The sequence below is a fragment of the Streptomyces sp. RKAG290 genome, assembly GCF_023701695.1.
Classification (GTDB): domain Bacteria; phylum Actinomycetota; class Actinomycetes; order Streptomycetales; family Streptomycetaceae; genus Streptomyces.
On record NZ_JAJOZC010000001.1, the window covers coordinates 7,062,686 to 7,178,028 of the forward strand.

82 protein-coding genes, 18 pseudogenes and 1 riboswitch (2 of these 101 running past the window's edge) are annotated in these 115,343 nt (G+C 71.7%); of the genes and pseudogenes, 50 read left to right on the plus strand and 50 right to left on the minus strand.

From position 1 onward, the window contains the following. Both LNW71_RS31250 and LNW71_RS31255 read left to right on the plus strand, forming a co-directional pair. Nucleotides 1–205: pseudogene (locus tag LNW71_RS31250) on the plus strand (ribonuclease H); it begins 499 nt to the left of the window's first position. Nucleotides 206–363: 158 nt separating this feature from the next. Next, complete coding sequence (locus LNW71_RS31255) at nucleotides 364–1,098, plus strand: CDP-alcohol phosphatidyltransferase family protein (protein WP_250971253.1); 735 nt, start codon at nucleotides 364–366, stop codon at nucleotides 1,096–1,098. Here LNW71_RS31255 and LNW71_RS31260 read toward each other — a convergent pair. Then, entirely contained in the window at nucleotides 1,067–1,513 is a 447-nt protein-coding gene (locus LNW71_RS31260) for an adenylyltransferase/cytidyltransferase family protein (RefSeq protein WP_250971254.1), read from the minus strand. The two genes, LNW71_RS31255 and LNW71_RS31260, sit on opposite strands and share 32 nt — an antisense overlap. A 212-nt stretch (nucleotides 1,514–1,725) precedes the next feature. On the opposite strand from LNW71_RS31260, the gene LNW71_RS31265 reads away from it, so the two are divergent. From LNW71_RS31265 to LNW71_RS31275, 3 genes are read left to right on the plus strand one after another with little or no spacing between them, the layout of a single operon-like run. After that, nucleotides 1,726–2,988 (plus strand): glycosyltransferase, encoded by a 1,263-nt coding sequence (locus tag LNW71_RS31265; protein ID WP_250971255.1) that lies wholly within the window; start codon nucleotides 1,726–1,728, stop codon nucleotides 2,986–2,988. After that, a complete protein-coding gene (locus tag LNW71_RS31270; protein WP_250971256.1) occupies nucleotides 2,985–4,754 on the plus strand; it encodes a lipopolysaccharide biosynthesis protein in 1,770 nt (589 codons plus the stop codon). The genes LNW71_RS31265 and LNW71_RS31270 overlap by 4 nt, the downstream gene beginning before the upstream one ends. Then, nucleotides 4,751–5,992, plus strand: a complete 1,242-nt coding sequence (locus LNW71_RS31275) for a hypothetical protein (protein ID WP_250971257.1) — start codon at nucleotides 4,751–4,753, stop codon at nucleotides 5,990–5,992. Before LNW71_RS31270 ends, LNW71_RS31275 begins: the two co-directional genes overlap by 4 nt. On the opposite strand, the gene LNW71_RS31280 is transcribed toward LNW71_RS31275, so the two are convergent. Further along, on the minus strand, nucleotides 5,961–7,475 hold the full coding sequence (locus tag LNW71_RS31280; RefSeq protein ID WP_374119475.1) for a hypothetical protein: 1,515 nt from the start codon (nucleotides 7,473–7,475) through the stop codon (nucleotides 5,961–5,963). The genes LNW71_RS31275 and LNW71_RS31280 overlap by 32 nt on opposite strands. 104 nt (nucleotides 7,476–7,579) lie before the next feature. On the opposite strand from LNW71_RS31280, the gene LNW71_RS31285 reads away from it, so the two are divergent. Next, a complete protein-coding gene (locus LNW71_RS31285) occupies nucleotides 7,580–8,740 on the plus strand; it encodes a glycosyltransferase (RefSeq protein WP_250971258.1) in 1,161 nt (386 codons plus the stop codon). A 1-nt stretch (nucleotide 8,741) separates the two neighbouring features. Here LNW71_RS31285 and LNW71_RS31290 read toward each other — a convergent pair whose 3' ends face one another. From LNW71_RS31290 to gmd, 5 genes and pseudogenes are all read right to left on the minus strand, one after another. Then, nucleotides 8,742–9,569 (minus strand): glycosyltransferase family 2 protein, encoded by an 828-nt coding sequence (locus LNW71_RS31290; protein ID WP_250971259.1) that lies wholly within the window; start codon nucleotides 9,567–9,569, stop codon nucleotides 8,742–8,744. After that, nucleotides 9,566–10,263, minus strand: a pseudogene (locus tag LNW71_RS31295) (hypothetical protein). Before LNW71_RS31295 ends, LNW71_RS31290 begins: the two are co-directional and overlap by 4 nt. After that, nucleotides 10,260–12,517: pseudogene (locus tag LNW71_RS31300) on the minus strand (LamG-like jellyroll fold domain-containing protein). Before LNW71_RS31300 ends, LNW71_RS31295 begins: the two co-directional pseudogenes overlap by 4 nt. Beyond that, nucleotides 12,514–15,297 carry a LamG-like jellyroll fold domain-containing protein gene (locus tag LNW71_RS31305; RefSeq protein WP_250971260.1) on the minus strand — a complete coding sequence of 928 codons (2,784 nt, stop codon included), beginning with the start codon at nucleotides 15,295–15,297 and terminating at the stop codon, nucleotides 12,514–12,516. Before LNW71_RS31305 ends, LNW71_RS31300 begins: the two are co-directional and overlap by 4 nt. A 164-nt stretch (nucleotides 15,298–15,461) precedes the next feature. Further along, nucleotides 15,462–16,475, minus strand: coding sequence for a GDP-mannose 4,6-dehydratase (gmd, locus tag LNW71_RS31310; RefSeq protein WP_250971261.1), 1,014 nt, complete (start codon nucleotides 16,473–16,475; stop codon nucleotides 15,462–15,464). A 112-nt stretch (nucleotides 16,476–16,587) separates the two neighbouring features. On the opposite strand from gmd, the gene LNW71_RS31315 reads away from it, so the two are divergent. Continuing rightward, nucleotides 16,588–17,571, plus strand: coding sequence for a GDP-L-fucose synthase (locus LNW71_RS31315; protein WP_250971262.1), 984 nt, complete (start codon nucleotides 16,588–16,590; stop codon nucleotides 17,569–17,571). A 96-nt stretch (nucleotides 17,572–17,667) separates the two neighbouring features. Here the strand turns inward: LNW71_RS31315 and LNW71_RS31320 are convergent, their stop codons facing one another. Continuing rightward, entirely contained in the window at nucleotides 17,668–19,170 is a 1,503-nt protein-coding gene (locus LNW71_RS31320) for an exopolysaccharide biosynthesis polyprenyl glycosylphosphotransferase (RefSeq protein WP_250971263.1), read from the minus strand. Between the two features lie 418 nt (nucleotides 19,171–19,588). Between LNW71_RS31320 and LNW71_RS31325 the strand changes: the two genes are divergently transcribed. Then, a complete protein-coding gene (locus LNW71_RS31325) occupies nucleotides 19,589–20,848 on the plus strand; it encodes an FAD-binding protein (RefSeq protein ID WP_250971264.1) in 1,260 nt (419 codons plus the stop codon). Between the two features lie 47 nt (nucleotides 20,849–20,895). On the opposite strand, the gene LNW71_RS31330 is transcribed toward LNW71_RS31325, so the two are convergent. Both LNW71_RS31330 and LNW71_RS31335 read right to left on the minus strand, forming a co-directional pair. Beyond that, nucleotides 20,896–21,891, minus strand: coding sequence for an MASE1 domain-containing protein (locus LNW71_RS31330; protein ID WP_250972214.1), 996 nt, complete (start codon nucleotides 21,889–21,891; stop codon nucleotides 20,896–20,898). Nucleotides 21,892–21,958: 67 nt separating this feature from the next. After that, a complete protein-coding gene (locus LNW71_RS31335; RefSeq protein ID WP_250971265.1) occupies nucleotides 21,959–22,789 on the minus strand; it encodes a PP2C family protein-serine/threonine phosphatase in 831 nt (276 codons plus the stop codon). 278 nt (nucleotides 22,790–23,067) lie between these two features. Here LNW71_RS31335 and LNW71_RS31340 point away from each other — a divergent pair, with 278 nt between their 5' ends. After that, nucleotides 23,068–23,367: a DUF1876 domain-containing protein gene (locus LNW71_RS31340; RefSeq protein ID WP_250971266.1), complete on the plus strand. Its 300-nt coding sequence runs from the start codon at nucleotides 23,068–23,070 to the stop codon at nucleotides 23,365–23,367. 298 nt (nucleotides 23,368–23,665) lie between these two features. Further along, nucleotides 23,666–24,304: a DUF6629 family protein gene (locus LNW71_RS31345; RefSeq protein ID WP_250972215.1), complete on the plus strand. Its 639-nt coding sequence runs from the start codon at nucleotides 23,666–23,668 to the stop codon at nucleotides 24,302–24,304. Nucleotides 24,305–24,517: 213 nt separating this feature from the next. On the opposite strand, the gene LNW71_RS31350 is transcribed toward LNW71_RS31345, so the two are convergent. Both LNW71_RS31350 and LNW71_RS31355 read right to left on the minus strand, forming a co-directional pair. Continuing rightward, nucleotides 24,518–26,218 carry an acyl-CoA dehydrogenase family protein gene (locus tag LNW71_RS31350; RefSeq protein WP_250971267.1) on the minus strand — a complete coding sequence of 567 codons (1,701 nt, stop codon included), beginning with the start codon at nucleotides 26,216–26,218 and terminating at the stop codon, nucleotides 24,518–24,520. Then, nucleotides 26,215–26,874 (minus strand): TetR/AcrR family transcriptional regulator, encoded by a 660-nt coding sequence (locus LNW71_RS31355; protein WP_250971268.1) that lies wholly within the window; start codon nucleotides 26,872–26,874, stop codon nucleotides 26,215–26,217. The genes LNW71_RS31350 and LNW71_RS31355 overlap by 4 nt, the downstream gene beginning before the upstream one ends. Before the next feature lie 457 nt (nucleotides 26,875–27,331). Here LNW71_RS31355 and LNW71_RS31360 point away from each other — a divergent pair, with 457 nt between their 5' ends. Then, complete coding sequence (locus LNW71_RS31360; protein WP_250971269.1) at nucleotides 27,332–27,826, plus strand: lamin tail domain-containing protein; 495 nt, start codon at nucleotides 27,332–27,334, stop codon at nucleotides 27,824–27,826. Nucleotides 27,827–27,962: 136 nt separating this feature from the next. Here LNW71_RS31360 and LNW71_RS31365 read toward each other — a convergent pair whose 3' ends face one another. After that, a complete protein-coding gene (locus LNW71_RS31365) occupies nucleotides 27,963–30,038 on the minus strand; it encodes a SpoIIE family protein phosphatase (protein WP_374119476.1) in 2,076 nt (691 codons plus the stop codon). Nucleotides 30,039–30,252: 214 nt separating this feature from the next. Here LNW71_RS31365 and LNW71_RS31370 point away from each other — a divergent pair, with 214 nt between their 5' ends. The 3 genes from LNW71_RS31370 (at nucleotide 30,253) to LNW71_RS31375 (ending at nucleotide 33,542) form a co-directional block, all read left to right on the plus strand. Further along, nucleotides 30,253–32,142: a rhamnogalacturonan lyase gene (locus LNW71_RS31370; protein WP_308294534.1), complete on the plus strand. Its 1,890-nt coding sequence runs from the start codon at nucleotides 30,253–30,255 to the stop codon at nucleotides 32,140–32,142. 270 nt (nucleotides 32,143–32,412) lie between these two features. Further along, a complete protein-coding gene (locus LNW71_RS36595) occupies nucleotides 32,413–32,739 on the plus strand; it encodes a hypothetical protein (protein WP_308294535.1) in 327 nt (108 codons plus the stop codon). Beyond that, nucleotides 32,688–33,542, plus strand: coding sequence for an alanine dehydrogenase (locus LNW71_RS31375; protein ID WP_308294536.1), 855 nt, complete (start codon nucleotides 32,688–32,690; stop codon nucleotides 33,540–33,542). Before LNW71_RS36595 ends, LNW71_RS31375 begins: the two co-directional genes overlap by 52 nt. 103 nt (nucleotides 33,543–33,645) lie before the next feature. Here LNW71_RS31375 and LNW71_RS31380 read toward each other — a convergent pair whose 3' ends face one another. Further along, a complete protein-coding gene (locus tag LNW71_RS31380; RefSeq protein ID WP_250971270.1) occupies nucleotides 33,646–33,894 on the minus strand; it encodes an SCO4226 family nickel-binding protein in 249 nt (82 codons plus the stop codon). Between the two features lie 295 nt (nucleotides 33,895–34,189). Between LNW71_RS31380 and LNW71_RS31385 the strand changes: the two genes are divergently transcribed. After that, complete coding sequence (locus LNW71_RS31385) at nucleotides 34,190–34,891, plus strand: 2-phosphosulfolactate phosphatase (protein ID WP_308294537.1); 702 nt, start codon at nucleotides 34,190–34,192, stop codon at nucleotides 34,889–34,891. A gap of 29 nt (nucleotides 34,892–34,920) precedes the next feature. Here LNW71_RS31385 and LNW71_RS31390 read toward each other — a convergent pair whose 3' ends face one another. Both LNW71_RS31390 and LNW71_RS31395 read right to left on the minus strand, forming a co-directional pair. Then, nucleotides 34,921–35,457 (minus strand): excalibur calcium-binding domain-containing protein, encoded by a 537-nt coding sequence (locus tag LNW71_RS31390; RefSeq protein ID WP_250971272.1) that lies wholly within the window; start codon nucleotides 35,455–35,457, stop codon nucleotides 34,921–34,923. Nucleotides 35,458–35,631: 174 nt separating this feature from the next. Next, nucleotides 35,632–36,962: pseudogene (locus tag LNW71_RS31395) on the minus strand (DUF6777 domain-containing protein). Between the two features lie 283 nt (nucleotides 36,963–37,245). Between LNW71_RS31395 and LNW71_RS31400 the strand changes: the two are divergent. Further along, on the plus strand, nucleotides 37,246–38,448 hold the full coding sequence (locus LNW71_RS31400) for a streptophobe family protein (protein WP_250972218.1): 1,203 nt from the start codon (nucleotides 37,246–37,248) through the stop codon (nucleotides 38,446–38,448). Here LNW71_RS31400 and LNW71_RS31405 read toward each other — a convergent pair. The 5 genes and pseudogenes from LNW71_RS31405 to LNW71_RS31425 form a co-directional block, all read right to left on the minus strand. Then, the gene (locus tag LNW71_RS31405) at nucleotides 38,428–39,462 is read right to left on the minus strand and encodes a serine/threonine-protein kinase (protein ID WP_250971274.1); all 1,035 of its coding nucleotides are present in this window, start codon (nucleotides 39,460–39,462) and stop codon (nucleotides 38,428–38,430) included. The two genes, LNW71_RS31400 and LNW71_RS31405, sit on opposite strands and share 21 nt — an antisense overlap. After that, nucleotides 39,462–40,208 carry a hypothetical protein gene (locus LNW71_RS31410; protein WP_250971275.1) on the minus strand — a complete coding sequence of 249 codons (747 nt, stop codon included), beginning with the start codon at nucleotides 40,206–40,208 and terminating at the stop codon, nucleotides 39,462–39,464. The genes LNW71_RS31405 and LNW71_RS31410 overlap by 1 nt, the downstream gene beginning before the upstream one ends. Before the next feature lie 9 nt (nucleotides 40,209–40,217). Continuing rightward, a pseudogene (locus LNW71_RS31415) lies at nucleotides 40,218–42,571 on the minus strand (FHA domain-containing protein). 151 nt (nucleotides 42,572–42,722) lie between these two features. Then, nucleotides 42,723–44,363, minus strand: a complete 1,641-nt coding sequence (gene pgm / locus LNW71_RS31420; protein WP_250971276.1) for a phosphoglucomutase (alpha-D-glucose-1,6-bisphosphate-dependent) — start codon at nucleotides 44,361–44,363, stop codon at nucleotides 42,723–42,725. Between the two features lie 46 nt (nucleotides 44,364–44,409). Continuing rightward, nucleotides 44,410–45,183, minus strand: a complete 774-nt coding sequence (locus LNW71_RS31425) for a 4'-phosphopantetheinyl transferase superfamily protein (protein WP_250971277.1) — start codon at nucleotides 45,181–45,183, stop codon at nucleotides 44,410–44,412. Between the two features lie 232 nt (nucleotides 45,184–45,415). On the opposite strand from LNW71_RS31425, the gene LNW71_RS31430 reads away from it, so the two are divergent. The 7 genes and pseudogenes from LNW71_RS31430 to LNW71_RS31460 all read left to right on the plus strand — a co-directional run bounded on the left by LNW71_RS31430 (nucleotide 45,416) and on the right by LNW71_RS31460 (nucleotide 56,586). Next, nucleotides 45,416–45,910, plus strand: a complete 495-nt coding sequence (locus LNW71_RS31430; RefSeq protein WP_250971278.1) for a GNAT family N-acetyltransferase — start codon at nucleotides 45,416–45,418, stop codon at nucleotides 45,908–45,910. A gap of 410 nt (nucleotides 45,911–46,320) precedes the next feature. Further along, nucleotides 46,321–50,608, plus strand: a pseudogene (locus tag LNW71_RS31435) (discoidin domain-containing protein). A 330-nt stretch (nucleotides 50,609–50,938) separates the two neighbouring features. Then, nucleotides 50,939–52,366 (plus strand): extracellular solute-binding protein, encoded by a 1,428-nt coding sequence (locus LNW71_RS31440; RefSeq protein WP_250971279.1) that lies wholly within the window; start codon nucleotides 50,939–50,941, stop codon nucleotides 52,364–52,366. A gap of 88 nt (nucleotides 52,367–52,454) precedes the next feature. Beyond that, nucleotides 52,455–53,414, plus strand: coding sequence for a carbohydrate ABC transporter permease (locus LNW71_RS31445; RefSeq protein ID WP_250971280.1), 960 nt, complete (start codon nucleotides 52,455–52,457; stop codon nucleotides 53,412–53,414). A gap of 15 nt (nucleotides 53,415–53,429) precedes the next feature. After that, nucleotides 53,430–54,389: a carbohydrate ABC transporter permease gene (locus LNW71_RS31450; RefSeq protein ID WP_250971281.1), complete on the plus strand. Its 960-nt coding sequence runs from the start codon at nucleotides 53,430–53,432 to the stop codon at nucleotides 54,387–54,389. A gap of 136 nt (nucleotides 54,390–54,525) precedes the next feature. After that, nucleotides 54,526–56,151 (plus strand): glycoside hydrolase family 13 protein, encoded by a 1,626-nt coding sequence (locus LNW71_RS31455; protein ID WP_250971282.1) that lies wholly within the window; start codon nucleotides 54,526–54,528, stop codon nucleotides 56,149–56,151. Nucleotides 56,152–56,259: 108 nt separating this feature from the next. Next, a complete protein-coding gene (locus LNW71_RS31460) occupies nucleotides 56,260–56,586 on the plus strand; it encodes a cupin (protein ID WP_250971283.1) in 327 nt (108 codons plus the stop codon). A gap of 9 nt (nucleotides 56,587–56,595) precedes the next feature. On the opposite strand, the gene LNW71_RS31465 is transcribed toward LNW71_RS31460, so the two are convergent. Both LNW71_RS31465 and LNW71_RS31470 read right to left on the minus strand, forming a co-directional pair. Next, nucleotides 56,596–57,864 carry an RNA polymerase sigma factor gene (locus LNW71_RS31465; RefSeq protein WP_250971284.1) on the minus strand — a complete coding sequence of 423 codons (1,269 nt, stop codon included), beginning with the start codon at nucleotides 57,862–57,864 and terminating at the stop codon, nucleotides 56,596–56,598. Further along, entirely contained in the window at nucleotides 57,864–58,220 is a 357-nt protein-coding gene (locus tag LNW71_RS31470; RefSeq protein WP_250971285.1) for a YciI family protein, read from the minus strand. Before LNW71_RS31470 ends, LNW71_RS31465 begins: the two co-directional genes overlap by 1 nt. A 152-nt stretch (nucleotides 58,221–58,372) precedes the next feature. On the opposite strand from LNW71_RS31470, the gene LNW71_RS31475 reads away from it, so the two are divergent. Beyond that, nucleotides 58,373–58,999 carry a GNAT family N-acetyltransferase gene (locus tag LNW71_RS31475; RefSeq protein ID WP_250971286.1) on the plus strand — a complete coding sequence of 209 codons (627 nt, stop codon included), beginning with the start codon at nucleotides 58,373–58,375 and terminating at the stop codon, nucleotides 58,997–58,999. Nucleotides 59,000–59,142: 143 nt separating this feature from the next. Further along, on the plus strand, nucleotides 59,143–60,015 hold the full coding sequence (locus LNW71_RS31480; protein WP_250971287.1) for an ABC transporter substrate-binding protein: 873 nt from the start codon (nucleotides 59,143–59,145) through the stop codon (nucleotides 60,013–60,015). A gap of 58 nt (nucleotides 60,016–60,073) precedes the next feature. Here the strand turns inward: LNW71_RS31480 and LNW71_RS31485 are convergent, their stop codons facing one another. After that, nucleotides 60,074–60,631, minus strand: coding sequence for a DinB family protein (locus LNW71_RS31485; RefSeq protein WP_250971288.1), 558 nt, complete (start codon nucleotides 60,629–60,631; stop codon nucleotides 60,074–60,076). Between the two features lie 149 nt (nucleotides 60,632–60,780). Here LNW71_RS31485 and LNW71_RS31490 point away from each other — a divergent pair, with 149 nt between their 5' ends. Next, nucleotides 60,781–61,713 (plus strand): carbohydrate kinase, encoded by a 933-nt coding sequence (locus LNW71_RS31490; RefSeq protein ID WP_250971289.1) that lies wholly within the window; start codon nucleotides 60,781–60,783, stop codon nucleotides 61,711–61,713. A 67-nt stretch (nucleotides 61,714–61,780) separates the two neighbouring features. Here the strand turns inward: LNW71_RS31490 and LNW71_RS31495 are convergent, their stop codons facing one another. Continuing rightward, nucleotides 61,781–62,368 carry a hypothetical protein gene (locus tag LNW71_RS31495; RefSeq protein WP_250971290.1) on the minus strand — a complete coding sequence of 196 codons (588 nt, stop codon included), beginning with the start codon at nucleotides 62,366–62,368 and terminating at the stop codon, nucleotides 61,781–61,783. 147 nt (nucleotides 62,369–62,515) lie between these two features. Continuing rightward, a complete protein-coding gene (locus LNW71_RS31500; protein ID WP_250971291.1) occupies nucleotides 62,516–63,832 on the minus strand; it encodes a hypothetical protein in 1,317 nt (438 codons plus the stop codon). Between the two features lie 195 nt (nucleotides 63,833–64,027). Here LNW71_RS31500 and LNW71_RS31505 point away from each other — a divergent pair. The 4 genes and pseudogenes from LNW71_RS31505 to LNW71_RS31520 all read left to right on the plus strand — a co-directional run bounded on the left by LNW71_RS31505 (nucleotide 64,028) and on the right by LNW71_RS31520 (nucleotide 69,505). Further along, nucleotides 64,028–66,092 (plus strand): annotated as a pseudogene (locus tag LNW71_RS31505) (acyl-CoA dehydrogenase). A gap of 251 nt (nucleotides 66,093–66,343) precedes the next feature. Beyond that, a riboswitch (cobalamin riboswitch) is annotated at nucleotides 66,344–66,530 on the plus strand. A gap of 61 nt (nucleotides 66,531–66,591) precedes the next feature. Further along, on the plus strand, nucleotides 66,592–67,632 hold the full coding sequence (locus LNW71_RS31510) for an ABC transporter substrate-binding protein (protein ID WP_250972219.1): 1,041 nt from the start codon (nucleotides 66,592–66,594) through the stop codon (nucleotides 67,630–67,632). Between the two features lie 80 nt (nucleotides 67,633–67,712). Beyond that, on the plus strand, nucleotides 67,713–68,720 hold the full coding sequence (locus LNW71_RS31515; protein WP_250972220.1) for an iron ABC transporter permease: 1,008 nt from the start codon (nucleotides 67,713–67,715) through the stop codon (nucleotides 68,718–68,720). Then, the gene (locus LNW71_RS31520; protein ID WP_250971292.1) at nucleotides 68,717–69,505 is read left to right on the plus strand and encodes an ABC transporter ATP-binding protein; all 789 of its coding nucleotides are present in this window, start codon (nucleotides 68,717–68,719) and stop codon (nucleotides 69,503–69,505) included. The genes LNW71_RS31515 and LNW71_RS31520 overlap by 4 nt, the downstream gene beginning before the upstream one ends. 114 nt (nucleotides 69,506–69,619) lie before the next feature. Here the strand turns inward: LNW71_RS31520 and LNW71_RS31525 are convergent. Then, nucleotides 69,620–70,674, minus strand: a pseudogene (locus LNW71_RS31525) (PRC and DUF2382 domain-containing protein). Nucleotides 70,675–71,098: 424 nt separating this feature from the next. Between LNW71_RS31525 and LNW71_RS31530 the strand changes: the two are divergent. The 4 genes and pseudogenes from LNW71_RS31530 to LNW71_RS31545 all read left to right on the plus strand — a co-directional run bounded on the left by LNW71_RS31530 (nucleotide 71,099) and on the right by LNW71_RS31545 (nucleotide 75,025). Continuing rightward, on the plus strand, nucleotides 71,099–71,884 hold the full coding sequence (locus LNW71_RS31530) for a hypothetical protein (protein ID WP_250971293.1): 786 nt from the start codon (nucleotides 71,099–71,101) through the stop codon (nucleotides 71,882–71,884). 102 nt (nucleotides 71,885–71,986) lie between these two features. Then, nucleotides 71,987–73,286, plus strand: a pseudogene (locus tag LNW71_RS31535) (alpha/beta fold hydrolase). Between the two features lie 172 nt (nucleotides 73,287–73,458). Beyond that, nucleotides 73,459–74,061, plus strand: a complete 603-nt coding sequence (locus tag LNW71_RS31540; RefSeq protein ID WP_250971294.1) for an adenosylcobinamide amidohydrolase — start codon at nucleotides 73,459–73,461, stop codon at nucleotides 74,059–74,061. 55 nt (nucleotides 74,062–74,116) lie between these two features. Then, on the plus strand, nucleotides 74,117–75,025 hold the full coding sequence (locus LNW71_RS31545) for an NAD(P)-dependent oxidoreductase (RefSeq protein WP_250971295.1): 909 nt from the start codon (nucleotides 74,117–74,119) through the stop codon (nucleotides 75,023–75,025). 53 nt (nucleotides 75,026–75,078) lie between these two features. Here the strand turns inward: LNW71_RS31545 and LNW71_RS31550 are convergent, their stop codons facing one another. The 10 genes and pseudogenes from LNW71_RS31550 to LNW71_RS31590 all read right to left on the minus strand — a co-directional run bounded on the left by LNW71_RS31550 (nucleotide 75,079) and on the right by LNW71_RS31590 (nucleotide 84,287). Continuing rightward, entirely contained in the window at nucleotides 75,079–76,344 is a 1,266-nt protein-coding gene (locus LNW71_RS31550) for a sulfite oxidase (RefSeq protein ID WP_250971296.1), read from the minus strand. Nucleotides 76,345–76,394: 50 nt separating this feature from the next. Next, nucleotides 76,395–77,543 carry a homoserine O-acetyltransferase gene (locus tag LNW71_RS31555; RefSeq protein WP_250971297.1) on the minus strand — a complete coding sequence of 383 codons (1,149 nt, stop codon included), beginning with the start codon at nucleotides 77,541–77,543 and terminating at the stop codon, nucleotides 76,395–76,397. A 20-nt stretch (nucleotides 77,544–77,563) separates the two neighbouring features. Next, nucleotides 77,564–78,925: a bifunctional o-acetylhomoserine/o-acetylserine sulfhydrylase gene (locus tag LNW71_RS31560; protein WP_250971298.1), complete on the minus strand. Its 1,362-nt coding sequence runs from the start codon at nucleotides 78,923–78,925 to the stop codon at nucleotides 77,564–77,566. A gap of 34 nt (nucleotides 78,926–78,959) precedes the next feature. Beyond that, the gene (locus LNW71_RS31565) at nucleotides 78,960–79,202 is read right to left on the minus strand and encodes a hypothetical protein (protein ID WP_250971299.1); all 243 of its coding nucleotides are present in this window, start codon (nucleotides 79,200–79,202) and stop codon (nucleotides 78,960–78,962) included. 120 nt (nucleotides 79,203–79,322) lie between these two features. Further along, nucleotides 79,323–79,424, minus strand: a complete 102-nt coding sequence (locus LNW71_RS37085; protein WP_365405715.1) for a putative leader peptide — start codon at nucleotides 79,422–79,424, stop codon at nucleotides 79,323–79,325. Between the two features lie 262 nt (nucleotides 79,425–79,686). Next, a complete protein-coding gene (locus tag LNW71_RS31570; RefSeq protein WP_285802232.1) occupies nucleotides 79,687–80,283 on the minus strand; it encodes a thioesterase family protein in 597 nt (198 codons plus the stop codon). Then, a pseudogene (locus tag LNW71_RS31575) lies at nucleotides 80,234–81,280 on the minus strand (3-hydroxyacyl-CoA dehydrogenase NAD-binding domain-containing protein); the annotation flags it as partial. The pseudogene LNW71_RS31575 and the gene LNW71_RS31570, both read right to left, overlap by 50 nt. 54 nt (nucleotides 81,281–81,334) lie before the next feature. Next, nucleotides 81,335–82,228, minus strand: coding sequence for a 3-keto-5-aminohexanoate cleavage protein (locus LNW71_RS31580; protein WP_250971301.1), 894 nt, complete (start codon nucleotides 82,226–82,228; stop codon nucleotides 81,335–81,337). A 108-nt stretch (nucleotides 82,229–82,336) separates the two neighbouring features. Then, entirely contained in the window at nucleotides 82,337–83,227 is an 891-nt protein-coding gene (locus LNW71_RS31585; protein ID WP_250971302.1) for a TetR/AcrR family transcriptional regulator, read from the minus strand. Nucleotides 83,228–83,339: 112 nt separating this feature from the next. Beyond that, nucleotides 83,340–84,287, minus strand: coding sequence for an RNA polymerase sigma factor SigF (locus LNW71_RS31590; protein WP_250971303.1), 948 nt, complete (start codon nucleotides 84,285–84,287; stop codon nucleotides 83,340–83,342). 586 nt (nucleotides 84,288–84,873) lie between these two features. Here LNW71_RS31590 and LNW71_RS31595 point away from each other — a divergent pair. The 7 genes and pseudogenes from LNW71_RS31595 to LNW71_RS31625 all read left to right on the plus strand — a co-directional run bounded on the left by LNW71_RS31595 (nucleotide 84,874) and on the right by LNW71_RS31625 (nucleotide 91,205). Further along, nucleotides 84,874–85,794: an NADP-dependent oxidoreductase gene (locus LNW71_RS31595; protein ID WP_250971304.1), complete on the plus strand. Its 921-nt coding sequence runs from the start codon at nucleotides 84,874–84,876 to the stop codon at nucleotides 85,792–85,794. Continuing rightward, nucleotides 85,791–86,543 carry a GNAT family N-acetyltransferase gene (locus LNW71_RS31600; protein WP_250971305.1) on the plus strand — a complete coding sequence of 251 codons (753 nt, stop codon included), beginning with the start codon at nucleotides 85,791–85,793 and terminating at the stop codon, nucleotides 86,541–86,543. The genes LNW71_RS31595 and LNW71_RS31600 overlap by 4 nt, the downstream gene beginning before the upstream one ends. 363 nt (nucleotides 86,544–86,906) lie before the next feature. Continuing rightward, nucleotides 86,907–88,120, plus strand: a pseudogene (locus LNW71_RS31605) (PP2C family protein-serine/threonine phosphatase). Nucleotides 88,121–88,227: 107 nt separating this feature from the next. Beyond that, complete coding sequence (locus tag LNW71_RS31610) at nucleotides 88,228–88,899, plus strand: TetR family transcriptional regulator (protein WP_250971306.1); 672 nt, start codon at nucleotides 88,228–88,230, stop codon at nucleotides 88,897–88,899. Continuing rightward, nucleotides 88,896–89,669 carry an SDR family NAD(P)-dependent oxidoreductase gene (locus tag LNW71_RS31615; protein WP_250971307.1) on the plus strand — a complete coding sequence of 258 codons (774 nt, stop codon included), beginning with the start codon at nucleotides 88,896–88,898 and terminating at the stop codon, nucleotides 89,667–89,669. Before LNW71_RS31610 ends, LNW71_RS31615 begins: the two co-directional genes overlap by 4 nt. Nucleotides 89,670–89,725: 56 nt before the next feature. Next, on the plus strand, nucleotides 89,726–90,766 hold the full coding sequence (locus tag LNW71_RS31620; protein WP_250971308.1) for an NAD(P)-dependent alcohol dehydrogenase: 1,041 nt from the start codon (nucleotides 89,726–89,728) through the stop codon (nucleotides 90,764–90,766). Nucleotides 90,767–90,875: 109 nt separating this feature from the next. Then, nucleotides 90,876–91,205, plus strand: coding sequence for a DUF6191 domain-containing protein (locus tag LNW71_RS31625; protein ID WP_250972221.1), 330 nt, complete (start codon nucleotides 90,876–90,878; stop codon nucleotides 91,203–91,205). Between the two features lie 62 nt (nucleotides 91,206–91,267). On the opposite strand, the gene LNW71_RS31630 is transcribed toward LNW71_RS31625, so the two are convergent. Together LNW71_RS31630 and LNW71_RS31635 are read right to left on the minus strand one after the other, a co-directional pair. Next, nucleotides 91,268–91,870 carry a phosphatase PAP2 family protein gene (locus LNW71_RS31630; RefSeq protein WP_250971309.1) on the minus strand — a complete coding sequence of 201 codons (603 nt, stop codon included), beginning with the start codon at nucleotides 91,868–91,870 and terminating at the stop codon, nucleotides 91,268–91,270. Then, nucleotides 91,870–92,505 (minus strand): DedA family protein, encoded by a 636-nt coding sequence (locus LNW71_RS31635; protein ID WP_250971310.1) that lies wholly within the window; start codon nucleotides 92,503–92,505, stop codon nucleotides 91,870–91,872. The genes LNW71_RS31630 and LNW71_RS31635 overlap by 1 nt, the downstream gene beginning before the upstream one ends. 150 nt (nucleotides 92,506–92,655) lie before the next feature. On the opposite strand from LNW71_RS31635, the gene LNW71_RS31640 reads away from it, so the two are divergent. The 3 genes from LNW71_RS31640 (at nucleotide 92,656) to abc-f (ending at nucleotide 95,936) form a co-directional block, all read left to right on the plus strand. Beyond that, nucleotides 92,656–93,099, plus strand: coding sequence for a BlaI/MecI/CopY family transcriptional regulator (locus LNW71_RS31640; protein ID WP_250971311.1), 444 nt, complete (start codon nucleotides 92,656–92,658; stop codon nucleotides 93,097–93,099). Continuing rightward, nucleotides 93,096–94,034, plus strand: coding sequence for a M56 family metallopeptidase (locus LNW71_RS31645; protein ID WP_250971312.1), 939 nt, complete (start codon nucleotides 93,096–93,098; stop codon nucleotides 94,032–94,034). The genes LNW71_RS31640 and LNW71_RS31645 overlap by 4 nt, the downstream gene beginning before the upstream one ends. Before the next feature lie 258 nt (nucleotides 94,035–94,292). Then, nucleotides 94,293–95,936, plus strand: coding sequence for a ribosomal protection-like ABC-F family protein (abc-f, locus tag LNW71_RS31650; protein ID WP_250971313.1), 1,644 nt, complete (start codon nucleotides 94,293–94,295; stop codon nucleotides 95,934–95,936). 36 nt (nucleotides 95,937–95,972) lie between these two features. Here abc-f and LNW71_RS31655 read toward each other — a convergent pair whose 3' ends face one another. From LNW71_RS31655 to LNW71_RS31680, 6 genes and pseudogenes are all read right to left on the minus strand, one after another. Next, nucleotides 95,973–96,479, minus strand: coding sequence for an NUDIX domain-containing protein (locus LNW71_RS31655; protein ID WP_250971314.1), 507 nt, complete (start codon nucleotides 96,477–96,479; stop codon nucleotides 95,973–95,975). A gap of 56 nt (nucleotides 96,480–96,535) precedes the next feature. Next, nucleotides 96,536–96,945 (minus strand): annotated as a pseudogene (locus LNW71_RS31660) (PTS-dependent dihydroxyacetone kinase phosphotransferase subunit DhaM). Further along, nucleotides 96,942–97,556, minus strand: coding sequence for a dihydroxyacetone kinase subunit DhaL (gene dhaL / locus LNW71_RS31665; RefSeq protein ID WP_250971315.1), 615 nt, complete (start codon nucleotides 97,554–97,556; stop codon nucleotides 96,942–96,944). Before dhaL ends, LNW71_RS31660 begins: the two are co-directional and overlap by 4 nt. Before the next feature lie 58 nt (nucleotides 97,557–97,614). Next, nucleotides 97,615–98,601 carry a dihydroxyacetone kinase subunit DhaK gene (dhaK, locus tag LNW71_RS31670; RefSeq protein WP_250971316.1) on the minus strand — a complete coding sequence of 329 codons (987 nt, stop codon included), beginning with the start codon at nucleotides 98,599–98,601 and terminating at the stop codon, nucleotides 97,615–97,617. Between the two features lie 247 nt (nucleotides 98,602–98,848). Next, nucleotides 98,849–99,376 carry an NUDIX hydrolase gene (locus tag LNW71_RS31675; RefSeq protein ID WP_250971317.1) on the minus strand — a complete coding sequence of 176 codons (528 nt, stop codon included), beginning with the start codon at nucleotides 99,374–99,376 and terminating at the stop codon, nucleotides 98,849–98,851. Nucleotides 99,377–99,517: 141 nt separating this feature from the next. Then, nucleotides 99,518–99,913: a helix-turn-helix transcriptional regulator gene (locus LNW71_RS31680; RefSeq protein WP_250971318.1), complete on the minus strand. Its 396-nt coding sequence runs from the start codon at nucleotides 99,911–99,913 to the stop codon at nucleotides 99,518–99,520. Between the two features lie 217 nt (nucleotides 99,914–100,130). On the opposite strand from LNW71_RS31680, the pseudogene LNW71_RS31685 reads away from it, so the two are divergent. Continuing rightward, nucleotides 100,131–101,623 (plus strand): annotated as a pseudogene (locus tag LNW71_RS31685) (MFS transporter). Nucleotides 101,624–101,642: 19 nt separating this feature from the next. Continuing rightward, entirely contained in the window at nucleotides 101,643–102,674 is a 1,032-nt protein-coding gene (locus LNW71_RS31690; protein ID WP_250971320.1) for a glutathione S-transferase family protein, read from the plus strand. A 6-nt stretch (nucleotides 102,675–102,680) separates the two neighbouring features. Here LNW71_RS31690 and LNW71_RS31695 read toward each other — a convergent pair whose 3' ends face one another. Beyond that, nucleotides 102,681–103,181, minus strand: a complete 501-nt coding sequence (locus LNW71_RS31695) for a tetratricopeptide repeat protein (RefSeq protein ID WP_250971321.1) — start codon at nucleotides 103,179–103,181, stop codon at nucleotides 102,681–102,683. 194 nt (nucleotides 103,182–103,375) lie between these two features. Between LNW71_RS31695 and LNW71_RS31700 the strand changes: the two genes are divergently transcribed. The 4 genes and pseudogenes from LNW71_RS31700 to LNW71_RS31715 all read left to right on the plus strand — a co-directional run bounded on the left by LNW71_RS31700 (nucleotide 103,376) and on the right by LNW71_RS31715 (nucleotide 109,583). After that, complete coding sequence (locus tag LNW71_RS31700; protein ID WP_250971322.1) at nucleotides 103,376–105,598, plus strand: NADP-dependent isocitrate dehydrogenase; 2,223 nt, start codon at nucleotides 103,376–103,378, stop codon at nucleotides 105,596–105,598. 385 nt (nucleotides 105,599–105,983) lie between these two features. Then, a pseudogene (gene ctaD / locus LNW71_RS31705) lies at nucleotides 105,984–107,713 on the plus strand (cytochrome c oxidase subunit I). A gap of 74 nt (nucleotides 107,714–107,787) precedes the next feature. Then, complete coding sequence (locus tag LNW71_RS31710; protein ID WP_250972222.1) at nucleotides 107,788–108,090, plus strand: hypothetical protein; 303 nt, start codon at nucleotides 107,788–107,790, stop codon at nucleotides 108,088–108,090. Nucleotides 108,091–108,221: 131 nt separating this feature from the next. After that, the gene (locus LNW71_RS31715; protein WP_250971323.1) at nucleotides 108,222–109,583 is read left to right on the plus strand and encodes an NAD(P)/FAD-dependent oxidoreductase; all 1,362 of its coding nucleotides are present in this window, start codon (nucleotides 108,222–108,224) and stop codon (nucleotides 109,581–109,583) included. A gap of 77 nt (nucleotides 109,584–109,660) precedes the next feature. Here LNW71_RS31715 and rho read toward each other — a convergent pair. The 4 pseudogenes from rho to mutA form a co-directional block, all read right to left on the minus strand. Then, nucleotides 109,661–110,943, minus strand: a pseudogene (gene rho / locus LNW71_RS31720) (transcription termination factor Rho). Nucleotides 110,944–111,156: 213 nt separating this feature from the next. Continuing rightward, nucleotides 111,157–112,040 (minus strand): annotated as a pseudogene (gene meaB / locus LNW71_RS31725) (methylmalonyl Co-A mutase-associated GTPase MeaB). A gap of 126 nt (nucleotides 112,041–112,166) precedes the next feature. After that, nucleotides 112,167–114,366 (minus strand): annotated as a pseudogene (gene scpA / locus LNW71_RS31730) (methylmalonyl-CoA mutase). Continuing rightward, nucleotides 114,366–115,343: pseudogene (gene mutA, locus LNW71_RS31735) on the minus strand (methylmalonyl-CoA mutase small subunit); it runs 876 nt beyond the window's last position. The pseudogenes scpA and mutA overlap by 1 nt, the downstream one beginning before the upstream one ends.

Sequence of the window (115,343 nt, forward strand, 5' to 3'; positions counted from 1 at the left end):
CGCCTCCGAAGGGCGGCGGACCGGCGCAGCCGCGAAGAGCACCGGCGCGGCGAAGAGCACGGGCGCCGCGGCCCGCTCCGGCGCCACCATCCGCGCCAGGTTCGCCGGCCGGTGCCACTGCGGGAAGCCGTACGCGGCCAAGGACACGATCGCGAAGAACGATCACGGCTGGGGCCACCCGGAGTGCCGCACCGCGTCCGCCTGACCCACCTGGGGGCCGGCCGTGGCGCCACGCACGGTCCCCGCACCACCCGGCCGGGGCGATCGGCCCCGCGCAGGGGCCCGCGCATGCCATGATGCGGCTCCGGCGGTGAGGTCGAAGTGCCGCCGGAGCTGTGGGAACGGCTACACGCTGGGGGGCGTATGGAAAGCACGGTTACGGTGCTGCGTGAACTGCGCGGGGCGCAGAAGTCGGCCAAGGGGGTTTCGCTCTACTCGCGGTACGTGAACCGGCCGGCCGGCCGGATCTTCGCGGCCGCCGCGTTCCGGCTGGGCATGACGCCCAACCAGGTCACCCTGACAAGTGCGGCGTTCACCTTCGCCGCCCTCGCCTCCGTGGCCCTGGTCCGGCCCGCGTGGGGGCCGGCCGTCCTGGTCTACCTGGGGCTGGCCGTGGGGTTCGCCCTCGACTCCGCCGACGGACAGCTCGCCCGGCTCACCGGCCGGGGCGGCCCGGACGGGGAATGGCTCGATCACGTCGTCGACTGCGCCAAGATGATCCTCGTCCACACCGTCGTACTGATCTCGTTCCACCGCTTCTTCGCCCTGCCGGCCGAGGGCTGGCTGCTCCTGCCGCTCGGCTTCCTGTTCGTCGCCGTGCTGACCTTCTGCGCGGGGCTGCTGAGGGAACAGCTCGGCAAGGCGGCCGCCCGCACCCGGCCGGCCGGTGACACCGCGGCCCGGCCGGCGGTCTCCCGGCTGCGGGCCGTGGTGCTGCTGCCGGCCGACTACGGCGTGTTCTGCCTGGTGTTCCTGCTCCTCGGCGACGAGACGGTGTTCCGGATCGGCTACGCCGTGCTCGCCGCCGTGCACGCACTCTTCCTGGTGGCGTTCCTCGCCAAGTGGTTCAGGGAGCTGAGAGCGCTCCGGGCAGCGTGACGAGCGAGTCCAGCGCCCGGCGCAGCTGGGTGCTGGACGTGTGCACGGTGTACGGGAAGTACACGACCTCCACGCCGACCTCGGCGAAGTCGCGTTCGAGTCGCTTGCCCTTCTCCGTGTCCCGCCAGTCGTCCCCCTTGAAGATGACGTCGAACCTGACCTGCTGCCAGGTCTCCACCTTGTCGGGGACGGTCTCGACGAACGCGGCGTCCACGTACCGCACGCTCCGTACGATCTCCAGCCGCTCCGGCAGCGGAATGACCGGCCTGTGGCCCTTGGCGAGGGCGGCCATCTCGTCCGAGACGACCCCCGCGACCAGGTAGTCGCACTGACTGCGGGCATGCCGCAGGATGTTGAGGTGACCTATGTGGAACAGGTCGTAGACCCCCGGCGCGTAGCCGACCCTGTGCACCATCCGTTCTCTCCCCCCACGGTGAACGTGATGTCCGTGTCCCGCCGGCAGGTTTCCGGACATGGCGTCCGGTCCGGTGGGATATCGGTATCGGTGTTGATCGTGCAATGACCTTACTGTGAAGACCACTTGCGCATCACGTGAACGGATAAGCTCACTTTTGGGGCCGTTCCTTGGGGGGAACACAGGTGGCCCCGGGGGAAGGCGACCGTCCGATGCCAGAAGCAGATCAGCACAAGCCGTTCCAGCACCGCCGTCTGCTGGTGGTCTCGACGAACTACGCGCCGGAGCTGACGGGCATCGGCCCGTACGCCACCCAACTCGCCGAGCACTGGGCCGCGTCCGGGGCCGAGACCCATGTCCTGACCGGCATGCCGCACTATCCGTCCTGGCGGACCGAACCGGCGTACCGGGGGGTGTGGCGGGCCGAGGAGGAACGTTCGGGCGTGCGCGTCCACCGGCGAAGACACTATGTCCCGCCCCGGCAGAGCGCCCTGCGCCGAGCCGCGTTCGAGGCGTCCCTGCTCGCCCACGGCCTGGCCGCACCGCCCTCGCTGCGGCCGGACGCGGTGATCTCCCAGATGCCGAGCCTCGCGGGCGGGGTCGTGGGCGCGCGGCTGGCCCGTCGCCACCGGGTCCCGTACATACCCGTCGTGCAGGACCTGATGGGCGCGGCCGCCGCGCAGAGCGGCATCCGTGGTGGCGGCAGGGCGGCGGCGGTGGCGTCGCGGGCCGAGCAGTACGCGCTGCGCGCCGCCTCGCTCGTCGGCGTCATCCACGAGAGCTTCATCCCTCGTGTCACCGCCTACGGGGTCGACCCCGGGCGGATCAGGCTGGTGCCCAACTGGTCACACGTCCAGGCCCCTTCGGCCGACCGCGCCGCGACCAGGGCGCGCCTGGGCTGGCGCGACTGCACCCCGGTGGTCCTGCACTCCGGCAACATGGGCCTCAAGCAGGGCCTGGAGGTCCTGGTCGACGCGGCCCGGCTCGCCCCGGAGATACGCGTCGTGCTGATGGGGGACGGCAATCAGCGCGACGCCCTGCTGGCCCGCGCGGCCGGCCTGCCCAACCTCGACATCCTGCCGCCCGCGGACGCGGCCGAGTTCACCGACATCCTGGCCGCCGCGGACGTCCTCGCCGTGACCCAACGCGCTTCCGTGCTCGACATGAGCGTGCCCTCGAAACTGACCTCGTACTTCGTCTCGGGCCGCCCCGTCGTCGCCTCCGTGGCGGACGGCGGAGGCACCGCCCAGGAGGTGCAGCGCTCCGGCGCCGGGCTCCTCGTCGCACCGGAGGACCCGGCCGCGGTGCTGGCCGCCGTCCGCAAGCTCGTCGAGCAGCCCGCCGCCGCCGACGAACTGGGCGCCAACGGGCCCCGGTACGTCGCACGTCACCTCGGCCGGGAAGCCGGTCTCGCCCGCTACGACGCAATGCTCACCGAGGTCCTTCAGGACGCCCAAGGGAGACCACGCCGATGACCCACCCGATCCGCGCCCTGGAGGATCAGGACGAACCCGCGCTCCTGAGGGACCAGTTCCGCCAGCTCCTGCGCTACCGCACCCTGCTCGCGTGCGGCGTGGTCGTAGGACTGCTCGGCGGCGGCTGGCTCGCCCTGAGCGGTGAGGACACCTACACCTCCACCGGCGAGGTGTCCGTGCGCTCCGCCGCCTCGGACCCGTTCGCCGCGGGCGCCTCCGCCGACAAGGGCATCAACATCGGCTCCGAACGCCAGACCGCCGTCAGCGACGCCGTGGGCACCGTCGCCGTCGGCTCGCTGGTCAAGCACGGCGATCCGGTCGAGGTGAAGACGCTGCTGTCCGGCCTCCAGGTCACCAACCCGCCCAACACCCTGGTGCTCAGGTTCTCCTACACCGGCCGCTCTCCCGAAGAGGCGAAGGCCCGGGCCGAGGCGCTCGCCGCGGCCTATCTGGAGATCCGCAAGGAGCGCACCGAGAACAGCATCGACAACATGGTCGACGGCTACCGGGCCCAGCTGAAGCCGCTCACCGAACAGCGCGACCGGCTGGCCGAGCAGGAGACCGGCAACGAGGGCAGCGACGTCACCAGCGCACGGGCCAACCTCATCGTCTCCATCTCCGAACTGAGCCAGAAAATATCGGAGTTGCGCGCGCTCGACACCACACCGGGATACCTGAACAAGAAGCCCGTCGTGCCGGAGCGGCCCACCGGTGCGGGACTGCCGCTGCTCCTGGGACTCGGCGGCGTCGTCGGACTCGCACTGGGCCTGCTGCTCTCCTGGGTACGGCTGGTCTTCGACCCGGCGGTCCGCTCCACCAGGGAACTCGTCCGCTCGCTCGGCGCCCCGCTGCTCGGCACCCTGCCCAGGGAACGCGCCGCGGTCGGCACGCTGCTGGCCATCGGGCGCAGCGGCAGCCGGCTGGCCGAGGAGTACCGGGGGGTGGCCTTCCGGCTCGCGTACGACCCCTCGTTCGCCGAGCGCCGCCGGCTCCTGGTCACGGCGCCCCGCGGGGACAATGACATGGCCGCCGCCGCTGCGGTCAACCTGGCGGCCGCCTTCGCCGAGATGGGGCGCGACGTCCTGCTGGTCGAAGCCGATCTGCGGACGCCGTCACTTGCCAGGGACCTCGGCGCGGCGGCCCAGGGCGGCCGGCCGCGCTGGGCGGCGGAGCGCGACGGGCGGGGCTGGCCCTCGGACAGCCGCACCAACGTGGACGTGCCCGGATCGGGTGCCTTCACCCTGATCGCCGGCCGCCAGGTGGACAACGTGCCGCGCGCCCTGACCTCCGCGCCCGTCGGCAGGATCGTCGCCGAGGGCGGCCGGCCGGGAGCCGTCGTCATCGTGCTGGCCCCGCCCGTCCTCTCGTACGCCGACGCCGTCGCGCTCATCGACCGCTTGGAGGGCGTCGTGGTGGTCTGCGACCCGCGCGAGGTGCACCGCAGCGACCTGGAGCGGATCCGCGAGATCATCGGTGCGGCAGGCGGGACCGTGCTCGGCACGCTGCTGCACCCGGGGCACGGCCGGCTGGAGCGACGGGCACGCAGGAAGGCCGCCAGGAGCCGCGGCCACAGCCGGCAGACGCCTGCGCAGGGCCAGGACGCCCAGGACGCCCAAGACGGCCGCGGACAGCCGGACGGAGCCGACCGCACCGACACCAGCGGCCGCTCCGGCGACCCCACCGAGACGCTCGGCCTGCGCACCCTGGACGGCACCGGACAGGGCGTCGGCGGCAGTGACCACAGCAGCACCGCAGGACGCAGATGAAGGCACGCACCGCCGTCGTCTGCTCGGTCGCGGACCAGGGCGTGGCGGCGCTCACCAACATCCTGGTCCTGGTGGTGGCGGCCCGGCTCTCCACCGTCGCGGACTTCGCACGGTTCTCCGGCGTCTATCTCGTCTTCACGGTGCTGCTCGGCGTCTTCGGCGCCTACACCGGGCAGCCACTGGTACTGCGCCGCGGTGCGAGCGACGAGACACGCGGCGCCTGCCGGTCGGCGGTCGGCTTCACCCTGGTGGTCTCCGCCGCCCTGGGCGGCCTCCTCGCCGCGGTCTGCGCGGCGCTGCCGGGGGACACGGCACGGGCCCTGACGATGCTGGGGCTCGTCCTGCCCGTCGTCCTCGCGCAGGACACGGCACGCTACGCCTTCGCCACGCTGCAGGCACAGCACATGGCCCTGGCCGCCGACACGCTCCGGCTGGTCTGTGTCCTCGGCGCGCTGAGCGTGCAGCCGCACGGCACGTCGGCCGCCCGCCTCGTCGCCGTATGGGGCCTCTCCGCGCTGCCCGCCCTCCTGCTGTCCGTCACCGTGCTGCACCGCAGGACGGCGGGAACCCCGGTGCTGCTGAGGCCACTGCTGCGGCGTGGACACCTCGGCCGGCGGTTCGTCGTCGAGTTCGGGGTGGGCAACGCGACCAGTCAGCTCTCCGTGCTCGGCCTCGGCGTGGTCGGCAACCCACTCGTCGTCGGGGCGCTGCGGGGCGCGACCACGCTCTTTGGCCCGCTGAACGTGCTGTTCACCTCGGCCACCGGCTTCGGCCCTCCGCTGCTGGGAAGGCTCGCCACCGACCGGCTCCGGGTGCGGGCCACCGCGGCCATGGCCGCGGTCCTGGCCGCGACCGCCGCGGCCTGGGCCACCGTCCTCGCCCTGCTGCCCGGCTCGGTGGGCCGCCATCTGCTCGGCGACACCTGGCCCACGGCGGCGGCGCTCCTCCCGGCGACCGGCAGTCAGTACGCGGCGATGGCCGTCGGCACCTGCGGACTGCTGGCGCTGCGGCTGCTCGACCCGCGGACGACGCTCTCCATCCAGGTGGTCTTCTCGCTCGCCGCGGTCGCCTTCCTGACCGGCGGTTACGTGCTCGGCGGCGTACCGGGCGCCGCCTGGGGCCTGTGCCTGGGCTCCGTCTGCAAGGCGATCGCCACCTGGACGCGGGTGGCACGGCTGGCCCGCCGGGGTGCGGAGCGGGCCCCGGTCAGCGCGACCGCTGTGCCTTCCGGTCCCTGAAGCTCGTGATCAGTGCCAGGCACAGGGCCGCGATGGCCAGCTTCCCGGCCGCCTGCAACAGCGGGCCGCGCAGCAGGATGAAGGTGTACCCCGCGATCAGCGGGGCCGCGATGGCCAGGACGCTGCCGGGTCCCGGACCCTCCCGGGTGACCGCTCGCGCGTACCGGCGGTCGGTGCGCGCGGCCGCGTAGCCGATCAGGGCCAGCCCGCCCATCATGCCCGGGGCACCGAAGTCGACCCAGAACTCGGTCCACAGCGGAGCGGACAGGTTGGTCATGTTCATCCCCATCCACTGGCCGACGCGCACCCCGGTGTCCTCCGGCTTGCCGCTCCACGCCGCCCTCGGCACGAAGAAGAAGGCGGAGCCCGCCAGTTGCCGGCCGTAGGTGTGGCCGCGGGTGTCGACCCAGGAGATGGTGTTGGCGAACATGACCGTCTGGTCGTAGTCCTTGGTGGCCAGCGGCTCGAAGACCGATGACGACTGCACCGGCCGGTAGCCGGTGTCGTCGTAGCGGAACCGGTCCGCGTACGGGAACAGCACCAGAGCCCCGATCACCCCCATGGCCAGCACCGAGCGGTACATCGCCGCGCTGCTCGGGAACGCCGTGAACAGCAGCGACACCAGCACGGTCAGGAACCAGTAACGGGCGTTGGAGATAGGGTTGTTCACGATCAGGTTCACGAGCGCCAGCGCGAACCAGACCAGCACGGTCGACGGCGAGCGCCGGGCGCGGCGCGAGGTCACCATCCTCCGCGTGTAGAAGAGCAGCGCGAGCAGGGCGGGCACCGTACCGAACCCCTTGAGGAACGCGGAGCCCACATTGGACTCGCCGGTCGCCAGCCCGGTCTCCGCGACCGAGGCGCTGATCTCCTGCCGGCTGGAGAAGAAGACCGCGGGCCCGCCGAGCTTCAGCACGTAGTAGCCGCTCGCCGCGAACGCGACCAGCACCAGCAGCCGCAGCCGGACCGGGTGCGCGGTGGCGGGGCCGTTGCTCCCGCGCGCGGTGGTGCGGCGCCGCAGCGGACGCCGGGACGCCAGCAGTGCCCCCAGGTCGAACGCGGCGCAGCCGACCAGGATCAGCGCGATCGCCGTCACCAGGTCGGAACGCGGCCCCACCATGGGCGTCGGGGTCTGGCCGATGACGGCCTGGGCGAACGGGGCCACCCCCATCGCGATGTACACGAACATCCAGAAGACGCCCTGCAGCAGCCGGCGCCGGGTGGAGAGGATCATGGTGGCCAGCCGCGCACCCGAGTAGCACGTCAGCACCAGCTGCAGCCAGTACGCGGTGTCCCGGACCCCGGTGCCCGGCTGGGCGGCGATCAGTGCCGGCAGGAAGCAGACCAGGCCGAGAATGAGCGGCACGGACAGCGCCCGCGACAGCATCGCCCAGGACATGGGCTTGGCCGGCGGCTCGACCGGGTGACGCGGCCCGCTCTCCCGTACCAGCGTGGACGGCGTCACCCCGTGCACGGACGTCATCTGTTCCCCGTTCCGTGAGCCTGTGAACACTCTAACGAATCAACCCACTTGAGGGGATGCGATGACTAGTCTGTGAACAGCTGCCGAGGGCGAGGGGAACCCTGGTGAAGATCCTGCACGTCGTCACACTGCACACCCCGGACCACGCCTTCGGCGGTCCGACCCGGGTGGCCCTGAATCTCTCGAAGGTACAGCGCGCCGAAGGGGACGACGCCCGGATCATGGCGCTGGGCGACGGCTTCGACGGCCCACTGCCGCGCCAGGTGGAGGGGGTGCCCGTCCACCTCTTCCAAGCCCGCCATCTGCTGCCGATGTTCGAGGTCAGCGGCATCACCTCGGCCGCGCTGCTGCTGGCCGCGCGCCGCATGATGCGCGGAGCCGACCTCGTCCATGTGCACCTGATGCGCGATCTGGTGACGCTGCCCGCCGCGCTGCTCGCGCTGGCCTCCGGCACACCGCTGGTGATCCAGACGCACGGCATGGTCGACCCGACCGAGAAGCGGGTGGCGCAGCTGACCGACCTGCTGGGCGTGCGGAAGGTCCTGCGCGGTGCGGACGCGGTGCTGCACCTCACCGAGACCGAGCGCGTCGACGTGAACGCCGTGGCGGCCCCCGTGCCGCTCACCCGGACCGTCCGCCTCGTCAACGGCGTGCGCCCGCAGGAGCACAAAGGCGAACGGGACCCCGAGCGGCCGCCGACGGTGCTCTTCCTCGCCCGGATACAGGAGCGCAAGCGCCCCGAGGACTTCGTGGCCGCCATGCCCGCGGTCCTGGCCGAGCACCCGGACGCCCGGTTCGTCCTGGCGGGCCCGGACACCGGCGCGCTCCCCGGCACCCTCGAACTGGCCCGCAGGCTGGGTGTGCTGGACTCGCTCGACCAGGTGGGCCCGCTCGGTCACGAGGAGGTGCTGGCGGCCGGGAGACAGGCCGATGTGTACGTCCTGCCGTCGATCGAGGAACCCCTGGGTGTCTCGGTGCTCGAAGCGATGTCCGTCGCCACCCCCGTCGTCATCACCCGCACCTGCGGCCTCGGGCCCGACGTGGCGCGGGCCGGGGCGGGCCGGGTGATCGACAGCCGGGTCGGCGAGGACGCGGCCAACGCGCGCAAGGTCGCGGAGGCGGTCCTGGAGCTGCTGGAGCCGAAGGCCAACGCCGAAGCCGGACAGGCCGCCTGGGAACTGGTCAACGAGCACTTCACCATCGACGTCGTGACCCGGACGCTCCGGCGGACCTACGAGGACGTGGTCCGCCGGAAGCGCCGGTGACTCAAGCAGCGGGCGCACCACGCGACTTGAGGGCGATCTGCCACCGGTAGAAGCTCATCGCCAGGGCGAAGTCGAGGCCCGCCCGACCGTCCAGGAAGCCCCGCCGGTAGACGTACATGTACGCGAAGGACACCAGCGGCTTGAACGGCGCCTTGTGGAACAGCTGCCCCTGGCGGGACTTGACCCGGCGCACCTGCTCCTTGACCTCGGGGTGGTGCTCCAGCCACGCCTCCCAGTCCGAGTACCGGTTGTGGCGCTCGAACCAGGCGGTAACCGGGTCGAGATCCTGGTGCTCGATCGGATTGCGCAGCGAGCCGGCGGTGTCCGCGACCGGCTGGTAGTGGCCCTCGACCTCGCCGATGCCGGGGGCGTCCAGGTCACCCACCTCCGGGTACCGGCTGCGGGTGCGGTCGGTGAGTGACCGCTTGCGAATGGTGTATCCGTGCCGCAGCCGCTTCCCCGAGAACCAGTACCCCAGCGGTATGTCGTACGCGGCCGGCTTCGGGGCGGACGGGTCGGCGAAGACCTGACGGAGCTCGGCCAGCAGGCCGGGGCTCAGCCGTTCGTCGCCGTCGAGCAGCAGGATCCAGTCCAGGTCCGTGCGGACATGGTCCAGGCACCACTGCTTCTTCCGGGGATGACCGCCGTCCCAGGTGTACATGACGACCTCGGCACCGCACTCCGCGGCGATCTTCGCCGTGTCGTCCGTGCTGTGCGAGTCGACCACGACGACCGCCTCGAAGTGGCCGAGGACCGACTTCACCGCCTCGGCGATGTTGAGCCCCTCGTTCTTCGTCGGGATCGCCACGGCTATCGGCAGCTTGCTCATCCGTTGTCTCCTTCGGGCAGCCAGGCGTAGCAGCCTGTGGAGGTGAAGGCGAGGGCGGCCTTCGGGATCGTGACGGCGGTGCGCTTCCCGTCGTCGGAGGAATCCGACGCCAGGTCCTTGCCGTTCGCCCCGGTGATCTGCCAGCTGCAGTTCTTGGTGGGCGTGACGTCGCGGTAGCGGCCGGGCCGGAGCTGCTTGCCCTTGTACGTGCCGTCGGCGTACCCGCGGGAGGCCTGGGCGACGAGGTCCTTGTGCTGGGTGCACAGGTGCGCGACGGCGGGCTTCGCGTCGGCGATCTCGCCCGTGGTCACGGCGCCGACCGCGGTGTCGCGGTCGACCTTGACCAGGTAGGTGAGCCGGTCGCAGGTCTCCTGTCCGGTCTGGAGAACCGCGGCCGGGTCCATGCCCTTGGGCACCCGGTCGACCAGATACTCCTTCTGCTTCTTCGTGAACGTGCCCGTGACCGGAGTCAGTTGGTCGGTCGGCGTCTTCGGTGGCTCACTGGAGCGCGATGTCTGCGGGCCGGCCTCGGCGGAGCCGTCCGGCTCGGCGGGCGCACCGGCCTCGGGCCCGAGGAGGCCGCCGGTCCGGCGCCGCGCGCCTTCTCCTTGCCTCCGTCGGAGGACGAGCCGCAGGCGGCCAGCGCCGCCGTCAGTGTGATGACGGCGGCGCCGGCCAGGAACGGATACCTCATCCACCGGTCCTCAGGGCGTAGTGGGCACTGACCGTGGACGCGGACAGCGCGGTCGGGTACACCGCTGTCTCGTCGATCTGCCCGGCGAAGAAGTCGCTCGTCGGACGGTTGGGCCAGCTGGCGAGGTTGTCCCCGCCGACCCGCCAGTAGCCGGGGTAGCTCTCGTTGCCCGTGTACAGCGGGTTCCAGGCGCGGAGCTGACCGTCCACGTACAGGGCCATCCCGCCGGTGCCCTGGGTGGCGACGACATGGTGCCAGGCGCCGTCGTTGTAGGCGGCCGGAGTGGTGACGGTCCGGGTGTTGCCGTCGTACACCCCGAAGGACAGCCGCCCGTTGTTGAGCATGTAGACGTGCTTGTCGTACTGGCCGCTGTTCTCCATGGTCATGTTGCCGAACCCGATGATCTTGCCTCCCCGGGTGGTCGTCGTCTTGATCCACGACTCGACCGAGAACCTGGTGGGCTGGTCGTGGCGCCGGTTGCTGTACGCGTACTGGGTCGACCCGTTGAAGCCGATGGCGGTCGAGGGACCGGAGACGGCGGCCGGGGTCTGCCGGTAGGAGGGCGAGTTGCGCAGGAAGCCGTTGTCCAGCCCGGCCCCCGCGTCGGCCGCGAAGGTGGACGTGCCCTCGTCGTAGCGCCAGTACAGGGTGGCCCCGTCGGAGAGCACCCGGGCTGGGTAGCTCTCGGCCGCGGCGGCCACGGTCGCGGTCACCGCCGGGACTTGGCGCTGGTGTTGGTGCCGTCGCTCGCGCTGATCCGGTACGTGTGGGTCTCGCCCGGTGCGACGTCGGTGTCGGTCCAGCGCAGCTGCGGGCGGTCCCAGAACACGGAGTCACCCGTCGTGGTGTGGACGGGAGTGGTCGCCCCGTCCCGGTAGATCCGGTAGGTGAGCTTCCCGTCGTCCGTGTCGAAGCTCGTCTGCCAGTTGACGTCCACCTTGTCCGCGGCGACCGTGGAGACGCTGACGTTGGGCACCCAGGGCGCCCCGGTGTCCGGACCGTCGGCGAACCGGGTCAGCCCCTGCTGCGGGGAGCTGTTGACGGTGGTGAACTCGCCGCCCACCCACAGGTAGTGATGGCCGCCCTTGTCGGTCTGCGCCATCACCCGCGGGCCGACCGGCTCGCCGATCCCGTCGTTGGTGTCCGGGAACCACGGCAGCAGCTTGGGGTCGCTGACGGACTGTGCCAGCAGATGCTTGCGCGGCTGGTCGGGGAACTCGCCCATCGAGGCGCAGTCATGCGCGTGACTGCCGCTGTAGAGGACCCCGTCGTGCACCAGGATGGCCTGGGTGGCGCCGAGGCAGGTGTCTCGCCACACCTGCTGGAAGGTGGCCAGGTCCAGCGCGATCCGGCCGTCGAAGACACCGCCTCCGGTGCCCTCGTTGGCGGTGTAGAACTGGGTGCCGTCCGTGGTGAGGTCCTGCACCGTGGAGGTGTTCGGGATGAAGCCCGGATAGCTCTTGTCCAGGGCGCCCGTCGTCGCGTCCACCACCGCGAGCGCGTGCGACGTGGTGCCGTTGACCGTGAAGAAGTCACCGCCGATCAGCACGTGCTGCCCGTCGGGCGTGACCTCGACGGCCCGGCCCACCTCGTCGGTGTTGGCCGTCCACGGCTTCAGCGCGGCGCCCGTGGTGACCGCCGCGAACTTGTTCCGGGTCTGCCCCGCGACACTGTTGAAGTCGCCGCCGAGATAGACCGTGTCCTCGGTGACGGCCAGGGCCCGGACGGTCGCGGAGACGGCAACCTTGAAGTTCGTGCGCGGGGTGCAGGTCGCGGTGTCGATGGCCGCGATGTTGCTCACCCCGACGCCGTTCACCGAACCGAACTGGCCGCCCGCGTACAGGGTGTCGCCGTCCGGGGACAGCACGAGGGACCGCACGGTCGCGGTGCCGGAGGAGAGCGTGAACGACAGGCTGCAGCCGGTCGGCGCCCCGGTCGCGGCGTCGAACGCGGCGAAGTTCACCGCGGGCTGTTCGGACGTCCCGGCAGGCGCGTCCGGCGGCCGTACGGTGGAGAAGGTGCCGCCCGCGTAGACGACGCCGTCGTCCGTCGCGGCCATCGACCAGACGATGCCGTTGGTCTGCCAGGTGGAGAGGTCGTCCGCGGTCAGCGAGACCGGCGGGGTGAGGGCCGCGGCAGGGGAACCCCCGGCAGCGGCGGCGCTCAGGGCCCCGGCGAGCAGGCAGAGCGCCGCGGCCGCGGCGCGTACCCGGCCGGGGACACCGGGTCTGCGCCCCGTACTTGCGTTCATCATTCAGCTCCGAAGGTGAGAACGAGCTGCGGCCGGTAGGCCGCGGTTGCGACCTCGCCCGACCAGATGCGGAGACTGTCCGTCCCGCTGCTGGTGAGGGCGAGTGAGTAGGCGGAGCCCAGGGCCCCGCCGAGTGCCGGCGCGTTCAGCTCCACCGAGTAGTCCGTGGAGACGGCGGTCGCGCCGGAGATGGTCCCCAGCACCGTCGTGGCGAGCGACGGCCGGGTGCTGTAGGTGACCGCCGACTCGGTCCACGCGCCGGTGACCGGCACGAGGGTGTGGCTGTCGGCCGAGCCCGCCGTGGAGTCCGACGAGGTACGGAAGGTGAGCCGGGCGCTCTTGAGTTCCTGCCCGGCCGGTGCGACGGGCAGCGGGTAGCGGAGGTAGCTCAGGTAGGGCGTGGCGCCCCGGGACGCGAGCTGGCTGTCGTCGTAGGTGGTGTTCGCCGCCACGCCGTTGACGTACGCGTCCTCGGCCGGCTGCAGGGAGACCGTGGTCTCCCCGGGACCCGAGGGGGTGTCCGCCAGATCGTGGTGCGCGGCGACCTGTGCCGCGGTCAGCACCGAGGGGTACACGGCCGTCTCGTCGACCTGGCCGGCGAAGTAGGTGCTCGTGGGGCGGTTCGGCCAGGCGTTGGACATGGCGTCCCCGCCGACCCGCCAGTATCCGTTGTACGACCGGTTCCCGGCCGTGGCGTCGGAGCCGACGGACACGCCGTCCACGTACAGCCGCATACCGGACGGTCCCTGGGTGGCCACCGCGTGGTGCCAGGCGTTGTCGTTGTAGGAGGCGGCCGAGGTGACGGTCGGACGGCCGGCGGTGCTGCCCACCTGGACACCGAAGGCGAGGCGCCCGTTGTCGGTGAGATAGAGGAGCTTGTCGGAGATCCCGCTGGTGTGCCCCTGCGCGGTGCCGATGTTGCTGCCGAATCCGACGATCCGGCCGCCGCGGGCCGTGTTCGTGCGGAACCAGGTCTCGATGGAGTACGGGGTCGGTGACGTGTAGTGGTGCAGCCGGTCGCTGTAGACGTACTCGTCGGTGCCGTTGAGGGTGAGCGCCGCGGACCCGGCCACGGCGGACGGCGCCGCACGGTAGGACGGGGTGTTCATGTACACGCCGCCGTCCTGGCTGTCCGAGGCGTCCGCGGCGAACGCGCCGCCCGCCTCGTCGTAGCGCCAGTACAGCTCCGCCCCGTCGGCCAGCACCCGCTGCGCGTACGGACCGGACGAGCCGGCCGCGGTGACGGAGGCATTGGCGGAGAGTGCGCTCGTGTTGGTGCCGTCGCTCGCCGTGATCCGGTACGAGTAGCTGCGCCCCGCCACGACGTCGGTGTCGGTGAACGTCAGCTGGGGCCGGCTGAAGAAGAGCGAGGAGCCGGTCGTGGTGTACACCGGGGTCGAGCCGCCGTTGCGGTAGACCCGGTAGGTGAGCAGGCTGTCGTCCAGGTCCAGGCTCGAACGCCAGCTGACCCTCACCTCACCGGCCCGTGGCGCGGAGAGGCTCACCGCGGGGGCGGCGGGCGCCCCGGTGTCCGGGGTACCGGCGAACCGGGTCAGTGCCTGCTGCGCGACCCCGTTGACCGTGGTGAACTCGCCGCCCACCCAGAGGAAGTCGCGGCCGCCCCGGGAAGACACCGTCAGGGCGCGCGGCCCCACGGGCTCACCGATGCCGTCATTGGTGTCCGGGAGCCAGCCCAGCATGGCCGGATCGTCTACCGACTGCGCGGTGAGGTGCTTGCGGACCTGGTTGGGGAACCCGCCCATGGTGGAGCAGTCATGGACGTGGCTCGCCGCGTACAGCACTCCCTGATAGACCCGCAGGGCCTGCGTGGCGCCCTGGCAGGTGTCGCGCCAGCGCTGGTCGAACGTGTCGAGCCCCATCGCGAGCCGGCCGTCGAAGGAGTTGCCGCCGGCCCCCTCGCCGCCCACGTACCAGCCGTCGGACGCGGGGTCGGTGATGATGTTCTTGATCACGGCGGTCGACGGGATGAAGTTGCCGGTGTAGGCGCGGGTCGGCGCACCCGAGCCGGCGGCGGTCACCGCGAGGGCGTGCGAGCTCACCCCGCCCACGGTGAAGAAGTCACCGCCGATCAGCACGTGCTGCCCGTCCGGGGTGACCTTCAGCGTCCTGCCCGGACGGTCGGCGTCCGGGTTCCAGCCGGTGACCGCACCGGCGGCCGTGACCGCGCCGAAGAACCGGCGCGTCTGGCCGTTGATGCTCTGGAAGTCGCCGCCGGCGTGGACCGTCCCGTCGGCCGCCACGTCGAGCGCCCGCACGGTCGCGCCGAAGTTCGGGGCGAACCCCGGACGCAGCGTGCAGGTGGCCGTGTTGATGGCCACCAGGCCGTTGGCCCCGGTCCCGTTGACCGCGTTGAAGTAGCCCCCCGCGTACAGCGTCGACCTGTCGGGGGAGACCGCGAGCGCCCGCACGGTCGCGGTGCCGCTGCTCCGGGTGAAGGAGAGCGAGCAGCCGGTGGGCGCACCGGTGGCCGCGTCGAACGCGGCGAAGTTGACCGCGGAGGTGGTGTTGCTGCCCGCGGGCGATCCGGCCGGCCGGACGTTGCTGAAGGTGCCGCCCGCGTAGACGACCCCGTTCGCCTCGGCGAGCGACCAGACGATGCCGTTCGTCTGGTAGGTGGAGAGGTTGTCGGCGGTGAAGCCGACGGGCGGAGTCAGTGCGAGGGCCGGGGGAGCGGTGACCGCGGAAGCGGTGAGCACCCCGGCCGTGAGCGAGAGGACGGCGGCGAACACCGAGCCGCGGCCAGGGCCTCTCGTTCGGATCATGCCGGGCTCGCGCGCCCCGGTGCCGCACCTCGCGGCGTTGCCGTCAGTCGCCGACGCCTCGCGTCGGCTCTCTCCTCCGCCTTGCGAGGCACACCACCGGACCCCGCTCCCTGACCCGGCCTGATCCGAACGGAAGACCCTGCGTCTGAGACGTCCGGCGGAACTCATCTGTCCACCCGCACGGCCGCTCCGGTGAGCTGGTCGGCCAACTGCCGGACATCGGCGTCGACCATGATCCGGGCCAGCTCCTGGGACTTCACGGCAGGTTTCCAGCCGAGCAGTTCCGCGGCCTTGGACGCGTCCCCGATCAGCGCGTCGACCTCGCTGGGGCGCTCGTACTTCGCGTCGTAGCGCACGTGTTCGCGCCAGTCCAGACCGGCGTGCTCGAAGGCGTACTCCAGGAACTGCCGCACGCTGACGCCCTCACCCGTGGCCACGACGTAGTCGTCCGGGGTGTCGCACTGGAGCATCCGCCACATCGCGTCGACGTACTCGGGGGCGTAACCCCAGTCGCGTACCGCGTCCAGGTTCCCCAGATGCAGATGCGTCTGCAGGCCCGCCTTGATCCGGGCCACCCCGCGGGTGATCTTCCGGGTCACGAACGTCTCGCCGCGGCGCGGGGACTCGTGGTTGAACAGGATCCCGTTGACCGCGAACATCCCGTACGCCTCGCGGTAGTTGACCGTCGACCAGTAGGAGTACACCTTGGCGACGCTGTACGGGCTGCGCGGATGGAACGGCGTCCGCTCGTTCTGCGGCGGCGGGTTGGCGCCGAACATCTCCGAGGAGGACGCCTGGTAGACGCGGGTGTCGATGCCGCTGGCGCGCACCGCCTCCAGCAGGCGGATCGTGCCGAGCCCGGTGATGTCACCCGTGTACAGCGGGGCGTCGAAGGAGACCCGGACATGCGACTGCGCGCCGAGGTTGTAGACCTCGTCGGGCTGTATGTCGCGCAGCAGGTTGACCAGCGCGACGCCGTCGGCGAGGTCGGCGTGGTGCAGGACGAAGGAGCGGTTCTCCTCCTCCGGGCCCTGGTAGATGTGGTCGATCCGCTCGGTGTTGAAGCTCGACGAGCGGCGGATGAGTCCATGGACCGTGTATCCCTTTTGCAGCAGCAGCTCGGACAGGTACGAACCGTCCTGTCCGGTCACGCCGGTGATGAGCGCGGTCTTCGCCACGTCTCCCCCTTCTGTGGTCGCCCGAGAGGCTGTTGGTCGCCGAAATTTCAGAGTTTGAGCGATCTGCGGCAAAACGTCACCGCTTCGTGGAGCTGCTGGCACAATCCGAGCCATGACGACTGATCTCCCCGGCCCACCCCAGGAATCCGTCCCCTCCCTGCTACGGCCCGGTGCCCGCGTGTTCGTCGCCGGCCACCGCGGTCTGGTGGGCTCGGCGGTGGTGCGCCGCCTCACCGCCGAAGGCCACGAAGTGCTCACCCGCGGCCGTGACCGCCTCGACCTGCGCGACGCCGAGGGGACCGCGGCGTTCCTGCGGGACGCCCGTCCGGACGCCGTGGTGCTGGCCGCCGCCAAGGTCGGCGGGATCATGGCCAACAGCACCTACCCGGTGCAGTTCCTGGAGGACAATCTGCGGATCCAGCTGAGCGTGATCGCCGGCGCGCACGCCGCCGGGACCGAGCGGCTGCTGTTCCTCGGCTCGTCCTGCATCTATCCCAAGCGCGCCCCGCAGCCCATTCCCGAGACCGCGCTGCTCACCGGCCCGCTGGAGCCGACCAACGAGGCGTACGCGCTCGCGAAGATCGCCGGGATCGTGCAGATCCAGTCCTACCGCCGCCAGTACGGCGCCTCGTACATCAGCGCCATGCCCACCAACCTCTACGGACCCGGCGACAACTTCGACCTGGAGACCTCGCACGTCCTGCCCGCCCTGATACGCCGCTTCCACGAGGCGCAGCACAGCGGGGCGCCGGCCGTCACGCTCTGGGGCTCGGGAAGCCCCCGGCGCGAATTCCTGCACGTCGACGACCTGGCCGCCGCATGTGTGCTGCTGCTGGAGCGGTACGACGGTGACGAACCCGTCAACGTCGGCTCCGGCAAGGACCTGACGATCCATGAACTCGCTACGACGGTGGCTGATGTGACGTCCTATCAGGGATCGATCGAATGGGACACGGCCAAGCCGGACGGCACCCCGCGCAAGCTGCTGGACGTGTCCCGGCTGGCTTCCCTCGGATTCGAACCGCAGATCGGACTGCGTGAGGGAATCGCCAGGACCTACGCCTGGTGGCTCGAACAGCAGGGCGTGCGGGTCTGACCGACGGCCGGAACCGGCCCGGCCGGCCGGGTGGACGCGGGGCGTGCTTCCGTCCACCCGGCCTTTTCTCGCTCCTGGCACCCTTCGCCGCCGCACTCAGTAGGCCCCGCGGCCGTCGGTGACGGCGCGCAGCGTCCGGGCCATGAGCCCCATGTCCGTGGCCACCGACCAGTTGTCGACGTACCAGAGGTCGAGGGAGACGGTCTCCTGCCAGGACAGGTCGGACCGGCCGCTGACCTGCCACAGGCCGGTCAGTCCCGGTTTGACCGCGAGCCGCCGCAGCTCGCGCTCGTCGTAGCGGGACACCTCGTCCGGCAGCGGCGGACGCGGACCGACCAGGGACATGTCACCCCGGAGGACGTTGAAGAGCTGGGGCAGCTCGTCGAGGGACGAGCGGCGCAGCAGCCGGCCGATGCGGGTGACCCGGGGGTCCCGGCGCATCTTGAACATCGGGCCGTCGTTCTCGTTGGCCGTGGCCAGCTGCGCCTTGTGCCGTTCGGCGTCCGCCACCATCGTGCGGAACTTCCACATGGTGAACGGCTGGTTGTGCTGACCGTGCCGGATCTGCCGGTGGAAGACCGGACCGGCGGAAGTGAGCCGGACCGCCGTCGCGAGCAGCAGCAGCAGTGGGGTCAGCACGAGCAGGCCGGCAGCGGCACCGGTGCGGTCGACCGCCGCCTTGAGCACCGGCTGAAGACCCCGCCGCAACGGAGGCACTATGTGCAGCAGGGTCAGTCCGGCCGCCGACGACGGACGGACCCGGTCCGCCGCGATCTCCGAGAGGTGCGACAGGACGGACAGGTCGAGTCCGCCGTCGTGGAGCCCCCAGGACAGCTGCCGCAGCCGCTCCTCGCCGAGTTGCGGTCCCGGCACCACGAGTGCCAGGTCCGCCTCGTGGGCGAAGGCCGCGCCCAGCACCGTCGAGGCGTCGTCGTCGGCGGGAGTGGGCGCGAGCCGCCCCGGAACCGGGGCCTCGCAGGTGAGTGCCGCTGTCCCCACCGGCACCACGGCGACCACGAGGTACCCGTGGTCCGAACGGGAGCCGAGCAGCCGCACCGCCCGGTCCACCCCCGCGGCCTCACCGACCACCAGTACCCGGCGGACCGTCCGCCTCCTGCCCGGCCGCGGCAGCTGCCGTATTCCGGACAGGGCCGTGGTCGCCAGCAGACCCGGGATGAGCGCCACGACTGCCGTCGCCGGATCGATGGACGCGTCGGCCACGGTCCACAGCACCGCCAGCACGCCGATGAGCAGCAGCCAGTCGCCGGTGGCGGTCAGCGCCCCGGGAGAGCGGCCCGCGGCACCGACCGCGTACCGGCCGCGCGCGGCCCGCACGCCGGACCACACCAGAGCGGCCGCGGCCGCCCCGGCCAGGGCCCTGGGCTGTCCGTCGGTGCGCAGGACGAACCAGCCGGGAAGCCCCAGGCCGAGCAGGTCGAAGCAGACGACGAGTGGCAGGTACCGGCCGGGTCTCCTCTTCGGCCCCGGCCGGGCGGAACGTTCGCGCTGTACGGTCGGGCCTTGCCGCGGCTGGTCGAACTCTCCGCTGCGAGGCCGGTTCCAGGCGGCCCGTGGACGAGGCGCCCCCGCCAGTCCCACGGGCCCTGATATGTCGGTTTCGGGTAGCTCGACATGCCCCATGAACCCCCCAGTCACAGTTGCATCTCCACAAACGGGGCGCATCCGCCGATCCTGTGGACTGACGGATGCGCCCTCGCTCGGTGCACGATATCCACACACGTGCCATTTCGCTGGAGTTCCGGTGAAGTTCAGATGCGCGGTGTGACCCGGAACTCGTCCCGATCCGTGCTGGATCTCAGGTTCTGTGGGTGGGTGTTGCTATTTGGGACCTGGCGGAAACGGTTGGTGTGCGGATATGTACCTCTGCGCCGCCAACTACGTTACGTGGTGGCCTGGTTGGTTTGCGAGGTCTGCTCGCCTGAGGGCCCGTACCGCGGTCTGGGAGAATGCACTGCCGGGAGACTGTGCCCGGCCACGAGCGAAAGAGGGACGCACGGTGACTCCCGCGGAGAAGAACTGGGCCGGCAACATCACGTTCGGGGCGAGGCGGCTGTGCACACCCCGCTCGGAGGCCGAGCTGCGGGAGATCGTGGCCGCTTCCCCCTCGGCGCGGGCCCTGGGGACCCGGCACTCCTTCAACGCCGTCGCCGACACCGGCGGGGATCTCGTGTCGGTGGCCGGTCTGCCGCGCGTGGTCGAGGTCGATCCGGCGGCGGGCGCGGTCACGGTGAGTGCGGGACTCCGCTTCGGCGAGTTCGCCGGCGAACTGAACGAGTCGGGCTTCGCCCTGCACAACCTGGGCTCGCTCCCGCACATCTCGGTGGCCGGGGCGTGCGCGACGGGAACCCATGGTTCCGGTGTCGGCAACCGGTCGCTCGCGGGAGCGGTCCGGGCACTGGACATGGTCACGGCGGACGGCGGGAGCGTGTCGCTTCGCCGCGGTGACGCGGATTTCCCGGGAGCCGTGGTGTCCATGGGGGCGCTGGGCGTGGTGACCCGGCTGACGCTGGACGTGGTGCCGGCCTTCGACGTGCAGCAGTGGGTCTACGAGGATCTGCCCGAGGCCACGCTGACCGCGGGCTTCGACGAGGTGATGTCCGCCGCGTACAGCGTCAGCGTGTTCACCGACTGGCGGCCCGGACCGCTCGGTCAGGTGTGGCTCAAGCAACGGGTGGGGAGCGAGGGCCCGCAGCAGGCGCCTGCCGAGTGGCTCGGTGCCCGGCTCGCCGACGGCCCGCGCCATCCGATCACCGGCGTACCCGCCGGGAACTGCACCCGTCAGCAGGGTGCCGCCGGTCCCTGGCACCGCAGGCTCCCGCACTTCCGGCTGGAGTTCACCCCGAGCAACGGGGACGAGCTGCAGTCGGAGTACTTCGTGGCACGCGAGGACGCCGCGGACGCCTACGAGGCCGTCGGCCGGCTGCGGGAGCGGATCGCCCCGCTGCTGCAGATCTCCGAGATCCGTACGGTCGCGGGCGACGACCTGTGGCTGAGCCCCGCGTACGGAAGGGAGTCGGTGGCCTTCCACTTCACCTGGGTACCGGACACCGCGGCGGTCGCACCGGTGCTCGGGGAGATCGAGGAGGCGCTGGCGCCGTTCGGGGCGCGTCCGCACTGGGGCAAGGTGTTCACCACCACCCCGGACGTGCTGCGCACGCTGTACGGGAAGTACCCGGACTTCGAGAAGCTGATGGCCCGGTACGACCCGGCAGGCACCTTCCGCAACGACTTCCTGGACCTGAACTTCCCGCGGTGAGACCGGCGTTCCCGTGTCCGCCCCGCCGCTGATCCGGCTCGGCCGGATCAGCGGCCTTCGCGTTCGTCCCTCGCCCTGGAGGGCCAGGCGGCCGCCGACCTGCCCGGCGCGAGGTGGTCCACCACATCGGCCAGCTCCTCGCAGGCGCGCTCGATCCGGCGGCGGACGTTCTGCTGTTCGGCGACGACGGCGGCCAGCAGCAGCGCGGTCAGTGCTACGGCCCCGTTGAGGATCGTGAGGTTGACCATGACCTCGATGATGCTGTGGCCGGCGAACGGGCCCACCCGGTCGGTGCCCGCGACGACCGCCAGTACGGACGCCAGCAGGGCGCACGGCGCGCTGCCCGCCAGCCGGAACCGCAGCGCCGCCCAGATCAGGATCGGGAACACCAGGTAGAGCATCGACAGCGAGCTGCGGGTGGCCAGCAGCGAACCCGCGACCGCGACGACCAGCAGCGCACCGGCCTCGGCCCACCGGTCGGTGGCCCTGGGCATCCGCGCCCTGCGCAGCACCAGCAGCACCGGGGTGACCACGAGCACCCCCATGACGTCCCCCGCCCACCACGCCGCCCAGACCGACCAGAACCCGCTCGCGGGCAGTTTGTCGTCGAGCACGAGCATGGCGGTGCCCGTCGTGGCACTGACGGCCATCCCGGCCATCGCGCCCAGGAACACCAGCGCGACACCGTCACGCAGCCGGTCGAGGTCCGTGCGGAAACCGGCCCAGCGCAGCAGCAGGTAGGCGCAGACGGGTGCCAGCGTGTTGCCCGCCACGACAGCGGCCGTCGACGCCGTCACCGAACCGCTGAGTGTGGCGATGACCAGCAGCGAGCCGAGCGCGATTCCTGGCCAGATGCTCAGCCCCATGTGCAGCAGACAGCTCAGGGCGATCCCGGTCGGCGGCCAGAGCGGTGTCACCACCGCGCCGTGCACGGACACCTGCCGGAGAAGCCCCAGGCCGCCGGCCGCGTAGTAGGCGGCGGCGACTGCCAGGATGCGCAGTAGTGCCACGGCCCTGCGCCGGTTTTCCTCGCTGCGGATCACGGTTCTCATCAGACACCGGCCCCGGTGGGCGGCGGCTGCGTGACACGCACCGGCCGGGATCGCGGCGTCATCCGGTGGCGGGAAACTCCTCGTGCCGCAGGACGAGCACGGCGGCGTCGTCCTCGTGACCGGTACGCTCCGCCGTCTGCAGGATCGCGTCCGCCAGTTCCTCCGCGTCGTCGCCCACCCGGGAGCGCACCAGACGCACCACTGCGTCCAGCCCCTCGTCGATCGGGTAGGACGGGCCTTCGATGACGCCGTCGGTCAGGAGCACGAACGCCCCGGCGGTCGTCAGCCGCCGGGTGGTGACCGGGTACTCCTCGCCCGTCTGGATCCCGAGCGGCAGGCCGCCCTCGTCCCCGGTGGTGCCGGACCGGCCGTCCGCCGTGGCCCACACCGCGGCCACATGGCCCGCCCGGGCACTCTGGAGCTCCCGGGTGAGCGGGTCGAGCCGTACGAACGTACAGGTGGCGAGGAGGCCGGAGTCCATGGACAGCAGCAGGTCATTGGTCCGGCGCACCACTTCGCCCGGATCGATCGCCGTGCCCGCCAGCGCGCGCATCGCGATCCGGATCTGGCCCATGAAGGCCGCCGCCTCGACGTCGTGCCCCTGCACGTCCCCGATGGCGAACGCGAGCGAACCGTCCGGGAGCGAGAACCCGTCGTACCAGTCGCCCCCGATGTCCAGCCCGTTGCGTGCGGGCGTGTATCGGGCGGCGGTCTGCAGCCCGGGCAGGGCGGGCAGGGACGAAGGAAGCATCTCGCGCTGCAGCGCCTCGGCCAGCTCCACCCGCGCCTGGTGCAGTTCCACCTCACGGCGCGCGCGGGAGGTGAGGTGCTGGAGCGTGGTCAGCAGCTCCTCCGAACTGGCCGAGCGGGGAGGACGACGCCGGTTCATGGGCCGCTCCCCAGTACGTGTGGTGGCGGGCCGCACCACAGGGGGTCTGCCGTGGCGGGACGATCCGGGAAGTCAGCGCCTCGGATCCGGGTGAGGCTCGGCCGCCGCCCGGCTGCTGCGGACGTGGCTCACTGCATCTTATTTCGGCGCGGGGAGCCGCGCAGGCCGAGCCGGTCCCGGCAGGCCGGAACGCGCGTCCCGGGCCGGTTGGGTGGATGCTGGGAGTGGACCCGTGCGGCGGCGGCGCCTGGTGGCCGGCGCGGGCCGGGAGGTATGCGATGAGCCGGACGATGGAGTGGACGGTCCGAGTCGACCTGACCGAGGAGAACGGCGCGACCGTCGCCGAGGCGGTGCTGGACACCGGCACGGCGAGACTCACCGGTCACGGGGTCGCCCGCTGCAGCCCACAGGACCCGGACGTCCCCGCCATCGGTGACGAACTCGCCGCGAGCCGTGCGATGCGCGATGTCGCGGGTCAGCTGATGAGCGTGGCCGACCGCGAACTCGGAGAGGCCGGCGCGGGGCCCGCGGACGGACCGGTGCCGCCGCCGTACGCCTGGCCGGACCCGACAGCCTGAGACCCGCCCCGCCGCCGTCGCCGCGGACCCGCCTTTTCCGGCAGCCGGGACGGGCGGCCCCGCCGGTCCATGGCCGGTCAGCAGGCACAGGTGAGGACCGAGCCGGCGTGGACGCCTCCGCGCCGGCTCGGACATGCCCGGTGCCCGCCCTGCTGGACTCGCCGCTCGTCCCTCCCCGTGTACTTGGTGCCGACAAGTGGGTGCGGACCGGTGTCGGCCGGGGTGCCGGTGCCGACAGGGCCGTAGCGTGACCGGGACGAGTCCGGTTCCCGCCGACGAGAAACGCCCGGGTGACGCCATGTGCTGGAGTGCGACCGCCGACCTTGTCGCGGGCACCGCCGTCGCGGCGATCGGTGCGGCCTGCGTCGCACGCACCCGCCGGGCCCGGGACCTGCCGCTGGCCGCACTCCCGCTGCTGCTGGGCGCCCACCAGATCGTCGAGTCCGCGGTCTGGCGCGCGGACGGCGGCACCGGCCCGGCCACCGTGGCCTGGGCCGTCATCGCCCTGCCGCTGCTGGCGCTGTGGGTGCCGCTGGGCGTGCTGTGCTCCGCACCGCCGCACGCCCGACGCCGGCTGACGGTGCCGCTGGTGGCCGGGGCCGCGACGGCCGCAGCCCTCGGGTACTGCCTGGCCGCCCGGCCCGTGACCGCGGAGATTCGCGGTCACACCCTCGGATATGTGCTGGACCTGCCGCGTCCTGAGCTGCTCGTCGCGGGCTATCTCCTGGCCACGGTCGGTTCGTTGCTGATGTCCGGCGACCCGTGGCTGCGGTGGCTCGGTGCGGTGGTCGCGGGCGGCGCCGCCGTCTGCGCCGCCCTGTGGCGACTGGAGTTCATCTCGACCTGGTGCGCGTTCGCCGCCGTGTGCTCGGTGGTCCTGCTCGGCTGGTCCGGGCGGCGCCCCGCCACCTCGCCGACCCCGCCCGTCGTGCCATGACGCGCGGGGCCGGGGCCCTGGTCAGGGTCCTTCGGGGCCAGGGCGTGTTTTGAAAGTCCCGCCTGCCCGGCGGCGCCTGGCACGCACGCTCGCGGCGTTGCGGAAATGCCCTAGTAGCTCCGCTACGAGGCCACTTCCGCGCCTTGCGATCGCACGCACCAGGCGCCGCCGGGCCCGCCCTTCGGGCGGACGACGCTACTTTCAAAACACGCCCTAGCCCTCGCCGAAGTGCCGGGCCACGATCGCCGCGGTGTCCGTGCCGCGCGGCAGGATCCCGTACTGGTGACCACGTTCCTCACCGAGCCGGGCCTCGACGAACGCCTCGGCCATCGGCGCGGGGGCGTGACGCAGCATCAGCGAGGACTGCAGGGCCAGCGCCATGCCCTCGACCGTGGCCCGCGCGCGGGTCTGCGCCGCGACCGGATCGCGCAGGCCCTCGGCGAGCTCCCGCCGCAGCCGGCCGAGGTGCGCGTCCAGTACGGGACTTGCCCCGGCCGTGGCCGCCAGCTCGGCCCAGAACGCGTCCAGCGACTGCGGGGTGCGGGCCATCCCGCGCAGCACGTCGAGCGCGATGACATTGCCCGAGCCCTCCCACACCGCCATCACCGGCTGCTCGCGGTAGCGCCGGGCCAGCGGCCAGTCCTCGGTGTAGCCGTTGCCGCCCAGGCACTCCAGCGCCTCGTAGGCATGGTGCGGGCCGCGCTTGCAGATCCAGTACTTCGCCACCGCGGTGGCCAGCCGGCGGAACATCACCTCCGACTCCCCGCTGCCGCCCTCGTACGCGTGCGCCAGCCGCATCGATGTCCAGGTCGCCGCCTCCGCCTCCAGCGCCAGGTCCGCGAGGACCGCGGTCATGGCAGGCTGGTCGGCCAGCCGCGCGCCGAACGCGCTGCGGTGGTGCGCGTGCCAGAGCGCCTCGGACACCGACTGGCGCATCCCGGCGGTGGTGCCGAGCACACAGTCGAGACGGGTGTGGTTGACCATCTCGATGATGGTGGGCACGCCGCGGCCGGGCTCACCGACGCGCACCGCCCAGGTGTCGTCGAACTCGACCTCGCTCGACGCGTTCGACCTGTTGCCCAGCTTGTTCTTCAGCCGCTGCACGCGGAGGGTGTTGCGGGTGCCGTCCGGCAGCACCCGCGGGACCAGGAAACAGCCGAGCCCCTCCTCGGCCTGGGCCAGGACCAGGAACGCGTCCGACTGCGGCGCCGAGAAGAACCACTTGTGACCGGTGAGCAGATGGGCCCGGCCGTCCGGGTCGCAGGCCACCGGGAGCGCCCGGGTGGTGTTGGCGCGGACGTCGGACCCGCCCTGCTTCTCCGTCATCCCCATGCCGAAGGTGAGGCCTGACTTGTCGCCCGGAGCGATCGGCCGGGAATCGTAGGAACGGCTGAGCAGGCCCGGCAGCCAGTCCCGGCCCACCTCGGGATCGCGTTGCAGGACCGGGACCACGGCGTGCGACATCGACATCGGGCAGGCGTGGCCCGGCTCGATCTGCGCGAACAGCATGAAGGTCGCCGCCCGCGCCACGGCGGCGCCCGGCTTGGGGTCGGCCCAGCCGGCGGTGTGCGCCCCGTGCCGCACGGCCGCGCCGATGACCTCGTGGTAGGCGGGGTGGAAGTCGATCTCGTCGACCCGGTTGCCGTACCGGTCGTGCGTGCGCAGGACGGGCGGGGAGGTGTGGGCGAGCTCGGCGTTCGTCTGGAACGCCTCCGAGCCGACCAGCCGGCCGATCCCGTGCAGCTCCGGCTCGTGCCAGTCGGCGCCGAACGTGGCGACGGCTTCGGTGAGGGGCACGTTGGTGCCGTACTCGTCGAGGCCGCTGCGGGGCGGCGCCTGGTTGGTGACCTCATGCGTGCGGTGCGGGGCCGCGGTCCCGGTGTGCGGGCCGGCCGGGTGTGCGGTGGTGGTCATGACGGGGTTCCTGTCTGCGTCCGTGGGCGGGTCGGCGGTCGGCCGGGTCGGTCGGCGGCTCCGACCGCCCTGAGGCACCACGCGGTGATGCCGTCCACCACCGCGGTGGGGTCGGCCCGTTCACCGACGGGGGAGAGCGGTCCGAGCAGCGCCTCGCCGACCGCCCCGATCAACGCGGCGGCCGAGAGCTGCGGATTCTGCTCGGGCAGCTCGCCGGCGGCGACGCCGGCCGCCACCGCCGACTCGGCGAGCGCGTGATAGCCGCGCCGATACGTGAGCCGCTCCTGCTCGACGAGCGGATCGACCGGCTCGGCCAGCAGCGCCCAGGCCGTCCGGGGACTGCGCAACGCGCGGTACGAGAACGCCTCGACCAGCGCCCTCAGCTGCTGTGCCGCGCCACTCCTGGCGTGCACCGCCTCCTGTACGGCGGTGAGCTCGTGACCGGCGACATGCCGGAAGACCGCGGCCAGCAGCTCCTGCTTGGAGGCGAAGTGGTTGTAGACGCTGCCGGTGGCGACGCCGGCCCGCTCCGCGAGCGCGGAGATGCCGGTGGCGGCATAGCCGCCCTCGGCGAGCAGCTGCCGTGCCGCCTCCAGCAACCGCTCCCGGTGCGCGAGCCGGGTCGCCTCGGTGCGGGCGGTGGATCGGTAAGCCATGGTCTGAACCCCGATTCATTACTTGCGTACCACTCAACCACTCCTGGTCCCGCCGGGCAATCGCTCCTCTCGTCCGATGTTCGAGGGAACATCGGTGCGGTCTTTCCGTGGGTAAGGGAACGCGCGTTCAGATCCGGCCGTGCGGTAGCTGTTACAGATTCAATGACCGGATCCGAGGGCCCGGTGCGGACTTGCCATGGGCGGTGCTCCGGCGCGTCGGCCCGCGTCAACCCGGCGCCGTACGGCTGGATGCAGCGGACAGGAATTGACAGGTACCCGGAGGATTCGGTGTGTGCCGCTTACAAACGCCTGTGACGGAAATGTCCGCACTTCGTAACACGCACCGGGGCGGTGTCCTCCGGCCCGGCAACCAGGCCAAAGTGTGGTTTCTCGGCATCACGCCGGGACCGAACAACGCCCGGATCGCAAGGCCCGGGCCTGCACCTGAGGGGTCTTCATGTCCCGTTCCGCACGGCGGATCACCGCCACCGTTCTCGCTTCCGGCGCACTGCTGGCCGCCGCCGCACTCCCGGCGGTCGCAGACGGCCACGGCCACGACCGCGACCACGGTCACGGTCACAGCCAGCCGGCGCCGCGCTCGGCCGTCGTCCTGGGCGCGGTCCAGTACAACAGCCCGGGTCGCGACAACGGCTCGAACCGTAGCCTGAACGGTGAATGGGTCACCGTCACCAACACCAGCCGCCACACGGTCAACCTGCGCGGCTGGACCCTCAGCGACGAGAGCCACCGCAGCTACCGCTTCAATCTGCGGCTGGCCGGCCGTTCCTCGGTGCGTGTGCACACCGGTGTCGGCCGCGACAACAGCCGCGACGTCTACCAGGACCTCCGCCGCTACGTCTGGGACAGCAACGACACGGCGACCCTGCGGGACGACCGCGGTCACAAGGTCGACTCGAAGTCCTGGGGCCGCCACCACGGCGGACGCCGCTGAACCGCTGACGGCCGCCCCCTGAACCCGGGGCTGCCGTCGGCTTCCTGACCGCGGCGCACCACGGCCCACCCGGCCGTGGTGCGCCGCACCTTTGCGAACGGCGGCCGCCCGTGACCCACGGGCGGCTGCCGTCGCGTCAGGTCCCGCCCTCGAAGGGCGGAACCTCCTGCTCGGTCCACAGGGCCTTCCCGTCGGTGCTGTAGCGGGTGCCCCAGTGGGTGGCGAGCTGCGAGACGATGAACAGGCCGCGACCGCCCTCGTCGACGGTGCGCGCATGGCGCAGGTTGGGCGCCACCGGGCTGGTGTCATGGACCTCGCAGGTGAGGGTGCGGTCCAGCAGAAGCCGCAGGTGCAGCGGGGGAGTGCCGTAGCGCACGGCGTTGGTGATCAGCTCGCTCACGATCAGTTCGGTGGCCTCGATCGTCTCCTCGTCGAGGTGCCACCCTTCGAGCCGGTCCCTCACCAGCGTGCGCGCGACTGCGGGCGTGGTCGTGTCATGGGCCAGCTCCCATGTCGCGACCCGGTCGGGCGGCACGACTCCGGTCCTGGCGAGGAGCAGCGCTGCGCCGTCGGGATGGGCGTCTGCGGGCATGTTGTAGACGATCGCGTCGCACAGCTGCTGCAGACCGCGGTCCGGATAGGCGAGTGCGTCCTGCACCCGGGCCACCGACCGGGCGCCCGTCAGCAGCGAGCCGGTGAGGAACGCCAGCACGCTGCCCTCCTGGAGCTCGATCGTCGCGGTGGCGAAGGGGGCGCTGTCCTCGGAGAACAGCGGCGGCCCCTCCGGTACGTCGAGGACGAGCGGGCGGCCGTCGGGTGCGACGGCCACCGGCGCCGGATGCCCCGCCCGCGCCACGGTGCAGGTCCGGGAGAACGGGTCGTAGACCGCGTACATGCAGGTCGCGGTCAGGGACTGGCGGTGCAGCGAGTCGCCGGGCGGCAGCGACCTGCGCTCCTGCGCCAGCCGGTCGGCGGTGTCGTTGAGCCGGGCCAGCACCTCGTCCGGCTCCAGGTCGAGGCCCGCCAGCGCGTGGATGACCGTGCGCAGCTGCCCCATGGTGATGGCCGTCTGCAGTCCTTGCCCCTCGACATTGCCGATGATCAGAGCCGTACGCGCACCGGACAGCCCGATGGTGTCGAACCAGCAGCCGCTGTTGCGCCCCGGGAGCAGCACCTGCGCGGTCTCCACGGCGATCCGGGCACCGTCGTGCTGGGGGAGCAGCCTGCGCTGGACCGTCGACGCGATCACGTGGTCGCGCTCGTAGCGCCGGGCGTTCTCGATGCTCAGCGCCGCGTGGGCGGCCGCCGTCAGGGCGAGGGCGAGGTCGTTCTCGTCGTACGGCTCGCTGCCACCGCACCGGTAGAGACTCACCAGGCCGAGGACCGCGCCGTGCAGCTTCAGCGGCACCACGATCAGGGAGTGGGCCCCCGCCGCCTCGACCATCCGCGCGGTGTCGGGATCGGCGTCCAGCCACGTGGTGTCCGGGCCCAGCGCGGCCAGCCGGGGGCGCAGGTCGGTGACGGCGAGCGCGAACGGCGTGCGGGCGGGGAGCCGCCGCATCTCGCCGGCCAGGCCGTGGCCGCCCAGCCCCCGCTGCGCCGCGCGTCGCAGTGGGACCTCGCGTCCCAGCGGACTCAGCGGCGGATCCGAACCTCGCAGTACCTCGTCCACGACCTCGACCACGGCGAGCTCCGCGAACCGTGGCACCATCGCCGCGACGAGCCCCTCACAGGTCGCCGCCACATCCAGCGAGTGGCCCACCTCTCTGCGTACCGCGGCCAGGCAGTCCGCCCGGGAACGCGCCTTCTCCCGTTCGTTGACATCCACGACCGACGCCAGCAGACCGAGCGGATGACCCGCCGGGCTGTCCAGACGGTGCACGGTGACCAGCAGGCTGCGATTGGGGCCGGGTGCCCCCATGAGCCGCCCGCGGGTCAGCCGGTCGAGCACGGGCTCACCGCTCTCCAGCACCGCGCGCAGCAGGTCCTCCGACTCCTCCGGGTCCTCGAGCCGGTACGCCTCGGTGAAGTACAGCCCCACGATCTGCTCGGCGGCGACCGCGTCGGACAGGGAGTTGACGCGCTTCACCCGCAGCTCCGTGTCCAGCACGTGCAGGCCCACGGCGGACTGGCTGAACAGGGTGTCCAGGAGCGCCACCGCCATGACGTCGCCCGCGGTCGCCCCAGGGACCGGTGCACCGGCGTCCGACACGTCGCACCCCCATGAGGCTCCGCCACCCCGGTGAATCGGCAGCTCTGCGGACAGCCTGCGCACCCGTGGCCCGGCCCGCCACCGTGCCGGGGCAGACGGGTGAACCCCTCTCCCCGCGCGCCCGCCGCGAACAGGAGACGGATGGACGGCAACCTTCCCGGGCCCGGCGGCCACTGAGGTGACACAACCGCCCCCACTCCGGAAGGCACCTACCGTGGCTCCTGCGCATCCCCGATCCCCCCGCGGACGCCGCACCACCCGGACCCGCACCCTGCTCGGCGCGGTGACGGCGGGTCTGCTGGCCGTCGCCGGACTGGCCGTCTCGGGCCAGACCTCGCATGCCGCGACCGTACGCCAGGCCGAGGCCCTGGACCGCGGCGTCGTCAGCGTCCACACCGATGCCGGCAACCTGATCAGCTGGCGCTGGCTGGCAACCGACGCCGACGACGTCTCCTTCAACGTCTACCGGGCCGGTACCAAGGTCAACGCGTCGCCGGTCACCGGTTCGACGAACTACTTCCACGCGGGGGCACCCAACTCCGCGGACTACACCGTGCGCGCGGTCGTCGCAGGCGTCGAGCAGAGCGACTCCGTGCACGCGATCCAGTTCCGCACCGGCTACAAGGACGTGCCGATCAGCCCGCCCGCCGGAGGCACGACCCCCGACGGGGTCGCCTACACCTACGAGGCCAACGACGCGTCCGTCGGCGACCTCGACGGCGACGGCGCACTCGACTTCGTACTGAAGTGGCAGCCCACCAACGCCAAGGACAACTCCCAGTCCGGCTACACCGGCAACACGATCGTCGACGGGATCACACTCGACGGCACCCGGCTCTGGCGCATCGACCTGGGCCGCAACATCCGCTCCGGCGCGCACTACACCCAGTTCCAGGTGTACGACTACGACGGCGACGGGGAGGCCGAGGTCGCGATGAAGACCGCGGACGGCAGCGTCGACGGCGAGGGCAAGGTGATCGGCAGCTCGTCCGCCGACCACCGCAACTCCTCGGGCTACGTCCTGACCGGGCCGGAGTACCTGACCATGTTCAACGGCCGCACGGGCGCGGCCATGGGCACGGTCGACTACGTCCCCGCCCGCGGCACGGTGTCCTCGTGGGGCGACAGCTACGGCAACCGCGTCGACCGCTTCCTCGCGGGCACCGCCTACCTCGACGGGGCCAGGCCGTCACTGATCATGGCCCGCGGCTACTACACACGTACCGTCATCGCCGCCTGGGACTGGCGAGGCGGCGCGTTCACCCGGCGCTGGACCTTCGACACCAGCAGCTCGACCAACTCCGGCAAGGGATACGACGGCCAGGGCAACCACCAGCTCTCGGTCGCCGACGTCGACGCCGACGGCAAGGACGAGATCGTCTACGGCGCCATGGCCGTGGACGACAACGGCAACGCGCTGTGGACCACGAAGAACGGCCACGGCGACGCCATGCACGTCGGCGACCTCGACCCCTCCCGTGCCGGGCTGGAGGAGTTCAAGGTCGACGAGGACGGTTCGAAGCCCTCGTCATGGATGGCGGACGCGAGGACCGGCCAGATCATCTGGTCGACGCCTGCCGCCGGTGACAACGGGCGTGGTGTCAGCGACGACATCTGGCCGGGCAGCGCCGGCGCCGAGTCCTGGTCGGCCGCGGCCGACGGCCTCCGCAGTCCCAAGGGCGCCGTCGTCGCGAGCCGGAAACCCTCCAGCTCCAACTTCCTGGCCTGGTGGGACGGCGACACCACCCGCGAACTCCTCGACGGCACCCACATCGACAAGTACGGCACCTCCGCCGACACCCGGCTGCTGACCGGCGCATCGGTCCACTCCGGCAACGGGACGAAGTCCACTCCCGCGATCTCCGGCGACCTGTTCGGCGACTGGCGCGAGGAAGTGGTCTGGCCGACCACCGACAACACCGCGCTGCGGATCTACTCCACGCCGTACGAGACCGGCACGAAGATCACCACCTTGCTCCACGACACCACCTACCGCGCGGCCCTGGCCTGGCAGAACACCGCGTACAACCAGCCGCCGCACCCGAGCTTCTTCATCGGCGGCGGCATGGCGACGGCGCCGCGGCCGAAGGTGTCGACGCCGTAGCCGCGAGACCACGATTCGGCGGCGCGGATGAGAAGGCGGCTGCGGGTGATCCATCCGCAGCCGCTCCCGCCTCACCCCGCAACACCCCATCCAAAAAGGAGAATTGCCCGCCCCAAAGCCACCCGTAACGTGCCTTGAGCCCCGTCGCTGACGCCGGTCGGGGCGATCCCCCCGGCACTGGTCATCGCCCGCAATACAGCTGGTGCATCCACCGTGTGTTAGACACGTGGTAACCAGAGGGGCATTTTGCAACAGCTCAAGCTCGGAATCATGTCGCAGGTCCGTAAAGAGAACGAACGCCGTCTGCCGATCCATCCAGCGCACTTCGAACGCATCGACGCCGACCTTCGGTCCAGCATCTTCCTGGAGACCGGATACGGAGAGCACTTCGGTGTTCCGGACCATCAGCTCGCACCGTGGGTCGCCGGTTTCCGCACACACGAGGAGCTGATCGCGGAGTGTGACGTCATCCTGCTGGCCAAACCGTTGCACGAGGACCTGGAGGAGCTGCGGGAGGGGCAGGTGCTGTGGGGTGGCCGCACTGCGTGCAGGACGAGAAGGTCACGCAGGCCGCCATCGACCGCAGGCTCACCGTGATCGCCTTCGAAGCGATGCACCACTGGACCCGGAACGGTGGATTCAGCCTGCACGTCTTCCACAAGAACAACGAGCTGGCCGGCTACTCGTCGGTGCTGCACGCCATGCAGCTGACCGGGGCGACCGGTGACTACGGGCGCCGGCGGCGTGCGGCGGTGATCGGCTTCGGCGCCACCGCCCGCGGCGCGGTAACCGCACTCAGTGCGCTGGGCGTTCACGACGTGGACGTCCTGACTGCCCGCGGGACCACGGCCGTCAGCTCACCGATCCACTCGGCACGGATCGTGCGCTTCGACCACGACGTGGCCGACGACACCCTCGACCCGCGGCGCAGTGTCGCGCTCACCGAGGACGGCCCGGAGCCGCTTTCCGAGTTTCTCGCCGGGCACGACATCATCGTCAACTGCGTGCTCCAGGACACCGCTGCGCCGCTGATGTTCCTGATAGAGGAGGATCTGCCGAAGCTCGCGCCCGGCACCCTCGTCATCGACGTCTCCTGCGACGAGGGGATGGGTTTCGCCTGGGCTCGGCCCACCACCTTCGACGAGCCGATGTTCACCGTCGGTGACCACGTCCACTACTACGCAGTGGACCACAGCCCCTCCTACCTGTGGGATGCGGCCACGTGGGAGAACAGCGAGGCACTGATCCCGTTCCTGCGGCCGGTCCTTGAGGGGCCGGCCGGCTGGGACGGCGACAGCACGATCAGCCGGGCGATCGAGATCCGCGGCGGGGCCGTCCGGAACCCCGCGGTTCTGGCCTTCCAGCACCGCGCCGAGACGTACCCGCACGCGCTGCTCTGAACCGGCGGCACCGGATCGGCGGCGTACCCGCACCGGGTACGCCGCCCCGTGGAGCCCTCCGCGGAGAGGGGGCAGGCCACCCGGTCACGCGCCGCGCAGGTCTTCAGATGGCCAGGGGGACCGGGTGGACTTCGTCGGCCCGATGGCCGGCACGTCCGTGTATGCGCTGGACCGCTTCGGCCGAGGGTGCGTCCGAGAGGCAGTACACGGTGCCGGACGCCGGGTCCGCCCATGCCTTCTCGAAGTGGACGCCTTCTTCCTTCTCGATCGCGAGGTCGGCCTGATGGGCCTGCATCAGCTGGTCGGCCGTGATGTCCTTCATCCCGTGGTGGACGTCCATGAACTGAGGCATGGTGTCGCACCCCCTTTCGGCATACGGGGGTCGGAGGACCGGAGTTGCCGAGTCGCGGGTCAGCTCCGGTTCCGCTCTCTCCAGCGTGCTCCTGTGCGGCGGTGCGGGCGACTGCGGCCGCCGGGGACTTCGCTCCTTCGCGCAGACGGCCGCCGTTGAGCAGGGAGGGACGGCCGTGGCCTTTCGGTTCGGGGCGGTTCGCCCTGCGTGTGCCGGGCCTGCCGGTGGACAAGCCGGAGGCGCGGCCTGCGCGGACGCCGGGCGCCCGGTACGGGCATGCGCGATCATGACCGGAATGGACACTCGTTTCCTCGGTATCGCCGATCTTGTCGAAACCCCGTCGGTGGCGGTCGTGGTCGACGTCATGCGGGCCTTCACCGTGGCCGCCTGGGCCTTTGCCCAAGGAGCCGAAAAGATCGTTCTTGCGGAGTCGCTGGACGAAGCCCTGGCGCTCAAGGCCCGCCACCCGGATTGGGCGGCGATCAAGGACGGTCCGCCCGCGCCCGGGTTCGACGCCGTCAACTCGCCCGGGCTGCTGCGGTCCGTTGACCTCGGCGGCCGGACCGTCGTGCAGAAGACCACGGCGGGGACGGTCGGCGCCCTTGCGGTCAGGGAAGCGCAACTGGTGCTGTGCGCAAGCTTCGTGGTGGCGGAGGCAACGGCTCGCCACCTGCAGGCGCGCGGCAGTGACGGTGTCACGTTCGTGGTCACCGGCGAGGACGGGCAGGCCGATGAAGATCTGGCGTGCGCCGAGTACATCGCCCGGCGGGTCACCGGGGCGGGGACGGACGCTGCCGATTACCTCCGCCGCGCTGCCCGGTCGCGCGCGGCGGACGAGTTGACGCAGGGGGTGCGTCAGGGTGTCCATCCTGACGACGTCGCCCTCTGCCTCGAACTCGACCGGTTCCCCTTCGCCATGGTGGCGGCCCTAGAGGACTCGCTCATGGTCCTGCGTCCGTGCGCGGTGCCTTCGCCGGCCGAGGACCCCTCGGCCTGATCGCCCGCGGGGTCCTGCCCGCCGCGCCGCTATTCGCAGGCGACCCCGTCGCCGTCGCGGTCGAGGTGACGTCCGTAGCCGGGGTCCCCGGTACGGATGGGGGCGGCGCCGGCTGCCCGGACGGCAGAGCAGTTGGCGTAGTACGCCGCCCCGCCCCCGTCGTCCGATCCGGAGTCGCCCGAGCCACCGTTGGTGCCGGAGTCGGGGGCGACGGTGACCTTGACGGTCTTCGTCCTGGTGACCGCCGGCACCGGCTTCGGACTCGCGGTGACGGTCTCGGTGACCGCGGGCTCGGGTTCGGCCGACGCGGTCGCCGTCGCGGTCGCCGTGACGGTCACCGAGGGCGCGGCCTTGGATTCGGCGGCCTTCTCCGTCGCGGTGCTGTCGTCCGAGGCGCCGATGCCGACGCCGATGAGGAACAGGACGATCGCCGCGGGTACGACGATCCGCTTCCTTGCCCAGCCCGGTCGGCGTTCCGGTGGCGTCGGCGTTACATACGGATGGGGGCCGGCGGGCTGGGGCGGCTGACCCCATGGAGGCTGGTTCGACGGCGGATTGTGCGGCATGGATCCCCCAAGGACTTCGTGAGGGGATGACCGTAGCCGTGCGGTATGCGGTGGGGGAGGGAGATGTTCCGCTGGTGACGGAGTTGTGACCAAAGGGTGGAGGAGGGGTGGGTGTGTCCCTGCCTCGGTGCGGGTGCCGAGGCGGGGGAAGCCGCTGGTCCGTGCCGGTCGGCCCTACGCGGGCCCGTCGGCGGTGCCGTCGCCGGAGGCCGGCGGGGCGGGCGGGGCCGGCGACTGTGCGGACTGCGGTGCGACCGGCTCGGGCGCCGACTCCGATGTCGGCGGCGCCTCGGAAGCGGGCGGTTCGGAGGCGGGCGGTTCCGAAGGCGGCGGTTCATCGGAGGGCGGCGGCTGGGTGGAGGCCTCGTCAGGCGGTGACGAGGGCTCGGAGGAGTGGTCGGACGACGGGGAACGCGACGAGGAGGAGTCCGGGTCGCAGGCTCCGGTGGACGCGCCGCCGGACCGCGGCGGACACGGCGAGGCGCTGGAGTCGGCCGGCCGGTGGGTCTTCTTGTCGCCGCCGCCCGTGTCACCCGCGTCGCGCGAGAACCACCCCTTGCTTCGCGGGTCGAACATGACGAACCTGTCCACCGGGCGTGGCGCAGGCTCCACCACCACGACGTTCGAGGCTCGGTAACCGGGCCAGGCGTCGCCCGTCACCTTCGGTGTGCCCTTCAGGGCGACCGGCGGCAATAGCGGGTTTCCGCAGGCGCAGCGGACCCGGGGCACGCCGCGGTCGTCCACCATGACCGCCGTACCGGCCTGGAGCACGGCCTGATAGCTGGTAGGCGCGCCGTCCACGTAGCCGTGGTTGGTGACCCGGGTGTCCAGCCTCAGCTGGACCGGTGTCAGCGAGCGCAGGTACGCCGGTACGCCGGAGGGGGTGATGTTCTCGACGGAGGCGAAGGCCTTGTTCTTGCCGGGCTGGGCCGTCAGGGCGCTGATCTGCTTCTCCACGTCGCAGGCGGCGACCTTGCGGGTGCCCCCGTACAGGCCGGGGGCCGAACCGGTCACGCCCTGGGTGACATTGGCCGCGGTCCGGGAGGCGCTCGCCGCCGGGCTCGGCACCGTGGTGGGCTTCGTGGCGGTGGCGCTGGTCCGGGCGGTCGAGCCGGTGTACGGGTCCGGTCCGGTCGAACCGGCCGCTTGCAGGAACACCTCGCCGCCCGCCGACTTCGACCCGTCCGGCCGGGTGAGGACGACGGTCAGCACCACCGCCGCCACCAGGGCGATGGCGATGGTCGCCACTTTGGGCACCGACCGCCACCAGGGGTGCTTGGGCGCGGGCCCGTTGCCGGGCCCCTGCGGGGACTCGCCCGGGCCGACCGGCCCGCCCGGTCCGCCCGTACCGCCGGGTCCGCCGTGGCTGCCGCCGGACGGTGGGCCGGCGGGAGGGCCGGACGGGCGCTCGGGAGGCGGCGGCACGGGCCCCTGCTGGGTGGGGCCCGAGAGGGGGCCGGAGGGGGTCCTGTGGGGCGGCCGGAAGACGGCGGCTGGTCACTCACGGGCTCTTCTTCCCAACGCCAGGGGAGTGCCGGAATATTACGTTACGTGCCATTGTGTGCCCCGGTTCGACGCTGCCCGCAAGCCGAAGCGGGCCGGTGGTGCGCCCGGCGTCCCCGGCCGGCGAACCGACGCGACCGGCCCACCCGAGGGGCGGCGCGTGCGGCTGATGCCTAGCGTGGGCGCGTGAGCCAACAAGGACCCGACGTCCGGGGCAGTACGGGACGCAGAGCCGCGCACGGCTGGGCCGACGCCCTCGTGGCCGTACTCGCGGGGCTGGTGGTCATGGCCGTCACCGCCGCCCTCGGCCTGTGGGCCGCCGGTGCGGCGGACCTCCCCGGCGGCTCGTTCCCGCGGGTGGTCGCGGCCGTCGTCGTCATGGCGGCGGGCGGATCGGTCGCCCTGTCGGGGAACGCCGGGGAACTCGCCCGGACGCACGCGGACATCTCGGCCCTGCCGCTCTCGGTCACCCTCGTCGGCGCGCTGGTCCTCGGCGCCGGGTTCCTGCGCCCGTGGCGACACCACGCCGTCGCCACCACCCGCGAACTGGCCGGCTGGGCGGGCCGGGTCGCCCTGTTGTGGGCCGTGGTCCTCATCGGCCTGTCCGTCCTGGCCCGGCAGAGTTTCGACATCCCGGCCGCCGATCCGACCGGCGGCGACATCGGCGACGTACTGGACTCCGCTCCCCGCGTCGGATTCCGGGCCGAGATCCCGCTGACCCTCGTCCTCGGCCTCGTCTGGCTGGCAGGTGTCATGGTCCTGGCCCTGCTCGTGTCGCGCGGCGCGCCGCTGCCCGGCCGGCTGCTGCGCTTCCAGGAGTCGGTACGCCCGGCCGCGTTCGCGATGGTGGCGCTGCTGCTGGCGTACGTCGTGCTGGGGCTGGTCATCGCTCTCGTGGTCGTGGTGACGCGCGGGCATCCGGCCGAGACGGTGGCCGTGATCCTGCTGGGCCTGCCCAACGTCGTCTGGCTCGTGTTCACCCTGGGCCTCGGGGCGTCCTGGGAGGGGCGGGTGACCGGCCCCTTCGGGCTGCCGATGCCCCAGGTACTGGACTCCGTGCTGCGGACACCGGACCTGTCCACCCTGAACGTCCGCACGCTCGCCGAACAGGACGGCCGGGTCTGGTGGGCCGTCGTCGCCGCCGCGCTGTTCACCCTGGCGGCCGCGTTCCTGATGGCCGCGCGCTCACCGGCCAGGATGCGCGCCTGGCAGCACGCCGTGCACATGGCCGTGGCGCTGGCACTCACCGTGCTCACCGTGTGCCTGCTCGCCCGGATCTCCGCCCACTACGGCCTCTCCCTGCTGGGCCTCGGAGACCTCGGCGGCGGCCTGGGCGGAGAGGTGCTGCTGCGGCCGCGCCTGTGGGGCGCGCTCGGACTCGCCATCCTGTGGGGTCTGGTGACGGGCTTTCTGGGCGGGCTGCTCGCCTCACGCGTCCACCGGCGCGGCCAGGCGGAGCCCCGCTCCTCACTCGCCGACGACGCCTGAGCGCAGTTCCGGAAAGACCGGCAGCGCCCACCGCGGCGGTACGGGCGGCGGCTCGGAGCCGGTGGTCCAGCTGCCGATCCGCCGGTCCACCTGCGTCGCCGGATGGCTGTCGCGGACACCGCCCCGCGCCGCGGCACGCAGGGCGGCCACGAACTGCAGGCAGGAGTCGTAACGGTCGTCCGGGCTCTTGGACAGGGCCTTCGCCAGTACCTCGTCGACGCCCGTCGGAAGGTCCGGGCGGATGCCCGTCAGCGGCGGCGGCGGATCGAACTGGTGGGCCCACAGCAGCGCCATGTCGTCGTCGCGCTGGAACGGCGGTGCGCCTGCCATCGTCTCGTGCACGACACAGGCCAGGCTGTACACGTCGCAGCGCCCGTCCACCGGCCGGCCCGAGATCTGCTCGGGGGCCACGTAGTCGAGCGTGCCGACGAACTGGCCCACCGAGGTGAATCCGGTCAGCGACAGCGACTTCTTCGTCAGGCCGAAGTCCGTGAGATACACGTGCTCCGGGTGGTCGCTGTCCGTGCCCGCCGCGACCAGGATGTTGCCGGGCTTGACGTCGCGGTGCACCAGGTCGTGGTCATGGGCGGCATCGAGCGCCGACGCCACCTGGGCGGCGATCCGGAGCGCGGTCCCTATGGGCAGCGGCCCCTCCCGGTCGATCAGGGCACGCAGATCCCGCCCGGCCACGTAGCGCATGGCGATGTAGAGGATGCCCTCGGTCTCACCGGCCTCGAAGACCGGCACGATGTGCGGGTGGTCGATCGCGGCCGCCACCCGCGACTCATGCGTGAACCGTTTGCGGAAGGTGTCGTTGCGGGCGAGTTCCGGAGCGAGCAGCTTGAGCGCGACGGTACGGTCCAGCCGCAGGTCCTTGGCCCGGTAGACGACCGCCATCCCGCCGCGGCCGATCTCGCGCTCGACGAGATAGCTCGCGATCTGCCTGCCGATCAGCTCGGAGGGCCGTCCGGCGGGCAGCGAGGAGTCGTGCGGGGGACCGGGGGGCGCAGCCATCAGTTCTCACCCGGCCGGGTCCGTGGGTGCGAGGCCGAGGGGCCCGGGTCCTCGGTGGGGCGCAGCAGCTGGGTCTCCTCCGCGGCGCCGGGTCCCCCCGCCCCTCGGTCATCGGTGTCGGGCGGCTCCGGCGGACGGAACGCGGTGGGGGAGACGAGCCGGGTCGCTTCGGGCGCCGGCGCGGGGCTCCGTTCCTGTTCGTATTCCTGCCCCGCCCCTGAGCTCTGCGCAGCGCCGCCGGCCGGGGCCCCGCTGGGCCGGCCGGGACCGGCCGAGGCCGCGTAGGTGCTCAGCCGGGTCCCGTCCGTGTACACCCAGCGCTCGTGCTCCGCGTCGTACAGCCACACGGCGCCGCCGTGGACGACCATGCCGACCTGAAGTCCCTGCGTGCGGCGGCGGAAGGTCTCCCCGTCGATGCGGCCGTCGGCGAGTTCCTCGGCGGCACGGCGGAACTGGCCCAGCGACTCCTGGACACGGGCCATCAGGGGCCGCGGGTCCGCCGTGCGCGCCATCGGCTGTCCGGCCTGCGGCGGATCCTGCGGCACGGACACGAGCAGGCGGCCGTCCACCCAGGCCGACCAGCCGTTGGCGCACAGGACCTGTCCCCAGTCGCCCCGCCGGTCGAGCAGCTGGACGGGGAGCAGGGGGTCGAGGGGTTCGGTGGGCCTGGACACGTCGGGTGACTCCCAGGCGGGCATACCGTCCTGGGGGACGACATGGGTCGGGCGGAAGTCCTCGGTCGCCATGGGCCGCCCCTACTTCCGCATGATGGCGGGCTCGTGCCGGCGCAACAGCCTCGCCACCGCGAATCCGAAGAGGACCGAAAGCACCACCAGCATGCCCATGTTGAGCAGCCAGATCCCGGCGGAGTGCTCGAACAGCGGGTCGCTGGTCAGCTTGCCGGGCACGATCCGGCCGAGCCCGACCGTCCCGGCCATCGCCGCCAGCGCCCAGCGGGACGGGATCAGCCACGCCAGCTGCTCGATCCCGGGCACCCCGTGGAGCTTCAGCAGCGCACCGCAGAAGACGACCTGCACGATCGCGAGGAGCACCAGGAGCGGCATGGTGACCTCCTCCTTGCGCACCAGCGCGGACACCAGGAGGCCCAGCATCATCGCGGTGAAGGACAACAGCGCCACGGTCAGTGTGATCTCGGCCAGCGGTGGCAGGAGAACCCCTTGCCGCCCGGGGCATTGAGGTCGACACCCACCAGACCCACCAGGGTCAGGACGATGGCCTGCAGCACCGTGATGGTGCCCAGCACCACGACCTTGGACATCAAGTAGGCGGATCTGGACAGCCCGACAGCGCGTTCCCGCTGGTAGATCACCCGTTCCTTGACCAGTTCGCGTACGGCATTGGCGGCGCCCGTCAGCACGCCTCCCACACACAGGATGAGCAACGCGTTCATCGCCGTCTCCTGCGTCAGCTTGCTCCCGGCCAGGGCGCGGGCCATCGCACCCATCACGAACGGCAGCGCGATCATGATGACGAGGAACGTACGGTCCGCACTCAGCGCCGCCGCGTACCGCCGCACCAGCGTCCGCAACTGGGCTCCCCAGCTGCGGGTCTTGGGCGGCGGAGCCACTGCGGCGGCCGCCGCGTGCGGCAGTCGCGGCTGCGCGGTGGCGTTGGCGATGTACTGCCGGTGGAAGGAGGAGGCCGCGAACTCCGCGGCCCAGGGACGGTCGTGGTCGTTCTCGAAGGCCTCGAACGCCTCCGGCCACTGGGCGAAACCGAAGAATTCCAGTGCGTCCTGCGGCGGTCCGTAGTAGGCGATCTTTCCGCCGGGCGCGAGCACCAGCAGCCGGTCGCACACGTCGAGGCTCAGCACACTGTGAGTCACGACGATGACCGTGCGCCCGTCGTCCGCGAGGTCGCGCAGCATGTGCATGACGGAGCGGTCCATCCCCGGGTCGAGGCCCGAGGTGGGCTCGTCGAGGAACAGCAGTGACGGCTTGGTCAGCAGCTCCAGCGCCACGCTCACCCGCTTGCGCTGGCCGCCGGAGAGGCTGTGGATCTGCTGGCCGGCGCGCTGTTCGAGTCCCAGTTCGCGCACCACCTCGTCGACCCGGCCCTTCCGCTCCGACTTGGCGGTGTCCTGCGGGAACCTGAGCTCCGCGGCGTATCCGAGGGCTCTGCGTACGGTCAACTGGGCGTGCAGGATGTCGTCCTGGGGCACGAGCCCGATGCGCTGACGCAGCTCTGCGTAGTCGTGGTAGAGGTCACGCCCGTCGTACAGGACGGTGCCCTCGTCGGCGGGGCGCAGTCCGGTCAGGGCGTTCAGGAGCGTGGACTTGCCCGCACCGCTGGGTCCCACCACACCCAGCAGGCACTTCTCGCCCACCGGGAAGGAGACGTGATCGAGCAGGGTCTTGCGTCCCTTGTCGACGGTGACCGCCAGGTCCTGCACGTCGAGCGACACCTCACCGGTGTCGACGAACTCCTGCAGCGTGTCGCCGACCAGGCAGAAGGCGGAGTGTCCGATGCCGACGATGTCGCCCGGGGAGACGAGTGCCCGGGCGGCCGGCTGGCCGTTGAGGAAGGTGCCGTTGTGCGAGCCGAGGTCGACGATCTCGTACGTGCCGTCCGCGTGGGCCAGCAGTTCGGCATGGTGACGCGAGACGCTCAGGTCGTCGACGACCAGGTCGTTGCCGGATCCGCGCCCGATCCGCACGGTGCGTGCGGGCAGCGGCCGTACGGTGGTCGGCTGCCGGAAGGTGCCGGTCGCCGCGGGCACGGAGACGGCGGACGGGCGGTCCGGTGCCCGCGGTGCGGGTTCCGGCGCCTCACGGCCGACCAGGACGGCGCGTGGTCCGTCGGCCGGGTGGCCGAACCGGATGACGGTGCCGGGACCGATGTCCGCCTCGTGGATCCGCTGCCCGCCGGTGTAGATGCCGTTCGTGCTGTCCTCGTCCTCGATCGACCACTGGTCAGCCAGGGTTCTGAGCACCGCATGGTGCCAGGAGACCCGGACGTCGTCGATGACGATGTCGCTCAATGGGTCACGCCCGACGTGGTATTCCCGGTCCGGACTCATCACCGTGGGTCCTGCGTCGGTTTCGAGTACGAGCTCGGGTGCAGTCGGCGTGACAGGCCGCTCTCCCATGTCTGAATTCTATCGATCTGTCCGGTTGTGCGCCCGGCCAGATACGTGCAGTGCCCACGCGTTCGGGCCGGTTCGGGGGTGCATGACAGAAGCCGCCTCCCCGGCGGACCGTGCCCGGGGAGGCGGCTTCTGCCGTACCGCTCGCGCCGCGTCAGGCGTTCAGGGCCGTCGCGACGACGGCCTTGGCCTCCTCCTGGACGCGACCGAGGTGGTCGGCGCCGAGGAAGGACTCGGCATAGATCTTGTAGACGTCCTCGGTGCCCGAGGGCCGGGCGGCGAACCAGGCGTTCTCCGTCGTCACCTTGATGCCGCCGATCGCCGCCCCGTTGCCCGGCGCCGAGGTGAGCACGGCCGTGACCGGTTCGCCCGCGAGGGTGTCGGCGCTGACCTGCTCGGGGGAGAGCCGGGCCAGCACGGCCTTCTGTTCGCGGTCCGCCGGCGCGTCGATCCGCGCGTAGGCGGGCTCACCGAACCGCGAGGTCAGCGTGGCGTAGTGCTCGGACGGTGAATCGCCCGTCACCGCGAGGATCTCGGAGGCGAGCAGCGCGAGAAGGATGCCGTCCTTGTCCGTCGTCCAGACCGAACCGTCGCGGCGCAGGAAGGAGGCCCCGGCCGACTCCTCGCCGCCGAAACCGAGCGAGCCGTCGGCCAGACCGTCCACGAACCACTTGAATCCGACCGGCACCTCGACCAGCGGCCGGCCGAGGTCGGCGGCGACCCGGTCGATCATGCCGGAAGACACCAGGGTCTTGCCGATGCCCGCTCCGGACGGCCACCGGTCCCGGTGCGCGTACAGGTAGTTGATGGCGACGGCGAGGTAGTGGTTCGGGTTCATCAGGCCCGCGTCCGGAGTGACGATGCCGTGCCGGTCCGCGTCGGCGTCGTTGCCGGTGGCGATCTGGTAGCGGTCACGCTGCCCGATCAGGGACGCCATCGCGTACGGCGAGGAGCAGTCCATCCGGATCTTGCCGTCCCAGTCCAGCGTCATGAACCGCCAGGTGGGGTCGGTGAGCGGATTGACCACGGTCAGGTCGAGCCGGTGCTCCTCGGCGATGCGGCCCCAGTACGCGACCGAGGCCCCGCCCAGCGGGTCGGCGCCGATCCGTACGCCGGCCGCGCGCACCGCGTCCAGGTCGAGCACGGACGGAAGGTCGGCCACATAGCTGCCGAGGAAGTCGTACCTGCCGGTCGAGGGCGCCGCCAGTGCGCGGGCGTAGGTCAGCCGGCGCACGTCCTTGAGGCCGCCCGCGATGATCTCGTTGGCGCGCTCCTGGATCCAGCCGGTCGCCGCGGACCCGGCCGGGCCGCCGTTCGGCGGGTTGTACTTGAACCCGCCGTCGCCGGGCGGGTTGTGGGACGGGGTGACCACCACGCCGTCGGCGAGATGCGACGTACGGCCGCGGTTGTACGTGAGGACGGCGTGCGAGACAGCCGGCGTCGGGGTGTAGCCGTCGGCGGAGTCGATGAGCACGGCTACGTCGTTGGCCGCGAACACCTCAAGGGCGGTCACCCGGGCCGGCTCCGACAGGGCGTGGGTGTCGGCCCCGAGGAACAGCGGCCCGTCCGTGCCCTGTTGGGCCCGGTACTCGCTGATGGCCTGGCTCGTCGCGGCGATGTGGTCCTCGTTGAACGCGGTGGCGGTCGATGACCCCCGGTGCCCCGAGGTGCCGAAGGCCACGCGCTGGCCGACTTCGGCAGGATCCGGGTGCAGCGTGTAATACGCCGTCACCAGCCGCGCCACATCAGTCAGGTCCTCGGGGCGCGCCTGGTGTCCGGCTCGTTCGTGCGGCATCTGCCACTCCTCCGTATCGGTCGGTCGGTGCGATCTGCCCGCCGGATCATTTTCGCCGGTCGTCGTCCCGGGCCGGCGACTGCCCCGCCGTGCGGACGGCCACCGCCGCCGCGTATCCGGCGGGCACCGCGACATCGGTGACGGTCCAGCCCGGGGGGCCGGGCTGCGGGCGGGGGCCGGTGCCCACGTGGTCGTGCGAGAGACCGTCGGCCAGTCCGATCCCCTTGCCCTTCAGGTACGCCTCCTTGCGCGTCCACGCCCGGACGAAGGCGGCCGGCCGCTGCTCCTCGGGCAGCTCCGCCAGCTCGCGGATCTCCGCCGGATGCAGCTGATAACCGATGTCCGACACGGTCCGGGCCTGCGGGGCGAGCTCCACATCCACCCCCACCGGCACGTCCGCGAACGCAAGCAGGGCGACGCCGCGGCTGTGCGACAGCGAGAAGTGCACACCGCCGTCCGTCGCGGGACGGCCGTGCGGGCCGCCGCAGGACGGACAGGGCTCCCGTCGCAGCACCACCGCCTCGGGGGCGATTTCCAGCCAGGCACCGAGCAGCACCCGCAGTGCCACGTGCGAGGCGACGTAGCAGCGCCGGTCGGCCGCGGCGATCAGGCTTCCGGCGCGCCTGAGCTCCTCCGCGTCGAGGATGTCCGGCGCGAGCTGATGCGCCCGCCCGCCCTGCAGTTCCGCGTCCACCACCCACAGCGCCGCGGCGCCCGGCGCCCAGGAGGGCGCCGGGCCCCGGTAGCCGGTCTCGGTGAGTGCGAACTCGTCGGGCTGGTAGACCTTCACGTCTTCCCTGGGGCCTCTCGGTTGGATCATGCCGGGCTGGCGTGCTCCGGCCTGATCCAAACGGAGGACCCTGGGCCGGGGCGGTGCCGTGAGCGGGCGTCAACGGCGGAGCGGACAGCTCTTATTCTATGGAGATCCGTACCTGACCCGACGTACGTTCGATCACAGTGTGCCCAGGTCACTGCGCCCGAGAAGGCCCGGCGGCCTCTTCCGGGCGCCGGCCGGGTGCAGTCACCGGCCTTTTTCGGACAGGAGTGACAGGATGCCATCGGACAGCCGACCACACCCGGGCGCAGCACTGCTGCGGGACGCCGGTGCCGACGACGCCGGCCCGCTCACCCGGCTCTTTCTCGCCTCCCGCGCCGCCGCCATGCCGTATCTGGCGCGGGTGCACAGTGACGAGGCCACGCTCGCCTGGATGACCCACGTCGTGCTGCCCGGTACGGACGTCTGGGTGGCGGAGCTCGGGCGGGAGGATGGCGGGACGGAGATCGCCGGCTTCCTGTCGCTCGACGGTGAGGAGCTCGAACACCTCTATCTCGACCCCGAGGTGCGGCGCCGGGGCATCGGCACGCTGCTGCTGGCGAAGGCCAAGGAGCGCAGCCCGGACGGGCTCGCCCTGTACGCCTTCCAGCGCAACACCGGTGCGCGGGCCTTCTACGAGCGGCACGGATTCACCGCGGTCGAGTTCAGCGACGGCAGCCGTAACGAGGAGAAGGAGCCGGACGTCAGATACCGGTGGACCGCCTCGGGCTGACCGAGAGGCGTTGAGCCGGAACGACGAGCGGGGTCCGCAGCGGCGGGCCCCGCTCGTCGTTGTGCGCGGCGTGCGCTCCTTGCTGTCTCCCCGCCGTCTCCCCGCCCGAGCAGGCACCTTTCAGCGGCTTTCATGTTCACGCAAAAACGTTGCGTAAATTGCGGTCCCTTTGCGGTGCGACCGATCGGCGAGTTAACGCCTTAAATGTCAGTGCAGTTGCTGCGGTGCGGTGGAGTCCGCTTGCGTGGCATGTTCTGTCGGGACGGTGGACTCCCCGTCAATTCTCTGCAACTCTCTGACCGCAATACGCAAAAGTCCATCCTGTTGGTGCAGGAAACCATGCCCCGCAGGTACGCAGACAGAGCCGCGCCTTGGACGCGCCCTGCGCCGAGGCCGAAGATCGGGGACATATGAGACCGCAACGCTGGAGATGGCGGGTCCTTTCCGCCGCTGTCACCACCAGTCTGCTGATGATCGGCTGGCCGGCGCTCAACGCGTCGGCGGCCGGCGGCCCGAACATCGCCGCCGGTGACAAGGCCGCCGCGAGCAGCGCGGGCAGCGGCAAGGCCGCAGGCAACATCACCGACGGAGAACAGTCGACGTACTGGGAGGGCTCGGGCAAGGCCCTGCCCCAGTGGGTGCAGAGCGACCTGGGCAAGGCCACCCGTATCGACCAGGTCACCCTGAAACTCCCCGCGGGCTGGGCGAGCCGCCGTCAGACGCTCTCCCTCCAGGGCAGTGCCGACGGCACCAGCTTCTCGACGCTGAAGACCTCGGCCGCCTACACCTTCGCCCCGGGCAGCTCCAACAAGGTGACCATCTCCTTCCCGGCCACCCGGGCCCGGTTCGTGCGGGCGAACATCACCGCAAACACCGGCGCGAAGAACGGGCAGCTCGCCGAGCTGGAGGTCCGCGCGGCGGCGGTGTCCTCGGTCAACCTCGCCGCCGGCCGTACGCTCACGGCCAGCAGCTACACCCAGACGTACATCGCCGCCCAGGCCAACGACGGCAACGCGGCCAGCTACTGGGAGAGCCGCAACGGCGAGCTGCCCCAGTGGATCCAGGCCGACCTCGGCTCCTCGGTGCGGGTCGACCGCGTGGTGCTGCGGCTGCCGGACGGCTGGGAGACCCGCAGCCAGACGCTGAAGCTCCAGGGCAGCACCAACGGGTCCGACTTCACCGACCTGACGCAGTCCAAGGCGTACACCTTCAGCCCCACGGCCGGCGAGTCGGCGACGATCTCCTTCGACGCGACGACCACGCGCTATGTGCGCGTCCTGGTCAGCGCCAACTCCGTCCAGCCGGGCGCCCAGGTATCCGAGCTGGAGATCTACGGCCCGAGTCCGGTGACACCCAGGCGCCGACCGCGCCGACGCAACTGGCGTACACCGAACCCGCCACCGGGCAGATCAAGCTCACCTGGCAGGCGTCGACGGACAACACGGCCGTCACCGGATACGACATCTACGCCGACAACACGCTGCTGAGCAGCGTGGCGGGCAATGTCACCACGTTCACCGACACCCGTCCGGCCGGCTCCACCGTGTCGTACTTCGTCCGGGCCAAGGACGCGGCGGGCAACGCCTCGGGGAACAGCAACACCGTCACCCGTACCGGTAGCACGGGCGACACCCAGGCGCCGACCGCACCGGCCGGCCTCGGCTTCACCGAGGCCACCGCCGGGCAGGTCAAGCTGACGTGGCAGGCCTCGACGGACAACAAGGCCGTCACCGGGTACGACATCTACGCCAACAACGTGCTCCGCAAGAGCGTGGCGGGAGATGTCACCACCTACACCGACGGCCAGTCCACCGCCACCACCGTGTCGTACTTCGTCCGTGCCAAGGACGCGGCGGGCAACGTGTCGGGCGACAGCAACACCGTCACCCGCAACGGCAGCACGAGCGCGGCGTCCAACCTCGCGATCGGCAAGCCCATCACCGCCTCGTCCGTGGTCCACACGTTCGTCGCGGAGAACGCCAACGACAACAGCGTGACCACCTACTGGGAAGGCGCCGGGGGCAGTTACCCGAACACCCTGACCGTGAAGCTGGGCGCCAACGCCGACACGGAAAACATCGTCGTCAAGCTCAACCCGGACAGCAGCTGGGGGGCCAGGACCCAGAACATCCAGGTGCTCGGCCGGGAGCAGAGCGCCTCGTCCTTCACCAGCCTGGCCGCGGCCAAGGACTACGCGTTCAACCCCGGCAGCGGCAACTCGGTGACCATTCCGGTCAGCGGCCGGGTCGCCGACGTCCAGCTGAAGTTCAACTCCAACACCGGCTCGGGTGCGGGTCAGGTCGCGGAGTTCCAGGTGCTGGGTGCTCCGGCGCCCAACCCGAACCTCCAGGTCAGCTCGGTGACCGCGGCCCCCGCCGCGCCCGTCGAGTCGGACCCGGTCACCCTGACCGCCACGGTCCGCAACAGCGGTGCGGTCGCCGCGCCGGCGAGCAAGGTCGAGTTCCAGCTCGGCGGTTCCAAGGTCGCCACCGCGTCCGTGGGCGCGCTGGCCGCCGGTGCCTCCACCCAGGTCAGTGCCGCTATCGGAGCGCGTGACGCGGGCACCTACGCCCTGAGTGCGGTGGCCGACCCGGCGAACGAGGTGATCGAGCAGAACGAGACCGACAACACCTACACGAGCGCCTCCGGTCTGGTCGTGAAGCCGGTCGCCAGCTCCGACCTGGTCTCCACCGGGGTCAGCACCTCGCCGTCGGCCCCGTCCAACGGCCAGAGCGTCACCTTCTCCGTCGCCATCAAGAACCAGGGCTCCGTGGCGTCGGCCGCGGGTGGCCACGCCATCACGCTGACCCTGCTCGACTCCAAGGGCGCCACGGTGAAGACCCTCACGGGCACCTACACCGGGGCGATCGCCGCGGGCGCGACCAGCTCCCCGGTGAACCTGGGCAGCTGGACGGCGGCCAACGGCTCGTACACCGTGAAGACCGTGATCGCGGACGACACCAACGAGCTTCCGGTGAAGCGCGGGAACAACACGGCCAGCAGCTCGCTCTTCGTCGGGCGCGGCGCCAACATGCCGTACGACATGTACGAGGCGGAGGACGGTGTCACCGGCGGCGGTGCGCAGGTCGTCGGTCCGAACAGGACCGTCGGCGACGTCGCGGGCGAGGCGTCCGGCCGTAAGGCCGTCACGCTCAACAGCACCGGCAACTACGTCGAGTTCACCACCAGGGCGAGCACCAACACCCTGGTGACCCGGTTCTCCATACCGGACTCGGCGGGCGGCGGGGGCATCGACTCCAAGCTGAACCTCTACGTGGACGGCACCTTCCTCAAGGCGATCGACCTCACCTCGAAGTACGCCTGGCTGTACGGCGCCGAGACCGGTCCGGGCAACTCCCCGGGCGCGGGTTCGCCGCGGCACATCTACGACGAGGCGAACGTCCTGCTGGGCAAGACCGTCCCGGCGGGCAGCAAGATCCGGCTGCAGAAGGACGCCGCGAACACCAGCACGTACGCGATCGACTTCGTCAGCCTGGAGCAGGCGACGCAGATCGCCAACCCGGACCCGGCCGCCTACACCGTGCCCGCCGGCTTCACCCACCAGGACGTCCAGAACGCCCTGGACAAGGTCCGGATGGACACCACGGGCAAGCTGGTCGGCGTCTACCTGCCGGCCGGTGACTACCAGACCGCGAGCAAGTTCCAGGTCTACGGAAAGGCCGTGAAGGTCGTCGGCGCGGGTCCCTGGTTCACCAGGTTCTACGCACCGTCCGGCCAGGAGAACACCGACAACGGCTTCCGCGCCGAGGCCAGCGCCAAGGGCTCGTCGTTCGCGAACTTCGCGTACTTCGGGAACTACACCTCGCGCATCGACGGCCCCGGCAAGGTGTTCGACTTCTCCAACGTCTCGGACATCGTGATCGACAACGTCTGGAACGAGCACCAGGTGTGCCTCTACTGGGGCGCCAACACCGACAGCATCACCATCAAGAACTCCCGCATCCGCGACACGTTCGCCGACGGCATCAACATGACCAACGGCTCGACGGACAACCATGTCGTCAACAACGAGTCCCGGGCCACCGGCGACGACAGCTTCGCGCTGTTCTCGGCGATCGACTCCGGCGGCGCGGACATGAAGAACAACGTCTACGAGAACCTCACCTCCCTGCTGACCTGGCGGGCCGCGGGCGTGGCCGTCTACGGCGGGTACAGCAACACCTTCCGCAACGTCCTCATCGCGGACACCCTGGTCTACTCGGGCATCACGGTCAGCTCGCTGGACTTCGGCTATCCGATGAACGGGTTCGGGACCGAGCCGACGACGATCGAGAACGTCTCCGTGCTCCGCTCGGGGGCCATTTCTGGGGCACGCAGACCTTCCCCGGCATCTGGCTGTTCTCCGCCTCCAAGGTGTTCCAGGGCATCAGGATCAATCATGTGGACATCGTCGACCCGACGTACAGCGGCATCATGTTCCAGACCAACTACGTAGGAGGACAGCCGCAGTTCCCGATCAAGGACACGATCCTGACCGACATCTCGGTCTCCGGCGCCCGCAAGAGCGGGGACGCCTTCGATGCCAGGTCCGGCTTCGGACTGTGGGCCAACGAGATGCCGGAGGCCGGCCAGGGGCCCGCCGTCGGTGAGGTCACCTTCAACGGGCTGAAGCTCAGCGGCAACGCCCAGGACGTGAAGAACACGACCTCCACCATGAAGATCAACATCAATCCGTAGCAGTCACTGCGCCGACGGGCGCCGTCCGGCAGGCCGGACGGCGTTCCGTGGTGCGCAAATTCCTTGCGCACCGACGTGCACAGTTTGCAGGAACCGGGCTCCCGGCCGGTCACGAACCGTCCGGAACCGCCCCTGGCGTGCTGTCTCGGCCCCCATGGGGCCGGGCGGCACGCCTCTGTCATGCGCCGCACGGGGCGTGCGTCGCGCTGTCAAACTTTTACGAAAACTGCGCGAGATATTGCGTTCACATGTCGACGCTGGTTGAGTGTGCCTCGCCCCGGCAGAGAGCCGGCCGAGGGCCTTCCTGCTCATGCCCGAAGGGGACCATCGATGAGAAGTGCTGGGTTCCGCCGCACACGCCGTACAAGCCGTGCCTCCGCGGCCGCCCTCGTCACCGCACTCGCCCTGACCGCTCTCGCCTCCTGCGGCACGAGCAGCAGCAGCGACAACGGCGACAAGGACAGCGGATCCAAGGGTTCGTCCGACCCCTCGGCCCCGCTCGACCCGAAGACGAAGGTGACGATCTCGATCGACTGCATGCCGCCGGCGGCCAAGGCCGCGGAGCTGCGCGAGTGGAACGAGGACATCAAGACGTTCAACGAGAAGTACCCGAACGTCAAGATCAACGGAAAGTCCACCCCCGGGCAGTGCCTGGAGCCGCCCCGCTTCACGGCCATGCTGAAGGGTAAGTCGCAGCCCGACGTCTTCTACGCGTACTTCACCGACCTTCAGCAGGTGCTGGACAACGACGGGGCCGAGGACATCTCCGCCTACGTCAACGACAAGTCCGTGCCCGCGCTCAAGGACATCCAGCCCCAGGTCATCGATGTGGCCCGCAAGGACGGCAAGCTCTACGCCCTGCCGACCAGCAACTACACCATGGGCCTGATGATCAACCGGAAGCTGTTCACGCAGGCCGGGCTCGACCCGAACACCCCGCCCGCCAGCTGGGACGAGGTCCGCGCCGCGGCGAAGAAGATCGCGGCACTGGGCAAGGGCATCGCCGGCTTCGGCGAGTACAGCGCAGGCAACAACGGCGGCTGGCACTTCGCCGCCAGCCAGTACGGTCTGGGCGGGGACGTCGTCGACGCCTCCGGCAAGAAGGCGGCCTTCAACGACGCCAGCGGCAAGCAGGTCCTCCAGCAGCTGCACGACATGCGCTGGGAGGACGACAGCATGGGCAAGACCCAGCTGCTGAAGTGGGGCGATCTGCAGAAGCAGATATCGACCGACAAGCTCGGCATGTTCCTTGCCGCCCCCGACGACATCGCGTACATGGTGCAGCAGCTCGGCGCCAAGTACGAGACCTTCGGCCTGGGCCCGATCCCCGGCGCCAAGGGCACCCTCTTCGGCGGCAACAACTACATGATCAAGAAGGGCAGTTCGCCCGACCAGATCAAGGCCGCGATCGCCTGGCTGAACTTCAAGAACCTCAGCCCGGGCAAGGGACAGTTCGACTGGGCCCGCACCAAGGCCGACAAGCTGCCCGTCGGGCTGCCGCAGCCGAACTTCTTCCTGGGCGACAGCAAGGCCAAGGACGACGCGGCACGCACCACCAACGCCTCGATGCCCATCGAGAACTTCAAGGCCTTCATGGACAACCCCGTCAAGGGCAAGGCCGAGCCGCCGAAGGCCCAGGAGATCTACAAGATCCTCGACAACGCCATGTCGGGCGTCCTGACCAACAAGGACGCCGACATCGACAAGCTGCTCTCCACCGCCGAGCAGCAGGTCAACCAGGTCCTGGCGAACCAGTAACGGACGCGCGGGGCCGGGTCACGCGGACCCGGCCCCGCATCCGGACCCGTCCGACTGCGCTTCAGTTCACCGGCACCGAGGAGAAACCATGTCGGCCCCTACTCTGTCCCCCCGCAAGGCGACCAGGCCTCGCCACGGACAACCAGGCCCCGCCCGGCCGAGCTCCGCCCGCGAGGAGTTCCTGCGTGCCGCGCGCCGCAACATCTCAGCGCACGGCTTCCTGATCGGAGCGGTGCTCTGCTTCTCGTTCTTCTCCTGGTATCCCATGGTCCGGGAATTCATCCTGGCCTTCCAGAAGACCGAGAACGGCAAGACCACCTGGGCCGGCTGGTCCAACCTGTCCTACGTCGTCAACGACCCGGCGTTCTGGCAGGCCTGGCGCAACACGCTGCTGTTCACCGTGCTCGCGCTGCTGTTCGGCTTCGCCGTCCCGTTCGTCGTCGCCGTCGTGCTCAACGAGTTCCGGCACGGACAGGGATACCTGAGGCTGCTGGTCTACCTGCCGGTGATGCTGCCGCCGGTCGCCTCCGTACTGCTCTTCAAGTACTTCTACGACCCCGGCTACGGACTCTTCAACCGCATTCTGGAAATCTTCCATCTGCCCGCCCAGCAGTGGCTCCAGGACACCGACACCGCCATGCTCTCGGTCGTCATCGCGGCGACCTGGATGAACATGGGCGGCGCGACCCTGATCTACCTCGCCGCCCTCCAGGGAATCCCCGGGGAGCTGTACGAAGCGGCCGAACTGGACGGCGCCGGGCTGCTTCGCAAGGTCTGGCACGTCACCATCCCGCAGACCCGGCTCATCCTCTCGCTGCTCCTGCTGATGCAGATCATCGCCACGATGCAGGTGTTCACCGAGCCGTTCCTGCTCACCAACGGCGCCGGGCCCGAGGGCTCCACCACCACCGTCGTCTACCTCATCTACCAGTACGCCTTCAACTTCAACAACTACGGCAGCGCGGCGGCACTCGGCCTCGTCCTGCTCGTCGTCCTCGCGGGAGTCTCCGCGGTGTACGTACGACTGAGCCGCAGCAGCGAAGACTAGGACGGGAGCACGACCATGGCATCGAACACGCTTGTCTCCCGGCCCGGGAGCGATGTGCGCAAGACCGGCCGGCGCAGGGCCGCACGCCCCGCGGACATCGGCCGCCAGCGGACCCTGATCTCGCCGGCCCAGCTCGGCAGGAACCGCGGCAGGACCGTCTACTGGATCGTCTTCGCCCTGGTGATCATCCTGTTCACCGTGGCCTTCCTCGGGCCGCTGTACTGGATGGTCACCGGCGGACTCAAGACCACCCAGGAAGTCGTCCAGAGCCCGCCGACGGCCTTCCCCAGCTCGGTGCACACCGAGAACTACAGCCGGGCCTGGACCGTGATGGACCTGTCCAAGCTCCTCTTCAACACCCTGTACTACGCCTTCGGCGCGCTCGCCTTCCAGCTGGTCTTCGACGTGGCCGCCGCCTACTCGCTGTCCAAGCTGCGGCCGGTCTTCGGCAAGGTCATCCTCGGCATGATGCTGGCCACCCTCATGATCCCGGCCACCGTCCTGGTCGTGCCGCAGTACCTGACCGTGCTGGACGTGCCGATCTTCCAGCGCAACCTGCTGAACTCGCCGTGGGCGATCTGGCTGCCGTCCGTCACCAACGCCTTCAACATCTTCCTGCTGAAGCGGTTCTTCGACTCCATCCCGCGAGAGCTCCTGGACGCGGCCGCCATAGACGGCGCGTCCCCCCTGCGCACACTTCGCTCGGTGGTCCTGCCGATCTCCCGGCCGATCCTCGGTGTCGTCTCCATCTTCGCCGTGGTCGGGGTGTGGAAGGACTTCCTCTGGCCCATGCTCACCCTGCCCGACCCCAGCAAGCAGACCCTGAACGTGGGCATCTACTCGCTGTCCAACGGCGTACCGCAGAACGTCCTCATCGCCGCGCTCACCATCGCGTCCATCCCGACGCTGCTCATCTTCCTGATCTTCCAGCGCAACATCATGAGCGGTCTGACCGCGGGTGGCCTCAAAGGCTAGGGCCCGCCCGGAAGCCCCGACCGGTCCGGGGACCCCCGCACAGCCGCTCTCCCTCAGCACTCCGCCGCCGGCTCTCCCATCCTGCCCCGCTCGCCGGGCCGGCGGCGGAGTACCACCTGCCCGAAAGGAACGCCACGTGGCAGCCAACCGTCCGTCCGAGGCCACCGCGAACTGGTGGCGCGACGCCGCCATCTACCAGATCTATGTACGCAGCTTCGCCGATGGCGACGGTGACGGCACCGGCGACCTCGCGGGGGTGCGGGCCAGGCTGCCCTATCTCGTGGAACTGGGCGTGGACGCACTCTGGTTCACCCCCTGGTACCTCTCGCCGCTCGCCGACGGCGGCTACGACGTGGCCGACTACCGCACCATCGACCCCGCGTTCGGCACGCTGGCCGAGGCGGAGAAGCTGATCGCCGAGGCCCACGAACTCGGCATCCGCACCATCATCGACATCGTGCCCAACCACGTCTCCGACCAGCACGCCTGGTTCCGGGCCGCCCTCGAAGCCGGCTCCGGCAGCCCCGAACGCGACCTGTTCCACTTCCGCAAGGGGCGCGGCGCCGACGGGGAGATCCCGCCCAACGACTGGGTCTCCGAATTCGGCGGCACGCCCTGGACCCGGCTGGACGACGGCGAGTGGTACCTCCACCTCTTCGCCACCCAGCAGCCCGACCTCAACTGGGCGCACCCGGCGGTCCGCCAGGAGCACGAGGAGGTGCTGCGCTTCTGGTTCGAGCGCGGCGTCTCCGGCGTACGGATCGACTCCGCCGCACTCCTCGCCAAGGACCCCGCGCTGCCCGACTTCGTCGTGGGCAGCGACCCGCACCCCTTCGTCGACCGCGACGAACTGCACGACATCTACCGCTCCTGGCGTGCCATCGCCGACGAGTACGACGGTGTCTTCGTCGGCGAGGTCTGGCTTCCGGACACCGAGCGCTTCGCCCGCTACCTGCGCCCCGACGAACTGCACACCGCCTTCAACTTCAACTTCCTCGCCTGCCCCTGGGACGCCGCACTGCTGCGGACCGCCATCGACGACACACTCGCCGAGCACGCCTCGGTCGGCGCCCCCGCCACCTGGGTGCTGTGCAACCACGACGTCACCCGTACCGTCACCCGCTACGGCCGCAGCGAGACCGGCTTCGACTTCGCCGCCAAGACCTTCGGCACACCCACGGACCTGGCCCTGGGCACCCGGCGCGCCCGAGCCGCCGCCCTGCTCTCGCTGGCCCTGCCCGGCGCGGCCTACCTCTACCAGGGCGAGGAGCTCGGCCTGCCGGAAGCGGACATCCCGCTGGACCGGATCCAGGACCCGATGCACTTCCGCAAGGGGGGCGCCGACCCCGGTCGCGACGGCTGCCGGGTACCGCTGCCCTGGTCGGCGCAGGGACCGTACGCCGGCTTCGGTGCCACCGCCGAACCATGGCTCCCGCAGCCCGCCGGCTGGGCCGGCTACGCCGCCGACCTGCAGAGCGGCGATCCGGACTCGATGCTCACCCTGTACCGCGAGGCGCTGCGGCTGCGCCGCGCCGAACCGGGATTCGGGACCGCGGGGGAGCCCGGGATACGACGGCTGACCTGGCTGGACGCGGCGCCCGGCGTGCTGGCCTTCACCCGGACCGACGGGCTCGTCTGCGTCGTCAACCTGGGCGCCGAGGCGGCCGAGCTGCCCGGCCACTCGGCGATCCTGCTGGCCAGCGGCCCGCTCGACGAGGCGCGCCGACTGCCCAGGGACACCGCGGTCTGGCTGCGGGCCTGACCGGAGGGACCGACGACGCACCTGCCGACGGGCCCGGCCGGGTATTTCGCCCGACCGGGTCCGTCGGCAGGATCGCGGGGGAACGAGGGCTGCGGCACAGTAGGGCATATGGACGTCCCGAATGATCTGAATGCCCTCGCCGACGAGCACCTGGCCGCGGCCCGCACCTCCCCGCACGGCCGCAGCGCGCACCTCCTGCTCCACGAGGAGCCGCTGCGGCAGACCGTCATCGCGCTGACCTCGGGTTCCGCGCTCGACGAGCACAACGCCCCGCCCGCCGCGTCCCTCCAGGTGCTGCGCGGCACGGTCCGGCTCACGGCCGCGTCCGGTGACGTGGAACTGGTACCCGGACGGCTGCACCCGATCCCGCAGGAACGGCACGGGCTGCTTGCCCTGGAGGACGCCGTGGTGCTGCTGACCGCGGTCAACGGCTGACGGCCCCGTTCACTCCCCGGGCAGCGACCGGCGGCGACGCCGCAGGAAATCCTGCTCGGCCGTGTTCGCCGTGCGGTCGACGGCCGCGTCGTAGGCGGCCGCGGCCTCCCGGGTGCGGTCCAGCCTGCGCAGCAGGTCGGCCCGTACGGCATGGAACACGTGGTAGCCGTCGAGCCCGAGCCCGTCGACGAGCGCGAGCGCTGCTCGGGGACCGGCCACCTCCGCCACGGCCACCGCACGGTTCAGCGCCACCACCGGCGTCGGGCCGACGGCGAGCAACTGGTCGTAGAGCCGCAGGATCTGGCCCCAGTCGGTTTCCGCCGCGGTCGCCGCGTCGCTGTGCACGGCGTTGATCGCCGCCTGGATCTGGTACGGGCCCGGCCGGCCCCGCCGCAGGCACTGCCGTACGAGCGACTGCCCCTCGGCGATCAGCGCTCCGTCCCACAGTTCGCGCCGCTGCTCGCCCAGCGGCACCAGCTCGCCGTCCGGCCCCGAGCGCGCGGGACGCCGCGACTCGGTGAGCAGCATGAGCGCCAGGAGTCCCACCGCCTCCGGTTCGTCGGGCATCAGCGCGGCCAGCAGCCGGCCGAGTCGGACGGCCTCCGCGCAGAGGTCCTCCCGCACCAGCCGGTCGCCCGAACTCGCCGTGTACCCCTCGTTGAAGATGAGGTAGACGACGGCGAGGACCGCGCGCACCCGCTCGGGCAGGTCGGCGTCGGCGGGCACCCGGTAGGGGATGCGGGCGTCACGGATCTTGGCCTTCGCCCGCACCAGCCGCTGCGCCATGGTCGCCTCGGGCACCAGGAACGCGTGTGCCAGCTCAGCGGTGGTCAGACCGCCGAGCAGTCGCAGTGTCAGCGCGATCTGCGCGGGCGTGGACAGGGCGGGGTGGCAGCAGGTGAAGATCAGGCGGAGCCGGTCGTCCTGCACGGGGCCCTCCTCGGCCGGTCCGTCCCCGGCATGCAGCAGTGCGGCCTGGGCGTGCCGGTCGGCGCGGGAGGCCTCGCGGCGCAGCCGGTCGATGGCCCGGTTGCGCGCGGTGGTGATGATCCAGCCGGCCGGAGCGGGCGGCAGCCCGGTCGCCGGCCACCGGTCGAGCGCCGTGGTGAACGCCTCCTGGACCGCCTCCTCGGCGATGCCGATGTCACCGAAGGCGCCGACGAGCACGGCCACGCACCGGCCGTACTCCGCGCGGAAGAGCCGCTCGATCTCCGGGGCCGGCACGGTCGGCTCGTCCGGTCCGCCGGTCGGGGCGGACCGGCCGGGTGAGCCTGCCATCAGCCCTCCACTTCACCCTCGAACGGCCTGACCTCGATGGGGAGTCCGATGGCGAGCGCCGCCTTGCGGCCCCAGTCGAGTCCGGCGTCCAGGTCGGGCGCCTTGATGATGCTGAGCCCGCCGAGGTACTCCTTCCCCTCGATGTACGGGCCGTCGGTGAGCACCGTGTCCCCGTCCTTCGCCCTCACGACCGTGGCCGTGGCCGGTGAGCTGAGGCCACCGTCGAAGACCCAGGCCCCGGCCTCCTGGAGCTCCCGGTGGAAGCCCTCCACGTTCCGCATGATCTGTGCCATCTCCGCCGGGGCGGGCGGCGTGCCGTCGGTCGGTGTGACGACGCTGAGCAGGTAGTGCTTCATGGTGTGCCTCCTGGGGGCGACGCCGGCGTCGTGCCGGTCTCTCACCCTCTATACGAACGGCTGCCGCCCGGATCGACACGGAACACGGCCGTGTTCGACGAAACTTTTCCGGGCTCTTGTGGGAGCGCTCTCAGGCTCGACAGGATGAGGCGGTGACCCTGCTTCCCGGCCCTCGGGCCTACCACCCGGACGACCACGCCGCCCTCGCGGACATCTGTGTCCGCACGGCCGACAACGGTGGCGACTCCCGGCACCTGTACCCGGATCACGAGCTGATGCCGTCGATCTTCGCCGCGCCCTATGCCGCTCTCGAACCCGATCTCGCCTTCGTCATCGACGACGGCACGGGGCGGGCGGTCGGATACATCCTGGGGACGGCGGACACACCGCTCTTCGTCACGGAGTTCCGCAAGCGGTGGCTGCCCCAGGTCGAGGACCGCTACCCGCGGCCGGCCGGCCCGCCGCGCGGCCCGAGTGACGAGATGATCGCGCTCCTGCACAACCCGGAGCGCATGGTCCTGCCCGAACTGGCGCGACACCCGGCCCACTTGCACATCGACCTGCTGCCCGACTGGCAGCGCAAGGGGTACGGAAGAGTGCTGATGCGCACCTTCCTGGCCGCCCTGCGCGCCAAGGGCGTCGAGGCCGTGCACCTGTCCATGCTCACCGCCAACACACCCGCGAGAGCTTTCTACGACCGGCTCGGCTTCACCGGGATCCCGGTCCCGGACCCCGGGCCCGTCACCTACCTGGGGCGCGGCACCGAGCCGGATCTCTAGGGCCTCTCGTTTGGATCAGGCCGGATCCAGACGAAAGACCCTGGAACGCCGCGAGCGCCACGGGTGCCGCCGCGGTTCGCTGGGCAGGTACAGGTGTACGACCCGGAACAGCGCGAAGCGGCCCGTGGCGAGAGGCGTGTGACGTGAGGGAGCAGACGGTGTGGCAGTTCACCGACGATCGTGGTCAGTTGTCGTCCGCCGAGCGGCGCCCGAGGCGGGTGCTCGCGTATGTCCAGGCCGGCGCGACCCTGTGGGACCACGGGATACGGCCGAGCGCGATATTCGGCTCCGGCCATGACGACCCTGCCGTGCCCGACACCGCGAAGACCGGATCGCTGCCGCTGACCGAGGTGGCCTACGCCGGTGCCGGCGCCACCCTGGACGTGGAGACCCTGCTGGGCGACGAGCCCGACCTCGTGGTGGCCGTCAGCTACGGCGGCGGCCAGGTCTACGGCCTCGCCCCGGAGACGGCCAAGCATCTGGAGGAGCACGTCCCGGTCGTCGTCATCGACGTCGGCCAGTCGCGCACCCTCGCGGAGATCGGTGACCGGTTCGCCGGGCTGGCCCGTTCGCTGGGCGCCGGGGAACCCGTGGCGGCCGCGCGGGAACTGAACTCCGCCCAGGACCGGTTGCGCGCGCTCACCGGCGGACCGGACCCGGTCAGGGTCCTCGCGCTGTCGCCGGCGGGCCAGGACCAGGCGCACCTGGCCCGTCCCCGCATGTGGCCCGAGCTGCGCGTGCTGGCGGAGCTCGGCGTCGGCCTGGTGGAGCCGGCGCAGGGCCCCGGTGCGAACTGGTCCACGGTCGGCTGGGCGCAGGCCGGTGCGCTGCGCCCCGCCGTCGTGCTCGCCGACATCCGGGCCAACGCCACGCCCCTGGACGCGCTCCGGACCAATGAGGAGTGGGCGGCCATCGCCCGTACCGCCCGGGTGGTGGCCTGGAATCCGGAGCCGGTGTGCAGCGCGCGGGCCCGTGCGCGGTTCCTGGCGCTGGTCGCGGACGCGCTGGAGGCGTAGGACGGGGCCCGCCGGATCCGGTGCGATGTCCGATCCCGGGCCCCGGCCGGGCCGCCGGTCAGCCCATGCTCTTGGCTCCGTCGATGGACTCCCGGATGATGTCGGCGTGGCCGGCGTGCTGAGCGGTCTCGGTGAGGATGTGCATCAGCACCCGGCGGGCCGACCACTGGGTGTCGGCTTCGAACCAGGGAGCCTTCGGCAGCGGCTGGGCGGCGTCCAGGTCGGGCAGCGTGGCGACCAGTTCGTCGGTGCGGCGGGCCGCCTCGGCGTAGCCGGCCAGCACGCCTTCCAAGGTCTCACCGGGCAGCATCCGGAACTCCTCGGTCCGCCGGGTCCAGTCGGCTTCGGTCATGGCGGTGAAGTCGGCCATCGCCGAAGGGCCGTTCAGGATGAAGGACGCCCAGCTCCGTTCGGCCGAGGCGACGTGCTTGATGAGCCCGCCCAGACACAGCTCGCCGGCGGTGGGCTGCAGCCCGGCCTGCTCGTCGGTGAGGTCGCGGGTGGTGAATCGCAGGAAGTGCCGCTGCTTGGCGAGCATCTCCAGCAGGTCGGCGCGCTCACCGGTGACGGCCGGGACATCGGTCACGTCGTGGGGTGCCAGCTCATTGACGGTCATGATTGATCTCTGCCTTCTCTCGTTCCTGTTCCGCCGGTCAAGGAACACGCTAGAAGTCATATAGGACAGTTCCTGACCTGCATGATGGGTGGGCCGGCGTGGTCCGGACGAGAGGCCCAAGTCATCGCACTCCAGGAGACTCCCACCTCATGCTCGACAGACTCGAACTGCTGGTCATCGGCGAATGCGTCGCCGACATCGTCCGGCTGCCAGGTGCGGCCGACCAGGTCCACCCGGGAGGCAGCCCGGCCAACGTCGCGTACGGCCTGGCCGGGCTCGGACACGACGCGACGCTCCTCACCCAGCTGGGGCCGGACGGCAACGGGCGGCTGATCCGGGACCATCTGGCCCGCGCCGGGGTCGACGTCCGCACGGACGGTGCCACCGCCGCGACCCCGTCCGCCGCCGTGACCCTGGACGGCGCCGGCCGGGCCACCTACACCTTCGAGATCACCTGGACGCTCGGCCCGGTCGCCCTGGACCGGCCGCCCGGCCACGTCCACACCGGGTCGATCGCGGCGGTGACGGAACCGGGCGCGGCCACCGTGGCCGCCGCCGTCGACTCGCTGCGCACGGCCGCGACGGTCAGCTACGACCCCAATGTGCGCCCGGAACTGATGGGGGACCACGAGGCAGCCGTCCGCAAGGTCGAGCGCTGTGTGGCCCTCAGCGATGTGGTCAAGGCGAGCGACGAGGACCTGGAGTGGCTGTATCCGGGGCAGGAGGCGGGGCGGGTCGCCGAGCGCTGGCTCGCCACCGGCCCGGCCGTCGTCCTCGTCACCCGGGGCGCGGACGGGGCGCTGGCGGTCCTGCCCGAGGGGCGGGTGACGGTCGACGCGCTGCCCGTCGATGTCGTCGACACCGTGGGAGCGGGGGACGCCTTCATGTCGGGCACCCTGCACGCGCTCGCCGCGCACGGACTGCTCGGCGAGGCCGGCCGGGAACGGCTGCGCACCCTGGACCGGGCCACCATGACCGACGTCCTGCGCCACGCGGCCGCGTCGGCGGCGGTGACAGTGTCGCGGGCGGGGGCCAACCCGCCGGACGGCGCGGAGCTCGAATCGGCACTCGGCCGGATGTGAACGTGACGGTGCCACCGTCACCCCCCACGGGGACGGTGGCACCGGTCCTCTGTCGGCGGTCCCGGGGTCAGCCGACCGGGACGGCCCGGGGGAGGGCCGAGTCCACGGAGTTGCCCTGCCGGTCCTCGGCCGTCACGCGGAAGCCGAGGAAGCCGCCCTTCACCAGCGCCGAGTGCGGGGCGATGAACCGGTACGCCCCGTCGTGCAGCCGGATGGCCAGGACCGGCTTCCAGGTCTTCCCGTTGTCGGAGGTGACCCAGGCGCGCACCTTGGTGCGCGCGGCCTTCTCCGTCTCGTCGGCGTCGACGCGCACCCGGTCCGGCGCCAGGAACAGCAGCTGCCCCTCGGCCACCAGATAGGACGACGGCACCCGGGTCCCCAGCTCCGGTTCCAGGGCGTGCCGTGCGGCGTGCAGGGTGACCCGGAGGTTGCGCAGCGCCGCCTCCATCGGGGCGTCCGGCCACAGCAGGTCCATCACCTCGTCGCGGTGCCGCCGCAGACCGGGCGCGACGGCGAGCAGCTTCACCAGCGTCTGCGTGGTGCTGCGGCGCCAGCGGCGCGGGATGTCCACGCCGTCCTCGCGCACGGCCGCGAACCCGCCGAGCAGTTGCAGGGACAGCCGCCCCGCGCGCGGTGGTTCGGCCGATCCGGACATGTCGCACACCCCAGGGATCAGCTGTCATCCGTACGCGTGCTGTCTACCTGCTCGGCGTTACTGGGGCGTTACCGCGCTGATGGTGAGGTCCCGGCCCGTACGGGGGACCAGCCGTCGTTCCTCCGCATGCCGGGCTCTCGGGGCACGCTAGGAACCACCCATTACCCGCCCGTTACCGGGCGCTGCCGGACGCGGGGCGCCGTCGTCGTCGAGGAACTCCACGAGGGCCAGGACGAACAGCGCGCACAGTGCGATCCACACGGTGACCAGGCCCGTCGGACGGTTCCAGGCCACCAGCACCGCGGCGGCCACGACGACCACCGACCAGTTCAGCGGACGCCTGGCCCGGTGCACCCACCTGCCGACCGGTCCGCCCGGGAAGCCGGCGGCATCGCGCACGGCTCCAATACCGCCGCTCCACATCGCCTTGACGCGGGTCGCGGCCCGGCCCCCGCCGGTGAGCCAGGCGGCGAGCGCCACCACCACGCCCAGGGTCACGACCAGCCGTACCCCGGCGCGCAGATAGCCGGCCAGCGCGTCGAAGACCGCGCCGGCAGCGGGCTGTGACACCTCGGAAGGCAGGCTGTCGAGGTAGAAGGCGCGCCCCGCCGCCAGGCCGAAGCCGAGCAGCGCGGCGGCCACGGCGACCGCCAGGGCCGCCGTGACCAGAGCGCGACGGCGGCGCACCGCGAGCAGCACACCGCCCGCGGCCAGCACCACGGTCACCACCGGCAGCCAGACCCCGATGATCTGGAGCGCGCGGAAGCCCTTCGTGGCCTTGCCGACCGAGTCCGAGGTCAGCACCGTGAAGTCGGTGTGAATCTCGGGGATCTTCCCCGCCACCGTCAGACCGCGGTCCACGAGCCGCTGTTTCACCCGGTCGATGACGGGGGCCAGATCCAGGGTGACGGTGTCGTCGGTGAGCTTCACTGCGCCGCCGCCCTCGCCGGTCAGCGCCTTCACGACCGAGGCGTGCGCGGATCTGTTCAGGCCGGTCCACACGCGTGCGAACGCGTCGCTGGTCACGAACTTCTCCACGGTCCCGTGCACGAGGCTCGTGACGCCGGCGGTGAGCGGTCCGCCGAGCTTCTCCAGCGCCTTGTCGACGACCGGCCGGTCGGCGGGGGCGACATCGGCCAGCAGCGCGTCGACGTCCAGATGCTCCATGACGGCACCGGTGACGCGGTTGGTCACCGCCGCCTGCACATCGGGGTCGGAGGCCAGCGGCTTCATCATCGCCACATAGCGGTCGGTGTCCCCGGCGACGTCGCTCGCCCAGCTCGACATGATGCTCAGCGGGGTGAGCACGGCCGCCACCAGGATCAGCAGGACCGCGAAGAACGAGCGCAGCCGCGGTCGGTGTCGCGCCGGGGCACGGGCCTCCAGCTGGGCCACCCGGGCGCGCAGGGCTTCCAGTTCGGCGTTCTCGTCCGGTGCGGCCGACTGATCCGGGTCCCGTTCCATGTCCCAAGGGGATGCCCTGGACGCTCGTGCAGCGCGCCGGGTTACTGCGTACAGGTGATGCGCGGGGCGGGTGGGGCCGGTGCGGGCAGTGACGTGCAAGCCCTCCGGACGGGACCGCGGGACGGCCGGGTCTCCCGGTAGGCTTCATCTGCCGGGTATCGGGTGTCCTGACCGTTTCCTGCTCGTTGCTGTCTTATGACCACAATGATCGACAGCGCCGGCATCGCCGGCGCGGGCACCGACCCGGTCGTGGACCGGCTCACCACGGTGCTTCTCGGCGAGGACCTCCGCCGGGAGCACGGCTTCTGGCGGCGGCTCGTCGCCACCGAATCGTTTCGCCGCCCGGCCGGCCCCCGCCGGGTCTCTCGCCCGACGAGCGGCTCGCGCTCACGTACGCCCGGCTGCACTGCCTCAACGAGGCCCTGGACAGCGGTGCCAGAGTGGCCGCCGACCCGCGTGCGCTGGCCGCGCTGCACGAATGGCTCGCCCCGCTGGATCCGGCGCTCACCACCGTCGCGGGAATCCACTACAACCTCTTCCTCGGCACACTCCTGGACCACGACGCCGACAGCCCGCGCGACCTCTCGGACTTCCTCCGGCTCCGACGGACCGGCACCTTCCTGTGTACGGAGGTGGCGCACGGCAACGACGCCGCCGCTGTCGAGACGACCGCCACCTACGACCGCGCACGGGACGGGTTCGTGCTGCACACCCCGCACTCAGGCGCGCAGAAGTTCATGCCCAACACCGGTCCGGCGGGTGGCCCCAAGACGGGGCTCGTCGCCGCGCGGCTGATCGTCGGCGGCGCCGACCACGGAGTCTTCCTGCTCCTGGTTCCGCTCACCGACGAGGTCCGGCCGCTCCCGGGGGTGCGGGTCCGCCGGCTGCCCGCGCGGATGGGCAGCCCCGTGGACCACTGCCTGACCTCCTTCGACCAGGTGTTCGTCGGCCGCGACGCACTGCTGGGCGGCGAACAGGGCCGGGTCGGCGACGACGGGGTGTTCCGCAGCGCGACCGACGGGCGCAGGCGGCGCTTCCTCACCTCGGTGGCGCGCGTCACGGCCGGCCGGATCTGCATGAGCGCCAGTGCGGTCGGCTCCGCCCGCGCCACGCTGGCCGTCGCGGTCCGCTACGGCGGCCACCGGTACATCTCGGGGATCCGTCCCTCGCCACCGGTGCCGGTGCTCGCCCACCGCAGCCATCACGGCCCGCTTGCCGCGGCGATGGCCACCGTCTTCGCGATGAGCCTGCTGCACCGGCGGGTCCTCGGCCGCTGGGAGGCCGTTGCGGACCGTCCGGCGGCCGAGCGCGCCGCGGCCCAGCGGCTCGTCGACGTCGCCAAGGGCTGGATCACCTGGCAGGCCAGGGCGGTGATCGTCGAATGCCGTGAACGCTGCGGCGCCCAGGGCCTGCTGGAGAACAACGGAATGACCGAACTCGTCACCGGTGTGGAGGGTGCCATCACCGCGGAGGGCGACAACCTGGCCATTCACGTCAAGGTGGCCGCGGACATGCTCTTCGCCGCGGAGCCGGCCCCAAAGGACGCTCCCGGCGCCGCTCCGTCACCCGGCGACCTCACCGATCCGAGGTTCCTCGCCGGGCTGCTGGCGCAGGTGGAGAGGATCTGGTTCGCGCGAGCCTCCGCGCGGCTGGCACGGGTCCCGCACGCCGACCCGCTCGAGCGGTGGAACGCAGCGGCCGGACCCGCACTGCGAGGAGTGGAGGCCCACGCCTGCCGGCTGGCTGCCGACGCGTACGCGGAGGCGGTCGACGCCCTGCCCGAGGGGCAGGCCCGCGAGCGGCTGAGCGAGCTGGCCCGGCTGTTCGCGCTTGGCTGGATCGAACGCAACGCCGGTGACCTGCTCGTCGGCGGTCAGCTCACCGCCGAGCAGGCCGACGGGCTGGCCGAGACAGTCGAACGGCTCGTCACCGCTGTCGGCGCACACCTGCCGGCCCTGGCCGACTCCTTCGCGATCCCCGGCGAAGTGCTCGCCGACTGGCCCATCACCGGAGCCGGCTACGTCGACGCGTACGACGACCCGGACGCGCCGTGGCACCGGGCGAGCGGGGCACCTGCCGGGAGCGAACGATGAGGCGCACTCCGGGAAGGGGCCCCGACTCGCGGCTGTCCCGCGCGGGTGAGGCCGCGCGGAGCCTCGGCGTCGGCATCGTGCTGATGGCCTTCTGGGGCACCGCATCCGTACTGGCGCGGTGGTGCAGGGCGCCGCACCAACCGGGTGAGGAATCGGTTCGCCGCTAGGGCCTCATGTTTGGATCATGCCGGGCTCGCGTGCCCTGGTGCCGCACCTCGCGGCGTTGTCGTCGGTCGCCGACGCTCCGCGTCGGCTCCCTCCTCCGCCTTGCGAGGCACAGCACCGGACCCCGCTCCCTGACCCGGCATGATCCGAACGAAAGACCCTAGCCCTTTCGTCCAGCTCATGCCGGGCGGTGGTGCGGTGCGGCCGGTCCCGCGCCTCCGGCCGCACCGCCGCTGAGCTGCGCAGAAGCGCGTGGTAGCGTGCCTGGGCCAGTCGAACTCCACGTAGGGGTCAGGGAATCCGGTGAGAATCCGGAGCTGACGCGCAGCGGTGAGGGGGACGGGCGGGCCACGGCCACTGGGAGACCCACGGGTCCCCGGGAAGGCGTCCCGTCCGTACGAACCCGAGTCCGAAGACCTGCTGGCACCGCGGTCCGGTACCGGGTCGCGGAACTCCGTACACCGGGCTCCGCGCATGGGCCCAGAGACGCCGAGGTACTTCGTGCCGCCCATAGCCGGCCCTGCCCGCTCCGCCGCCCTGCTCACCGTGGGACTCCTCGTGCTGACGGGCTGCGGCGGAGGCACCCACCACTCCGCGGCCAGGTCCGCGGGAGCCGACGGCTATCCGGTGACCCTGAAGAACTGCGGGCGCACCGTCACCGTGGACGCGGCCCCCGCGCGCGCCGTTCCGGTCGACCAGGGGTCGACCGAGATCCTGCTCTCGCTCGGTCTCGCCGACCGGCTGGCCGCCACGGCCACCTGGACCGACCCGGTGCTGAAGGGGCTGGAGAAGGCCAACGCCCGGGTACCGAGGATCTCCGACAACCGCCCCTCTTCGGAGAAGGTCCTGGACCAGGAACCCGACTTCGTCAGCGCGTCCTTCGAGTCGACACTCGCCAAGGGCGGCGTCGCCCCCCGCGAGCAGTTCGAGAAGCTCGGCGTCCCCACCTACGTCTCGCCCGCCGACTGCACCGCCAAGGACAACAGCAAGGACGGCGACGGGGTCCGTACCGGCGCCCTGGCCATGGACAGCGTGTACCGCGAAGTGCGCGACCTGGCCGAGGTGTTCGGCGTACCCGGGCGGGGTGAGAAACTCGTCGCCGGCCTGCGCGCCCGGGTGCGGAAGGCGACCGACGGCATCGACGCCTCCGGCACCACCCTGATGTACTGGTTCGCCAACTCCGAGTCCCCGTACCTCGCGGGCTGCTGCGGTGCCCCCGGCATCATCACCCGCGCGCTCGGCGCCAGGAACGTCTTCGACGACACCCATGAGGAATGGCCGCAGATCAACTGGGAAACGGTCGCCGACCGCGATCCGGACGTGCTGGTCATCGGCGACCTGACCCGCAAGTCGCAGACCGCCGAGAGCGCCGCGAAGAAGATCGCCTTCCTGGAGTCCAACCCCGCCACGAAGAACATGGACGCCGTCCGGCACAAGCGTTACGTGCTGCTCAGCGGCCAGGCCATGAACCCGTCCATCCGCACGATAGAGGGCGTGGAGCGCGTCGCTGCCGGGCTGCGCACCTTCGGGCTCGCGGGGTGACGGACACCGGACTGGCCGCGGAGGCGGGCGAGTACGCAGCCTCCGCAGCCGGTGCGCGCGGCCGTTCGGGCGTCCGGGGAATCCGCAGCGGCCTCCTGTGGGCCGGCGGGGTCGTGCTGCTCGTGGTGTCCGTCGCGGTGGCCGTCACCATCGGGCCTGCCCGGATCTCCGTCGGCGACGTCCGGGCCACGGTCGCGGCGCACCTCGGACTCGGGGAGTCGCCCCTCAGCCCCATCCGGGACGGCATCATCTGGAACCTGCGCATGCCCAGAACCCTGCTCGCCGCCGTCTGCGGCGCGGGCCTCGCGGTCTGCGGCACGGTGATGCAGTCGCTGCTGCGCAACCCGCTCGCCGACCCGTTCGTACTCGGCGTGTCCTCCGGGGCGTCGACGGGTGCGGTCGTGGTCGTCGTCCTGGGGGTCGGCGGGGGAGCGGTGTCCCTCTCGGCCGGGGCGTTCGTCGGGGCGCTGTGCTCCTTCGCTCTCGTCCTGCTGCTCAGCCACACCCTCGGCGGCAGCACCGACCGGGTCGTCCTGTCCGGGGTCGCGGCGATGCAGCTCTTCTCCGCGCTCACCTCCTTCGTCGTGATGACGGCTGCCGACGCCGAACAGACCCGCGGGGTGCTGTTCTGGCTGCTGGGCTCGCTCGGCGGTGTGGGCTGGACCGATGTGTGGACCTGCTCCGCCGTCCTCGCCGTGACGCTGCTGGTCTGTCTGGGCCACGCCCGTACGCTCGACGCCTTCGCCTTCGGCCAGGACGCGGCCGCCACCCTGGGCGTCCATGTCGGGCGCACCCGGATCGTCCTGCTCTGCACGACCGCCCTGCTGACCGCCGCTCTCGTCAGCTCGGCCGGCGCCATCGGGTTCGTGGGACTTGTACTTCCGCACGCGGCCCGCGCGCTGGCCGGTTCCGGGCACCGCAGACTGCTGCCGCTCACCGCGCTGGCCGGGGCGGTTTTCCTGGTCTGGGTCGACACCCTGGCGCGGACCGTCCTGGACCCTCAGGAGGTTCCGGTGGGCGTCGTCACCGCCCTGATCGGGGTGCCCGCATTCGTCCTCGTGCTGTACCGCACCCGGCGGACCGCATGACCGGGGCAGGCCGCGAGGGGCTGCGGGCCGACCGGGTCAGCCGCAAGGCGGGCGGGCGGCTCATCCTGGACGGGGTCTGTCTGGCGCCGCCGCCCGGTGCCACCATCGGGCTGATCGGCCCGAACGGCTCGGGTAAGTCGACCCTGCTGCGGATCCTGGCCGGGGTCCTCGCCCCGGACGCCGGCACGGTCACCCTGGACGACGACCCGCTGGCCGCCGTCGGCCGTCGCACGGTCGCCCGGCGCGTCGCGGTGGTCGACCAGCACGCTCTCACCCAGGTCGAGTTGAGCGTGCTGGACGTCGTCGGCCTCGGCCGCATTCCGCACCGCCGCGCCTGGTCGGCTCCCGCACCGGAGGACGAGGCGGCGATACACGAGGCGCTGGAGCGGACCGGCCTCACCGACCGCCGGAACCAGTCCTGGCACACGCTCTCCGGCGGAGAGCGCCAGCGGGTCCAGATCGCCCGGGCCCTGGCCCAGCAGCCACGCGAACTGCTGCTGGACGAGCCGACGAACCACCTGGACGTCCAGCACCAGCTGGAACTGCTCTCCCTGGTCGCCGAGTTGCCGCTGACCGCTGTCATCGCCCTGCACGACCTCAATCTCGCCGCGATGTTCTGCGACCGGATCGTGGTGCTGAGCGAGGGACGGGTGGTCGCGGGCGGGACCCCGGCCGAGGTGATCACCCAGGAGCTCATCGCCGACGTCTACCGGGTCAGGGCCGTCGTCACTCCGGACGGCCCGCAGGGGCGCCCCTCGGTGCGCTTCAGCCCGGGGCGGCCCTGACCCCGGGGGGCCGGCTGCCCCGGGGCGGCGCGGAACGCGAGAGGGCGGACCCCCGTGCTGCGGGTCCGCCCTCGCTCTTGTCCGGTACGGCCGGTCCGGCGCGGTGTGCGGGGGTCAGCGGCGCCGTCCCTGACCGAACTCGCCGCCCGTTTCCTTGCCGTCCTTGGTCATGCCGTCCGTCATGCCGTCCGCGTAGTCGATCTGCTCCTTGCGCAGTTCGGCGGAGACTTCCTTCTGCTCGGTCACCTTCTTCGTTTCCATCCGTACCCGCTCGACCGGCACGGTCTCCTTGCGCATCGTGGCGCGTTCGGCGTGCAGGGTGACCTCCACGTCCTGCTCGGTGATGTCCGTGCGGCCGGTGGCCTTGTCGCCGGGCTGGAGCGGCTCGCGGACCAGGCGCACCTCTTCGTGCGACACCGGCACGGTCCTGGTGACGTTCTCGGTGACGACGTACTTGTGCAGGCGTGCCTTGCCGCTCTCGTACTCCTCGGTGCCGATGTGCAGCTGTTCCTCGGAGCGGATCAGTTCCTCCTTGTCGCCGAGGTCGGCTGCCGCGGACCGCTCGGCACCCGCACCGGCTCCGACCAGCGGACGCGCCGTACCGGAGGCTGTGGTCTCCCGGTGCTTGCCCATGCCGGCACCGGAACCCGCAGCGGTGGTGCCGGGTGTGGTGGCGGCCGTCGTCTTCCGTTCGGCGCCGGCTGTGCGTGCGGCGCCTGCCGCGCCCATGGCCCTGCTCCGGCCGCCGCGCCTGCTCCGGCCGCGCCCATGGTGCCGGTGCCCGATGTGGTCGGTGCGTCGGCGCCTGCCTTGCCGCCGGCCCGGTCACCGAGATTGGCCTTGGTGTTCCTGGTCAGGCCGTAGTGCCGGTAGAGCTCTTCCTCCTCGGTGACGGACAGATGGGCATCCGCGTCCACCCGGGGGGCTTCCTTGACGCGGTCCTTCGGGTGGGAGATGTGCAGGTCGGAGCCCACGCGACGGGCTCCGGCGAGAGGCACGAAGCTCTCCTTCATACCGAACAGGCCGGTCTTCACCGTGATCCAGTCCGGTCGGCCGGTGCTGTCGTCGACATACACCCGCCCCACGTTGCCGATCTTCTCGCCCGCGGTGTCGTACACCGTCAGGCCGTCGAGCTCTCCGGAATCCGTGAAACCGTCAGCGGCTCCCATGGCCGATTCCTCCTAGCCCGGGCGCGTCCTGTGGGTGGGTCCAGCAGGGGAGGCGCGTCCGGATTCCATCGCGCCTCACCCGGATGGACGCTGCAACCTCCCGGCCGGTGGGGCCGGGGTGCCGTATCCGCGACGTGTGGGTGCAGGCCCCGTGCGATGGCGTTGCGGGCCCGGTGTCCGGGTTAGGCCAATCGAGTGAACGAACCGGCGGGTACCGGCCGTGTCACGGGCCCCGGTGCGGTCCGCCGCGCCGGGCGTGGGACGGAGCAGGAGCGGCTCGCCGGCACGGGCGCGCCGTTCCCCCTGACCGGCAGGCCGTCGCCGCCGCCGGGGCCCACCCCGTCGTCGTCTGGTACGAGATGCTGCCCGGTGCCTCGATGGAACCTCCCCGCCCCGTCGCCGGAGCCATCGCCGACGCCGACGTGTGGACGAGTTCGCCGTCTCGTACCTGATGCACTCCGACGCCTTCCGGGCCGCCATGGCGAACGGCTGCCGCTACACCAACCTCACCGCGATGGACGTCCAGATGCTGGTCGCCACCGTCGGGCGCCCCGACTTCCAGGGCGTCATACGCCTCGGCAAGGCCCTGGTCGCCCTCCTGGAGGCCGCCGACGAGGTCCGCATCACCTCCGCCAACGGCACCGACCTGGTCGGCCGCAACGGTGACCGGCCGATCAACCTGCGCGGCAAGCCGGCCGAGAAGCCCGGCGAGACCGTCATGCTCTCCGGCCAGATCTCCTGGAACCCGCTGGAGGAGACCCAGGACGGCGTGCTCGTCTTCGACGGCGCCCTGTGGCCGCCGGACGAGCTCGGCCTGCTGCGCACCCCGGTCCGCCGCACCGTCGAGAAGGGTGTCGTCACCAAGATCGAGGGCGACGCCGACGCGGACACCTTCCGCCGCTGGATGGAGTCCTTCGACGACCCGAACATGTTCCGCGTCGCGCACTGGTCGCTCGGCTTCAACCCGGGCGTCCTCGCCCCGACCGGCCGCATCGTCGAGGACGAGCGGGTCTTCGGCTGCGTCGAACTCGGCATCGGCACCAAGGGAGCCTGGATCGGCGGCGAACCCTGGGTGGCCGCCGCGCACACCGACGGCAGCATTCTCGGCCCGTCCATCTACCTGGACGGAGTCGCCATCGAGGAGAACGGGCGCTACGTGCACCCGGAACTCGTCGCCATCTGCCGCGACCTGGGAGTAGCGGGCTACTGACCCCGCACGCCCCGGCGGCCGGGCCCGCACCCCGGGTGCGGGCCCGGCCACCACCCGTGAAACCGTTCCGCGACGCGAGTCACGCGACGTGAAAGGAGGGCCATGCCCACCCCCGCCCCCGTCACCTACCGCCACGGCGGCCTGGTCTGCACCGACCACACCCTCGATGTGCCGCTCGACCACCACGACCCCGACGGCCCCGCCATCGCACTGTTCGCCCGCGAGGTCGTCGCCGAGGGCCGCGAGCACGAGGACCTGCCCCGTCTCCTCTGGCTCCAGGGCGGACCGGGCGGCCGCGCCGAGCGCCCCGACGCCGCGGGTGCCTGGCTGCGCCGTGCACTGACCGACTACCGCGTCGTCCTGCTGGACCAGCGCGGCACCGGGCGCTCCACCCCGGCCGACCGGCGTACCCTCGCCCGCTTCGGTACGGACTCCGAGGCCGCCGCCGGCCACCTCACACACTTCCGGGCCGACTCGATCGTCCGTGACGCCGAACTCCTGCGCCGCCGGCTCCAGGGCGAGCAGCCGTGGAGCGTCCTCGGCCAGAGCTTCGGCGGCTTCACCGCCCTCACCTACCTCTGCCTGGCCCCGAGGGGCTCGCCCAGGCCTACATCACCGGGGGGCTGCCGACCCTCACCGGCCACGCCGACGACGTGTACCGCGCCGCCTACGCCCGCACCCTCGCCCACAACGAGCGGTACTTCGCCCGCTATCCCGGTGACCAGCCCCTCGCCGACGCCGTCGCGGCACACCTGGACAGCCACGACGTGCGGATGCCGGCCGGTGAACGCCTCACCGTCCGCCGCTTCCAGACCCTCGGCATCAACTTCGGCACCGCGGCCAAGTTCGACTCGCTCCACTACCTCCTGGAGACCGCTTTCACCGAGGGCGCCGAGGGCCGGAGCTGACCGACACCTTCCTGCGGGGTGTCGACGCCGCCGTCTCCTTCGCCGAACGCCCGCTGTACGCCGCACTCCACGAACCGATCTACGCCCAGGGCGGCCGCCCCACCGACTGGTCCGCGCACCGGATCCGCCAGGAGTTCCCCGCCTTCGACGCCACCGCGGGCGGCCCGCTCCGGTTCACCGGCGAGATGGTCTACCCCTGGCAGTTCGAGGAGGACCCGGCGCTCGTCCCGCTGCGGGGCGCCGCACAGGTGCTCGCCGCCCGCACCGAATGGCCGGCCCTCTACGACCTGGACCGGCTCGCCGCCAACGAGGTACCCGTGGTCGCCGCCGTCTACCACGACGACATGTTCGTCGACCGGGAGCACGCCCTGGCCACCGCGGAGGCGGTGAAGGGGCTGCGCACCTGGGTCACCGACGCCTACGCCCACGACGGGGTCCGCAGGGACGCCGCGGTGCTGGACCGGCTGATCGCCATGGCCCGCGGCGAGGTCTGACCCGGGCAGCGGGGCGGGACACCGCTCGGGACCGCCCCGCTGCCGGCGCATATGATCTACGGGTCCTGCGCCGACCGCCGTCCAGCCGCGCCACCGGGGGTGCCCCATCAGTTCCGTACGCACCGGGCTGCCCGAACAGCGCGGCGAACTGCTGCCCCGCTACGAGGACGGCGTGGACCTGCACCATCTGGTGTGGCGGCTGGGGCCCGGGTGGCGGGTGTGCAGCAGCGCGGTGCTCGGCGGCGGCATCGGCCCGCGCGGCTGGATCCTCAACGCCCAGGTGCCCGGCGGCTACCCGCGGACGGACCCCGGCCGCCACCTCGCCGAGATCGCCGCGGCCGAACACCTCACCGGACCGGGCGCCGGACTCATGACGGCCGCCGACGTGACCGCGTACACCGTCGGCACCGACCAGGGCGTGACGGCCACCGCCACGTGCGGCCTCGGAGTGCGCGGCTGGGCGGCGGCCCCGGACGGGGACACCGGCACACCACCGCGTCCGGGTACCGTCAACATCGTCGTCACCCTCCCGGTGCCCCTCTGCGACGCCGCACTCGTCAATGCCGTCGCCACCGCCACCGAAGCCAAGGTCCAGGCGCTCCTCGGTGCCGGACTCGACTGCTCCGGCACCCCCACCGACGCCGTCTGCGTCGCCGCCCCCGACCCGGCTGCCGGCCCGGGTGAACCGTTCGCGGGACCGCGCTCGCGCTGGGGAGCGCGACTCGCCAGAGCCGTGCACGCTGCCGTACTCGAAGGCGCGCTGCGGCAATCCTGAGAATCCGAAGCGCCGCGCGCCGACCCGGGCGCGGCCGACGAAGGGAATCGCCCTCATGACTCCAGCAACAGCCCACATCAACCCGGGACAGCCCGTCGTCGCGGTCCTCGGCACCGGAATCATGGGATCGGGAATGGCCCGGAGCCTGCTCAGGGCCGGGCTGGAGGTCCGCGTCTGGAACCGGACGCACGAGAAGGCGCTGCCGCTCGCCGCCGACGGCGCCACCGTCACGGACACGGCGGCACAAGCCGTACGCGGCGCCGACGTCATCCTCACCATGCTCAACGACCAGACCTCCGTCGCCGCCGCACTGACCGGAGCATCCGACGGGGTGCACCGCGGCCAGGTCCTGCTGCAGAGCTCCACCGTCGGGCCGGACGCCACGGTCGAGCTGGCCCAGCGCGCCGCGGATCTGGGACTCGTCTACCTCGACGCCCCGGTCTCCGGAACCAGGCAGCCCGCGGAAGAGGGCGCACTGACCGTGTTCGTCTCCGGGCCCTCCGCCGTCCGCGGGGTGGCCGGGCCCGTGCTGGACGCGATCGGTCAGCGCACCGTCTGGGTCGCCGAGGAACCCGGAGCGGCCTCCAGGCTCAAGCTCGTGGTCAACACCTGGGTGATCAACATGGTGGGCGGCGTCGCGGAATGCCTCAACCTCGCCGAGGGGCTGGGCGTCGACCCGCAGTCCTTCCTCGACGTCGTGAAGGGCGGCCCGCTCGACTCCGGTTATCTGCACGGGAAGTCCGCCGCGGTCCTGTCCGGCGACCTCACCCCGAGTTTCGCCCTGTCCACGGCTCTCAAGGACACCCGCCTCATCCTCGATGCCGCCGAGCAGTCCGGCGTGCGGCTGGACCTGACCGCCGCCTCGGCCGCCCGCTTCGAACGCGCCGAAGCGGCCGGGCACGGCGGCGAGGACATGATCGCCACCTACTACGCCGGCCGGGCCGAGGAGAAGGACGGCGACTGACCGCCGGTGGCGCCGGAGCGAGCCGCTGCGGCGCCACCGTGGTCGTCACACCGTCAGACGACCTGCACCTCGTGCCTGACCACGGCATCGAACAGGTAGCCCTGCGTGTTGTGGACGGCCACCTCCGGCTGGCGACGGCCCGTCCGGTCCGTGGCCCGCGCCAGCAGGACGGCCGGCCCGCGGTCCCTGGGCAGCCAGTCGGCCGACCAGCGCACCCAACTGCCGCTCCTCGGCTCGTCGCGCAGCCGCGCCCGGCGCCACCGGGCACCCCCGTCGGTGCTGACCTCGACCGTACGCACGGGCGCCCCGCCCGACCAGGACCGGCCCGTCAGCACATGACGCCGACGGGCCGGGAACGACGCCCCCGGCGTCAGCTCGAAGGCACTCTTCAGCGTCTGCCGGGTCAGCGGAGCACTGCCCTGCGACGGGTAGCCGGGGCCGAACAGCCGGTACAGCCCGGTGTTCCACGGCGAGAGCAGCGGCTCCGCGCTGACCTCGATGTCCCCGACCCACTTGATGTTCGCGACCCCGATCCAGGACGGCACGATCAGCCGCACCGGATGGCCGTGATCGGGCGGCAGCGGTTCGCCGTTCATCTCGTAGGCGAGCAGCACGTCGTCCAGCGCCTTGGCGACCGGCAACGGCCGGCGCACCCGTCCCAGATTGATCCCGTCGCTGATCACCTCGTCGTCCAGGCCGCGCGGCAGCACATCGACCGCGTCCCTCGTGATGCCCGCACGGCGCAGCACATCGGCGAGGCGCACCCCGCGCCAGCGGGCCGTACCGATCGCGCCCAGGGTCCAGGCCGTCCCGGTGACCTGCTGGTTCTGCTGCGTCGTGTAGTAGCTGCGGGCGTTGCCCGCGCACTCGACGAACGAGGTACGGGTGACCGCGGGCAGCGCCCGCAGCTCGTCGTAGCCGAACTCCACCGCGGGGCCCCGCAGCCCGTCGCCCCACACCGTCAGCTTCCAGCCGGCCGAGTCGATCCGCGGGGTACTGGTGTGATTGCGTACGAAGAAGCGGTCGGCCGGGGTGAGCAGCCCGGTCGGGCGCAGCGCCGCGAAGTTCGTCTCGGCATTGGTGCCGCGCACCGTGAACACCTCGGGCGGCAGCGGCTTCACGATCCCGGGCGCGGCAGTGGCACCCGGCGCCGCGTCCGCGGGGGAGGCGATGCCGGCCAGCGGTCCGGCGACCGAGGCGGCCGCCACCAGCCTCAGCAGATCGCGGCGCTCGATACCGGCGGAGCGCGCGGCACCACGCGACCACTGGCGCAGCCGCATCCCGTCGTACGCGTCCTCGGACGGCGGAACGGATCTCATGAACAACTCCAGGGGGGCGAGGGGATGGGGACAGCGGTGGCGGTGGTGGATCAACGGCCGGGGCCCGGCAGGCCGGGCAGCAACTCCCGCACCAGGGAGCCCACCTGGCCCGTCTCGATCAGGAATCCGTCGTGACCGTGGGGTGATTCGACGATTCTGGCGCGGTCGGCGCCCGGCAGCAGGGCCGCCAGCTCCGCCTGCTGCGCGGGCGGGTAGAGCCGGTCGGAGTCGATGCCCGCCACCAGCGCGGGCATCCGCGCACGGCGCAGCGCCTGCGCGCTGCCACCCCGTCCGCGCCCGACATCGTGCCCGTTCATCGCCTCGGTCAGCGTGACGTAGCTGCCCGCGTCGAAACGGTGCACCAGCTTGGCCGCGTGATGGTCGAGGTAGGACTCCACCCGGTACCGCCCGCCCTGCCCGGGGTGTTCTCCCGGCTGGGCCTCGCCGCCGAACCGGGAGCCGAGCTCCGGCTCGCTGCGGTAGGTGACATGGGCGATCCTGCGTGCCAGACCGAGCCCACGGTGCGGGCCGTCGCCCGGTGCCGCGTCGTGGTAGTGGCCGCCGCGCCACCCGGGGTCGGAGCGGATCGCGGACAGCTGTACGGAGCCCCAGGCGATCTGCTCCGCCGAGGCTGCGGCGGGTGCGGCGAGCACCAGCAGCGACCCGGTGCGCTCCGGCCGGCCCACCGCCCATTCGAGCGCGCGCATCCCGCCCATCGACCCGCCGATCACCGCCGCCCACCGGCCGATGCCCAGGGCGTCGGCCAGCGCCGCCTCGGCAGCCACCTGGTCGCGGACCGTCAGGTACGGGAAGTCGCCGCCCCAGCGTGCCCCGTCCGGGCGCCGGGACGAGGGGCCGGTGCTGCCCTGGCAGCCGCCGAGCACATTGGGTGCCACGACGAACCACCGTTGCGTGTCCAGCGCCTTGCCGGGGCCGATCAGCGCGTCCCACCAGCCGGCCGTGGGGTGCCCGGGCCCCGCAGCCCCGGCCGCATGGCTGTCGCCGGTCAGGGCGTGCAGCACCAGGACCGCGTTGGAGCCGTCGGACGCGGGACGCCCCCACGTCTCGTACGCGAGTTGCACGTCCGGCAGCACACCGCCCGACTCCAGCGGCAGCGGCCGGTCCAGGCGCACCCATGAGCGGCGGCCCGGCGGATCCCCCTCCCGCCGGCCTCCGGCGGCCGGCGGGAGGGGAGACATGGGCGAGGGGGCCGTCCGGTTCAGGACGCCGCCTTCGCAGCCCGGAATCCGGCCTCCAGATCGGCCTTCAGATCGTCCACGCTCTCCAGCCCCACCGAGAGGCGGACCAGCCCCGCGGCGGCTCCGGTGGCGGCCAGCTGCTCCTCGGTCAGCTGGCTGTGCGTGGTCGACGCCGGATGGATGATCAGGGACCGTACGTCACCGATGTTGGCGAGGTGGCTGAACAGTTCGACCGCGTCCACGAACCGCTTGCCCGCCTCCACCCCGTCCCGCAGCTCGAAGGAGAGCACCGCACCTGCGCCGCGGGGCAGGTAACGCCGCCCCGCCTCGTACCACTTGCTCGATTCGAGGCCGGCGTAGTGGACGGCCGACACCTCGTCGCGGCGCTCCAGCCATTCGGCCAGGGCCAGGGCGTTGGCGGTGTGCCGCTCCAGCCGCAGGCTCAGCGTCTCCACGCCCTGCAGCAGCAGGAAGGCGGAGTGCGGGGAGAGCGCGGGGCCGAGATCGCGCAGCAGCTGCACCCGCAGCTTGACCGCGAAGGCGCCGGGGCCGAGGTCCGGCCAGTAGCGCAGGCCGTGATAGCTCGGGTCGGGGGAGCTGAAGTCCCCGAACCGCTCGGCGTGCGCCCCGAAGTCGAACGTACCGCCGTCCACCACCACCCCGCCGATGGTGGTGCCGTGCCCGCCGAGGAACTTCGTCGCGGAGTGGATGACCACATCCGCACCGTGCTCGATCGGACGCAGCAGGTACGGCGTGGGCACGGTGTTGTCGACGATCAGCGGCACCCCGGCGGCGTGCGCCGCGTCGGCGACCGCCCGGATGTCGAGGACGTCACCGCGCGGATTGCCCAGTGTCTCGGCGAACAGCGCCTTGGTGTTCGGCCGGATCGCCGCCGCCCACGCCTCGATGTCGTCCGGGTCGTCGACGAACGACACCTCGATGCCGAACCGGGGGAGCGTGTGACGCAGCAGGTTGTACGTGCCGCCGTACAGCGAGGTGGACGAGACGATGTGGTCCCCGGCGCCGGCGAGCGTCAGCAGGGCAAGGGTCTCGGCGGCCTGTCCGGAAGCGAGTGCCACCGCGGCGACTCCGCCTTCCAGCGCGGCGATCCGCTGCTCCAGGACGTCCTGGGTGGGGTTGTGGATCCGGGTGTAGATGTTGCCGGGCTCGGCCAGCGAGAACAGGTCCGCGGCGTGCTGGGTGTCCCGGAAGACGAACGACGTCGTCTGGTAGATCGGCACCGCACGGGCGCCGGTCGTCGGGTCGGGGGCCGCTCCGGCGTGAATCTGCTTGGTCTCGAAGGACCACGCGGCGCCGGGGTCCTGGCGGTCGTGGTCCTCGGGGGTGTGCCCCGCGGTGACGGAGTCGACGGGCTGGCTCATGGTGTTCCTCTGTGGTTCTCGGTGCGGGCGGTGGTCAGGCGGCGGCGGAGGCGCAGGAGAGAGCGGACCCGGGCGCCGGGATCTCGACGAGGCCGGTCAGGACCGGGTGGCGGCCGTCCGTGCCGAGGGATATGCCGCCGCCGACGGGGACGCGGCGCAGCCTGCGCGGGTGGGCGTGGGAGCCGCCCTGGCCGGGGAGCAGGGCAACCCGGTGTTCCAGGGCCGCGGCGCACACGGCCGCCGGCCCGGCGGGTGCGACTGCGGGAGCGGAAGTCATCGTGGAGCCTTTCCGAACGGACGATCCTGAGTGGCGCGGCAGGCGGCCGCGGGCACGCCGACGGCGTGGCGGTGCCGGGTGGGAATCGTCGCTGCGGTGGCGTCCGGGCAGGTCAGCTGCTCAACGGAGCGGGGCGCAGCGGGGGCGGCGGCTACACGCCGAGGACGCGAGGCGTCCCAGATCGACGTGGCGCCGCGAGACGAGTGTCGCGGTCGCGGGCATGCGGTGAGCGTGTCAGCGGGCCTGGTGGGCGTCAACAGTCCGGCGCCGAGGGCGAACGGTCCGCATCCGCTGTTCGAGAGGTACGCGGCAGTGGGTGTGGGGCAGTGGTGCGCCGCACCCGTAACCCCTCGGACCTGCGCGGACTTTCACGGACAGCGGTCTGCCCGGACCGCCGGGGGAACCGGCGGTCCGGGCAGGGGGAGGGGGACGATTTCATCCGGCCGCAACACAGCGCTCGCGCGCGGCGTGGCCGGCCGCTGTTCTAGCGGGCGGCAGGGACCTCGGCGATCGAGCGGCCCGCCCAGGCCGGCGCCGCTTCCGTGAGCGCGACGAGGCGTTCGCGTACCTGGTCAGGGAAGGGAGTGGTGCGCCCGGCCTGCTGATCCACGTGGAGGGCGAGCAGTTCGGTCGTGGCGACGGGCTCGGCGCCCGGCCCCGGTACGTCCGTGCTCCCGGAGTCCGAGCTCCGCGTGTCGTCGCTCCGCTCCGCGTCGTTCTGCGCGTCCGGCCCGAGCACGTACAGCTCGTGGGCGATGCGGGTCCTCTTCGCGTCGGCGCCCAGCACCCGGGTACGGACGAGGAGCCGGTCGCCCTCCGCGACGTCGCGCAGATACCGGATGTGGGACTCGACGGTGTACAGCGAACAGCCGGTGCGCTCCCGGTACTCGGAGTGCAGACCGGTCTCGATCATCATCCGGTCCGTCGCGAAACCGAAGACGAGTACGTAGAACGCCTCGCTCATGTGGCCGTTGTAGTCGATCCACTCCGGGCGCACGGTCTCCCGGTACAGGGGCAGCGCACTCACTTCGCCGCCCCTCGGTGCGCCGCTCGGCGAGCCTGCCGGTCGCACGCAGCACATCGATGACGCCGCGGTCCCGTTCGGCGACGAGCTCGGCGATGCTCCGTCCGTCCGCCGCCTCGTCGCAGCCGCGCACCACCGCGTCGTACAACTCCCGGTCCAGTTCGGGGGCTTCGAGCCGGGTCCACGGAGCCTTCAGGGAGGGGCCGAAGTGGTCCAGCATGTGAGCCATGCCGCCTTCGCCGCCCGCGAGCGCGAAGGTGAGCATCGGCCCCATGCACGCCCAGCGCAGCCCGGGGCCCTCGGTGATCGAGGCGTCGATCTCCGCCACCGTCGCCTCCCCGTTGGCGACCATGTGCAGCGCCTCACGCCACAGCGCTTCCTGCAGGCGGTTGGCGATGAAGCCGGGGACCTCGCGCTCCATCGTGATGACGGACTTGCCGGCCGTCTCGTAGAAGCGCGACGCCCAGCCGACCACCGACGGTGCCGTCCGCTCACCGCCCACGACCTCGACCAGCGGGATCAGGTACGGCGGGTTGAACGGGTGCCCGACGACGAGCCGTCCGGCGCCCGCGGACCGGGTCTGCATGTCGCTCATCGGATAGCCGGACGTCGAGGAGGCGATCACGACCCCCGCGGGCGTGGCCGCGTCGAGCCGGGCCAGCAGATCGCGCTTGAGTTCCAGCTTCTCCGGAGCGCTCTCCTGGACGAACTGCGCGTCGGCCACCGCCTCCTCAAGCGTGTCGGTGACCCTGAGCCGGTCCTGTGCGGCGCCCTCGGCGAGGCCGAGCTGTTCCAGTGCCGGCCAGGCGGCGGCCACCAGGCGGCGCAGCTTCAGGGCGGCGTCAGGGGCCGGGTCCCAGGCGGTGACGTCGTATCCGCGGGCGAGGAAGTGTGCGACCCAGCCACCGCCGATCACTCCGGCGCCCACGCACGCCACCCGGCGTACGTCCTCGGGGGCACAGGGGGCCGGGGCGAGCGGTGCGGGCGTGGGCGACGGGGCGGAGTCCGTAAGCGTTGCGGACCGGGCGGACGGGAGAGGTCGTGCGGCGTTCATCGTGCGGTTCTCCAGAACGAGTGGGGGGAGAGAGGTGCGAGGCGCGGGCGGGGGTCAGCCGCGCGGCTTGAGCCCGAGCCGCTGCCGGGCCTCGTCAGGGGTGGCGACCCGGGAGCCCAGCGCCTCGGTGATCCGCACGGCACGCTCCACCAGCTGGGCGTTGGTGGCCTTGACGCCCTTACCGAGGTACAGGTTGTCCTCGAGACCGACCCGGACGTGGCCACCGAGGAGGATCGACTGGGCCACCCACGGCATCTGCATCCGGCCCAGCGCGAAGCTCGCCCACTGGGCACCCTCGGGCAGCATGTGCACCATCGACTGCAGTACGCCGGGGTCGGCGGGCGCGCCCCACGGGACACCCATGCAGAGCTGGAAGACGGTCGGGGCGTCAAGCAGCCCCTCGGCCAGGAGCTGCTTGGCGAACCACAGCTGGCCGGTGTCGAAGATCTCCAGTTCGGGGCGTACGCCCAGCTGCTGGATGCGGCGGGCGCCGGCCCGGAGCATGTCGGGGGTGGACACGTACAGATTGCTGCCGTCGCCGAAGTTGAGCGACCCGCAGTCCAGGGTGCAGATGTCCGGCAGCAGGTCCTCGACGTGCGGCAGGCGTTCGAGCCCGCCCACCAGGTCGGTGCCCGGCAGCTGCCGCAGCGGCGCGTCGGGGTCGATCACCAGATCGCCGCCCATTCCGGCGGTCAGATTGATGACGACATCGGTTCCGGTCTCCCTGATCCGCTCGACGACCTCCCGGTACAGGCGCGGGTCGCGGGACGGGGCGCCGGTCTCCGGCTCACGGACATGGATGTGCACGACAGCGGCCCCGGCCCCGGCCGCCTCGACGGCGGACCGGGCTATCTGCTCGGGCGTGACGGGCACATGAGGGCTCTTGCGGACCGTGTCACCGGCCCCGGTGAGGGCACACGTGATGATGACGTCCTGGTTCACGGGCATGCGGAAGCGGCTCCTGAGTCGAAGGGGGTCGGATGAGACGTCGGATGAACCGACGGGGGGTGAAGAGCGGAGCGGGTGGGGGAAGGAAAAAGACAGGGGAGTGAGGGGTCAGCGGGCCGTCAGGGTCGCGTCCACATGGCCGAGCAGCGCAGCGTGCATGTCCTCGGCGCTGGTGCCCGGCTCCCCCGGAGTCGTCGCGAGCACCTGCGAAGCCAGCCCGTCGATGAGAGCGGTGAGACCCAGTGCGGCCGTTTCCGGATCGACGGGCCGGAACACCTGCTGGGCGATGCCGCGACGGATCACCTCGGCGACGGTGTCGCGCCACTGCCGGTAGTACTCCACATGGAGTTCACCGACAGCGGTGGAGCGGGCCGCCTCCGCCCAGAGATCGAGCCAGACGCTCCACTGGCGTCTCTGCTGCGGGGTGTACGGCGTCTGGAGTTCGATCAGCAGGCGCAGTTCGTCACCGGCGTGGTCGGTATCGGCGGTCCCGGCCGCGCGCCGGGCGGTGTCCTCGTCCATGCACCAGCGGGCCGCCGCCTCCAGCAGTTCGTCCCGGCCGGGGAAGTGGTAGTGGATGGCGGCGGTACTGGTCCCGCAGGCCTCGGCGATGTCCGCGACCCGCACGGAATGAAAACCGTGCTCGGCGATCAGGCGGACGGTCTGCCGGACGATCTGCAACGGTCTGCCGCTGTCCGCCGTCGGGCTCGCCGCGGCGGTATTGCGGGCGCGCCGCGGCCGGACGTCCGTCGGTGGGGCATCGGCCTGCCGGACCGGCGCGGCGCCGTGCTCCGCGGCCGAGCCGAGCAGCCAGCCTGCATCGACATCCGCGATGTCGGCGACCCGGGCCAGCTCGGCCGTGGTGAAGCGGCGGGTGCCGCCCAGCGAGCGCGAGAGCTTGGACGGGTCGATGACCATCCGCCGCGCGAACTCGCGCTGGCTCACTCCTGCCGCCCGGATCACCTGCCGGACCCGCTCGGCCACCTCGTCGTGCTGCATGGTCAGCCACCGTACCCATGTGTTGAGAGGATCTCAACACATGGGCCGTCAGGTGTGCTGTTCAGATGCGCATTGAGATGCTGACTGATGCATCAGTCAGGTCATGCCCGGCTCATTCCTCGACGAGCATCCCGCTGCGGAGCTTCTCGAGGATCCGGCTGATCAGACGCGACACGTGCATCTGCGAGATGCCGAGTTCGGCGCCGATCTGCGACTGGGTCAGCTCCTGGCCGAAACGCATCTCGATGATGCGGTGCTCGCGCGCGTCCAGGTCGCCGAGCAGCGGGGCCAGCGTCTGGAGGTTCTCCACCGTCTCCATGGCCGGGTCCGCCTCGCCGAGCGCATCGGCGAAGGTGCGCCCGGCCGTGCCGTGCCGGCCGATGGTGGTCGCATCGGTCGGCATGTCCAGGGACCCTGCCGTGTAGCCGTTGGCCGCGACGATTCCCTCGTTCACCTCGTCATCGGTGATGCCGAGGCGCCCGCCGAGCTCCTGGACGGTGGGGTCGCGGTCGAGCTCCGTGGCCAGGGACTCCTTCGCCTTGGCGAGGTCGACCCGCAGCTCCTGGAGCCGGCGCGGCACGTGGACCGCCCAGGTGGTGTCGCGGAAGAACCGCTTGATCTCTCCGACGATGTACGGCACCGCGAAGGAGGTGAACTCGACCTCGCGGGACAGGTCGAACCGGTCGATGGCCTTGATCAGCCCGATCGTGCCGACCTGGACGATGTCCTCCATGTCGCCGCTGCCCCGGTTACGGAACCGGCCGGCGGCGAACCGGACCAGCGAGAGGTTCATCTCGATGAGAGTGTTGCGCGCGTACTGGTGGGCCGCGGTGCCCTCCTCCAGTACCTGCAGACGGTCGAAGAAGAGCTTGGAGAGCGCCCGCGCGTCCTTGGGTGCGATCTTGCCGGCGTCCTCGATCCACGGGAGTTCGTCCGCATTTCCCGGGGTTCCGGTAACGCCCTTGACGTCCGGGACGGTCGCGACACGCGTCGGTGTCGCCTTCGGCTGTGCACTCTCCGCTCGTTCCGCACCGGCGGTCTGCGCAGTGTGCGCCGTCATCTCTTCACGCTCCCTGGTCGTAGGCTATGAGGTGTAGGCGTATGCCCGCAAAGGGAGCGCTCATGCAGTCATGTGAGTGTTGATCAGGCCACGACGCGTCAATGGCCGAGAATCGATGCCGACCTTCGTCCCGCCCGCGCAGGGCAGGTGACTCGGTCAGCAGAACCGCCCCACCGGTACGGGGGAGCCCGGTGGGGCGGTCGTCACCAGAGTGCCACAGCATCGGGTGCAGGGGGCACCGACCGGCGCATATCCAGCGGTAGTTGAGTCGAAATCGACGGTGGTCCCGCCGGGACTCCCTCAACAGGCGCGTCCAGCTCGGCGGGTGACGATCCGCCGGGCCGGCTCGGCGGATCGCTGCTGGGGTGAACGGCAGGTGCGCCCGGTGGCCCCGCTGGTACCTCCGGTACCTCCAGGACACCGAGGCCTCCCGCGAGCGCTGCGACGTGCACGGGAGCGGATTCATTGCGGGCCGGTGAACCCGTCACCTCTCGGGGAATACGCACGCGCAGCTGGGCCTTCCTGCTGCTGTAGCACCGGTGCGCGCCACACTGGCCGGTGCCAGGAATCAGGAGAGAGGGAGCTCATGCCGAAGGCGTACGTGTTCACCCGCAACGGCGGACCGGAGGTGGAGGCACTCGTCGAGCAGGACGCTCCGGTGCCGGGCCCCGGGGAGCTGCTCGTCGCCGTACGGGCGGCGGGGGTCAATCCGGTCGACTGGAAACTGCGCGCGGGGTACACCAGGCCCGGCAGCGAACCGCAGCCGTTGCCCACCGTGCTGGGCAGCGAGGCCGCCGGAGTGGTCGAGGCGATCGGCCCGGACGTCGAGGGGTTCGCGGTCGGGGACGAGGTCTTCGGCAACCCGGTGACCGGGGGGTACGCCGAGTACACGCTGCTGCCGGTGGCCGTGACCGCGCACAAGCCGGCCGGGCTGTCGTTCACCGACGCGGCGGCCCTGCCGGTCGCGGCGGCCACCGCCTACGACGGCGTGCGACAGCTCGGTCCCGCGCCGGGCTCGACGCTGCTGGTCACCGGGGCCGGAGGCGGCGTCGGAAGCGCCGCGGTCCAGCTCGCGCACCACGCGGGCGTCCGGGTCATCGGCGTGGCGAGCCCGGCCAAGAAGGACTTCGTCGAGTCGCTGGGCGCGGTGCACGTGGAATCCGGCGCCGGCCTCGCCGACCGGGTACGGGCAGCGGCTCCCGACGGCGTCGACGCGATCTTCGACCTGGTCGGCGGCGACACCCTGAAGGAAGTGGCCCCGCTGCTCGCCGATCCCGCCCGACTCATCAGCGCCGCCGGCAAGCCGCTGGCGCAGGAGCTCGGCGGGGCGGCAGTCGCCCGGGCCCGCACCGCGGCGGTCCTCGACGAAGTGGCGGACCTCGTCGTCGGAGGAGTTCTGCGCACACACGTCACCCGCACCTTCTCGTTGGCCGCGGCGGGTGAGGCACTGCGTACGGTGGAGAGCGGACACGCCCGCGGGAAGATCGTGATCGAGGTGACCGCATGAGCGCGCCGCAGGTCCCGGCCGCTGCCGTGCACCCGCTGGACGACCCGGTGGGCACCTCGCTGACGGGCCCGCACGCCCGCTTCGCCGAACGGCGCGGCCGCATCCTGCGCTACCCGGCGGACGTCACGCCCTGGGTCGCCGTTCCCGAGCGGCCGGGCGCCGAGGACTGGGCCGATGCCGCGGCGCTCGCCGGACCCGGTGGCGCCGTCACCATCACCGCGTTCCGTGAGCCGCCGCCGGACGACTGGGAGATCACCTTCCACGCGGAGGGCGTCCAGCTCGTCGACACGGGGGTCGCGGCCGCGCCGGATCCCGAGGCCGTACGCCTCGGGCCGGCCGATGTGCCCGAGATGCTCGACCTGGTCGCGCGCACCCGTCCGGGACCGTTCCTGCCCCGGACGGTCGAGCTCGGCACCTACCTCGGGATCCGGCGCGACGGAGCGCTCGTGGCGATGGCCGGCGAACGGCTGCACCCGCCCGGCTGGAGCGAGATCAGCGGCGTCTGCACCGACGAGTCCGTCCGGGGGCAGGGGCTCGCCACCCGCCTGCTGCTCGCTGTGTCCCACGAGATCAGGGAACGCGGCGAAACGCCGTTCCTGCACGCCGCGGCGGCCAACACCCATGCCGTGCGGCTCTACGAATCCCTCGGATTCGGGCTCCGCCGCCGTACGTCGTTCCTGGCCGCCCTCGTGCCGGAGGGCATACGGGTCCGCCAGGGGGAGGCGGCCGGCACGGCTGCCCCGAACTGACGCCGGCGGGCTCTGGACCGCCGCCCGGGGCCGCGCAGGGCGCGGAGTTTCCGGCCGGGGCTTCGGACCCAAGCCTTTCGTCTCCGGGCCCTGGTCTCCGGGCCCGGGTCTCCGGAGGCGCACCCCGCCGGGCCGGGGCCGCCGGCCTGATCTCCGCTGCGGATGCAGGGCCCGCACGTGCTGCCAGGACGGCCCGCACGGGACGTTCGTCCGGGACCTCCGGCCCGACATCGGTCCCTGCGACCGGACCGGGGACCTTCGGCGCGCTTCGTCGGGCCCAAAGCCCCGTGCGCCCTCGTCCCGGTCCCGGTGCACTGGAAGGGAGTGCCGGGGCAGGCCCGGCGGCTGCGGGAGGAGATGGCCGTGACGATCGGGGTACAGCGTCCGTCGACGACGCGCGGGGCGGAGCTGCCCGGGACGGACGCGGGGGAGCGGGCGGCCGTCGAGGCACGGATCGCCACCCCGGTCCTTTTCGCCGGCCTGGCCCTGCTGTCCCTGGTCGTGGTGACTCTCGACGCCAACACCGGTGAGGACCTTCGGCTCATCCCGCTGCTGGTCGTGGTGCCCGCACTCGTCTCCGTGTTCTGCACGGTTCGCCAGACCGTCGCCGTGGCAGCCTGGATCATGCCCATCATCGTCGCCTCCCGGCTGGTGTCCGGGGGCACGTTCTGGGACATCGCGAGCGGGGTCGGCTTCACCGTGCTTGCCTGCGGGCTGGGTGTCGGGGCCTGTTCGCTGAGGATCCGGCACGCCACCGAGATCGCCAGGCTGCGGTCCGCGGCCGTGGCCCTCCAGCGGCAGATCCTGCGCCCGCTGCCCGTGCTGACCGACCAGGTCCTCGTGGAAGGCATCTACACGCCGATCGAGGAGGACCGCCTGGTCGGCGGCGACATCTACGAGGTCGTCGAATCGCCGTACGGCACGCGCGTCATCATCGGCGATGTCCAGGGCAAGGGCCTGGCCGCCATCGGAGCGGGCTTCGCCGCCCTCGGCGCCTTCCGGGAGGCGGCCATCCGGGAGCCCGCCCTGACCGCTGTGGTCGACGCGGTCGAGGACGCGGTCGTACGGCACAACGGCTTCTCCGCCCAGACCGGCGAGATCGAGCGCTTCGTCACCGCACTGGTGCTCGGCCTCGACGGTGACGGCCGGGTGCAGGCCGTCAACTGCGGCCACCTGCCGCCCCGGCTGCTGCACGACGGTGCGGCAGCCCCCGTACCGCTGGGCCGCACATCGGTGCCGTTGGGCATGGCCGAGCTCAGCCACGAGGCCCGGGTCGCTGAGTGGCTGGACTTCCCGCCCGGCGCGACGCTGCTGATGTTCACCGACGGGGTGACCGAGGCCCGCGACGCCGCAGGGACCTTCTACCCGCTGGACGAACGCCTGGAGCCGTGGGCGGGCCTTGGCCCCGCGAACTGCTGGACACGCTCCACGCGGACCTGGAGGACTTCTCCGGCGGCGTACGGCGCGACGACATCGCCGTGCTCGCACTGCGCCGGGCCCCGTCCGGCAGCCGCCGCCGTCCCGTGACGGCCGACGGCGGCGCACGGCGGGCCGCGGAGGCCTTCAGCGCGCGGTAGCCGGTTCGCCGCAGGCACCCGTGGAACCGCGCCGTGCGGTCAACCTCCTCACTTGTCCCGTAGGGACTTCTGTCGCAGCGGGACATTTATGGGTGTAGGGTGCACTTATGAATCGGGACGGGAACACCACCGAGCGACGGAGCCGTAAGGCCCGCCGGACCCGGGACACGCTGGCGCGGGCCGCGTTCGAGCTCGTGCTCGACCGGGGCCTGAGGGACGTGACGGTCGAGGAGATCGCCGAACGCGCGGATGTCGACCGCCGCACCTTCAGCCGGTACTTCACCAGCAAGGAAGCCGCTGTCCTGGACTCGGTCCGGGGCGACGGGGACCGCATCAACGACGCACTGCGGGCCCGTCCCGCCGACGAGCCGCCGCTCACCGCGTACCGCCGGGCCGTCCTGGACTGGCTCGCGGACCCGGAGGCGGCGGCATGGCACCGCCGCCCGAGGATCTACGAGCTGCTGGTCCTCGCCGAGCAGGAGCCGACCCTCTACGCGGCGTTCCACCACATCCGGGTGGACGCCCAGGAGGACTCCGTCGCCATCGTCGCCCAGCGGCTGGGAACCGACCCGCGGCAGGACATCCGCCCCGCCGTCACGGTCGCCGCCGGCGCCGGAGCGCTCCTCGCCGCCCAGGCCGCCTGGGTGCGCGGAGGCTGCCCCGACGAACTGCCCCGACTCGTCGAGCAGGCATTCGACGCCCTGTCGGGAGAACTGCTCACGCGGCTCCCCGCAGGCGCGGCGTCACACAGCACCACGGAAGGAAACAGCACGTCATGAGCACCACCCCCGCCACCCCCGCCCAGGAGTTCGCCGGACGCACGGCCCTCGTCACCGGAGGCGCATCCGGCATCGGACTGGCCCTCGCCCACCGGCTGGCCACCGCCGGCGCGTCCGTGGTCGTGGCCGACCACGACGAGGAGAGCGCCCGCAAGGCGGTCGCCGCACTGGAGGCCGAGGGCGGCCGGGCCGCGGCCGTCGCCATGGACGTCACCGACCCCGCCTCGGTCGAGGCGGGGGTGCGGTTCGCCGTCGACACCTTCGGAGCCCTGCACCTCGCCGTGAACAACGCGGGCATCGGCGGTCCGAGCAGCCCGACCGGCGAGTACGCGATCGAGGACTGGGACCGGGTCGTCGCCACCAACCTCAGCGGAGTCTTCTACTCGATGCGCTACGAGCTTCCCGCGATCGTCGCCGCGGGTGGTGGCGCCGTGGTCAACATGTCCTCGATCCTCGGCACCAACGGTTTCGCCGGCTCGCCCGCCTACGTCGCCGCGAAGCACGGAGTGGTCGGCCTCACCAAGACTGCGGCCCTGGAGTACGCGGCACAGAACGTCCGCGTCAACGCCGTGGGACCGGGCTTCATCGACACCCCGCTGCTGCGCAACACCGAGGGCCCCGCCCGCGACCACCTCATCTCGCTGCACCCGGCGGGGCGCCTCGGCACGTCGCAGGAGGTGGCGGAACTCGCCGCCTTCCTGCTCTCAGACCGTGCTTCCTTCATCCACGGCAGCTACCACCTGGTCGACGGCGGCTTCTCCGCCTCCTGAGTGGCGGACGGGGGCACGGGGGCGAGAAAGAGAACAGAAGAGGTCAAGGAGGACCCATGAAAGCCGTCCAGTACCGCACCGTCGGCGCCGCACCCGAGGTCGTCACCGTGCCCGACCCGGAACCCGGTCCCGGCCAGGTGCTGCTGAAGGTGACCGCCGCAGGCGTCTGCCACTCCGACATCGCGGTCATGAGCTGGCCCGCGGAACAGTTCCCCTACCCCCTCCCGCTCACCCTCGGTCACGAGGGAGTCGGCACGGTGGCCGCGCTCGGCGAAGGGGTCAGCGGGCTCGGCGTCGGCGAGTCCGTCGCGGTCTACGGCCCCTGGGGGTGCGGTACGTGCGTCAAGTGCGCCGAGGGCAAGGAGAACTACTGCCTGCGCGCCAAGGAGCTCGGCATCAACCCGCCCGGCCTTGGATCGCCCGGCGCCATGGCCGAGTACATGATCGTCGACGACCCTCGCCATCTGGTGCCCCTCGGCGGCCTTGACCCGATGCAGGCCGTGCCGCTCACCGATGCCGGGCTCACCCCGTACCACGCGATCAAGCGCTCGCTGCCGAAGCTGGTGCCCGGGGCGACGGCCGTCGTCATCGGGACCGGTGGACTCGGCCACGTCGCCATCCAGCTGCTGCGCGCCATGACGGCCGTCCGGGTCATCGCCCTCGACGTCACGGAGGACAAGCTCGCCCTGGCCCGCACGGTCGGGGCGCACGAGACGGTCCTGTCCGACGAGCATGCCGCGGCGAGGATCCGTGAACTGACCGGTGGCATCGGCGCGCAGGTCGTCCTCGACTTCGTCGGAGCCCCGCCCACCGTGGCCACGGCGGGCGCGGCCGCCGCCATCGACTCCGACGTCACCATCGTCGGCATCGGCGGCGGAGCGCTGCCGGTGGGCTTCGGCTCCCTCCCGTTCAGCACGACGGTGACCGCCCCGTACTGGGGATCCCGCTCCGAGCTGGCCGAGGTGCTGGAACTGGCTCGCGCCGGATCCGTCGAGGTCCACGTCGAGACGTACGCACTGGACGAGGCACCGCTGGCATACGAACGCCTGCACGACGGCAAGATCAACGGCCGGGCCGTCATCCTTCCCCACGGCTGACCGGCCGGGTACCCCCCGTGACCCTGTGGGCCGGCGCACCGTGCGCCGGCCCGCATTGTCATTCTCCTGACGGATGCGCACCGCGTCCGCGGACGGCGAGACTGCCGGGATGGGGTTCCTGGTGCTGATGACGCTGCCCGGGCTGGTGATCGGTCTGACGGTCCTCGCCCTGCTCGACCAGCTGATGCTGCGGGCAGGCCGGGCCGGTCTGCTGCCATGGCGCAACAGCGCCCGCCAGGGCCAGGTGTCGGCGACCGGCTTCGAGCAGTTGCACGCGGCCTTCTCGCCCGGCAAGCAGAGCGAGCTCCAGGAGCGCCGGAGCGCGCTGTTGATGCGCGACGACGAGGAGGACGGAGCCCCGCCCCACCGCTCCACCGTCGACCTCGACGGAGGCCTCGCCGTCATCCGCCTGCCCGGCCACGGCGGTCAGGGCCTCTAGGGCCTCTCGTTTGGATCAAGCCGGTGCGCACGGCGGGCGCGGTGCCGTCGGCGGCTCCTCGGTCATGGCGCCGCCACCAGTGGGCGCAGCCGGCTGTCACGCATCCTGACCACCGCCGGGGCACAACGACGGGCCGCGACCGTCAGCGGCCACGCGACGAGGGCGCCGGTCAGCAGCCCGACGAGCACATCGTGCGGGTAGTGCGCCCCGACCCACACCCGGGACGCCGCCATCAGCAGCGCGGCCGGCACCGCGACCGCCCCGAGCCGCCGGCCGGTCAGCCAGATCGCCGTTGCCGCGGCCGCCGCGACAGCCGCGTGGTTGCTCGGGAAGGACCAGTCACCCAGCGCCGGACACGCCTCGACCGTCACGACGTGCAGCGTCCGGCAGGGCCGTTGTTCGTGGAAGGCCGACTTCACCACATCGTTGACGACGTACGCGGCGACGACGACGAGCGGGGCGCAGAGCGCCATGGCGGTGCGGCCGGGGTCCGCGGAGCGGGAGCGCCACCAGGACACGAGCATGATCACGGCGAACAGTGCCAGCCCGTAGTCCGACCAGAGGCGAACGGCGGAATCCAGGGTGGCGGGGGCACGCTGGGCCAGCTCGGTGACCCAGCTGTAGAGCCCACCGTCGATCGAGCCGGCCGCGGAGGCGGGAGCCATCAGTTGTTGTCTCCTTCAGGAATGCGGCGGCGGCCGCGGGCGCGGAGCAGCTCGGCGGCCAGCGGGATGAGGGAGACCGCGACCACGACGGCGACGATCGGCAGCAGATAGCGGTCGACATTCGGCACCGAGGACCCCAGCGCGTAGCCGGCGAGCACCAGCCCGGCCGTCCAGACCGCGCCGCCGACGACCTGCCACAGGGTGAACACCCGGGCCGGGACGTCGAGGGCCCCGGCCAGCGGGTTGAGCACCGTTCGCACGACGGGGACGAAGCGGGCCAGCACGATCGCGCGGGCGTGGCCGTACCGGGCGAGCAGCTGTGCGGCGCGGTCCGCGCCCTCGTGCAGCCGTCTGCTGCGGCTGCGCGCGAGCATCGCCCGGCCGCCCCGGCGGCCGATCCAGTAGCCCGCCTGTGCGCCGAGCAGGGCTCCGCTCACCGCGGCGATCAGCACTTGCGGCAACGACAGCTCGACGGGGCCCTGGGTGCCGGGCACGCTGAGGAGGCCCGCCGTGAACAGCAGCGAATCGCCGGGCAGGAAGAAGCCGACGAGCAGCCCGGTCTCGGCGAAGAGCACGACGGCGATGCCGAGTGCGCCGAACGTGGCGAGCAGCGAACCGGCATCCAGCAGGTTCACCGCTTGTGACGTCGTTGCGGACGAGAGTACGGACACGGTGGTGGGTCTCCCATAATGGTGAACGGGCGCGCCGGTGGAACGCCCGGACTGACTACAGTGGTGTAGACGGTCTACATCACTGTAGACGCCCGAAGGGGGAGGACAGTTCCCATGACGCAGGTGAACGGGATATCCGGCGAAGAACCCGACCCCCGTCCGAGCGCCGGACCGGAAGCCGTCGGCGCGGGGCACGTCCCGGCGGAGCGGCGCCCCTCCGGCGGGCTGGAGTCCACGATCCTGGCTGCCCTCTGGGCCGCCGGGGCCCCGCTCACCGTCGGTCAGGTGCAGGGGGCGATCGGGGTGGAACTCGCCCGCACGACCGTCACCACCATCCTGTCGCGCCTCTACGAGAAGGGCACGGTCGACCGCACCAGGTCGGGGCGGGGATTCGCGTACACCCCCACCGAGGACGCGGCCGGGCTGACCGCCCGCAGGATGCACAGCGAACTGCGCAAGGACGAGGACCGCGGCACGGTGCTGGCGAGATTCGTGTCGCAGCTCACCTACGAGGACGAGCGGCTGCTCCGCGACCTGCTCGACGGCGACGCCCGATGATCTACGCCGTATGGATTCCGCTGCTGGTGCCGTTCGTCGTGGTTCCCGCGGCCGGCCGGCTGGCGGATGTCCTGTCGCCCGCACGGGCCGCCCGGCTGCTCGCGGCAACGGGCGCCGGTCTGGCCCTGTGCACCGTGCTCGCCCTGGCGCTGCTGGTCGTGCCCGGCGCGGGCCGGCTGCCCGCCGTCGCCGCCGCCGGGGAGTTCGTACACCCGCTCGCCGCCGCGGAACCGGCCGTCGCCGCCCCGCTCGCGGCCGTCGCGCTGACGCTGCTCGTGGGCTGCGCCGCGGCGGTGGCCGGCGCGGTGCGCGGTCACTGGCTCCGGCTCCACCGGTCGGTCCGTCAGGACCCGGGTGACGGGAGCGAACTGGTCGTGCTGCGCGACGGCCACCCCGACGCCTACGCACTGCCCGGACGGCCCGGCAGCCCCGGCCGGATCGTGGTCACGACCGGCATGCTGCACGCCCTGGACCCCGTCGAACGCGACGCGCTCCTCGCCCACGAGCGCGCCCACCTCGCCGGCCGCCACCACCTGTACCTCGCCGCCGCCGAGCTCTCCGCACGCTGCCACCCGGCACTGCGGGCGCTGCGCGCCCCCATGGGCTACGCGCTGGAGAGGTGCGCGGACGAGGCCGCCGCACACGCCGTCGGTGACCGCCGGGTCGCCGCCCGCGCGATCGGCCGCGCGGCGCTCGCCGCCCGCGCGGCCGGGGAAGTTTCCCGCCCCCGCCCCGCCGCTGCGCTCCCCGTGACGGCAGGGCCCGTACCGCGCCGGGTGGCCGCCCTGCTGGGCCGCAGCGCTGCGCGCCCGCGCATCGGCCGGGCAGCCGCCGTGACACTGCTGGCCTGCCTGGTCGTCTCGGGAGCGGCTTCGCTGGACGCGACGCACGACCTGCACAGCAGCATCGAGGTCGCTCAGGGCGAGAACCCGTAGCAAACCCGTTGGGGGCGCCCGACTCACCGACCGGGAGAAAAGGACCTGCGGGCCCCTCACCCCCCTGTTTAGAATCCACCCATGGGTTCGTACTACTTCTTCCGCTGATTCCGGCCAGGACGCCACCGCGCGACGCCGAGCGTCGCCCGTGACCCGCAGGGTCACCCCGCGTGCCCCGTCCTCTCCGCCCGTCCGGAATCCTCGCCCGCCGTCCCCTGCCAGGGGCCGCCGAGGCATGTCACCTGAGGGAAGCAACCCATGTCACCCAAGCACGACCGCGCCCAGCTGACCTTGAAGGACGTCTCCAAGAGGTACGGGGACCGCGCCGTCCTCGACCAGGTGTCGCTCACCGTCCGTCCCGGCGACCGGGTCGCGGTGATCGGCGAGAACGGCTCCGGGAAGTCCACTCTGCTGCGGCTGATGGCCGGCGCCGAGTCGCCGGACGACGGAGAGATCACCGTCCGCTTCCCCGGCGGCACCGGCTACCTCTCCCAGACCCTCGCCCTCCACCCCGGCCGCACGGTGCAGGACGCCGTGGACGCCGCACTCGCCGAACTCCGCGCACTGGAGCGGCGGATCCGTACCGCCGAAGCCGAACTGGCCCTGCCCGGCGGCCCCGAGGACACCCGGCTCGCCCACTACGGAGACCTGCTGACGGCGTACGAGGCGCGGGGCGGGTACCTGGCCGATGCCCGGGTGGACGCCGCGCTGCACGGCCTCGGAATCGGGCACCTCACCCGGGGGCGCCCGCTCGGCACGCTCTCCGGCGGCGAACAGTCACGGCTCGCGCTCGCCTGCGTGCTGGCGGCCCGCCCCGAACTGCTGCTGCTCGACGAGCCGACCAACCACCTCGATCCCGGGGCCACCACCTGGCTGGAGGACCAGTTGCGCGCCCACCACGGCACCGTCGTCGTGGTCACCCATGACAGGGCGTTCCTGGAACGGACCACGACCGTCATCGTCGAGGTCGACCGCGACCTGCGCAGCGTCGCCAGGTACGGCGACGGCTGGGACGGCTACCGCACGTCGAAGGCGGCCGCCCGCCGCCGCTGGGCGCAGGACCATCAGGAGTGGCTGGACGAACTGGCCCGTACCGAAGAGCTCGTGGACTCCGCGGGCAGGCGGCTCGCCACCACCGGGAAGGACCCGGGGGAGGGCTACGGCAAGCACCGCCGTTCGCACGAGGCCAAACTGTCCGGGCAGGTCAGAGCGGCCAGGACCCGGCTGGAGGGGCTGCGCAGGGCGCCGGTGCCGGCCCCGCCGCGACCGCTGCGGTTCTCCGCCGGCCTGGTCCTCGCCGCCGACGGCGACAGGTCCCCGGGACCACTCGTGGAACTGGACTCCGTGGCGGTCGGCGACCGGCTGCGGATGCCGGGGCTGCGGGTGACGGCCGGACAGCGTCTGCTGGTCACCGGAGCCAACGGTGCCGGGAAGTCGACCCTCCTGAGGGTCCTGGCAGGGGACCTCGTGCCCGATTCCGGCACCGTGCACCGTCGGGCCCGGATCGGGTACCTCCCTCAGGAGCTCCCCGCCCGGCCCACCCGCCGCACGCTCCTGACGGCCTTCGCGGCGGGCCGGCCCGGCCACGCCGACGAATACACCGACATGCTTCTCGCCCTCGGCCTCTTCCGCCCCGAGGACCTGAGCGTCCCGGTCGCCGATCTCTCCATCGGCCAGCAGCGGAGGCTGGCGCTGGCCCGGCTGGTGACCCGGCCTGCCGATCTGCTGGTGCTCGACGAGCCGACGAACCACATCGCACTCGGCCTGGTGGAGGAGCTGGAGGCGGCCCTGGCTGCCTATCCAGGGGCCGTCGTGGTCGTCTCGCACGACCGCAGCTTCCGCAGCCGCTTCACCGGCGACCGGCTCGAACTCCACCAGGGAGGCCCGGTCACCGGCCCCTGACCTGCGTGCCGACCGTCCAGGCCGTCGCGCGCCGCCTCAGGAGGCGGCGTGCGTGGACGGGCCCTGCCCACCGTTGAGGTGTTCGCGCAGGCGGTCCACGAAGACCCGCTGGCCCTTCACGAGGCACTCGACGGCAACCTCCGGCGTGCACCAGGCGAACCGGTCGATCTCCGGGAACTCCTGCTGCACGCCTGACCCCCGCGGCCACTCCATCGTGAACGTCCCGGGAACGGCCGCCGCGGGATCGAGATCGCCCTCCATCGCCCACACCGTCACGATCTTGCCGCTGGGCTGCCGGGACTCGCCCAGTGCCACCCACGTACCGTCCGGTGCCGGGTGGCCGAACTCCTCCCCGAACTCCCGCCGGGCAGCGGCCGCCGGTTCCTCCTCGGGGCCGTACTCACCCTTCGGGACCGACCACGCCTCGCTCTCCCGGCCCGCCCAGAACGGCCCGCCCATGTGCCCGATGAGGACTTCGAGCCCGGAGCCGCCGGAGGTACGGAACAGGAGGAGCCCGGCGCTGCGCCGCACATTCGGTGACATGGCCTCAAGTGTGAGTGACCGGCGGGCGAGGCGCCACCGTCGACACGGCACCCCGCCTACGCCTTGCGGTAGTCGTACGCCTCCGACGCTGCCGCCGCCACGGCTTCCAGGTCGCCGCCGGCCGACGCGGTGACCACCGCGGCCACCGCACCCTCCACGAACGGGGCGTCCACCAGCCTTGCGCCTTCGGGGAGTTCGTCGCCCTCGGCCAGCATCGCCTTGACCGTGAGCACCGCGCTGCCCAGATCGACCAGTACCGCGACTCCCGCGCCCGCGTCCACCGACCTTGCCGCCTGCGCGATGAGCTCCGTACTCGTCCCGAGCCCGCCCGCGGGGGTGCCCCGGCCGCGGCCACCGGCGCCGTCGCACCTCCGGCGGCGAGTCCCTTGGCCAGCTCGGCCACCGCCTCGGCCACCGGCCCGCTGTGCGAGACCAGCACGATCCCCACCTGCTTGTCCGCGCTCACACGGCACCCCCTGCCGCACCGTCGGTCTCCGCGAGCGCGGCGATCAGCAGTGCCGCGGACGTGGCCCCAGGGTCCTGATGGCCGATGCTCCGCTCACCGAGATAACTCGCCCGGCCCTTGCGTGCCTGCAGGGGCACGGTCGCCAGCGCGCCCTCCCGCGCCGCGTCCCGTGCCGCCTCGAACGACGTCCCGAGGGCCTCGGCCGCCGGCAGCAGGGCATCCAGCATCGTCTTGTCCCCGGCCTGAGCGCCGCCCAGCTGGGCCACGGCCGCCACGCCGGACCCGAGCGCCTGCGCCAGCTCCGCGACCGTCACGGTGGCGGCGTCGCCCAGCGCCTTGCCCGTCCGCCGCAGCAGGGTCCCGTACAACGGACCGGACGCTCCGCCGACGGTCGAGATCAGCTGCCTCCCGGCAAGCATCAGCACGGCCCCCGGGGTCTGCGGCGGCTCCTCCTCCAGGGCGGCCGACACGGCGGTGAAGCCGCGCTGCAGATTGCTGCCGTGATCGGCGTCCCCGATGGCCGAGTCGAGTTCGGTCAGGTGCTCCGCCTCGCGGTCCACGGCGGCGGCGGTCGTGGTCATCCAGCGGCGGAAGAAGTCGGCGTCGAGCACATGCTCTCCTTGGTTCATCGAGCGTGACGGCGTGCGTCGGAACGGGGGGTACCGGCGGTCAACGGCCCCAGCGCAGCGCGGGCGTCTGCACCGGCGCGTCCCAGAGGCGCACCAGTTCCTCGTCCACCTGGCAGAGCGTCACCGAGCAGCCCGCCATGTCGAGCGAGGTCACATAGTTGCCCACGAGCGTGCGGGCCACGACCACGCCCCGCTCGGTCAACACCCGCTGCACCTCGGCGTTGAACCCGTAGAGCTCCAGCAGCGGTGTCGCGCCCATTCCGTTGACCAGCGCGATCACCGGCCCGTTCGGCCGCAGGTCCTCCAGCACCGCGTCCACGGCGAAGTCGGCGATCTCCCGGGACGTCATCATCGGACGCCGCTCGCGCCCCGGCTCGCCGTGGATGCCCACCCCGAGTTCGAGCTCGCCCTCGGGGAGGTCGAAGGTGGGGGAGCCCTTCGCGGGGGTGGTGACGGAGGTCAGGGCCACTCCGAAACTGCGCGACGCGTCGTTGACCTGCCGTGCGATCGCCGCCACCCGGTCCAGTGGGGCGCCCTCCTCGGCTGCCGCTCCGGCGATCTTCTCGACGAACAGGGTCGCCCCCGTGCCCCGCCGCCCGGCGGTGAAGAGGCTGTCGGTGACCGCCACGTCGTCGTTGACGAGCACCTGGGCGACCTGCACGCCCTCCTCGTCGGCGAGCTCGGCGGCCATCTCGAAGTTGAGCACGTCACCGGTGTAGTTCTTGACGACGAAGAGCACGCCCGCACCGCTGTCGACGGCGGCGGCGGCCCGCACCATCTGATCCGGCACCGGCGAGGTGAACACCTCCCCGGCACATGCGGCGGACAGCATCCCGGGACCGACGAACCCGGCATGCAACGGCTCGTGCCCGGAACCGCCGCCGGAGACCAGGGCGACCTTTCCCGCCACGGGTGCGTCCCGCCGTACGACGACACGGTGCTCGACGTCCACGGTCAGTTCGGGATGGGCGGCGGCCATGCCGCGCAGAGCGTCCGCGACCACGGTTTCGGGGACGTTGATCAGCATCCTCAACGGTAACCTCCCAGTAGAGCTGTCAGGTGGCACCCTGATCAGTTTTCATGCAGCTCAGGGGCTGTTTCGTGAGCCGTTGATCCCGCCGGAGGACGGCGTCGTGCGGTGTGGCTCCGGAGGGATCGGTGCCGACTCGGTGCCGAGTCTACTGACGGCCCGTCATCGGTGCGTGAGGTGCGCGCCGACGGCTCGGCGCCCCGGAGACGGTGACCATGGGCGGGCGAGGCCGAGCGTGTCGCCGTCACGGTCGCCCACGAGTTCCGGCTGCCGGCGGTGCGGGCGGGCAGCTTCCCCCGCCCGCGGGGACCACGACCGGCGCGTCCTGCGGTCCGCCCGGCCACAGCCAGAGAGTGCCGGGCGGCGATGTGCCGTCCAGACAGGAGATGAGCGGCTCCCTGCGTCGGCGGGAGGGGTGTGCGGCGACTCGGGCCAACGCCTCGGCTCTCGGCACCCAGGCGGCTTCCAGGACCAGTTCGTCGGGATCAAGGGGGCCAAGTGTCCCGGTCGCCCCCTGCGCGTGGAAGGCGAGGACGGTCCAGGTGCCGTCCCAGCGGGGGTCGCCGGTGACGACGTGCTGGGAGACGTAGGCCAGGCTCGTCGGTCCGGCCAGGCTCAGTCCGGTCTCCTCGTGGACCTCCCGCCCGAGGGCCTGGTGCGCGAGCTCCCCCGGTTCCGCGACACCACCGGGGAAGACCCACTGTTCCTGCTCTCCCGGCAGACGTTCACGAACCATCAGCAGGTGGCCGTCGCGTTCGACTATGGCTGACACGATGGTTCCTGATGTTCTCGACACCGAGGCACCTCTCTCCCGACCCGCGCCGACGACAGACCCGCGGCCGGCTGCGCCATCCGGGGCGCCGGCCTGCCCGCCGGGTCGGGTGATCCTCACGGCCGGAGTCCTGGCTCCGGGTCAGGTGCGGTCGATGTGCACGCTGGTCGACTTCACGCGGGCGGTGGCCTGCATCCCGACTTCGAGGCCGAGTTCCTCGACCGCCTCCCGGGTCAGCAGCGAGACGAGCCGGTGCGGACCGGCCTGGATCTCGACCTGTGCCGCCACGTCCCCGAGCTTGACGGCGGTGACGATGCCGGGGAAGGCGTTACGGGCGGAGGTGTACGAGGCGTCCTCGTCGCCGGAGCCGCTCTGGGCGAGCTCGACGGAGAACGCGGCCAGGTCGCGGCCGTCGATGAGGCGACGCCCGCCCTCCTCGCGGTGGGTGACGACGCGTCCCGCATCCGCCCAGCGGCGAGCGGTGTCCGGGCTGACGCCCAGTAGGCGGGCGGCCTGCCCGATGGTGTAGGACTGCATATGCCGCACTCTACGGGGAATTAACTTGCATATGCAAGCTTTTGCTGTGGTTCTGCGGTGGGTGGCGGCACTCGGCCACCGCGCCCGCAGCCGGCCGGGCACCGCTGCCGGGCCGCGACGGGCCGAGGACGGTGACCGCGCCAATGTAACGCGCGGCGCACGGCCGGGTGGCCCTGCCGGGATGAGGAATCGGGGCGCGCGACCTAGGGTGCGAGCCATGGCAGAGAGCGCGGCGTACCGGGGTGCCGGGGGCGGGGTGCGGAGTCCGACTCCGGGCCTGACACGCCGGACCCCAGGCGGTGGAAGGCGCTCGCGGTGTGCCTGGTCGCGGGCTTCATGACCCTGTTGGACGTGTCGATCGTCAACGTCGCGCTGCCGTCCATCCGGGAAGGGCTGCACACACCGGAGTCCGACCTGCAGTGGGTGCTCTCCGGCTACGCCCTCGCCTTCGGACTGTTCCTGATCCCCGCCGGGCGGCTCGGCGACGCCCGCGGGCGCCGTGAGGTGTTCATGGCCGGGCTGGTGCTCTTCACGCTGTCGTCCGCGGCCTGCGGAGCCGCCCAGTCCAGTCTCTGGCTGGTCGTCGCCCGACTGGTCCAGGGCCTGGCCGGCGGGCTCGTCTCGCCGCAGATCTCCGCCCTCATCCAGCAGATGTTCTCGGGGCGTGAACGGGGCCGGGCCTTCGGCATGTTCGGCACGGTCGTCGGCATCTCCACCGCGGTCGGCCCGCTGCTGGGCGGACTGCTGATCCAGGCGGCCGGCACCGAAGAGGGCTGGCGCTGGGTCTTCTACGTCAACCTGCCGCTCGGACTCGTCTGCCTTCTGCTGGCCCGCCGGCTCCTTCCGGACACCCCGTCCGCGGGCCCGGTGCGGCTGCGGGACCTCGACCCCCTCGGTGTCCTGCTGCTGGGAGCAGGGGTGCTGGCGCTGCTGCTGCCCTTCGTCCAGGCACACCAGTGGGAGGGCAACGGGAAGTGGCTGCTGCTGCTGGTGGCCGTGGGGCTGCTCGCGGCCTTCGTCGCCTGGGAGTCCCGGTGCGGCCGCCGCGGCACCCAGCCCGTCGTCGACCTTTCGCTCTTCCGCGTCCGCTCCTACTGGCTGGGCTGTCTGCTGATCCTGCTGTACTTCGCCGGCTTCACCTCGATCTTCTTCATCACCACGCTGTACCTGCAGAGCGGGCTGCACTACACCGCGCTGATGGCAGGTCTGGCGATCACACCGTTCGCCCTGGGGTCCGCCGTCGCGGCGGGTCCCGGCGGCAGGATGGTCGGCCGGTACGGTCGCCCCCTCGTCGTCGTCGGCATGGCGACCGTGGCCGTGGGCCTTGCGGCCACCGCACTCGCCGTCCACCTGGTGCCCGGCAGGGGCGCCGGATGGGCGATGGCGGCCCCGCTGCTGGTGGCGGGCCTGGGCAGCGGCCTGGTCATCGCACCGAACCAGACCCTGACCCTGTCCCAGGTGCCGGTGGCCACCGCCGGAAGCGCGGGCGGCACCCTCCAGACCGGTCAGCGGGTCGGCTCCGCGATCGGGATCGCCGCGGTCGGCTCGGTCTTCTTCGCCCAGGTGGGCTCCACCGGCTGGTCCACCGCGTACGACCACGGGCTCGTCGTCTCCGTCGCCTTCGTGCTGGCCGGACTGATCGTGGCGCTGGCCGACGTGGGCGGGGCCCGGCGGGGCAGAAGCCGTACACAGCAGCCCACCCGCCCGTAGCGGAGACAGGGAGAAAGCGATGAACGACCAGGACCGCAGCGAACCCGGCGGCAACACGGAGTACGGCCACAAACCCTTCAAGCGGTCCAGGAGCCATTTCGCCGACCGCATCACCGCCGACGGCCGGGACGGCTGGCCCGTCGAAGCGGGCCGCTACCGCCTGGTCGTCAGCCGCGCCTGCCCCTGGGCGAGCCGCGCGCTGGTCTCCCGCCGGCTGCTCGGCCTGGAGGGCGCGCTCTCGCTCGCCGTCACCGATCCGCTGCAGGACGACCGCAGCTGGCGCTTCACGCTGGACGAGGGCGGCCGGGACCCCGTGCTCGGCATCGAGTACCTCGCCGAGGCGTACGACGCACGCGAACAGGGCTACCCCGGCGGAGTCAGCGTTCCCGCCGTCGTCGACGTACCCACCGGCAAGCTCGTCACCAACGACTACCAGCAGATCACCCTGGACCTCGCCACCCAATGGACCGCGCTGCACCGGCCCGGGGCGCCCGACCTCTACCCCGAGCCGCTGCGCGAGGAGATCGACGAGGTCATGGAGGGCATCTACCGTGACGTGAACAACGGCGTGTACCGGGCCGGCTTCGCGAACGGACAGGACGAGTACGCGGCCGCGTACGAGGACCTGTTCCGCCGCCTGGACCTGGTGTCGGCACGCCTCGCCGACCGGCGCTACCTCGTCGGCGACACGATCACCGAGGCCGACATCCGGCTCTTCACCACGCTCGTGCGCTTCGACGCCGTCTACCACGGGCACTTCAAGTGCAACCGCTCGAAACTCACCGAGGACCCGGTCCTGTGGGGCTACACCCGGGATCTCTACCAGACCCCCGGCTTCGGTGACACGGTCGACTTCCACCACATCAAGCAGCACTACTACCGGGTCCACACGGGCATCAACCCCACCGGCATCGTGCCCGTCGGCCCCGATCTGTCGGGCTGGCTGACCCCGCACCACCGGGAGCAGCTGGGCGGCCGGCCGTTCGGCGACGGCACCCCGCCCGGACCGGTGCCATCCGGTGAGCAGGTCCCGGAGCAGGGGCGTCCCTGAGCCGCGCTACTCCGTCTCGTCCAGGCGGTCGGCGTAGTACTCGATCGCCGGACGGTACGCCCGGAGCCGGTCGTCGCCGCTGGTGGCTGCCGTCACCTTGAGCAGTGTCCGTACCGCCTCGCGGGACTCGCCGAGGTTGTACAGCGTCATGGCGAGAAAGGTCAGCAGCGAGGCGTCGTCCGCGAACTCGTCCAGGCCGCGGCGCAGCACCGCGTGCGCCGCCCCGTAGCGGCCCAGCACCCGCAACGTACTGCCGAGGCCGAGGAAGGCGCCGTGACGGTCCTCGGCCGAAAGCCCCGGACCGTCCAGCGCGCTCTCGTAGTACGGCACGGCCTGAGCCTCCAGGCCGAGGGAATCGTGCGACCAGGCGGTCTGATAGGCGATCGCGGCGTCGTGCGGATACCGCGCGGCCAGGCTCACCAGCTGCTCGTGCGCCCGCGCGTTCTTCTGCTCGCGCAGCCGCACCGCCCGCGCCAGTGCTTCGGTGTGTTCGCCGTCTGCGCTCATGCCGTCGCACGCTGCCAGGACCGCGGCGGGAGGGCAAATCCTGGTGCGGCGCCGCGGTCCGGCGGGGCTCGCTCGCGGGCGGCGATGCGGTAGGACCGGTTCCGGCCCGTGCGGGGCAGGGCCCTGTCGAGTCAGCGGCGATCACGAGATATCTTGATGTCAAGCAATGTTGCAGACGTGGAGCGGAGCACAGGGTGACTGACTCGACCATCATCTATACACACACCGACGAGGCCCCGGCCCTGGCGACGTATTCGTTCCTGCCGGTGATCGAGGCCTACGCCTCGAAGGCCGGGGTCACCGTGGAGAGCCGTGACATCTCCCTGGCGGGCCGGATCATCGCCAGCTTCCCCGACCGCCTCCAGGAGAACCAGCGCATCGACGATGCACTCGCCGAGCTCGGCGCGCTGGCCACGACTCCCGGTGCGAACATCATCAAGCTTCCGAACGTCTCGGCCTCGATCCCGCAGCTGAAGGCCGCGATCGCCGAGCTCCAGGGCCAGGGCTACGCGCTGCCGGACTACCCGGACGACCCGAAGTCCGACGAGGACAAGGACGCCCGCGCGCGTTACGACAAGATCAAGGGCAGCGCGGTCAACCCCGTCCTGCGCGAGGGTAACTCCGACCGGCGGGCCCCCGCGTCGGTCAAGAACTACGCCAAGGCGCACCCGCACCGCATGGGCGCCTGGACCGCCGACTCGAAGACGAACGTCGCGACCATGGGCGTCGACGACTTCCGCTCCACCGAGAAGTCCGTCGTGATCGCCGAGGACGGCACGCTGCGCATCGAGCTCGTCGGTGACGACGGCACGGTCACCGTCCTGCGTGACTCCGTGCCCGTGCTCGCCGGCGAGGTCGTGGACGCCGCCGTCATGCGCGTCGCCGCGCTGCGCGAGTTCTTCACCGCGCAGGTCGCCCGCGCCAAGGCCGAGGGCATCCTGTTCTCGGTGCACCTCAAGGCCACCATGATGAAGGTCTCCGACCCGATCATCTTCGGCCACGTGGTCCGCGCCTTCTTCCCGAACACCTTCGCCAAGTACGGCGAGGCGCTCATCGCAGCCGGCCTGACCCCGAACGACGGTCTCGGCGGCATCCTCAAGGGCCTGGACTCGGTGCCGCACATCGGTGCGGAGATCAAGGCCTCCTTCGAGGCCGAGCTCGCCGAGGGTCCCGCCCTGGCGATGGTCGACTCCGACAAGGGCATCACCAACCTGCACGTCCCCAGCGACGTCATCGTCGACGCCTCCATGCCGGCCATGATCCGCACCTCCGGCCACATGTGGGGCCCGGACGGCAACGAGGCCGACACCCTCGCCGTGCTGCCCGACAGCAGCTACGCGGGCGTCTACCAGGTCGTCATCGACGACTGCCGTGCCAACGGCGCCTACGACCCCGCCACGATGGGTTCGGTGTCCAACGTCGGCCTCATGGCGCAGAAGGCCGAGGAGTACGGCAGCCACGACAAGACCTTCGAGGTCCCCACCACGGGCACCGTGCGGGTCGTGGACGGCAGCGGCAACGCCGTCCTGGAGCAGGCCGTCGGCGCCGGTGACATCTTCCGTGTGTGCCAGGCCAAGGACCTGCCGATCCAGGACTGGGTCAAGCTCGCCGTCACCCGCGCCCGCGCGACCGGCACCCCGGCCGTGTTCTGGCTCGACGAGGACCGGGCGCACGACGCCAACCTCATCGAGAAGGTCAGGACCTACCTGGCCGGCCACGACACCGACGGTCTGCAGATCGAGATCATGTCGCCGGTGAAGGCCACCGCCTTCTCCCTGGAGCGCATCCGCCGCGGCGAGGACACCATCTCGGTCACCGGCAACGTGCTGCGTGACTACCTGACCGACCTGTTCCCCATCCTCGAGCTCGGCACCAGCGCGAAGATGCTCTCCGTCGTCCCGCTGATGAACGGCGGCGGTCTCTTCGAGACGGGCGCCGGCGGCTCCGCGCCGAAGCACGTCCAGCAGCTCGTCAAGGAGGACTACCTGCGCTGGGACAGCCTGGGTGAGTTCCTCGCCCTCGCGGTCAGCTTCGAGCACCTCGCGCAGACCACGGACAACGCCGGCGCCCAGGTCCTCGCCGACACGCTGGACCGCGCGACCGCCACGTTCCTGAACGAGGACAAGTCGCCCAGCCGCAAGCTCGGCGGCATCGACAACCGCGGCAGCCACTTCTACCTGGCCCTGTACTGGGCCCAGGAGCTGGCGCAGCAGACCGCAGACGCCAAGCTCGCCGAGGTGTTCGCGCCGCTCGCCAAGACGCTGGCCGAGCAGGAGCAGACCATCGTCGCCGAGCTGGTCGCGGTGCAGGGCAAGCCGGTGGACATCGGCGGCTACTACCAGCCCGACCCGGTCAAGGCCGCGGCCGTCATGCGCCCGTCGGCGACGTTCAACCAGGCGATCGCGAGCCTCGTCTGAGGTGAGCGGCGCGGACGGGGGAGGGGCCGCGCCTCTCCCTCGTCCGCGCCGCCCAGCACAGCTCCGCCCCGGCCGGCACACCGTCGAGCCGGGGCGGAGCTGTGTCCGGGCCCCGGACCGGCGCTGCTGAGCGCGCCCGTCCCGTGCCGGACCCCTTCGAAGGGCGGACCTGCCCGAGTGCGCGGAACAACCCGTCCGGGGACGCCCTGACGAGTGAATGTCGCGCCACGGCGGGCGCAGGGCCACCCCCGGTGGCCACCTGGCTGGTTTGCTGCAACCGGAAACTCGCGCGACGCGCGGGGAGGGCCGTTCGGCCCACCCCGGTGGAAGCGGCGCCACGCCGGGTGCGCAGTCCACCCGGGATGACAATCGAAGGAGCGTCCCAGTGACGACGACGGGCACAGCAGGGACAGCGGAGGAAGACGAGTCGTACGCCAACGAGCTTCCGGTACACAGCAAGGAGCCGGGCAATGTGGTCATCACGTGGCTGACCACCACGGACCACAAGACGATCGGCTCCCTTTACCTGGTCACCTCGTTCGCGTTCTTCCTCATCGGCGGTCTGCTCGCGCTCTTCATGCGCGCCGAGCTGGCCCGCCCCGGCATCCAGATCATCTCGAACGAGCAGTTCAACCAGGCGTTCACCATGCACGGCACGATCATGCTGCTGATGTTCGCGACGCCGCTGTTCGCCGGATTCACCAACTGGATCATGCCGCTGCAGATCGGCGCGCCCGACGTGGCGTTCCCCCGGCTGAACATGTTCGCGTACTGGCTGTATCTCTTCGGCTCGCTCATCGCGGTGGCCGGCTTCCTCACCCCGAACGGAGCGGCCGACTTCGGCTGGTTCGCCTACTCCCCGCTGACCGACGCGGTCCGCTCGCCGGGCGTCGGCGCCGACATGTGGATCATGGGTCTGGCCTTCTCCGGCTTCGGTACGATCCTCGGCTCGGTCAACTTCATCACCACGATCATCTGCATGCGCGCACCCGGCATGACGATGTTCCGCATGCCGATCTTCGTCTGGAACGTCCTGCTGACCGGTGTCCTGGTCCTGCTGGCCTTCCCGGTCCTGGCCGCCGCGCTGCTGGCGCTGGAGGCCGACCGCAAGTTCGGTGCGCACATCTTCGACGCGGCCAACGGCGGCGCCCTGCTCTGGCAGCACCTGTTCTGGTTCTTCGGCCATCCGGAGGTGTACATCATCGCGCTCCCGTTCTTCGGGATCGTCACGGAGATCATTCCGGTCTTCAGCCGGAAACCGATCTTCGGTTACATCGGCCTGGTCGGCGCGACGATCGCCATCGCCGGTCTGTCCGTGACCGTGTGGGCGCACCACATGTACGTCACCGGCGGTGTGCTGCTGCCGTTCTTCTCCTTCATGACGTTCCTCATCGCGGTGCCCACCGGGGTGAAGTTCTTCAACTGGATCGGCACGATGTGGAAGGGCTCGCTGTCCTTCGAGACACCGATGCTCTGGTCCATCGGCTTCCTCGTCACCTTCCTCTTCGGTGGTCTGACCGGGGTGATCCTCGCGTCGCCCCGATGGACTTCGAGGTCTCGGACTCGTACTTCGTCGTGGCGCACTTCCACTACGTGGTCTTCGGCACCGTGGTCTTCGCGATGTTCGCCGGATTCCACTTCTGGTGGCCGAAGTTCACCGGCAAGATGCTGGACGAACGGCTCGGCAAGATGTCCTTCTGGACGCTGTTCGTCGGCTTCCACGGCACGTTCCTGGTGCAGCACTGGCTGGGCGCCGAGGGCATGCCGCGCCGCTACGCCGACTACCTCGCGAGCGACGGCTTCACCACCCTCAACACGATCTCGACGATCTCCTCGTTCGTGCTCGGCCTGTCGATGCTGCCCTTCCTGTACAACGTCTGGAAGACGGCCAAGTACGGGAAGAAGATCGAGGTCGACGACCCGTGGGGCTACGGCCGTTCGCTGGAGTGGGCGACCTCCTGCCCGCCGCCGCGGCACAACTTCGTCACGCTGCCGCGGATCCGTTCCGAGTCCCCGGCGTTCGACCTGCACCACCCGTCCGTACGTGAGCTCGACGACGCCGCCAACCGGCTCGACCGTTCGGTGACGGTGGCTCCGGGGGACAAGCAGGCGTGAGCGCGGCGGCCGGGGGAGAGGAGAAGCGGGTGAGCAGTGACCCCGACAAGGACAGCGCGCGCGGGCTGGCCCAGATGGAGGGCTATCTGCTGTGGAACGCCGAGGTCGAGGCGGCGCGACGGCTCGCCCGCGGCTTCACCGACGCGCTGCCCTGGCTCACCACCGCCCAGCGCGATGACGTGGAACGTGTCTACGTGGCCGACCGGGCCGACGCCTCGCGGGTGATGCTGTCGCGCATCTCCGCCCGTGCCATCGAGCTGCGCGGCGAGTACAACGAGCGCTACCGCCGGCTCAGGGCGCGCTGTGTGGCGGCCACGGTGGTCTGCGTGGGCACGGCCGGCGGGGCCTGCACGGTGGTGACCTACCTGGCCAGGTGAGCTGCCGGGTCGTCCGTTCTGCCGCCCCAGCAGGCGAAGTCGCACCCGTCTCGTAAAGATAAGAGGTGACGGGCGCGTGTGACGGGGCAGGCGAACGGACGACCGTGCAGACCCGAGAAGGGACGAACACTGTGGCACGACCCAGGATTCTCGTTGTCGGAGCCGGATTTGCCGGGGTCGAGTGCGTACGCCGTCTGGAACGCCGGCTCCGCCCCGGTGAAGCAGACATCGCGCTCGTGGCCCCGTTCTCCTACCAGCTCTACCTGCCCCTGCTGCCTCAAGTGGCCTCGGGTGTCCTCACCCCGCAGTCGATCGCGGTGTCACTGCGCCGCAGCAGCCGGCACCGGACCAGGATCATCCCCGGCGGGGCCATCGGAGTGGACCCCCTGGCGAAGGTCTGCGTCATCCGCAAGATCACCGACGAGGTCGTCAACGAGCCGTACGACTACATCGTGCTCAGCCCCGGCAGTGTCACCCGCACCTTCGACATCCCCGGGCTGCTCGACAACGCCCGCGGCATGAAGACGCTGGCCGAGGCTGCCTTCGTGCGCGATCACGTGATCGCGCAGCTCGACCTCGCGGACGCCAGCCACGACGAGGAGGAGCGGGCCTCGCGGCTGCAGTTCGTGGTCGTCGGCGGCGGCTACGCGGGCACCGAGACCGCGGCCTGCCTGCAGCGGCTGACCACCAACGCCGTGCGGCACTACCCGCGGCTCGACCCGAAGCTGATCAAGTGGCACCTGATCGACATCGCCCCGAAGCTGATGCCCGAACTGGGCGACAAGCTCGGGGAGAGCGCGCTGAAGGTGCTGCGCGAACGGGGGATCGAGGTGTCCCTCGGCGTCTCCGTGGCCGAGGCCGGCCCCGACAAGGTGACCTTCACGGACGGCCGGGTCCTGCCCTGCCGCACGCTGATCTGGACGGCGGGCGTTGCCGCCAGCCCCCTGGTCACCACCTTCGACGCGGAGACGGTGCGCGGCCGCCTGGCGGTGACCCCCGAGATGGTCCTGCCGGGCCATGACGGAATCTTCGCCCTCGGTGACGCGGCGGCCGTGCCCGACCTGGCCAAGGGCGACGGCGCGGTCTGCCCGCCCACCGCCCAGCACGCCATGCGTCAGGGCCGCAAGGTCGCGGACAACGTCCTGGCCACGCTCCGCAACCAGCCGCTGCAGCAGTACGTCCACAAGGACCTCGGCCTCGTCGTCGACCTCGGCGGCAAGGACGCCGTCTCCAAGCCGCTCGGCATCGAGATGCACGGCATCACCGCCCAGGCGGTGGCCCGTGGTTACCACTGGTCGGCGCTGAGGACCAATGTGGCCAAGGCGCGGGTCATGACCAACTGGCTGATCAACGCCGCCGCGGGTGACGATTTCGTCCGCACCGGATTCCAGTCCCGCAAGCCCGCCACGCTGCGGGACTTCGAGTACACGGACGGCTATCTCACGCCCGAGCAGGTCCGCGAGCACACCGCTTCGCTGAACACCCGGATGTGAGCCGCAGGCGAGAGGGGCCCCGGCCGGTATTCCCCGGCCGGGGCCCCTCGTCGGTCGGCTGTGACCCTGCAGATTCCTCAGCCGGCCGGAACGGTGTTGCGGATCAGCCGGAGGAAGGCGGCGTTGTCCGGGGTGTGCCGGATCCGGTCCAGCAGCGTTTCGAGTGAGGTCTGCGCGTCCCTGGAGTGCAGGGCGCGGCGCAGGCCGCGCACGGCGGTCAGTTCGTCGGCCGGTACGAGGAGTTCGTCGCGGCGGGTGCCGGATGCCGCGATGTTCACGGCCGGGTGGATCCGCTTCTCGGCCAGGGCGCGGTCGAGCCGGAGCTCCATGTTGCCGGTCCCCTTCAGCTCCTCGAAGAAGTACTCGTCGGCGCGGGAGCCGGTGTCCACGAGAGCCGTGGCCACGATGGTGAGGGAGCCGCCCTCCTCGGTGAGCCGCGCGGCCCCGAAGAGGCGTTTGGGTCCGAGCAGCGCCGCCGCGTCGACTCCGCCGCTCAGGGTGCGTCCGCCGGCGCCCGCGGCGTTGTTGTGGGCCCGGCACAGCCGGGTGAGGGAGTCGAGCAGGATGACGACGTCCCGGCCCTGCTCGACCAGGCGCTTGGCGCGTTCGAGAGCGAGCTCCGCGAGCGCGATGTGCTCCTTGGCGGGCCGGTCGAAGGTAGAGGCGTACACCTCGCCCCGTACCGACCGGCGCATGTCGGTGACCTCCTCCGGACGCTCGTCGAGCAGCACCACCATCAGGTGGCTCTCGGGGTGGTTCTCCGCGACCGCCGCCGCGATCTGCTGCAGGAGGACCGTCTTGCCGGTCCTGGGCGGGGCGACGACGAGCCCGCGCTGTCCCTTGCCGATCGGGGCGACCAGGTCGAGGATGCGCGTCGAGGGGCTGCCGGAGGGGGTTTCCAGGTGCAGCCGCTCCCGGGGTGGAGCGGGGTGAGGTCGCGGAAGTGCGGACGGTCCCGGATCGCTTGCGGGGGAAGGCCGTTGACGCGTTCCACGCTGCTCAGCGCGCGGGCCGGTCGCAGCGGCCCTCGACGACGTCGCCCTTGCGCAGGCCGTGCCGGCGGATGAGTGCGGTGGGGACCTGGACGTCGCGGGGGGTGGGGTGGCCGTCTGCGGGGCGCAGGGCGCCGTGCCCCTGGGGCGTGAGGTCGAGGACGCCGGCGGCGGCCGTGGGGGCCGGCGGCCGGGTGGTGACGGGGTGTTCGAGTGTGGTGGTCATGCGGGGTGGTCCTTTCGCGGACATGCGAATGAAGGGGCCCGGCAGAAACGGGGGCGGAGATCTCACGCCCCGGACGACGGGCAGGAAAGACCGGTCGGAGAGCCCGTACCGGACTGAAGGAAGTGATGCGAGAACGCTGGATCGCCGGTCTGTAGGAGAAGGCGCATCAGCGTGGTGAGAATGAACCGGCACCGGCGCCCGAATCTCAAGGCGTACACAAGTACCAATGGCAATGTACCACGGCTGCCGGACGGCGACTGCCGGCGCGGCGCAGATCACACGAGGGGGGCGGGGGAGCGGCAGGTGTTCTGCCACGCCGGGCCCCGGCATGCCAGAACACCTGCCGCTCCCCGGGTCAGGCAGCCGGCCCGGGGCCCCGGAACGCTTCCAGGATCTGCTCGGCGGCCAGCGTGGCCGGCAAGGTGCCCCCACGAACCCGCTGCTCCAGCTCCGGGGCGAGCGCACGCACACCGGGATGGCTGCGCAGGCTCTCCAGCAACTCCTCGCGCACCATCGTCCAGGTCCAGTCGACCTGCTGCTCGCTCCGCTTGGCCGCGAGCCGGCCGGTCGATTCGAGCAGTGTCCGGTGCTGCTCCAGGCGCTCCCACAGGGTGTCGAGGCCGGTCGATTCGCGCGCGCTGCAGGTCAGTACCGGTGGGGTCCACGCCGCGTCCGCCGGGTGCATCAGCCGCAGCGCGCCCGCCAGCTCGCGTGCGGCGCCGCGGGCGTCGCGCTCGTGCGGACCGTCGGCCTTGTTGACCGCGATGGCGTCGGCGAGCTCCAGCACGCCCTTCTTGATGCCCTGCAGCTGGTCGCCGGTGCGGGCCAGCGTCAGCAGCAGAAACGTGTCGACCATGTTGGCGACCGCCGTCTCCGACTGTCCGACCCCGACGGTCTCCACCAGCACCACGTCGTAGCCCGCCGCCTCCATCACCACGACGGACTCCCGGGTCGCCTTCGCCACCCCGCCCAGCGTCCCGGCGGTGGGGAGGGGCGTACGAACGCCGCCGGGTCCACCGCGAGCCGCTCCATCCTGGTCTTGTCGCCCAGGATGGAGCCTCCGGTGCGGCTGGAGGACGGGTCGACGGCCAGCACCGCGACCCGGTGCCCGAGCCCGGTGAGCATGGTGCCGAGGGCGTCGATGAACGTGGACTTGCCGACCCCGGGCACACCGCTGATCCCGATGCGGCGGGCGTTGCCCGAGTGCGGCAGGAGTTCGCGCAGCAACTGCTGCGCCAGCGCCCTGTGATCGGGCCGGGTGGACTCGACGAGGGTGATCGCGCGCGCGATGTGCGCCCGCTTCCCGTCGAGTACGCCCTTCACATAGCTGTCGAGATCGATCTTCGCGGCCATCGGCTCAGCGGCTCACAGCTCGTGGCCCAGTGAGGCGCCGAGCCGCGTCACCAGGTCGTGGGCCGCGTCGGGGATCACCGTGCCGGGCGGGAACACGGCCGCTGCTCCCGCTTCGTGCAGCGCCTCGATGTCCTGCGGCGGAATCACCCCGCCCACCACGATCATGATGTCCTCGCGGCCCTCGGCCGCGAGCTCCTCGCGGAGCGCCGGCACCAGGGTGAGGTGGCCGGCGGCGAGCGACGAGACGCCCACGATGTGCACGTCCGCCTCGACCGCCTGCCGGGCGACTTCGCCCGGCGTCTGGAACAGCGGGCCGACATCCACGTCGAAGCCCAGGTCGGCGAAGGCGGTCGCGATCACCTTCTGGCCGCGGTCGTGACCGTCCTGGCCCATCTTGGCGACCAGGATGCGCGGGCGCCGCCCCTCCGCCTCCTCGAACGCGTCCACCAGTGCGCGGGTGCGGTCCACGGACGGCGACTCCCCTGCCTCGTTGCGGTACACACCGGAGATCGTACGGATCTGGCCCGCGTGCCGGCCGTACACCTTCTCCAGCGCGTCCGAGATCTCGCCGACGGTGGCCATCGCGCGTGCCGCGTCGACGGCCAGCGCCAGCAGGTTGCCTTCGAGCCCGGGACCCGGCTCCCGCCCGGCCGCCGCCGTCAGCGCGCCCAGCGCGTCCTGGCAGGCCTGCTCGTCGCGCTCCTCGCGCAGCCGGCGCAGCTTCTCGATCTGCTGGGTGCGCACCGAGGAGTTGTCGACCTTGAGCACGTCGATCTTCTCGTCGGTCTCGACGCGGTACTTGTTGACGCCGATGACGGGCTGGCGGCCGGAGTCGATGCGCGCCTGGGTGCGGGCGGCCGCCTCCTCGATGCGCAGCTTGGGGATGCCGGCGTCGATGGCCTTGGCCATACCGCCCGCCGCCTCGACCTCCTCGATGTGCTGCCAGGCCCGCCGCGCCAGGTCGTAGGTGAGCTTCTCCACGTACGCGCTGCCGCCCCACGGGTCGATGACCCGCCCGGTGCCGGACTCCTGCTGGAGCAGCAGCTGGGTGTTGCGGGCGATGCGCGCGGAGAAGTCCGTCGGCAACGCGAGTGCCTCGTCGAGGGCGTTGGTGTGCAGCGACTGGGTGTGACCCTGGGTCGCCGCCATCGCCTCCACGCAGGTCCTGGTGACGTTGTTGAACACGTCCTGGGCGGTCAGCGACCAGCCCGAGGTCTGCGAATGAGTGCGCAGCGAGAGCGACTTGGGGTTCTTGGGCTCGAACTCCCGGACCAGCTTGGCCCACAGCAGCCGGGCCGCCCGCAGCTTTGCGATCTCCATGAAGAAGTTCATGCCGATCGCCCAGAAGAACGACAGTCGCGGCGCGAAGGCGTCCACGTCGAGTCCGGTGTCCCGCCCGGCCCGCAGGTACTCCACGCCGTCGGCCAGGGTGTACGCCAGCTCCAGATCGGCCGTGGCTCCGGCCTCCTGGATGTGGTACCCGGAGATGGAGATCGAGTTGTAGCGAGGCATCCGCTGCGAGGTGAACGCGAAGATGTCGGAGATGATCCGCATCGAGGGCTTCGGCGGATAGATGTAGGTGTTGCGGACCATGAACTCCTTCAGGATGTCGTTCTGAATGGTCCCGGCCAGCTTCTCGGGCGGCACACCCTGTTCCTCGGCGGCCACGATGTACAGCGCGAGTACGGGAAGCACGGCGCCGTTCATCGTCATCGAGACCGACATCTTGTCCAGCGGGATGCCCTCGAACAGCTGCCGCATGTCGTAGATCGAGTCGATCGCGACCCCGCCATGCCGACGTCGCCGGTCACCCGCGGGTGGTCGCTGTCGTAGCCCCGGTGGGTCGGCAGGTCGAAGGCGACGGAGAGCCCCTTCTGTCCGGCCGCGAGGTTACGGCGTAGAAGGCGTTGGACTCCTCGGCGGTGGAGAAACCCGCGTACTGCCGGATCGTCCACGGCTGGTTGACGTACATCGTCGGGTACGGGCCCCGCAGATACGGAGCCACCCCCGGATACGTGCCGAGGAAGTCGAGTTCCTCCAGGTCCTGGCCCGTGTACAGCGGTTTGACCGCGATGCCTTCCGGGGTCTCCCAGAGCAGGTCGCCGTCGGAGCTCCCGGAGGACTCCTTCACCGCGGCACGCCACTGGTCCTCGCCCACCTCGGCGCCGCCGCCCGGCCCGAGGTCGATGTCGGAGAAGTCGGGGATCCGCATTACGCCACACCCATACGGTCGAGAACGGAAGAGAGCACGGCCACCACGTCGCAGCCGGCGAAGACGTATTCGTCGACACCGGGGTGATCGCCGGGCCGCCCCGCCAGGTACACCCGCTGCGCACCCGCCGACACGAGCGCCTCGGCGACCTCGCCGGCCTGCTCGGCGTACAGGGCGTCGCTGGAGCACAAGCAGGCCACGTCGGTCCCGCTGGCCGCGAAGGCCGCGGCGGCCGACGAGGCGTCCACCCGCAACGGCTCGTGGACCGGCTCGATGCCGCCCGCCTGGAAGAGGTTCGCGGCGAACGAGGCCCGCGCGGTGTGCGCCGCGGCGGGGCCGAGCGCGGCGATGAACACCCGCGGCCGGCGGCCGGTCGCCGCCAGGTGCGCGTCCGAGCGGGCGCGCAGCTCCTCGAACGCCTCGTCACGCCGGACCACCGGCAGACCGCCCTGCGGGGCGGCCACCGGGACGGCCTTGCGCTCCACCGCGCGCTCGGCGAGCTGGGGAACTCGCTGACGCCGGTGATCGGCTCCTTGCGCCGCGCCAGGTTCTTCTTGCGCGCCGCCCAGGTGGCCGCGAGCCGTTCCGCGACCGTTCCGGAGGCCAGCGCGGCCGCCTGGCCACCCGCCCGCTCGATCTCCTGGAAGAACGCCCAAGCGGAGTCGGCGAGTTCGTCGGTGAGCCGCTCCACGTACCAGGAGCCGCCGGCCGGGTCGATGACCCGGGCCAGATGGGACTCCTCCAGCAGGATCGTCGAGGTGTTACGGGCGATGCGGCGCGCGAACGCGTCCGGCAGGCCGAGCGCGTGATCGAACGGCAGCACGGTCACCGCATCGGCCCCGCCGACTCCGGCGCCCAGACAGGCCAGCGTCGTCCGCAGCATGTTCACCCACGGATCGCGCCGGGTCATCATCACCGGCGAGGTCACGGCGTGCTGTCGCTGCGCCCCGCCCTCCGGGGCCCCGCAGACCTCGGCG

What these genes read in the sequence shown, in the direction of transcription:
- LNW71_RS31630 (WP_250971309.1), bottom strand. Translation starts at nt 91,870, where the DNA reads ATGGCTCCCGCCTCCGCGGCCGGCTCGATCGACGGTGGGCTCTACAGC.
- LNW71_RS31430 (WP_250971278.1), top strand. Translation starts at nt 45,416, where the DNA reads ATGCCATCGGACAGCCGACCACACCCGGGCGCAGCACTGCTGCGGGAC.
- LNW71_RS31615 (WP_250971307.1), top strand. Translation starts at nt 88,896, where the DNA reads ATGAGCACCACCCCCGCCACCCCCGCCCAGGAGTTCGCCGGACGCACG.
- LNW71_RS31590 (WP_250971303.1), bottom strand. Translation starts at nt 84,287, where the DNA reads ATGACGGCGCACACTGCGCAGACCGCCGGTGCGGAACGAGCGGAGAGT.
- LNW71_RS31490 (WP_250971289.1), top strand. Translation starts at nt 60,781, where the DNA reads ATGCTCGACAGACTCGAACTGCTGGTCATCGGCGAATGCGTCGCCGAC.
- LNW71_RS31555 (WP_250971297.1), bottom strand. Translation starts at nt 77,543, where the DNA reads ATGTCTCCCCTCCCGCCGGCCGCCGGAGGCCGGCGGGAGGGGGATCCG.
- LNW71_RS31265 (WP_250971255.1), top strand. Translation starts at nt 1,726, where the DNA reads ATGCCAGAAGCAGATCAGCACAAGCCGTTCCAGCACCGCCGTCTGCTG.
- LNW71_RS31350 (WP_250971267.1), bottom strand. Translation starts at nt 26,218, where the DNA reads ATGACCACCACCGCACACCCGGCCGGCCCGCACACCGGGACCGCGGCC.
- LNW71_RS31600 (WP_250971305.1), top strand. Translation starts at nt 85,791, where the DNA reads ATGAGCGCGCCGCAGGTCCCGGCCGCTGCCGTGCACCCGCTGGACGAC.
- LNW71_RS31450 (WP_250971281.1), top strand. Translation starts at nt 53,430, where the DNA reads ATGGCATCGAACACGCTTGTCTCCCGGCCCGGGAGCGATGTGCGCAAG.
- LNW71_RS31595 (WP_250971304.1), top strand. Translation starts at nt 84,874, where the DNA reads ATGCCGAAGGCGTACGTGTTCACCCGCAACGGCGGACCGGAGGTGGAG.
- LNW71_RS31485 (WP_250971288.1), bottom strand. Translation starts at nt 60,631, where the DNA reads ATGACCGTCAATGAGCTGGCACCCCACGACGTGACCGATGTCCCGGCC.
- LNW71_RS31560 (WP_250971298.1), bottom strand. Translation starts at nt 78,925, where the DNA reads ATGAGCCAGCCCGTCGACTCCGTCACCGCGGGGCACACCCCCGAGGAC.
- LNW71_RS31290 (WP_250971259.1), bottom strand. Translation starts at nt 9,569, where the DNA reads ATGAGCAAGCTGCCGATAGCCGTGGCGATCCCGACGAAGAACGAGGGG.
- LNW71_RS31260 (WP_250971254.1), bottom strand. Translation starts at nt 1,513, where the DNA reads ATGGTGCACAGGGTCGGCTACGCGCCGGGGGTCTACGACCTGTTCCAC.
- LNW71_RS31690 (WP_250971320.1), top strand. Translation starts at nt 101,643, where the DNA reads ATGAACGACCAGGACCGCAGCGAACCCGGCGGCAACACGGAGTACGGC.
- LNW71_RS31640 (WP_250971311.1), top strand. Translation starts at nt 92,656, where the DNA reads ATGACGCAGGTGAACGGGATATCCGGCGAAGAACCCGACCCCCGTCCG.
- LNW71_RS31585 (WP_250971302.1), bottom strand. Translation starts at nt 83,227, where the DNA reads ATGCAGCACGACGAGGTGGCCGAGCGGGTCCGGCAGGTGATCCGGGCG.
- LNW71_RS31695 (WP_250971321.1), bottom strand. Translation starts at nt 103,181, where the DNA reads ATGAGCGCAGACGGCGAACACACCGAAGCACTGGCGCGGGCGGTGCGG.
- LNW71_RS31270 (WP_250971256.1), top strand. Translation starts at nt 2,985, where the DNA reads ATGACCCACCCGATCCGCGCCCTGGAGGATCAGGACGAACCCGCGCTC.
- abc-f (WP_250971313.1), top strand. Translation starts at nt 94,293, where the DNA reads ATGTCACCCAAGCACGACCGCGCCCAGCTGACCTTGAAGGACGTCTCC.
- LNW71_RS31345 (WP_250972215.1), top strand. Translation starts at nt 23,666, where the DNA reads ATGTGCTGGAGTGCGACCGCCGACCTTGTCGCGGGCACCGCCGTCGCG.
- pgm (WP_250971276.1), bottom strand. Translation starts at nt 44,363, where the DNA reads ATGCCGCACGAACGAGCCGGACACCAGGCGCGCCCCGAGGACCTGACT.
- LNW71_RS31520 (WP_250971292.1), top strand. Translation starts at nt 68,717, where the DNA reads ATGACCGGGGCAGGCCGCGAGGGGCTGCGGGCCGACCGGGTCAGCCGC.
- LNW71_RS31550 (WP_250971296.1), bottom strand. Translation starts at nt 76,344, where the DNA reads ATGAGATCCGTTCCGCCGTCCGAGGACGCGTACGACGGGATGCGGCTG.
- dhaK (WP_250971316.1), bottom strand. Translation starts at nt 98,601, where the DNA reads ATGCTGATCAACGTCCCCGAAACCGTGGTCGCGGACGCTCTGCGCGGC.
- LNW71_RS31410 (WP_250971275.1), bottom strand. Translation starts at nt 40,208, where the DNA reads ATGGCGACCGAGGACTTCCGCCCGACCCATGTCGTCCCCCAGGACGGT.
- LNW71_RS36595 (WP_308294535.1), top strand. Translation starts at nt 32,413, where the DNA reads ATGTCGCAGGTCCGTAAAGAGAACGAACGCCGTCTGCCGATCCATCCA.
- LNW71_RS31385 (WP_308294537.1), top strand. Translation starts at nt 34,190, where the DNA reads ATGGACACTCGTTTCCTCGGTATCGCCGATCTTGTCGAAACCCCGTCG.
- LNW71_RS31645 (WP_250971312.1), top strand. Translation starts at nt 93,096, where the DNA reads ATGATCTACGCCGTATGGATTCCGCTGCTGGTGCCGTTCGTCGTGGTT.
- LNW71_RS31315 (WP_250971262.1), top strand. Translation starts at nt 16,588, where the DNA reads ATGACGACTGATCTCCCCGGCCCACCCCAGGAATCCGTCCCCTCCCTG.
- LNW71_RS31280 (WP_374119475.1), bottom strand. Translation starts at nt 7,475, where the DNA reads ATGACGTCCGTGCACGGGGTGACGCCGTCCACGCTGGTACGGGAGAGC.
- LNW71_RS31355 (WP_250971268.1), bottom strand. Translation starts at nt 26,874, where the DNA reads ATGGCTTACCGATCCACCGCCCGCACCGAGGCGACCCGGCTCGCGCAC.
- LNW71_RS31580 (WP_250971301.1), bottom strand. Translation starts at nt 82,228, where the DNA reads ATGCCCGTGAACCAGGACGTCATCATCACGTGTGCCCTCACCGGGGCC.
- LNW71_RS31565 (WP_250971299.1), bottom strand. Translation starts at nt 79,202, where the DNA reads ATGACTTCCGCTCCCGCAGTCGCACCCGCCGGGCCGGCGGCCGTGTGC.
- LNW71_RS31255 (WP_250971253.1), top strand. Translation starts at nt 364, where the DNA reads ATGGAAAGCACGGTTACGGTGCTGCGTGAACTGCGCGGGGCGCAGAAG.
- LNW71_RS31655 (WP_250971314.1), bottom strand. Translation starts at nt 96,479, where the DNA reads ATGTCACCGAATGTGCGGCGCAGCGCCGGGCTCCTCCTGTTCCGTACC.
- LNW71_RS31440 (WP_250971279.1), top strand. Translation starts at nt 50,939, where the DNA reads ATGAGAAGTGCTGGGTTCCGCCGCACACGCCGTACAAGCCGTGCCTCC.
- LNW71_RS31335 (WP_250971265.1), bottom strand. Translation starts at nt 22,789, where the DNA reads ATGAACCGGCGTCGTCCTCCCCGCTCGGCCAGTTCGGAGGAGCTGCTG.
- LNW71_RS31360 (WP_250971269.1), top strand. Translation starts at nt 27,332, where the DNA reads ATGTCCCGTTCCGCACGGCGGATCACCGCCACCGTTCTCGCTTCCGGC.
- LNW71_RS31545 (WP_250971295.1), top strand. Translation starts at nt 74,117, where the DNA reads ATGACTCCAGCAACAGCCCACATCAACCCGGGACAGCCCGTCGTCGCG.
- LNW71_RS31625 (WP_250972221.1), top strand. Translation starts at nt 90,876, where the DNA reads ATGGGGTTCCTGGTGCTGATGACGCTGCCCGGGCTGGTGATCGGTCTG.
- LNW71_RS31405 (WP_250971274.1), bottom strand. Translation starts at nt 39,462, where the DNA reads ATGGCTGCGCCCCCCGGTCCCCCGCACGACTCCTCGCTGCCCGCCGGA.
- LNW71_RS31570 (WP_285802232.1), bottom strand. Translation starts at nt 80,283, where the DNA reads ATGTGCTGCGTGCGACCGGCAGGCTCGCCGAGCGGCGCACCGAGGGGC.
- LNW71_RS31610 (WP_250971306.1), top strand. Translation starts at nt 88,228, where the DNA reads ATGAATCGGGACGGGAACACCACCGAGCGACGGAGCCGTAAGGCCCGC.
- LNW71_RS31390 (WP_250971272.1), bottom strand. Translation starts at nt 35,457, where the DNA reads ATGCCGCACAATCCGCCGTCGAACCAGCCTCCATGGGGTCAGCCGCCC.
- LNW71_RS31445 (WP_250971280.1), top strand. Translation starts at nt 52,455, where the DNA reads ATGTCGGCCCCTACTCTGTCCCCCCGCAAGGCGACCAGGCCTCGCCAC.
- LNW71_RS31275 (WP_250971257.1), top strand. Translation starts at nt 4,751, where the DNA reads ATGAAGGCACGCACCGCCGTCGTCTGCTCGGTCGCGGACCAGGGCGTG.
- LNW71_RS31425 (WP_250971277.1), bottom strand. Translation starts at nt 45,183, where the DNA reads ATGATCCAACCGAGAGGCCCCAGGGAAGACGTGAAGGTCTACCAGCCC.
- LNW71_RS37085 (WP_365405715.1), bottom strand. Translation starts at nt 79,424, where the DNA reads ATGCCCGCGACCGCGACACTCGTCTCGCGGCGCCACGTCGATCTGGGA.
- LNW71_RS31400 (WP_250972218.1), top strand. Translation starts at nt 37,246, where the DNA reads ATGGCCGTCACCGCCGCCCTCGGCCTGTGGGCCGCCGGTGCGGCGGAC.
- LNW71_RS31465 (WP_250971284.1), bottom strand. Translation starts at nt 57,864, where the DNA reads ATGGCAGGCTCACCCGGCCGGTCCGCCCCGACCGGCGGACCGGACGAG.
- LNW71_RS31305 (WP_250971260.1), bottom strand. Translation starts at nt 15,297, where the DNA reads ATGATCCGAACGAGAGGCCCTGGCCGCGGCTCGGTGTTCGCCGCCGTC.
- LNW71_RS31340 (WP_250971266.1), top strand. Translation starts at nt 23,068, where the DNA reads ATGAGCCGGACGATGGAGTGGACGGTCCGAGTCGACCTGACCGAGGAG.
- LNW71_RS31470 (WP_250971285.1), bottom strand. Translation starts at nt 58,220, where the DNA reads ATGAAGCACTACCTGCTCAGCGTCGTCACACCGACCGACGGCACGCCG.
- LNW71_RS31710 (WP_250972222.1), top strand. Translation starts at nt 107,788, where the DNA reads ATGGAGGGCTATCTGCTGTGGAACGCCGAGGTCGAGGCGGCGCGACGG.
- LNW71_RS31495 (WP_250971290.1), bottom strand. Translation starts at nt 62,368, where the DNA reads ATGTCCGGATCGGCCGAACCACCGCGCGCGGGGCGGCTGTCCCTGCAA.
- LNW71_RS31380 (WP_250971270.1), bottom strand. Translation starts at nt 33,894, where the DNA reads ATGCCTCAGTTCATGGACGTCCACCACGGGATGAAGGACATCACGGCC.
- LNW71_RS31680 (WP_250971318.1), bottom strand. Translation starts at nt 99,913, where the DNA reads ATGCAGTCCTACACCATCGGGCAGGCCGCCCGCCTACTGGGCGTCAGC.
- LNW71_RS31620 (WP_250971308.1), top strand. Translation starts at nt 89,726, where the DNA reads ATGAAAGCCGTCCAGTACCGCACCGTCGGCGCCGCACCCGAGGTCGTC.
- LNW71_RS31460 (WP_250971283.1), top strand. Translation starts at nt 56,260, where the DNA reads ATGGACGTCCCGAATGATCTGAATGCCCTCGCCGACGAGCACCTGGCC.
- LNW71_RS31500 (WP_250971291.1), bottom strand. Translation starts at nt 63,832, where the DNA reads ATGGAACGGGACCCGGATCAGTCGGCCGCACCGGACGAGAACGCCGAA.